This is a genomic window from Paracoccus solventivorans (assembly GCF_900142875.1).
GTDB lineage: Bacteria > Pseudomonadota > Alphaproteobacteria > Rhodobacterales > Rhodobacteraceae > Paracoccus > Paracoccus solventivorans.
The window spans coordinates 54,951-165,462 of the sequence record NZ_FRCK01000007.1 but is presented as its reverse complement, the minus strand read 5'-3'; the positions used below and the strand labels follow the sequence as shown (position 1 = coordinate 165,462).

General features: G+C 70.4%; 106 protein-coding genes and 1 pseudogene (2 of these 107 only partly in view). 68 read left to right on the top strand and 39 right to left on the bottom strand.

Annotated features, from left to right (window positions below):
- The 9 genes from rplQ to BUB57_RS11720 all read left to right on the top strand — a co-directional run.
- A protein-coding gene (gene rplQ / locus BUB57_RS11760; RefSeq protein ID WP_073067194.1) for a 50S ribosomal protein L17 crosses the window boundary here: on the top strand, positions 1 to 410 show its 3' portion. It extends 4 nt beyond the left edge of the window; 410 of the gene's 414 nt are visible here — the last part of the coding sequence; the start codon falls outside the window, past its left edge; it ends in the stop codon at positions 408 to 410.
- A gap of 225 nt (positions 411 to 635) precedes the next feature.
- A complete protein-coding gene (locus BUB57_RS11755; RefSeq protein WP_073067192.1) occupies positions 636 to 1,247 on the top strand; it encodes a helix-turn-helix transcriptional regulator in 612 nt (203 codons plus the stop codon).
- A gap of 74 nt (positions 1,248 to 1,321) precedes the next feature.
- Positions 1,322 to 1,915 (top strand): acyl-homoserine-lactone synthase, encoded by a 594-nt coding sequence (locus BUB57_RS11750; RefSeq protein WP_073067190.1) that lies wholly within the window; start codon positions 1,322 to 1,324, stop codon positions 1,913 to 1,915.
- 61 nt (positions 1,916 to 1,976) lie between these two features.
- Entirely contained in the window at positions 1,977 to 3,332 is a 1,356-nt protein-coding gene (locus BUB57_RS11745) for a replication-associated recombination protein A (protein WP_073067189.1), read from the top strand.
- Between the two features lie 46 nt (positions 3,333 to 3,378).
- Positions 3,379 to 3,753 (top strand): fluoride efflux transporter CrcB, encoded by a 375-nt coding sequence (gene crcB, locus BUB57_RS11740; RefSeq protein ID WP_073067187.1) that lies wholly within the window; start codon positions 3,379 to 3,381, stop codon positions 3,751 to 3,753.
- The gene (locus BUB57_RS11735) at positions 3,750 to 4,805 is read left to right on the top strand and encodes an RluA family pseudouridine synthase (protein ID WP_073067185.1); all 1,056 of its coding nucleotides are present in this window, start codon (positions 3,750 to 3,752) and stop codon (positions 4,803 to 4,805) included. Before crcB ends, BUB57_RS11735 begins: the two co-directional genes overlap by 4 nt.
- Positions 4,802 to 5,452, top strand: coding sequence for an HAD-IA family hydrolase (locus tag BUB57_RS11730; protein ID WP_073067183.1), 651 nt, complete (start codon positions 4,802 to 4,804; stop codon positions 5,450 to 5,452). The genes BUB57_RS11735 and BUB57_RS11730 overlap by 4 nt, the downstream gene beginning before the upstream one ends.
- On the top strand, positions 5,449 to 6,186 hold the full coding sequence (locus BUB57_RS11725; protein ID WP_073067298.1) for an ATP12 family chaperone protein: 738 nt from the start codon (positions 5,449 to 5,451) through the stop codon (positions 6,184 to 6,186). Before BUB57_RS11730 ends, BUB57_RS11725 begins: the two co-directional genes overlap by 4 nt.
- 163 nt (positions 6,187 to 6,349) lie before the next feature.
- Positions 6,350 to 7,351 carry an amino acid ABC transporter substrate-binding protein gene (locus tag BUB57_RS11720; protein ID WP_234952064.1) on the top strand — a complete coding sequence of 334 codons (1,002 nt, stop codon included), beginning with the start codon at positions 6,350 to 6,352 and terminating at the stop codon, positions 7,349 to 7,351.
- 109 nt (positions 7,352 to 7,460) lie between these two features.
- On the opposite strand, the gene BUB57_RS11715 is transcribed toward BUB57_RS11720, so the two are convergent.
- Positions 7,461 to 8,333, bottom strand: a complete 873-nt coding sequence (locus tag BUB57_RS11715) for a D-amino-acid transaminase (RefSeq protein ID WP_073067180.1) — start codon at positions 8,331 to 8,333, stop codon at positions 7,461 to 7,463.
- Between the two features lie 157 nt (positions 8,334 to 8,490).
- Between BUB57_RS11715 and BUB57_RS11710 the strand changes: the two genes are divergently transcribed.
- Positions 8,491 to 9,453, top strand: a complete 963-nt coding sequence (locus BUB57_RS11710; protein WP_073067179.1) for an L-malyl-CoA/beta-methylmalyl-CoA lyase — start codon at positions 8,491 to 8,493, stop codon at positions 9,451 to 9,453.
- Between the two features lie 170 nt (positions 9,454 to 9,623).
- Here the strand turns inward: BUB57_RS11710 and BUB57_RS11705 are convergent, their stop codons facing one another.
- Both BUB57_RS11705 and BUB57_RS11700 read right to left on the bottom strand, forming a co-directional pair.
- On the bottom strand, positions 9,624 to 9,923 hold the full coding sequence (locus BUB57_RS11705; RefSeq protein ID WP_073067176.1) for a TFIIB-type zinc ribbon-containing protein: 300 nt from the start codon (positions 9,921 to 9,923) through the stop codon (positions 9,624 to 9,626).
- A 135-nt stretch (positions 9,924 to 10,058) separates the two neighbouring features.
- Positions 10,059 to 11,705 carry an MFS transporter gene (locus BUB57_RS11700; RefSeq protein ID WP_073067174.1) on the bottom strand — a complete coding sequence of 549 codons (1,647 nt, stop codon included), beginning with the start codon at positions 11,703 to 11,705 and terminating at the stop codon, positions 10,059 to 10,061.
- A 115-nt stretch (positions 11,706 to 11,820) separates the two neighbouring features.
- Between BUB57_RS11700 and BUB57_RS11695 the strand changes: the two genes are divergently transcribed.
- Complete coding sequence (locus BUB57_RS11695; RefSeq protein WP_143159711.1) at positions 11,821 to 12,270, top strand: hypothetical protein; 450 nt, start codon at positions 11,821 to 11,823, stop codon at positions 12,268 to 12,270.
- Here BUB57_RS11695 and BUB57_RS11690 read toward each other — a convergent pair.
- Positions 12,257 to 12,535 carry a GlsB/YeaQ/YmgE family stress response membrane protein gene (locus tag BUB57_RS11690; protein ID WP_073067170.1) on the bottom strand — a complete coding sequence of 93 codons (279 nt, stop codon included), beginning with the start codon at positions 12,533 to 12,535 and terminating at the stop codon, positions 12,257 to 12,259. The two genes, BUB57_RS11695 and BUB57_RS11690, sit on opposite strands and share 14 nt — an antisense overlap.
- Before the next feature lie 357 nt (positions 12,536 to 12,892).
- Between BUB57_RS11690 and BUB57_RS11685 the strand changes: the two genes are divergently transcribed.
- Entirely contained in the window at positions 12,893 to 13,684 is a 792-nt protein-coding gene (locus BUB57_RS11685) for a L,D-transpeptidase (protein WP_084732113.1), read from the top strand.
- Between the two features lie 176 nt (positions 13,685 to 13,860).
- Positions 13,861 to 14,889 carry a lytic transglycosylase domain-containing protein gene (locus BUB57_RS11680; RefSeq protein WP_234952059.1) on the top strand — a complete coding sequence of 343 codons (1,029 nt, stop codon included), beginning with the start codon at positions 13,861 to 13,863 and terminating at the stop codon, positions 14,887 to 14,889.
- Between the two features lie 44 nt (positions 14,890 to 14,933).
- Here BUB57_RS11680 and BUB57_RS11675 read toward each other — a convergent pair whose 3' ends face one another.
- Positions 14,934 to 15,638: a CDP-alcohol phosphatidyltransferase family protein gene (locus BUB57_RS11675; RefSeq protein WP_073067165.1), complete on the bottom strand. Its 705-nt coding sequence runs from the start codon at positions 15,636 to 15,638 to the stop codon at positions 14,934 to 14,936.
- A 112-nt stretch (positions 15,639 to 15,750) separates the two neighbouring features.
- A complete protein-coding gene (locus BUB57_RS11670) occupies positions 15,751 to 16,239 on the bottom strand; it encodes an Lrp/AsnC family transcriptional regulator (protein ID WP_073067164.1) in 489 nt (162 codons plus the stop codon).
- 120 nt (positions 16,240 to 16,359) lie between these two features.
- Between BUB57_RS11670 and BUB57_RS11665 the strand changes: the two genes are divergently transcribed.
- From BUB57_RS11665 to BUB57_RS11550, 24 genes and pseudogenes are all read left to right on the top strand, one after another.
- Positions 16,360 to 16,710: a DUF2849 domain-containing protein gene (locus BUB57_RS11665; protein ID WP_073067162.1), complete on the top strand. Its 351-nt coding sequence runs from the start codon at positions 16,360 to 16,362 to the stop codon at positions 16,708 to 16,710.
- Positions 16,703 to 18,376 carry a nitrite/sulfite reductase gene (locus BUB57_RS11660; RefSeq protein WP_073067161.1) on the top strand — a complete coding sequence of 558 codons (1,674 nt, stop codon included), beginning with the start codon at positions 16,703 to 16,705 and terminating at the stop codon, positions 18,374 to 18,376. The genes BUB57_RS11665 and BUB57_RS11660 overlap by 8 nt, the downstream gene beginning before the upstream one ends.
- Positions 18,373 to 19,080: pseudogene (locus BUB57_RS17125) on the top strand (phosphoadenylyl-sulfate reductase); the annotation flags it as partial. The gene BUB57_RS11660 and the pseudogene BUB57_RS17125, both read left to right, overlap by 4 nt.
- A 132-nt stretch (positions 19,081 to 19,212) precedes the next feature.
- Positions 19,213 to 19,644, top strand: coding sequence for a DUF934 domain-containing protein (locus tag BUB57_RS17120; RefSeq protein WP_234952063.1), 432 nt, complete (start codon positions 19,213 to 19,215; stop codon positions 19,642 to 19,644).
- Positions 19,645 to 19,687: 43 nt separating this feature from the next.
- Positions 19,688 to 20,527 (top strand): ferredoxin--NADP reductase, encoded by an 840-nt coding sequence (locus BUB57_RS11645; protein WP_073067160.1) that lies wholly within the window; start codon positions 19,688 to 19,690, stop codon positions 20,525 to 20,527.
- A gap of 225 nt (positions 20,528 to 20,752) precedes the next feature.
- A complete protein-coding gene (gene topA / locus BUB57_RS11640) occupies positions 20,753 to 23,371 on the top strand; it encodes a type I DNA topoisomerase (RefSeq protein WP_073067158.1) in 2,619 nt (872 codons plus the stop codon).
- Positions 23,372 to 23,505: 134 nt separating this feature from the next.
- A complete protein-coding gene (locus tag BUB57_RS17260) occupies positions 23,506 to 23,961 on the top strand; it encodes an MliC family protein (protein WP_073067156.1) in 456 nt (151 codons plus the stop codon).
- Between the two features lie 81 nt (positions 23,962 to 24,042).
- The gene (locus BUB57_RS11630; protein ID WP_073067154.1) at positions 24,043 to 24,747 is read left to right on the top strand and encodes a CoA transferase subunit A; all 705 of its coding nucleotides are present in this window, start codon (positions 24,043 to 24,045) and stop codon (positions 24,745 to 24,747) included.
- Positions 24,748 to 24,749: 2 nt separating this feature from the next.
- The gene (locus BUB57_RS11625; protein WP_073067152.1) at positions 24,750 to 25,379 is read left to right on the top strand and encodes a CoA transferase subunit B; all 630 of its coding nucleotides are present in this window, start codon (positions 24,750 to 24,752) and stop codon (positions 25,377 to 25,379) included.
- Positions 25,380 to 25,514: 135 nt separating this feature from the next.
- Entirely contained in the window at positions 25,515 to 26,108 is a 594-nt protein-coding gene (locus BUB57_RS11620; protein ID WP_073067150.1) for a hypothetical protein, read from the top strand.
- An 80-nt stretch (positions 26,109 to 26,188) separates the two neighbouring features.
- Positions 26,189 to 26,581 (top strand): tol-pal system-associated acyl-CoA thioesterase, encoded by a 393-nt coding sequence (gene ybgC, locus BUB57_RS11615; protein WP_073067149.1) that lies wholly within the window; start codon positions 26,189 to 26,191, stop codon positions 26,579 to 26,581.
- Between the two features lie 131 nt (positions 26,582 to 26,712).
- Positions 26,713 to 27,405, top strand: a complete 693-nt coding sequence (gene tolQ, locus BUB57_RS11610; protein WP_073067147.1) for a protein TolQ — start codon at positions 26,713 to 26,715, stop codon at positions 27,403 to 27,405.
- Positions 27,405 to 27,851: an ExbD/TolR family protein gene (locus tag BUB57_RS11605; protein ID WP_073067145.1), complete on the top strand. Its 447-nt coding sequence runs from the start codon at positions 27,405 to 27,407 to the stop codon at positions 27,849 to 27,851. Before tolQ ends, BUB57_RS11605 begins: the two co-directional genes overlap by 1 nt.
- Positions 27,844 to 29,439, top strand: coding sequence for a hypothetical protein (locus BUB57_RS11600; protein ID WP_073067294.1), 1,596 nt, complete (start codon positions 27,844 to 27,846; stop codon positions 29,437 to 29,439). Before BUB57_RS11605 ends, BUB57_RS11600 begins: the two co-directional genes overlap by 8 nt.
- 142 nt (positions 29,440 to 29,581) lie before the next feature.
- A complete protein-coding gene (tolB, locus tag BUB57_RS11595; protein ID WP_073067293.1) occupies positions 29,582 to 30,898 on the top strand; it encodes a Tol-Pal system beta propeller repeat protein TolB in 1,317 nt (438 codons plus the stop codon).
- A gap of 11 nt (positions 30,899 to 30,909) precedes the next feature.
- Positions 30,910 to 31,419, top strand: a complete 510-nt coding sequence (locus tag BUB57_RS11590) for an OmpA family protein (protein ID WP_073067143.1) — start codon at positions 30,910 to 30,912, stop codon at positions 31,417 to 31,419.
- The gene (locus BUB57_RS11585; RefSeq protein ID WP_234952058.1) at positions 31,419 to 32,324 is read left to right on the top strand and encodes a tol-pal system YbgF family protein; all 906 of its coding nucleotides are present in this window, start codon (positions 31,419 to 31,421) and stop codon (positions 32,322 to 32,324) included. The genes BUB57_RS11590 and BUB57_RS11585 overlap by 1 nt, the downstream gene beginning before the upstream one ends.
- A 3-nt stretch (positions 32,325 to 32,327) precedes the next feature.
- Positions 32,328 to 33,719 carry a tRNA lysidine(34) synthetase TilS gene (gene tilS, locus BUB57_RS11580; protein WP_234952057.1) on the top strand — a complete coding sequence of 464 codons (1,392 nt, stop codon included), beginning with the start codon at positions 32,328 to 32,330 and terminating at the stop codon, positions 33,717 to 33,719.
- A gap of 61 nt (positions 33,720 to 33,780) precedes the next feature.
- Positions 33,781 to 35,676: an ATP-dependent zinc metalloprotease FtsH gene (ftsH, locus tag BUB57_RS11575; RefSeq protein ID WP_073067140.1), complete on the top strand. Its 1,896-nt coding sequence runs from the start codon at positions 33,781 to 33,783 to the stop codon at positions 35,674 to 35,676.
- A gap of 127 nt (positions 35,677 to 35,803) precedes the next feature.
- A complete protein-coding gene (locus tag BUB57_RS11570) occupies positions 35,804 to 36,112 on the top strand; it encodes a chorismate mutase (protein ID WP_073067138.1) in 309 nt (102 codons plus the stop codon).
- Positions 36,102 to 36,998 (top strand): bifunctional methylenetetrahydrofolate dehydrogenase/methenyltetrahydrofolate cyclohydrolase FolD, encoded by an 897-nt coding sequence (gene folD / locus BUB57_RS11565; protein ID WP_073067136.1) that lies wholly within the window; start codon positions 36,102 to 36,104, stop codon positions 36,996 to 36,998. The genes BUB57_RS11570 and folD overlap by 11 nt, the downstream gene beginning before the upstream one ends.
- 237 nt (positions 36,999 to 37,235) lie before the next feature.
- Positions 37,236 to 37,892, top strand: coding sequence for a fructose-6-phosphate aldolase (fsa, locus tag BUB57_RS11560; protein WP_073067134.1), 657 nt, complete (start codon positions 37,236 to 37,238; stop codon positions 37,890 to 37,892).
- Positions 37,889 to 38,578, top strand: a complete 690-nt coding sequence (locus BUB57_RS11555; RefSeq protein WP_073067133.1) for a DUF484 family protein — start codon at positions 37,889 to 37,891, stop codon at positions 38,576 to 38,578. Before fsa ends, BUB57_RS11555 begins: the two co-directional genes overlap by 4 nt.
- On the top strand, positions 38,575 to 39,510 hold the full coding sequence (locus BUB57_RS11550; RefSeq protein ID WP_073067131.1) for a tyrosine recombinase XerC: 936 nt from the start codon (positions 38,575 to 38,577) through the stop codon (positions 39,508 to 39,510). Before BUB57_RS11555 ends, BUB57_RS11550 begins: the two co-directional genes overlap by 4 nt.
- Before the next feature lie 60 nt (positions 39,511 to 39,570).
- Here BUB57_RS11550 and BUB57_RS11545 read toward each other — a convergent pair whose 3' ends face one another.
- Genes BUB57_RS11545 through BUB57_RS11520 form a run of 6 tightly spaced genes read right to left on the bottom strand, consistent with a single transcriptional unit; the run spans position 39,571 to position 45,462 of the window.
- Entirely contained in the window at positions 39,571 to 39,975 is a 405-nt protein-coding gene (locus BUB57_RS11545) for a Na+/H+ antiporter subunit G (protein ID WP_073067129.1), read from the bottom strand.
- Positions 39,972 to 40,241 carry a K+/H+ antiporter subunit F gene (locus BUB57_RS11540; protein ID WP_073067289.1) on the bottom strand — a complete coding sequence of 90 codons (270 nt, stop codon included), beginning with the start codon at positions 40,239 to 40,241 and terminating at the stop codon, positions 39,972 to 39,974. Before BUB57_RS11540 ends, BUB57_RS11545 begins: the two co-directional genes overlap by 4 nt.
- A gap of 2 nt (positions 40,242 to 40,243) precedes the next feature.
- Positions 40,244 to 40,735 carry a Na+/H+ antiporter subunit E gene (locus BUB57_RS11535; RefSeq protein ID WP_073067127.1) on the bottom strand — a complete coding sequence of 164 codons (492 nt, stop codon included), beginning with the start codon at positions 40,733 to 40,735 and terminating at the stop codon, positions 40,244 to 40,246.
- On the bottom strand, positions 40,732 to 42,282 hold the full coding sequence (locus tag BUB57_RS11530; RefSeq protein ID WP_073067126.1) for a monovalent cation/H+ antiporter subunit D: 1,551 nt from the start codon (positions 42,280 to 42,282) through the stop codon (positions 40,732 to 40,734). Before BUB57_RS11530 ends, BUB57_RS11535 begins: the two co-directional genes overlap by 4 nt.
- Positions 42,279 to 42,626 carry a Na+/H+ antiporter subunit C gene (locus BUB57_RS11525; RefSeq protein WP_073067124.1) on the bottom strand — a complete coding sequence of 116 codons (348 nt, stop codon included), beginning with the start codon at positions 42,624 to 42,626 and terminating at the stop codon, positions 42,279 to 42,281. Before BUB57_RS11525 ends, BUB57_RS11530 begins: the two co-directional genes overlap by 4 nt.
- A gap of 13 nt (positions 42,627 to 42,639) precedes the next feature.
- Positions 42,640 to 45,462, bottom strand: coding sequence for a monovalent cation/H+ antiporter subunit A (locus tag BUB57_RS11520; RefSeq protein ID WP_073067122.1), 2,823 nt, complete (start codon positions 45,460 to 45,462; stop codon positions 42,640 to 42,642).
- Positions 45,463 to 45,698: 236 nt separating this feature from the next.
- Between BUB57_RS11520 and ruvC the strand changes: the two genes are divergently transcribed.
- From ruvC to BUB57_RS11490, 7 genes are all read left to right on the top strand, one after another.
- The gene (gene ruvC / locus BUB57_RS11515) at positions 45,699 to 46,193 is read left to right on the top strand and encodes a crossover junction endodeoxyribonuclease RuvC (protein ID WP_073067120.1); all 495 of its coding nucleotides are present in this window, start codon (positions 45,699 to 45,701) and stop codon (positions 46,191 to 46,193) included.
- Positions 46,190 to 46,891 carry a Holliday junction branch migration protein RuvA gene (gene ruvA, locus BUB57_RS11510; RefSeq protein ID WP_073067117.1) on the top strand — a complete coding sequence of 234 codons (702 nt, stop codon included), beginning with the start codon at positions 46,190 to 46,192 and terminating at the stop codon, positions 46,889 to 46,891. The genes ruvC and ruvA overlap by 4 nt, the downstream gene beginning before the upstream one ends.
- A gap of 25 nt (positions 46,892 to 46,916) precedes the next feature.
- Positions 46,917 to 47,783, top strand: a complete 867-nt coding sequence (locus BUB57_RS11505) for a M48 family metalloprotease (protein WP_073067116.1) — start codon at positions 46,917 to 46,919, stop codon at positions 47,781 to 47,783.
- On the top strand, positions 47,780 to 48,826 hold the full coding sequence (gene ruvB / locus BUB57_RS11500) for a Holliday junction branch migration DNA helicase RuvB (protein WP_073067114.1): 1,047 nt from the start codon (positions 47,780 to 47,782) through the stop codon (positions 48,824 to 48,826). The genes BUB57_RS11505 and ruvB overlap by 4 nt, the downstream gene beginning before the upstream one ends.
- A 113-nt stretch (positions 48,827 to 48,939) precedes the next feature.
- Positions 48,940 to 49,317, top strand: coding sequence for a PaaI family thioesterase (locus BUB57_RS11495; RefSeq protein ID WP_073067287.1), 378 nt, complete (start codon positions 48,940 to 48,942; stop codon positions 49,315 to 49,317).
- Between the two features lie 156 nt (positions 49,318 to 49,473).
- Positions 49,474 to 49,629, top strand: a complete 156-nt coding sequence (locus tag BUB57_RS16790; RefSeq protein WP_159435571.1) for a hypothetical protein — start codon at positions 49,474 to 49,476, stop codon at positions 49,627 to 49,629.
- Positions 49,630 to 49,667: 38 nt separating this feature from the next.
- Entirely contained in the window at positions 49,668 to 51,863 is a 2,196-nt protein-coding gene (locus tag BUB57_RS11490; protein ID WP_073067112.1) for a primosomal protein N', read from the top strand.
- Between the two features lie 122 nt (positions 51,864 to 51,985).
- Here the strand turns inward: BUB57_RS11490 and BUB57_RS11485 are convergent, their stop codons facing one another.
- On the bottom strand, positions 51,986 to 52,750 hold the full coding sequence (locus BUB57_RS11485; RefSeq protein WP_073067110.1) for an N-formylglutamate amidohydrolase: 765 nt from the start codon (positions 52,748 to 52,750) through the stop codon (positions 51,986 to 51,988).
- A gap of 116 nt (positions 52,751 to 52,866) precedes the next feature.
- Here BUB57_RS11485 and pyk point away from each other — a divergent pair, with 116 nt between their 5' ends.
- From pyk to BUB57_RS11435, 9 genes are all read left to right on the top strand, one after another.
- Complete coding sequence (gene pyk, locus BUB57_RS11480) at positions 52,867 to 54,315, top strand: pyruvate kinase (protein WP_073067108.1); 1,449 nt, start codon at positions 52,867 to 52,869, stop codon at positions 54,313 to 54,315.
- Between the two features lie 37 nt (positions 54,316 to 54,352).
- Positions 54,353 to 54,577 carry a hypothetical protein gene (locus BUB57_RS11475; protein ID WP_073067106.1) on the top strand — a complete coding sequence of 75 codons (225 nt, stop codon included), beginning with the start codon at positions 54,353 to 54,355 and terminating at the stop codon, positions 54,575 to 54,577.
- A 117-nt stretch (positions 54,578 to 54,694) separates the two neighbouring features.
- Positions 54,695 to 54,895, top strand: coding sequence for a 50S ribosomal protein L35 (gene rpmI / locus BUB57_RS11470; RefSeq protein ID WP_073067104.1), 201 nt, complete (start codon positions 54,695 to 54,697; stop codon positions 54,893 to 54,895).
- Between the two features lie 13 nt (positions 54,896 to 54,908).
- Positions 54,909 to 55,268 (top strand): 50S ribosomal protein L20, encoded by a 360-nt coding sequence (gene rplT / locus BUB57_RS11465; RefSeq protein ID WP_073067102.1) that lies wholly within the window; start codon positions 54,909 to 54,911, stop codon positions 55,266 to 55,268.
- Positions 55,269 to 55,513: 245 nt separating this feature from the next.
- Entirely contained in the window at positions 55,514 to 56,869 is a 1,356-nt protein-coding gene (locus BUB57_RS11460; protein ID WP_073067100.1) for a cytochrome P450, read from the top strand.
- A 65-nt stretch (positions 56,870 to 56,934) separates the two neighbouring features.
- Positions 56,935 to 58,017, top strand: a complete 1,083-nt coding sequence (pheS, locus tag BUB57_RS11455; protein ID WP_073067098.1) for a phenylalanine--tRNA ligase subunit alpha — start codon at positions 56,935 to 56,937, stop codon at positions 58,015 to 58,017.
- A gap of 421 nt (positions 58,018 to 58,438) precedes the next feature.
- A complete protein-coding gene (locus BUB57_RS11445) occupies positions 58,439 to 58,687 on the top strand; it encodes a BrnA antitoxin family protein (RefSeq protein ID WP_234952056.1) in 249 nt (82 codons plus the stop codon).
- A 10-nt stretch (positions 58,688 to 58,697) separates the two neighbouring features.
- Complete coding sequence (pheT, locus tag BUB57_RS11440; protein ID WP_073067094.1) at positions 58,698 to 61,103, top strand: phenylalanine--tRNA ligase subunit beta; 2,406 nt, start codon at positions 58,698 to 58,700, stop codon at positions 61,101 to 61,103.
- Between the two features lie 225 nt (positions 61,104 to 61,328).
- A complete protein-coding gene (locus BUB57_RS11435) occupies positions 61,329 to 63,035 on the top strand; it encodes a putative bifunctional diguanylate cyclase/phosphodiesterase (protein WP_073067092.1) in 1,707 nt (568 codons plus the stop codon).
- 19 nt (positions 63,036 to 63,054) lie between these two features.
- Here the strand turns inward: BUB57_RS11435 and trxA are convergent, their stop codons facing one another.
- Genes trxA through BUB57_RS11405 form a run of 6 tightly spaced genes read right to left on the bottom strand, consistent with a single transcriptional unit; the run spans position 63,055 to position 72,794 of the window.
- Positions 63,055 to 63,375: a thioredoxin gene (gene trxA / locus BUB57_RS11430; RefSeq protein WP_073067090.1), complete on the bottom strand. Its 321-nt coding sequence runs from the start codon at positions 63,373 to 63,375 to the stop codon at positions 63,055 to 63,057.
- Positions 63,376 to 63,415: 40 nt separating this feature from the next.
- Positions 63,416 to 66,880, bottom strand: a complete 3,465-nt coding sequence (gene addA, locus BUB57_RS11425) for a double-strand break repair helicase AddA (RefSeq protein ID WP_073067088.1) — start codon at positions 66,878 to 66,880, stop codon at positions 63,416 to 63,418.
- On the bottom strand, positions 66,873 to 69,794 hold the full coding sequence (gene addB / locus BUB57_RS11420; protein WP_073067087.1) for a double-strand break repair protein AddB: 2,922 nt from the start codon (positions 69,792 to 69,794) through the stop codon (positions 66,873 to 66,875). The genes addA and addB overlap by 8 nt, the downstream gene beginning before the upstream one ends.
- Positions 69,794 to 70,474, bottom strand: a complete 681-nt coding sequence (locus tag BUB57_RS11415; protein WP_073067086.1) for a nucleotidyltransferase family protein — start codon at positions 70,472 to 70,474, stop codon at positions 69,794 to 69,796. The genes addB and BUB57_RS11415 overlap by 1 nt, the downstream gene beginning before the upstream one ends.
- Positions 70,471 to 71,922, bottom strand: coding sequence for a tRNA (adenosine(37)-N6)-threonylcarbamoyltransferase complex ATPase subunit type 1 TsaE (tsaE, locus tag BUB57_RS11410; protein WP_073067286.1), 1,452 nt, complete (start codon positions 71,920 to 71,922; stop codon positions 70,471 to 70,473). The genes BUB57_RS11415 and tsaE overlap by 4 nt, the downstream gene beginning before the upstream one ends.
- Before the next feature lie 41 nt (positions 71,923 to 71,963).
- Complete coding sequence (locus tag BUB57_RS11405) at positions 71,964 to 72,794, bottom strand: IclR family transcriptional regulator (protein WP_073067085.1); 831 nt, start codon at positions 72,792 to 72,794, stop codon at positions 71,964 to 71,966.
- 179 nt (positions 72,795 to 72,973) lie between these two features.
- Between BUB57_RS11405 and BUB57_RS11400 the strand changes: the two genes are divergently transcribed.
- Positions 72,974 to 74,452 (top strand): nucleobase:cation symporter-2 family protein, encoded by a 1,479-nt coding sequence (locus BUB57_RS11400; RefSeq protein WP_073067083.1) that lies wholly within the window; start codon positions 72,974 to 72,976, stop codon positions 74,450 to 74,452.
- Positions 74,453 to 74,550: 98 nt separating this feature from the next.
- Here the strand turns inward: BUB57_RS11400 and BUB57_RS11395 are convergent, their stop codons facing one another.
- The 3 genes from BUB57_RS11395 to BUB57_RS11385 form a co-directional block, all read right to left on the bottom strand.
- Positions 74,551 to 75,519 (bottom strand): NAD(P)H-dependent flavin oxidoreductase, encoded by a 969-nt coding sequence (locus BUB57_RS11395; protein WP_073067081.1) that lies wholly within the window; start codon positions 75,517 to 75,519, stop codon positions 74,551 to 74,553.
- 271 nt (positions 75,520 to 75,790) lie between these two features.
- Positions 75,791 to 76,849 (bottom strand): aldo/keto reductase, encoded by a 1,059-nt coding sequence (locus tag BUB57_RS11390; protein WP_073067079.1) that lies wholly within the window; start codon positions 76,847 to 76,849, stop codon positions 75,791 to 75,793.
- Between the two features lie 63 nt (positions 76,850 to 76,912).
- On the bottom strand, positions 76,913 to 77,704 hold the full coding sequence (locus BUB57_RS11385) for a quinoprotein dehydrogenase-associated SoxYZ-like carrier (RefSeq protein WP_143159710.1): 792 nt from the start codon (positions 77,702 to 77,704) through the stop codon (positions 76,913 to 76,915).
- Between the two features lie 126 nt (positions 77,705 to 77,830).
- Here BUB57_RS11385 and BUB57_RS11380 point away from each other — a divergent pair, with 126 nt between their 5' ends.
- Genes BUB57_RS11380 through BUB57_RS11365 form a run of 4 tightly spaced genes read left to right on the top strand, consistent with a single transcriptional unit; the run spans position 77,831 to position 80,800 of the window.
- Entirely contained in the window at positions 77,831 to 78,883 is a 1,053-nt protein-coding gene (locus BUB57_RS11380) for a quinoprotein relay system zinc metallohydrolase 2 (RefSeq protein WP_073067077.1), read from the top strand.
- 2 nt (positions 78,884 to 78,885) lie between these two features.
- Positions 78,886 to 79,230 carry a DUF779 domain-containing protein gene (locus BUB57_RS11375; RefSeq protein WP_234952055.1) on the top strand — a complete coding sequence of 115 codons (345 nt, stop codon included), beginning with the start codon at positions 78,886 to 78,888 and terminating at the stop codon, positions 79,228 to 79,230.
- Positions 79,231 to 79,258: 28 nt separating this feature from the next.
- Positions 79,259 to 80,179, top strand: a complete 921-nt coding sequence (gene argC, locus BUB57_RS11370) for an N-acetyl-gamma-glutamyl-phosphate reductase (protein ID WP_327082964.1) — start codon at positions 79,259 to 79,261, stop codon at positions 80,177 to 80,179.
- A gap of 36 nt (positions 80,180 to 80,215) precedes the next feature.
- Complete coding sequence (locus BUB57_RS11365; protein ID WP_073067075.1) at positions 80,216 to 80,800, top strand: DUF1003 domain-containing protein; 585 nt, start codon at positions 80,216 to 80,218, stop codon at positions 80,798 to 80,800.
- 112 nt (positions 80,801 to 80,912) lie between these two features.
- Here BUB57_RS11365 and BUB57_RS11360 read toward each other — a convergent pair whose 3' ends face one another.
- The 4 genes from BUB57_RS11360 to BUB57_RS11345 all read right to left on the bottom strand — a co-directional run bounded on the left by BUB57_RS11360 (position 80,913) and on the right by BUB57_RS11345 (position 83,577).
- Complete coding sequence (locus BUB57_RS11360; RefSeq protein WP_073067073.1) at positions 80,913 to 81,071, bottom strand: Trm112 family protein; 159 nt, start codon at positions 81,069 to 81,071, stop codon at positions 80,913 to 80,915.
- A 50-nt stretch (positions 81,072 to 81,121) separates the two neighbouring features.
- Positions 81,122 to 81,766 (bottom strand): LON peptidase substrate-binding domain-containing protein, encoded by a 645-nt coding sequence (locus tag BUB57_RS11355; RefSeq protein ID WP_073067071.1) that lies wholly within the window; start codon positions 81,764 to 81,766, stop codon positions 81,122 to 81,124.
- A gap of 13 nt (positions 81,767 to 81,779) precedes the next feature.
- Positions 81,780 to 82,691: a thioredoxin family protein gene (locus tag BUB57_RS11350; protein WP_073067069.1), complete on the bottom strand. Its 912-nt coding sequence runs from the start codon at positions 82,689 to 82,691 to the stop codon at positions 81,780 to 81,782.
- Positions 82,692 to 82,785: 94 nt separating this feature from the next.
- A complete protein-coding gene (locus BUB57_RS11345; protein WP_073067066.1) occupies positions 82,786 to 83,577 on the bottom strand; it encodes an exodeoxyribonuclease III in 792 nt (263 codons plus the stop codon).
- 40 nt (positions 83,578 to 83,617) lie between these two features.
- Between BUB57_RS11345 and BUB57_RS11340 the strand changes: the two genes are divergently transcribed.
- Complete coding sequence (locus BUB57_RS11340) at positions 83,618 to 84,592, top strand: glutathione S-transferase family protein (protein ID WP_073067065.1); 975 nt, start codon at positions 83,618 to 83,620, stop codon at positions 84,590 to 84,592.
- Between the two features lie 283 nt (positions 84,593 to 84,875).
- Here BUB57_RS11340 and BUB57_RS11335 read toward each other — a convergent pair whose 3' ends face one another.
- Positions 84,876 to 85,562 carry a response regulator transcription factor gene (locus BUB57_RS11335; protein ID WP_073067279.1) on the bottom strand — a complete coding sequence of 229 codons (687 nt, stop codon included), beginning with the start codon at positions 85,560 to 85,562 and terminating at the stop codon, positions 84,876 to 84,878.
- Between the two features lie 140 nt (positions 85,563 to 85,702).
- On the opposite strand from BUB57_RS11335, the gene ribA reads away from it, so the two are divergent.
- The 3 genes from ribA to BUB57_RS11320 all read left to right on the top strand — a co-directional run bounded on the left by ribA (position 85,703) and on the right by BUB57_RS11320 (position 88,123).
- Positions 85,703 to 86,773 carry a GTP cyclohydrolase II gene (gene ribA / locus BUB57_RS11330; protein WP_073067062.1) on the top strand — a complete coding sequence of 357 codons (1,071 nt, stop codon included), beginning with the start codon at positions 85,703 to 85,705 and terminating at the stop codon, positions 86,771 to 86,773.
- A gap of 158 nt (positions 86,774 to 86,931) precedes the next feature.
- Positions 86,932 to 87,462, top strand: coding sequence for a L,D-transpeptidase family protein (locus BUB57_RS11325; protein WP_073067060.1), 531 nt, complete (start codon positions 86,932 to 86,934; stop codon positions 87,460 to 87,462).
- 43 nt (positions 87,463 to 87,505) lie between these two features.
- Positions 87,506 to 88,123: a rhomboid family intramembrane serine protease gene (locus BUB57_RS11320; protein ID WP_073067058.1), complete on the top strand. Its 618-nt coding sequence runs from the start codon at positions 87,506 to 87,508 to the stop codon at positions 88,121 to 88,123.
- 43 nt (positions 88,124 to 88,166) lie between these two features.
- Here the strand turns inward: BUB57_RS11320 and BUB57_RS11315 are convergent, their stop codons facing one another.
- The 4 genes from BUB57_RS11315 to BUB57_RS11300 all read right to left on the bottom strand — a co-directional run bounded on the left by BUB57_RS11315 (position 88,167) and on the right by BUB57_RS11300 (position 94,267).
- Complete coding sequence (locus BUB57_RS11315; protein ID WP_073067056.1) at positions 88,167 to 88,895, bottom strand: DUF2268 domain-containing putative Zn-dependent protease; 729 nt, start codon at positions 88,893 to 88,895, stop codon at positions 88,167 to 88,169.
- A gap of 27 nt (positions 88,896 to 88,922) precedes the next feature.
- Positions 88,923 to 91,568 carry a DNA translocase FtsK gene (locus BUB57_RS11310; RefSeq protein ID WP_073067054.1) on the bottom strand — a complete coding sequence of 882 codons (2,646 nt, stop codon included), beginning with the start codon at positions 91,566 to 91,568 and terminating at the stop codon, positions 88,923 to 88,925.
- Between the two features lie 7 nt (positions 91,569 to 91,575).
- Entirely contained in the window at positions 91,576 to 92,757 is a 1,182-nt protein-coding gene (locus BUB57_RS11305; protein WP_073067052.1) for an aminotransferase class I/II-fold pyridoxal phosphate-dependent enzyme, read from the bottom strand.
- A gap of 181 nt (positions 92,758 to 92,938) precedes the next feature.
- The gene (locus tag BUB57_RS11300) at positions 92,939 to 94,267 is read right to left on the bottom strand and encodes an amidase (protein ID WP_073067050.1); all 1,329 of its coding nucleotides are present in this window, start codon (positions 94,265 to 94,267) and stop codon (positions 92,939 to 92,941) included.
- Positions 94,268 to 94,412: 145 nt separating this feature from the next.
- Between BUB57_RS11300 and BUB57_RS11295 the strand changes: the two genes are divergently transcribed.
- Together BUB57_RS11295 and BUB57_RS11290 are read left to right on the top strand one after the other, a co-directional pair.
- A complete protein-coding gene (locus BUB57_RS11295) occupies positions 94,413 to 95,636 on the top strand; it encodes a UbiH/UbiF/VisC/COQ6 family ubiquinone biosynthesis hydroxylase (RefSeq protein ID WP_073067049.1) in 1,224 nt (407 codons plus the stop codon).
- 104 nt (positions 95,637 to 95,740) lie between these two features.
- Complete coding sequence (locus BUB57_RS11290) at positions 95,741 to 96,337, top strand: LolA family protein (RefSeq protein ID WP_073067277.1); 597 nt, start codon at positions 95,741 to 95,743, stop codon at positions 96,335 to 96,337.
- Between the two features lie 181 nt (positions 96,338 to 96,518).
- On the opposite strand, the gene BUB57_RS11285 is transcribed toward BUB57_RS11290, so the two are convergent.
- Positions 96,519 to 97,103, bottom strand: a complete 585-nt coding sequence (locus BUB57_RS11285) for a transglycosylase SLT domain-containing protein (RefSeq protein ID WP_073067048.1) — start codon at positions 97,101 to 97,103, stop codon at positions 96,519 to 96,521.
- A gap of 195 nt (positions 97,104 to 97,298) precedes the next feature.
- Between BUB57_RS11285 and BUB57_RS11280 the strand changes: the two genes are divergently transcribed.
- Both BUB57_RS11280 and BUB57_RS11275 read left to right on the top strand, forming a co-directional pair.
- On the top strand, positions 97,299 to 98,480 hold the full coding sequence (locus BUB57_RS11280; protein ID WP_073067046.1) for an acetyl-CoA C-acyltransferase family protein: 1,182 nt from the start codon (positions 97,299 to 97,301) through the stop codon (positions 98,478 to 98,480).
- Between the two features lie 44 nt (positions 98,481 to 98,524).
- The gene (locus BUB57_RS11275) at positions 98,525 to 98,728 is read left to right on the top strand and encodes a hypothetical protein (protein ID WP_073067045.1); all 204 of its coding nucleotides are present in this window, start codon (positions 98,525 to 98,527) and stop codon (positions 98,726 to 98,728) included.
- A 239-nt stretch (positions 98,729 to 98,967) separates the two neighbouring features.
- On the opposite strand, the gene BUB57_RS11270 is transcribed toward BUB57_RS11275, so the two are convergent.
- The 5 genes from BUB57_RS11270 to BUB57_RS11250 all read right to left on the bottom strand — a co-directional run bounded on the left by BUB57_RS11270 (position 98,968) and on the right by BUB57_RS11250 (position 103,685).
- A complete protein-coding gene (locus BUB57_RS11270; protein ID WP_407670364.1) occupies positions 98,968 to 99,570 on the bottom strand; it encodes a queuosine precursor transporter in 603 nt (200 codons plus the stop codon).
- 276 nt (positions 99,571 to 99,846) lie between these two features.
- Positions 99,847 to 100,761: an esterase-like activity of phytase family protein gene (locus tag BUB57_RS11265; protein WP_084732108.1), complete on the bottom strand. Its 915-nt coding sequence runs from the start codon at positions 100,759 to 100,761 to the stop codon at positions 99,847 to 99,849.
- Positions 100,737 to 101,594, bottom strand: a complete 858-nt coding sequence (gene mepA / locus BUB57_RS11260; protein ID WP_073067042.1) for a penicillin-insensitive murein endopeptidase — start codon at positions 101,592 to 101,594, stop codon at positions 100,737 to 100,739. The genes BUB57_RS11265 and mepA overlap by 25 nt, the downstream gene beginning before the upstream one ends.
- A complete protein-coding gene (locus BUB57_RS11255) occupies positions 101,591 to 102,949 on the bottom strand; it encodes an MFS transporter (RefSeq protein ID WP_073067040.1) in 1,359 nt (452 codons plus the stop codon). Before BUB57_RS11255 ends, mepA begins: the two co-directional genes overlap by 4 nt.
- Before the next feature lie 142 nt (positions 102,950 to 103,091).
- A complete protein-coding gene (locus tag BUB57_RS11250; RefSeq protein ID WP_073067038.1) occupies positions 103,092 to 103,685 on the bottom strand; it encodes an acyl-CoA thioesterase in 594 nt (197 codons plus the stop codon).
- 164 nt (positions 103,686 to 103,849) lie between these two features.
- Between BUB57_RS11250 and BUB57_RS11245 the strand changes: the two genes are divergently transcribed.
- Together BUB57_RS11245 and recQ are read left to right on the top strand one after the other, a co-directional pair.
- Positions 103,850 to 104,143, top strand: a complete 294-nt coding sequence (locus BUB57_RS11245) for a YggT family protein (protein WP_073067036.1) — start codon at positions 103,850 to 103,852, stop codon at positions 104,141 to 104,143.
- A complete protein-coding gene (recQ, locus tag BUB57_RS11240; protein ID WP_073067033.1) occupies positions 104,143 to 106,164 on the top strand; it encodes a DNA helicase RecQ in 2,022 nt (673 codons plus the stop codon). The genes BUB57_RS11245 and recQ overlap by 1 nt, the downstream gene beginning before the upstream one ends.
- A 141-nt stretch (positions 106,165 to 106,305) precedes the next feature.
- Here the strand turns inward: recQ and BUB57_RS11235 are convergent, their stop codons facing one another.
- Together BUB57_RS11235 and BUB57_RS11230 are read right to left on the bottom strand one after the other, a co-directional pair.
- On the bottom strand, positions 106,306 to 109,374 hold the full coding sequence (locus tag BUB57_RS11235; protein WP_073067031.1) for an efflux RND transporter permease subunit: 3,069 nt from the start codon (positions 109,372 to 109,374) through the stop codon (positions 106,306 to 106,308).
- A protein-coding gene (locus tag BUB57_RS11230) for an efflux RND transporter periplasmic adaptor subunit (RefSeq protein ID WP_234952054.1) crosses the window boundary here: on the bottom strand, positions 109,371 to 110,512 show its 3' portion. Its footprint extends 4 nt past the window's final position; 1,142 of the gene's 1,146 nt are visible here — the last part of the coding sequence; its start codon lies off the right edge, out of view — the gene reads right to left on this strand; its stop codon occupies positions 109,371 to 109,373. The genes BUB57_RS11235 and BUB57_RS11230 overlap by 4 nt, the downstream gene beginning before the upstream one ends.

Below are 110,512 nucleotides of genomic sequence, written 5' to 3'. Positions count from 1 at the left end.
GTCACGCCCGCGGCTATCGCCGCCTCAACCGCACCCACGAGCACCGCAAGTCGCTGTTTTCCAACATGGCCTGCAGCCTGATCGAGCATGAGCAGATCAAGACCACCCTGCCCAAGGCCAAGGAACTGCGCCCGGTCATCGAAAAGCTGATCACCCTGGCCAAGCGCGGCGACCTGCACGCCCGCCGGCTGGCGGCTGCCCAGCTCAAGCAGGATGCGCCTGTTGCCAAGCTGTTCGAGCAGCTGGGCCCGCGCTACAAGGACCGTCAGGGCGGCTATGTCCGCGTGCTGAAGGCGGGTTTCCGCTATGGCGACATGGCGCCGATGGCGATCATCGAGTTCGTCGAGCGCGACGTCTCGGCCAAGGGCGCCGGCGACCGCGCCCGCCTGGAAGCCGAGCTGGAAGACTAGGCCGGACTGCGCGCCCGGTGGCTCCGACCGTCGGGCGCGGCATGATTTGTCCAGTGACGTTGCGTCACATGCGCGCCCGCACAGCCTGCTGTGCGGGCTTTTTTAACACTTATCTGCGTGAATGTTCGGTGGAAAGCACATGATTTACACCACATCTCTGGCATAGTCCTTCCCATTCTGCATAGTTAACAGAGATCTAGTTCCGAGCAATCTGTCTAAAAAGCCATGTCCTTGAGAGCCGAGATTACCGCGACCCTGTCCCGCCTGCAAAAGCTGGCCCAATCCGGCTATTCGATCGGGCTGCACATTCGGTTCACCTCGCCGATCATGATGTTCCAGACCTACCCCGAAGCCTGGGCGGAACATTATACGGCCAACGCCTTTGCCCTGCGCGATCCGACCATCGCCTGGGGGTTTTCGACCACCGGAACCGTCCGGTGGTCTGCAATGCCGATCCCCGACCCGTTCGGCATCATGGCAGACGCGGGTCGGCATGGGTTGACCTTTGGTCTGACGGTGTCCTGCGGCCCGATCAAGTCGCGCACCATCGCCAGTTTCGCCCACGGCACCCGCGAATTCACGGATGACGAGATCGAAGCGATCTCGGCGCTGGTACGACGGCTCCATGACATCACCGAGCCGCCGGAGAGCCTGACGAAGGCTCAGCAAGAGGCCCTTCGGTGCATCGCGGAGGGTGATCGCCACGCAGCGGCGGCCGCTAAGCTCGGCATTACCGAAAGTGCGTTCAAGGCGCGTCTGATCTCGGCCCGTGAAAGGTTGATGGCCAAGACGACTGCCGAGGCGCTGCAACGAGCAAAGGATTACCGTCTGCTGTAAACCGTTCGCCTCGAAAGTTCCTTTCACCGCGTTCGCTCCGGGGGGTCCAACCCTTACAACCCCAGGAGAAAACCATGCAGACCACCACGCTTTCCTTCAGCAACCTTCACAACCACGGAGACCTGTTCGCCAATCTGTTCCGCGCCCGCCGCCAAAGCTTCATCGTCCAGAAGAACTGGGACCTGCCGCAGGCGGACGGGATGGAGTTCGACCAGTATGACACCCCGGCCAGCCGCTGGGTGGCCGTGCATGATGGCGAAAACCACGTGCTCGGGGGCTTCCGGCTGACCCCCACGACCGCCCAGTGCGGGATCTATTCATATATGATCCGCGACGCGCAGCGCGGGATCCTGGGCGGGTCGATCCCGCAGGACCTGCTGTATGAGGAGGCCCCGGTCGATCCGCAGGTGTGGGAATGCACGCGGGTGTTCGTGAACCATGCGACGCCGATGGCGATTCGCCGCCGGGTGCACATGACCATGGCCGGGGCGATGACGCGGGCGGCGCGCGAGCTGGGCGCCACCCGGCTGGTCGCGCTGACCGACGCGAAATGGCCCCGCTGGTACGGCCGCTGCGGCGTCGAGGCCGAGGCCATCGGCCGGGTGATGTGGATCGACGACGGCGATTTCCAGTGCGTTGCGATCAACCTCGCCAGCAAGATGCACTGAGGTGGCCGGGGTAGGGTGTGGGGGATACCCTCCGCGTGGCGGGCAGCGTAATCTGCCCGCCATGGCCGACCTGTTCGACAACCCAGACCCCGACGACCGTGACCCTCGCGACAGGGGCGACGCCCCGCGCGGGTCCGCATCCGCCCGCCCGGCGCATCGCCCGCTGGCCGACCGCATCCGCCCGCAGCGTCTGGGCGATGTCGTCGGCCAGGGCGATGTGCTGGGGCCGGACGGCCCGCTGGGCGCCATGCTTGCCGCGGGCAGCCTGTCCTCGCTGATCCTCTGGGGCCCGCCCGGGGTCGGCAAGACCACCATCGCGCGGCTGCTGGCCGACCAGACCGACCGCGAGTTCGTGCAGATTTCCGCAATCTTTTCCGGCGTCCCCGAGCTGCGCAAGCTGTTCGACGCCGCCCGCCAGCGCCATGCCACCGGCCAGGGCACGCTGCTGTTCGTCGATGAAATCCACCGTTTCAACAAGGCGCAGCAGGACAGTTTCCTGCCCCACATGGAAGACGGCACCATCCTGCTGGTCGGTGCCACCACCGAAAACCCCAGTTTCGAGCTGAACGCCGCGCTGCTGTCGCGCGCGCAGGTCGTCGTGCTCAAGCGGCTGGAACTGTCCGATCTGGAGCTGCTGGCCCAGCGGGCCGAGCGCGAGCTGGGCCGCGCGCTGCCCCTGACCGGCGAGGCGCGCGAATCGCTGCTGACCATGGCCGACGGCGACGGCCGCGCGGTGCTGAACCTGATCGAGCAGGTGATGGCGTGGAAGACCGACCACCCGCTGGGCCCGGCCGAGCTGTCGCAGCGGCTGATGCGGCGGGCGGCGAAATATGACAAGTCGGGGGATGAACATTACAACCTGATCTCGGCGCTGCATAAATCGGTGCGCGGCTCGGACCCGGATGCGGCGCTCTACTGGCTGGCGCGGATGCTTGAGGGGGGCGAGGATCCCCGCTATCTCGCCCGCCGCATCACCCGCATGGCGATCGAGGATATCGGCCTGGCCGATCCCGCCGCGCAGCGCCACTGCCTGGACGCCTGGGCGATGTACGAACGGCTTGGCTCGCCCGAGGGAGAGCTGGCGCTGGCCAATGCGGTGATCTATCTGGCGCTCGCCCCGAAATCGAACGCCAGCTACGCCGCCTACAAGGCTGCGCGGGCCGAGGCGCGCAAGACCGGCAGCCTGATGCCGCCCGCCCATATCCTGAACGCGCCGACGCGGCTGATGAAGGAACAGGGCTACGGCGCCGGCTACGCCTATGACCACGACGCCGAGGACGGGTTTTCCGGGCAGAACTACTTCCCCGAGGGGATGCGCCGCCCGGTGCTTTACACCCCGGTCGAGCGCGGCTTTGAACGCGAGCTGAAAAAGCGGCTGGACTGGTTCGTCAGCCAGCGGCTGAAGCGGGGCGGGTGATGGTGGATCGGTTGACTTTGCCCCCGCGCGGCTACAGGTCAGCGCGATGATGCATCCGGTTTTACAGGTGGCGCTTGGCGGCGCGGTGGGGGCCGTGGCGCGCCACGGCGTCAATATCGGCGCGGGGCGGCTGTTCGGGCCGGGGTTCCCGGTGGGGACGCTGGCGGTGAATATCGCGGGCTCGTTCCTGATGGGGCTGCTGGTGATGGTGCTGGCGGGCCGCGGCAATGCGCCGGCGCCCTTGCTGATGACCGGGCTTCTGGGCGGGTTCACCACGTTTTCGGCATTCTCGCTGGACACGGTGACGCTGTGGCAGCGCGGACAGGGCGCGGTGGCGCTGGCGTATGTCGCGGCCAGCGTCGGGCTGTCGCTGGCGGCGCTGCTGGCGGGGCTGGCCGTCGGGCACAAGGTGCTGGCATGAGCGGGGTGCAGGTGATCCGCGTCGGCGCGGACGAGGGCGAGCAGCGGCTGGACCGCTGGCTCAGGCGCCGGTTCCCGCAGCTGAACCAGATCGCGATCGAGAAACTCTGCCGCACCGGACAGCTGCGGGTGGACGGCGGCCGGGTCAAGCCCGCGACACGGGTCGAGGCCGGGCAAGAGGTGCGCGTTCCGCCGCTGCCCGCCGCCGCCCCGGTTCCGGCACAGCCCCGCGCGGCGATCCGCGAAACCGACGCGCAGATGATTCAGGCGGCGGTGCTGTGGAAGGACGAACATGTCATCGCCCTGAACAAGCCCGCCGGGCTGCCCTCGCAGGGCGGCTCGGGGCAGGGGGACCGGCATGTGGACGGGCTCAGCGCGGCGCTGATGTTCGGCTACAAGGACCGCCCCAAGCTGGTGCATCGGCTGGACAAGGACACCTCGGGGGTGTTGCTGCTGGCGCGCACCGACCGGGTGGCGCGCCGCCTGTCCGAGGCGTTCCGGGCACGCACCACCCGCAAGATCTATTGGGCCGCGGTGGCCGGCGTGCCCTCGCCCAAGCTGGGCACGATCCGCTTTGGCCTGGTCAAGGCGCCCGGCCACGGCCGCGGGGGCGAAGGCGAAAAGATGATCTGCGTCCACCCTGCAAAGGTGGACCAGACCGAAGGCGCCAAGCGCGCCACCACCGATTACGCGGTGCTCGACAGCCTTGGCAGCCGGGTGTCGTGGTGTGCGCTGGTGCCGGTGACCGGCCGCACCCACCAGCTGCGCGCCCATATGGCCGAGCTGGGGCACCCGATCATCGGCGACGGGAAATACGGTGGCTCGGGGCAGGAAAACCTGGGCGACGGCTGGGGCGCGCAGCTGGGCGGGGAAATCAGCCGCAAGCTGCATCTGCACGCGCGCTCGATCGCCTTCGACCACCCGGTGACGGGGCGGCGCATCACCATCACCGCGCCGCTGCCCGAGCACATGGCGCGGACGTGGAAGACGCTGGGCTGGCACGAAAACGAGGTGCCGGCCGACCCGTTCGCCGATCTGATGGGGAATACATGAAGCTGGTCATCTGGGACATCGACGGCACGCTGGTCGACAGCCACGCGCAGATCATGGCCGCGATGCAGGCAGGCACCACCCGCGCCGGGCTGCCGCCGCTGCCGGCGGCGCAGGTCAGCAGCATCGTCGGGCTGTCGCTGCCGGTGGCGGTGGCCACCCTGCTGCCCGACGCCGACCCCGCCACCCGCGCCGAGGTGGTCGAGGGCTACCGCAGCCATTACTTTGCCGCCCGCTCGGCCGCCGAATCGCCGCTGTTCCCGGGGGCGCTGGACTGTCTCGCGCGGCTGGCCGGGCGGGGCGACCTGCTGATGGCGGTGGCGACCGGCAAATCGCGGCGCGGGCTGGACGGGCTGCTGGCGGCGCATGGGCTGGGCGGATATTTCGCCGCCACCCATTGTGCGGACGGGCATCCCTCGAAGCCTGCGCCGGGGATGATCCTGTCCTGCCTGTCGGACACCGGCGCGCGGGATGCGGTGATGATCGGGGACACCAGCTTCGACATGCTGATGGCCCGCAATGCCGGGATCGCCGGGCTGGGCGTCGGCTGGGGCCACCACCCGGCGGCCGAGCTGTTCGCCGCCGGCGCCCGCTCGGTCGCGACGGATTTCCCGCAGCTGCACGCGCTGATCGAGGAGTGGGCGGCATGAGCGGCGAATGGAGGGCCCGGCGGTTCTGGACGACCACCGCCGTCGAGCCCGTGGGCGACGGCTGGCAGCTGCGGCTGGACGACCGCGCGCTGCGCACCCCGGGAAAGCTGCCGCTGGTGCTGCCGACGCAAGCGCTGGCGCAGGCGGTGGCGGCGGAATGGGAGGCGCAGCAGGATGTAATTGCACCTGCAACGATGCCGCTGACCCGCGCCGCCAACTCGGCCGTCGAACGGGTCGCGCCGCAATTTGCGCAGGTCGCGGGGATGCTGGCGGAATACGGCGGCACCGATCTTCTGTGCTATCGCGCCGCCCATCCGGCGGAACTGGCCGCGCAGCAGGCGGCGCAGTGGGACCCGCTGCTCGACTGGGCGGCGCAGGAGTTGGGGGCCGGGCTGCGGGTCACGCAGGGGGTGATCCCGGTCGCGCAGGACCCGGGCGCGCTGGCGCGGCTGCGGGCGCGGCTGGATGCGCTGTCGCCCTGGCAGCTGACGGCGGTGCATGATCTGGTCACGATCCCCGGCTCGCTGGTCCTGGGGCTGGCGGTGCTGCACGGGCGGCTGGATGCGGCGGCGGCGCACGCGCTGTCTCGGCTGGACGACGAGCATCAGGCCGCGCTTTGGGGCCGCGACCCCGAGGCCGATGCCGCCGCCGCCGCGCGGCTGGACGCGATGCTTGTGGCCGAGCGGCTGCTGGGTCTATTGTGCGGCGATCCGCCCGCTTGCCATAACGCTTGACGGATGGCCTGAACCCGAGAAATTGTTTCAGCGCCAGCGCGGCTGGTCGCACCTGCGGTCGGGTCCGCACATAACGCGCCGGGCGCAGATCCGGCCGGCAACAGAGAGGGTGTCCATGCGAGACAAGCTATTCCCGGCCCCGGCCGCAGCGATGGCCCCGTTGATGGCGGTGGCGCTGGCGATCGGCCCCGCCGCTGCGGTCGCCGCCGACGGCGACACGCTGGCGCAGGTCAGGGAACGCGGGGTGCTGAATTGCGGGGTCAACACCGGGCTGGTCGGCTTTGCCGCCCCGGACGCCAACGGCAACTGGTCGGGCTTTGACGTGGCGATCTGCAAGGCGGTGGCGGCGGCGGTGCTGGGCGACCCCTCCAAGGTGAAATACGTCCCCACCACCGGGCAAAGCCGCTTTGTCGCGCTGGAATCGGGCGACGTGGACCTGCTGGCGCGCAACTCGACCTGGACCTTTCAGCGTGACATCGCGATGAAGTTCGACTTCACCGCGGTGAATTACTATGATGGTCAGGGGTTCATGGTCCGCAAGGAGCTGGGCGTGACCTCGGCGATGGATCTGGACGACAAGACCATCTGCGTGCAGTCCGACACCTCGACGGAAATGAATCTGGCAGACTGGTTCCGCGCCAACAACCTGACCTATCAGGCGGTGCAGGTGGATTCGAACTCGGAAGGCGAACAGCAATACATGGCGGGCGCCTGCGACGCCTATACCACCGACGCCTCGGGGCTGGCAGCGACCCGCGCGGCCTTTGCCGATCCCGACAGCCACGTGATCCTGCCCGAGATCATTTCCAAGGAACCGCTGGCCCCGGCGGTCCGCCACGGCGACGACAACTGGGGCGACATCGTGCGCTGGACGATCTTCGCGCTGATTTCGGCCGAGGAATACGGCGTCACCTCGGCCAATCTGGAAGAGCTGTCGAAATCCTCGAACAACCCCGATGTGCAGCGGATGCTGGGCAGCGCCGAGGATTACGGCGCGATGCTGGGGCTGGACCGGGAATGGGCCAAGCGCGCCATCGCCGCCTCGGGCAATTATGGCGAGATCTTTGCCGCCAATATCGGCGAACAGACCCCCATCGGGCTGCCGCGCGGGCTGAATGCGCTGTGGACCCAGGGCGGGCTGATGTACGCGATGCCGTTCCGCTAAGGGGCGGCGCCGCGTCGGCGGCGCGGTCGCAGGGGTATTTGGACCAGAAAGAAGTCCCTGCCGGTGAAGGGCAGGCGGGGCCGCGCCGGGCGGGCGCGGCCGGGGAGGGTCAGATCGCGGCCTTGCGGCTTTCCTCCAGATAGATCTCGCGCAGGCGGCGGGCGACCGGGCCGGGGCGGCCATCGCCGACCGCGGTGCCGTCGATTTCCACCACCGGCATCACGAAGGCCGAGGCCGAGGTGACGAAGGCTTCGTCCGCGGCCTTGGCCTCGTCCACGGTGAAGCTGCGTTCCTCGACCGTCATCTGCGCCTCGCGCGCGAAACGCAGTACCGCGGCGCGGGTGATCCCGTGCAGGATGTCGTTCGACAGCGCCCGGGTGACGATGCTGCCACCCTTGACGATATAGGCGTTGTTCGAGGTGCCCTCGGTCACCACCTGGCCCGAGGGCCCGTCCTCGACCAGCCAGGCGTCGTCGCAGCCGCGCGCCTTGGCCTCCATCTTGGCCATCGAGGGGTAGAGCAGCTGCACCGTCTTGATGTCGCGTCGCGCCCAGCGGATGTCGGGGACGGTGCAGATGCGCAGCCCGGTCTGCGCCTGCGGGTTTTCGGCCAGACCCGGTTTCGACTGGGTGAACATCACTACCGTAGGGGCGGTATCCTCGGGCGGATAGGCAAAGTCGCGGTCGCCGGGGTTGCCGCGGGTGACCTGCAGATAGATCAGCCCGTCGGTGATGGCGTTGTCGGCCACCAGCCGGCGCTGCGCCGCGAGCCAGTCCGCGTCGGTCATCGGCTGCGCGATCCCCAGCGCATCGAGCGAGCGCGCCAGCCGCGCCATGTGGCCGTCGAAGTCCAGCAGCTTGCCGCCCAGCACGCTGACGACCTCGTACACGCCGTCGGCCATCAGGAACCCGCGGTCGAAGATGGAAACGGTGGCCTGGTCCTCGGGCAGGTAGCTGCCGTTGACGAATACGGTGCGGGTCATGGGTCTCTCCGGGAAAGCTGCCGGGGTGTTCTGCGCCAATGCGGCTGGCGGATCAACCGCCGCTGCGCGGTGCAGGTGCAGAAAGCCTTGCTGCGCGCGCAGCAATAATCTATCACCCGCCCAGCACGAGACGAAACATCATTGCCCCGAGGTGCCCATGTCCTTCCGGCTTCAGCCCGCCCCGCCCGCCCGCCTGAACCGCTGTCAGCTTTTCGGACCCGGCTCGCGCACGCAGCTGTTTGCCAAGATGGCGGCCTCGGCGGCGGATGTGATCAACCTCGACCTGGAAGATTCGGTGGCGCCCGACGACAAGGAACAGGCGCGCAAGAACATCATCCAGGCGATCGGGGATATCGACTGGGGCAACAAGACCCTGTCGGTGCGCATCAACGGGCTGGACACGCCGTTCTGGTATCGCGACGTGGTGGACCTGCTGGAACAGGCCGGCGACCGGCTGGACCAGATCATGATCCCCAAGGCCGGCTGTGCCGCCGACATCTATGCCGTCGACGCGCTGGTCACCGCCATCGAGCGCGCCAAGGGCCGCAAGAAGCCGATCAGCTTCGAGGTGATCATCGAGACCGCGGCTGGGATTTCCCATGTCGAGGAAATCGCGGCCTCGAGCCCGCGCCTGCAGGCGATGAGCCTGGGCGCCGCCGATTTCGCCGCCAGCATGGGGATGGCGACCACCGGCATCGGCGGCACGCAGGAAAACTACTACATGGCCCGGCAGGGGCAGAAATACTGGTCCGACCCGTGGCACTGGGCGCAGGCCGCCATCGTCGCCGCCTGCCGCACCCACGGGGTGCTGCCGGTGGACGGGCCGTTCGGCGATTTTAGCGACGAAGAGGGGTTCCGCGCGCAGGCGCTGCGCTCGGCCACGCTGGGCATGGTCGGGAAATGGGCGATCCACCCCAGCCAGGTCGCGCTGGCCAACGAGGTGTTTTCCCCCAGCGAGGCCGCGGTGGCCGAGGCGCGCGAGATCATCGCCGCCATGGATCAGGCGCAGAAATCCGGTGCCGGGGCCGCGGTATACAAAGGTAGACTGGTTGACATCGCATCGATTCGTCAGGCAGAAGTGATCGTGCGTCAGGCGGAAATGATCGCCGCCGAGGCGTAAGCCGACGTTGACATTCCGGGAACGGCCGGCGGGGAGGCCGCCGTTTTCGGGGGAGGAGCGACAGGTCCCGTGCACACGCCCGGGGCCTGTCCCTATTCTGGGGGCCCGTTTCTGCCGGTGTCAGGCGGTGGCGGGGCAGGCGGTCGTTAGGCCGCGGCACCCCGAAGGCCTCAGAAATCGAACAGGTCCGACAGGAACGATTCGCGGCGCTTGGGCTTGCGATAGCGGTCGTCGTCCTTGCGATAGCGGTCGTCGTCGCGGTCGTACTGCCGGGGCGCATGCAGGTCGGGGGCGGCAGCCGGGCGCGCGGCCTGCGGGGCCGGGGCAGCGGCGGGCGAGGCGGCGCGTTCGAGGATCTTGTCCAGCTCGCCCCGGTCCAGCCACACCCCGCGGCATTTCGGGCAGTAGTCGATCTCGACCCCGCTGCGCTCGGTCATCACCAGAGTCTCGCCGTCCATCGGGCATTTCATTGCCGTTGTCCTCCGTTTGCTTCCCCTCAGTTAGGGCGCCGGCGCGTCCGCGCAACCCCCCGCAAGCCCCTTCTTCCTTGTCCAAATATCCCGGGGTGAGGCCCCGCAGGGGCCGAGGGGCAGCGCCCCTTTTCGTCAGGACCCCGGCACCTCGATCTTGCCCAGCAGCGGCATGTCGTCGGCGGGGCTGATGCTGTGGCGCTCGATCATGCGGTGGACGACCGGCTTGCCGGGGCCGCGATGCATGGCCTGCACCGCCTCGGTCACCTCGGAATCGGCGATGGTGTGGCGCAGGTTGTGGCGGACATATTCGTCCCAGGTGGCGATGTGATAGCTTTCCGTCCACTGCCGCGGGTTTTCCAGGTCGCGCATCAGCGACCAGTTGCGGGCGCCGTCGCGGCGGCGGATGGCGCGGCGCTTGGACATCAGCCGCAGGAACTCGGGCGCGTCCTCAAGGTCGATCTCGAAGTCGATCATCACCACGATCGGCCCGGAACGTCCACGCAGGTCCAGCGCCAGCGGCGGCTCGCGGAAGCGGTTGGCGGGGTCGAGGTCGAGGGTGCCGAACTCGGGCTGGCTGAACCAGCGCCCGATGATCGCACCCAGGATCAGCATCCCCGCCGCCCAGGCAAAGGCGGTGTCCAGCCCCCGCGCCCCGGCGATGCCGCCCCATAGCCAGGCGCCCGCCGCCATGCCGCCGAAGGTCGCGCTTTGATACAGCGCCATCGCGCGCGCCACCACCCAGCGCGGCGTCGACAGCTGCACGGACACGTTGAACAGCGACAGCGCCAGCACCCAGCAGGCCCCGGCGACCAGCAGCGCCAGCGCCTGCCAGGCGAAATTGCCGCCGACCGACAGCACCAGGCAGGCGATGGCAAAGCCCATGAACGCCACCCGCACCACGTTTTCGTTGTTCAGCCGTTCGCGGATGCGGGCGTTGATCACCGCGCCGAGGATCGCGCCCAGCCCGAAACAGCCCAGCAGCAGCCCCAGCAGCAGCGACCCGCCCGAGGGGTGCTGCGCCGCCAGTAGCGGCAGCAGCGCCAGCACCGCCACCCCGGCAAAGCCGAACAGCATCGCCCGCAGCAGCACCCGCAGCAGGTTCGGCGACAGCGCCACATAGCGCAGGCCCGCGGCCAGCGCCGGGCCCAGCGGCTCGGGCGGGATCTTCGGGCCGGTGGGGGGCGGCGGCCGCCAGCGCAGCAGCGCCCCGATCAGCGGCACATAGCTGACCGCGTTGACCGCAAACGCCGCGGCGGCGCCAAAGGCGGCGACGATCAGCCCACCCGCCGCCGGCCCGACCGAGCGCATCAGGTTGAACCCGACCGAGTTCAGCGTGACCGCCGCCGGCAGGTCGGCGCGCGGCACCAGATCGCCCATGCTGGCCTGCCATGGCGGGTTGTAAAGCGCCTGCCCGACCCCCAGCAGGAAGGTCAGCGCCAGCAGGCTGTAGGGGTTCAGCCCGCCCGCCCAGGCCACCACCGCCAGGAACAGCGACACCGACGCCATCATCGCCAGCGCGATCAGCAGCAGCCTGCGGCGTTCGAAGATATCGGCCAGCGCCCCGGACAGCAGCGCGAACATCATGATCGGCAGGGTGTTCGAGGCCTGCACCAGCGCCACCAGCGTGGCGCTGTCGGTCAGCTGCGTCATCAGCCAGGCCGCGCCCACCGCCTGCACCATGCCGCCGAAATTGGAAATCAGCGTCGCCGACCACAGGGTCAGGAACGCCTTGTGGCGGAACGGGGACAGGGCAGAGGGGCGGGGGGCTGGGGACGGCATTGCCTGCTCAAGCTAGCGGATGCGGCGGCAAGGACAATCCACCTGTTGCGGCCCCCGGGCGATTGACGCCGCGGCGGCCCTGGTCATGCTGGGCTGCGCCGGGATGGAGACCTTGATGCACGACGATACCCCCGTTTTCCCGCCCGCCCCTGTGCCGCGCGGGGTGCTGGCGATGCGGCAGATGGCGTTGCGCGCGATCATGGACGGGCGCGGGGTCGATTCGGTGATCCTCTCGGCCTCGGCAAGCCTTGCCCATTATGGCGGGCTGGCGCCGGGCGGGCTGCTGGTGGTGACCGCACAGGCGGCGCAGCCGGTGGCGGGGAGGGCCGGGGAAGGGGGGGCACCGCGGCCGTTCTGGCCGGGGGCAGCGGAACTGCTGCGGCAGGGCTGTCGGCTGGGATACGAGGGCGACTGGATCGACGCCGACGCGCTGGCCTTGCTCGTCGCCCGGTTGGCGCCGGCGGGGCTGCTCGACATCGGCCCCGAGGTCGCGCGCCAGATCGGCTCTGGCGCCGACGCTCTGCCGGGCGCGCTTCCCGCGGGCGGCCGGGTCAGCCCCGGTTGAACAGCCGCAGGATCAGCAGCAGGATCACCGCGCCGATGGTGGCGAAGACCACCGATCCCAGGAAGCTGGGTCCGGCGACGGTGTTGCCCACCGCGGGGCCGGCGCCGATGTTCCAGCCCATGGCCGGGAACAGGAAGGTGGCGATCAGCGCGCCGACCACGCCGACGACGATGTTCATGACCACGCCCTGGCCATGGCCCTTGACGATCTGCCCGGCCAGCCAGCCGGCGATGGCGCCGATGATGATGGCGACGATAAAGCCCATGTCTTGTCCTTTCATGGTGCGGCAACGCCTTGGGCGCCGCCCGGATGAGGAAGGAACGGCGACTTCCCCCCATTTGGTTCCGTGCCGCCTTGTTTTTGCTGCTGCCTTTCCGATGCGCGGGAAGCGCACCCCGTTCGCGGCAAGATGACGCGTGATCAAAAAACCGCGTGCGCGGCATTTTTGCCACGATCCGTTGCGCTCGCCGGGGCGTTTCTTGACGCCGTCCCGGCTCTCGCGGCGTTATGGGCTGATCGGAAGCGGTTGGCAGGGCAGCCTGCGAATCGGTTCCACAGTGTTGCCAACCCGGTGGCCGTCCGGCGGCACTTCTGCCCTGCCACCACTGAAGGATTATCCGCGATGCGTTTCGCCTCTGCTGCCCTCATGGCCTGCGCGCTGGGCCTTGCGGCCTGCGGCCCGACCCCTCCTCCGACCGAGGGTGCGGCCCCCAGCACCAGCAATTTCGTCCCCGAGATCTATCAGGCCCGCGTCGATACCGGCCCCAATGGCGAGCCGATCCAGATCCCCGCCATCAAGGCCGCCTATCTGCGCGACCGCAACACCCGCACCCGCGTGCCCTATAACGGCCCCGACGCGCCGGGGACGGTGGTGGTCGATCCCTATGCGCGGCTGCTGTATCTGGTCGAGGATGGCGGCATGGCGACCCGGGTCGGCATCGCGGTCGGCAAGGCCGGGCTGGGCTATTCCGGCACCGCGGTCATCAAGCGCAAGGCGCACTGGCCGTCCTGGACCCCCACCGCCAACATGGTCGCGACCGAGCCCGAGCTTTACGCGCAATTCGCCAAGGGCGTGCCCGGCGGCCCGTCGAACCCGTTGGGGTCGCGCGCGCTTTACCTCTACGAAGGCAACCGCGACACCATGTACCGGATCCACGGCACCATGGACCCCTCGTCCATCGGCAAGGCGACCTCGGCCGGCTGCATCCGCCTGTTCAACCAGGACGTGATGGACCTGTACGACCGGATCCCGAACGGCACCGTGGTCAAGGTGCGCACCGCCGATGAATCGCGCCGGCTGGAAGGGCCGCTGCGCCAGACCCCCGACGGGTATCTGGAGCCGGTGGCCGCCGAGGCGCAGCCGATCGCCTTTGCCGAAAGCGCCGCGCTCGAGCCCATGCCCGCCGCCTGGTAAGGCTGCCGCCCTGCGGCCGATCCTGCGCCGCCGCTGATCGCAACGCCCGGCCGCTTGGTGCCGGGCGTTTGCCGTTTGGGGCGGCGCCGAACCCGGCCCGGGCCGCGCGGGCGCAGTTCACTTTCGCCGCCGGTTTTGCTATGCGGGCCAGAGATGGGCGAAAGAGGGTGGACCCGGTGCGCTGCTGCCTCGATCTCGTTGCGACCGCAATTGCCGGTCTGGTCGCCCTTGCCGTTCCGGCGCTGGCCGATCCCCCAGTCGGGGCCGCGAACGCGCCGCGGGTGATGGCGCTGGCCGATCCGGCCGCCGGGACCCCGGCCGGGAGCGACACCGCCGCCGCGGCCCTGCCCGAGATCCCGGCGGATTTCATCGGCCCGCGCCTGCCCCGCCCCGAGACCGCCGACCGCCGCTGCACCGTGGACGAGCGCAGCTGTATTTCCGCCGCCAGCTACGTCGCCGATGTCTGTTCCACCATTGAGCGCGCGGCCGGGGAAAACGCGCTGGACCCGAATTTCCTGGCCCGGCTGCTGTGGAAGGAGAGCCTGTTCGAGCCCTCGGCGATCTCTCCGGCCGGGGCGCTGGGGATCGCGCAGTTCATGCCGGGCACCGCCCGCATCCGCCGGCTGGACGACCCGATGAACCCGGCCAAGGCGATTCATGCCTCGGCCGACTACCTGCGGTTCCTGATCGACGGTTTCGGCAATATCGGGCTGGCGGCGGTCGCCTATAACGGCGGCGAGCGGCGGGCGCGCAATTTCGTCGGTGGCGGGCAGGTGCTGCCCTACGAGACGCAGGATTACGTCGAGTCGATCACCGGCCACAACGCCTGGAAATGGCGCGACGAGCCGCCGGCGCAGATCGATCTGCGGCTGGACAAGACCGCCCCCTTTGCCGAGGCCTGCGTCAAGCTGGCGGCGAACCGCGGCCTCAAGGAGTTCACGCCGGCCGACCGGGTCTGGCCTTGGGGGGTGATCCTTGCCTCGCACCCCAGGCAGTCGGGGGCGCAGCAGCAGATCGACCGGCTGAACCGGCAACTGCGCCCGATCCTGGGCGGCAAGCGGATCAGCTATGTGCGCAAGACGCTGTCGGGCAGCGGGCGGCGGGTCTATACCGCGCAGATCGGCTATGCCTCGCGCGGCGAGGCGAACGCCTTCTGCAACCAGTTCCGCGCCATCGGCGGCCGCTGCATGGTGCTGAAGAACTAGCCGCCGGGGGGCCGGGGCACTCGCCCGGCGCCGAAGGTGGCGGCCTAGCGCACCCGCAGCGCCGGCGGCGGCAGCAGCTGCTGGGCCACGCCGACGCCGATCAGCCACAGCGAGCTGAGCGTCAGCCCCCACAGCGCCCAGCTTTGCGGGTGGAACCCGACCGCGATCGCCCAGGCCGCAAACACCACCCAGGCCATCGCCACCGGCAGCGACACCGCCCGCCAGCGCGCGGTGCGCACCGGGTGGATGAAGCGCACCGGCAGGAACATCGCCACGGTCAGCACCACCACCACCAGCAAGATCGCCCATTCCGGCGGCTTCAGCGCGAACAGCACCAGCACCACCATGTTCCAGCAGGCCGGAAACCCGGAAAAGCTGTTGTCCACCGTCTTCATCCGCGTGTCGACGAAATACACGACCGAGCCGTAGACGATGGCGATGATCGCCAGCCAGCCGGTCCAGCCGGTCAGCAGCCCCGACTTGAACAGCGCGAATGCCGGGATGAACACATAGGTCAGATAATCGATGATCAGGTCCATCAGCACGCCGTCGTAGGTCGGCCAGTTGACCTTGACCAGGTAGCGGCGCGCCAGCGGTCCGTCGACCGCATCCACCACCAGCGCCACGATCAGCCAGCTGAACATGGCCGACCAGTTTTCCTCGACCGCGGCCAGCAGGGCCAGCATCGACAGGACGGCACCGGTGGCGGTAAGCAGGTGGACCCCAAGGGCCTTGTAGCGCAGATTCATGGGCGGCTGTTTCGCATTCCCGCGGATGAGGCGCAACCGCCCTTGCGTCGCAGCACGCGCCGGGCCGCGGGATGGGGGCGGGGCAGGGTGCCCGGAATGGGCGGTGCTGCGGTCAGCCGGGGGGGATCGGCAGCGCGTGGGTCGCCTTCATCTCTTCCATCGACAGCAGCGCGGTGACGTTCTGGATGCGCACCTCGGAGATCAGCGACTGGTAGAAGCGGTCATAGGCGCGCGCATTGCGCACCACCACCTTGAGGATATAGTCGATGTCCCCGGCCAGCCGGTGCGCCTCGACCACCTCGGGGCGGGCGCGGACGGCGGCCAGAAAGCGGCCGGCCCAGTCGGCGTCGTGTTCGGTGGTGCGGACCAGCACGAAGAAACAGGCCTCGAGCCCCAGCGATTCGGCGTCCAGCAGCGCCACCTGGCCGCGGATCACCCCCTGCTCGCGCATCCGCCGAATCCGGTTCCACACCGGCGTGCGCGAGGCCCCGGCGCGGGCGGCGATTTCCTCCAGCGGCAGGCTGGCGTCCTGCTGCAGCAGGGACAGTATCTTGCGGTCCAGCGCATCCAGCCGGACCGGGTTCTGTTGCGGGTCGCTCATCTGGGCGGATTTTCCTTGCGGTGGCGGATCAGAGGATACTGCGTCCTTATTTTCGCCGGTATCTGGCGCTTTGCAACATGTATTTTCTAGAATGGCGGCAATCCCTAACAGGTCGACGCCATGTCCAGAAGCTTTGTCCCCTCGCCCTCGACCCCGGCCGTGCTGACGGCCAACCGTCTGCGTGACGGTCTGTCCGTGTGGATGACGCCCTGTGGCTGGGACACCGACCCCCGCGCCGCGGTGCTGTTCGAGGATGCGGAGGGCGCCGACGCGGCGCTGGCCGCGGCCGAGGCGCAGCCGGGCGTCGTGGTCGGTCCCTATCTGACCCAGTCGGGGCGCGATGCCGACGGCCTGCCGGTGCCGGTGCATTTCCGCGAGGCGTTCCGCCAGTCCGGCCCCTCGGTCGAGACCAGCGCCCCCCATTCCCGCGCCCAAAACTCCCGCCATCCGCAAGAGGCCGCCCATGTTTGACGCCGCCACCGACGGGCGCAGCTATCTGCGCCACCGCGCCGCGCAATTTCGCGCCCAGGTCGCCCGCCGCCTGGACGGCAGCCTGACCGAGGACGAGTTCCGCCCCCTGCGGCTGATGAACGGGGTCTATCTGCAGCTGCACGCCTATATGCTGCGGGTGGCGATCCCTTACGGCACGATCAGCCCGGCGCAGATGCGCGGGCTGGCGCGCATCGCCGAGCGCTGGGACCGCGGCTACGGGCATTTCACCACAAGGCAGAACATCCAGTTCCACTGGGCGGCGCTGGTCGACATTCCCGATATGCTGGACGCGCTGGCCGATGTGGGGCTGCACGCGATCCAGACCAGCGGCAACACCGTGCGCAACGTCACCACCGACGCCTTTGCCGGTGCCGCCGCGGACGAGATCGAGGACCCGCGCCCCTGGGCCGAGCTGCTGCGCTATTGGTCCACCGACCACGCCGAGTTCCAGTTCCTGCCCCGCAAGTTCAAGATCGCGATTTCCGGGGGCGAGCGCGACCGCGCCGTGATCCCCGCCCATGACATCGGCCTGCGCCTGCGCCGGCAGGGGCGCGAGGTCGGGTTCGAGGTCTGGATCGGCGGCGGCTTGGGCCGCACGCCCCTGATCGGCAAGGTGGTGCGCGATTTCCTGCCCGCCGCCGACCTGCTGCCCTATGTCGAGGCGATCCTGGCCGCCTACAACCTCTCGGGGCGGCGGGACAACAAGTTCAAGGCCCGGCTCAAGATCACCGTGGCCGAGCGTGGGTTGGAGGTTCTGCGCGAGGAGATCGAGGCCGAGTTCCTCCGCCGTAAGGCGGTGTTCAGCAGCGGCGCGCCCGAGGCGCTGCTGGACGAGCTGCGCGCCCGTTTCGCCGCGCCGCGGTTCCGCGCGCCCGACGATGCGGGGTACGAGATCGCCCGCGCCGCCAATCCCTCGTTCCGCGCCTGGGCCGATACCAACCTGTCGCCGCACCGGGTGCCGGGCTATGCCAGCGTGACCGTCACGCTGAAGGCCCCCGGCATGACGCCGGGCGACTGCACCGCCGCGCAGATGCGGCTGCTGGCCGATCTGGCCGAGCGCCACGCCCATTCCGACCTGCGCATCGCGCATGACCAGAACATCGTGCTGCCCCATGTCCACCGCAGCGAGCTGCCTGCGCTTTACGCGACCCTGCGTGATGCCGGGCTGGCCACGGCGAACAAGGGCCGGATCACCGACCTGATTTCCTGCCCCGGGATGGATTTCTGCACCCTGGCCACCGCCCGCTCGATCCCCATCGCGCGCGAGCTGGCCGATTACGTCCGCGCCCGCGACATCGAGGACGACATCGGACCCTTCGACCTGCGGATCTCGGGCTGCATCAACGCCTGCGGCCATCACCATCTGGGCCATGTCGGCATCCTGGGGCTGGACCGGGCGGGGGTGGAAAACTACCAGATCACCCTGGGCGGCGACGGGTACGAAATCCCCGCCATCGGCGAGCGTGCCGGCGCGGGCTTCCCCTATGACCAGGTGGTGCCCGCGATCGGGCGGCTGCTCGACGCCTATCTCGCCTTGCGCGAGACGCCCGAGGAGCGTTTCATCGACGCGCTGCGCCGGCTGGGCGTGGGGCCGTTCCGTGCCGCGCTTTACCCCGATGCTCCCGAAGGGAAGGCCGCGAAATGACCGACCCGGATCTTGCCGCCCGCGCCGCCAGGCTGAACGCCCGCTATCGCAACCACGCCGCGGTGCAGGTGCTGCGCCATGCGCTGGCCGACCCGGAACTGGGGCGGGTGGCGCTGGTGTCCTCGTTCGGGGCGGAATCGGTGGTGCTGCTGCACATGCTGTCGGTGGCCGCGCCCGACACGCCGGTGCTGTTCGTCGACACGCGGATGCTGTTCCCCGAGACGCTGGAGTATCAGCGACAGATCGCCGCAGCCCTGCCGCTGACCGACATCCGCGTGATCCGCGCCGATGCGGCCGCGGTGGCCGATGCGGACCCCGACGACCGGCTGCACCAGCGCGACACCGACGCCTGCTGCGACGTCCGCAAGGTGGTGCCGCTGGAACGGGCGCTGTCCGGGTTCGACGCCTGGATCACCGGCCGCAAGCGCTTTCAGGGCGGCGAGAGGACCGGGCTGGACTTCTTTGAACCCGAGCCGCCGCTGCGCCTGCGCGTGAACCCGCTGGCGCATTGGCGCCCGCAGGACGTCGCCGAATACATGGAGGAAAACGCGCTGCCCCGGCATCCGCTGGTGGCGCGCGGCTTCCCCTCGATCGGCTGCGCGCCCTGCACCTCGGCGGTGAAGCCGGGCGAGGACCCGCGCGCGGGCCGCTGGCGGGGCGCGGAAAAGACCGAATGCGGCATCCATTTCATCGGCGGCAAGGCCCGCCCCGCGGCGCCGGCGCCTGCCGACCCTGTTCCGGCCGCGCCCGCCGCGGCTGTTCCCGCCGCCCGCCCATCGGCCGCGCCGCCGCCCCTGCGGGGCGCCGGTCCCGGCCCGCTCAGCAAGGACGACGAGATGACCACCGCCGCACCTCCGGCCCCCGCGCCCCAGCCCGCACCTGCTGCCGAGTCCCCCGCCGATGCGCCGGTGCTGGTCCGCGACGACGGGTTCCACCCGGTCGATGCCGCCCCCGACGTGACCCTGCCGCCCGACAGCGACCCGGCCGCGCTGGCGCCCTGTCTGGGCGCAAGCTTGGTCGCGGTCGAGTTCCCCGCGATGACCGACGGGCGCGGCTTTACCCTGGCGCGACTGCTGCGCGAACAGGGATTCGCCGGGCGGATCCGGGCCACCGGCGGGCTGATCGCCGACCAGTATGCCATGGCCCGCCGCGTCGGCATCGACGAGGTGCAGATTCCCGCGGATTTGGCCCGTCGCCAGCCGCAAGAGCAATGGCTTGCCCGCGCCGACTGGCAGGACTGGGACCACAGGTCGCGGCTGGCGGGCTAGTCCCCGCCGCTGTTTTCCCCTATCTGATTGCGGAACCCTGACGATGACGCTGGATATTCCCGTGGCCGACGCCCCGAAATCGACTGCCAACCTGATGCCGGATGCGCAGACCGTCACCTCGGTCCGCCACTGGACCGACACGCTGTTTTCCTTTCGGGTGACGCGGCCCCCCAGCCTGCGCTTCCGCTCGGGCGAGTTCGTGATGATCGGGCTGCCCGACGAACGCGGCAAGCCGATCCTGCGGGCCTATTCCATCGCCTCGCCCAACTGGGACGACGAGCTGGAGTTCTATTCGATCAAGGTGCCGGACGGGCCGCTGACCTCGCGGCTGCAGCACATCAAGCCGGGCGACCAGATCATCCTGCGCCCGAAACCCGTGGGCACGCTGGTGCTGGACGCGCTGCTGCCCGGCAAGCGGCTGTGGTTCCTGGCCACCGGCACCGGCATCGCACCCTTTGCCTCGCTGCTGCGCGACCCCGAGACGTATGAGCGGTATGAGCAGGTGATCCTGATGCACACCTGCCGCAAGGTCGCGGAACTGGAATACGGCCGCGAGCTGGTCGAGGCGCTCAAGGACGACCCGCTGCTGACCGAGATCTACGGCGACAGCTTCGCCTCGCGGCTGCTCTATTACCCCACCGCCACGCGCGAGGACTATCCCCGCCGCGGCCGCATCACCGACAACCTCGCCTCGGGCAAGGTGTTCGCGGACCTCGGCCTGCCGCCGATGAACCCGGCGGACGACCGCGCGATGGTCTGCGGCAGCATGGCGCTGAACATCGACGTGACCAAGGTGCTGGAAGGCTTCGGCCTGCGCGAGGGCGCCAATTCCGACCCCAAGGAGTTCGTGGTCGAAAAGGCCTTCGTCGGCGAAGGCGTCTGACCCTGCGACCGGGGCCAGCCCTTCTGCGCTCGGGGATGCTTATGGCAGGATGAAGGCCGTCCGCGGGGGCGGTCTTTTTCTTCATCATCCAAATATCCTCGGGGGTCCGGGGGCGGAAAGCCCCCGGTCCGGCCTCGGGCCGGGGGGCACCCCGGCCGGGCCGTCATTGACAGCCCCCGCCGGCCTGCCCATGTTCGCGGCCCGAATCGTCCGAAAGGTCTGCACATGCCCGTCGTCGTCGTCGAATCCCCCGCCAAGGCCAAGACGATCAACAAATATCTTGGCGACGACTACACGGTTCTGGCGTCCTTCGGCCATGTCCGCGACCTGCCGCCCAAGGACGGCTCGGTCGATACCGACGCCGATTTCGCGATGAAATGGGAAATCGCGGCGGATTCGAGGAAACACGTCAAGGCGATCAAGGACGCGCTGGCGCAGGACCCGAACCTGATCCTCGCCACCGACCCCGACCGCGAGGGCGAGGCGATTTCCTGGCATCTGCGCGAGGCGCTCGAGCCGGTGCTGAAAAAAGGCGCGCAGGTCAGCCGCGTCACCTTCAACGCCATCACCAAGGCCGCGGTGACCGAGGCGATGGCCAACCCGCGCGAGATCGACCAGCCGCTGGTCGACGCCTATCTGGCGCGGCGGGCGCTGGATTACCTGGTCGGGTTCAACCTGTCGCCGGTGCTGTGGCGCAAGCTGCCCGGCGCGAAATCCGCTGGCCGGGTGCAGTCGGTGGCCCTGCGCGTCATCGTCGACCGCGAGATGGAGATCGAGGCGTTCCGGGCCCGCGAATACTGGTCGGTCCATGCGGTTCTGGCGACGCCCCGCGGGCAGGAATACCGCGCGCAGCTGGTCTCTTACGCCGGCAAAAAGCTGGAACGCTACGATCTGGCGAATGAAGAGGCCGCGCGGCTTGCGGTCTCGGCGGTGGAAAGCCGCGATCTGGCGGTGACCTCGGTCGCCAGCAAGCCCGCCAGCCGCAACCCGTGGCCGCCCTTCATGACCTCGACCCTGCAGCAAGAGGCCAGCCGCAAGCTGGGGCTGGGCGCGCGGGCCTGCATGTCGGCGGCGCAGCGGCTGTATGAGGCAGGCTACATCACCTATATGCGGACCGACGGCATCGACATGGCGCCCGAGGCGGTGATGGCCGCGCGCGATGCGATCAAGGCGCGGTTCGGCGCCGATTACGTCCCGAAATCGCCGCGGATGTACAAGAACAAGGCCAAGAACGCGCAGGAAGCGCACGAGTGTATCCGCCCCACCGACATGATGCTGTCGCCCGACCGGCTGAACGTCGAACCCGAACAGCGCAAGTTGTACGAGCTGATCTGGAAGCGCACGCTCGCCAGCCAGATGGAGGCCGCGCGGATGGAGCGGACCACCGTCGAGATCGGCTCGGCCGACGGGCAGGTGGGGCTGCGCGCCACCGGGCAGGTGATGCTGTTCGACGGCTTCCTGCGGGTCTATGACCAGGGCACCGACGACGAGGACGGCGAGGACAGCGCCCGCCTGCCCGCGATCGAGCAGGGCGAGCCCGCCGACAAGCGCGGCGTGACGCCCGAGCAGCACTTCACCCAGCCGCCGCCGCGCTATACCGAGGCGACGCTGGTCAAGCGCATGGAAGAGCTGGGGATCGGCCGCCCCTCCACTTACGCCAGCATTGTGACCACGATCCAGGACCGCGAATATGTCCGCAAGGACAAGAACCGTCTGATCCCCGAGGACAAGGGCCGGCTGGTCACCGCGTTTCTGGTGAAATATTTCCCGCGCTACGTCAGCTACGACTTCACCGCCGATCTCGAAGGCGAGCTGGACGACATCTCGTCGGGCTCGCGCGAGTATCGCGAGGTGCTGCGGCGGTTCTGGCGCGATTTCGCCGCCGCGCTGGCCGACACCAGCGAGCTGCGGATTTCCGAGGTGCTGACCGCCATCGACGAGGCGCTGGCCCCGCATCTTTACCCCGCGCGCGCCGATGGCGGCGATCCGCGGGAATGCCCGCTGTGCGGGGCAGGGCGGCTGAACCTCAAGACCGCGCGTTCGGGCGGGGCGTTCATCGGCTGCTCGAACTATCCCGAATGCCGCTACACCCGCCCGCTGTCCGGCCCCGAGGGCGAGGCGATGGGCGACACCGTGCTGGGGCTGGATGCGCAGGGGCTGGAAATCAGCCTCAAGAACGGCCGTTTCGGCCCCTATGTCCAGCGCGGCGAGGCCACGACTGATGCGCCGAAACCGCCCCGGGCCTCGATCCCCAAGGGCTGGGACCCGGCCGCGATGGATCTGGAAAAGGCGCTGATGCTGCTGGATCTGCCGCGCGAGATCGGCCCCCACCCCGAGGACGGCGTGCCGGTCGAGGCCGGGATCGGGCGCTATGGCCCTTATGTCAAGCACGGCTCGAAATACGCCAACCTGCCCGAGGTGGACGAGGTGTTCACCATCGGCATGAACCGCGCGGTCGAGGTGCTGGCCTCGAAACCCCAGCGCGGGCGCGCGGCCTCTGCCGCGCCGCTGGTGGAACTGGGCGAACACCCCGAGGGCGGCGCCGTGCAGGTGCTGAACGGCCGCTTCGGCCCCTATGTCAAATGGGGCAAGGTGAACGCGACGCTGCCCCGCGACCTGTCGCCCGAGGCGGTGACGATGGACCGCGCGCTGGAACTGATCGCCGCCAAGCAGGCCAAGGGCGGCAAGCCCGCCCGCAAGGCCGCGGCCAAACCGGCGGCCAAGAAGGCGCCGGCGAAAAAGACCGCCACAAAAGAGCCCGGGGACAAGGCGGCCAGGAAACCGGCCGCCAAAAAGACCGCAGCCAAGAAGCCCTCGGCCAAGGACGCGCCCGCCGAGGGTTGATCCCGGGGCGGGTGGCGGCGGGTGGCAACTCTCGCCCCGCTCGCGCAGTTGTGGCTGGCGGTGACGGGACCCCGGCTTGTCCGGGGCGCGCGCCCGCCGTAGCCCGAAAGGCCAGTATCATCAGGGGATCCGCCATGCGTCTTGTCACCGTCCTGTCCGCCACGCTGCTGCTTGCCGCCCCCGCGCTGGCCCAAAGCCCGGCGCCCGAACCCGCACCCGCCGACGCGGCCCCGGTCCAGTCCGCGGCCCCCGCCGCGAAACCCGCGGTGCCGCCGGTGACGGAACCCGCCCCCAAGCCCGAAACCATGGGCCAGGACAGCCTGGACGACGTCAGCTTTGCCTGCGACGGCGACACCTCGATGCAGGTGGTGTTCGTCAACACCGCCGCCGGCGCCAGCTATGCCGTCGTGCTGGAACAGGGCCGGATGATCCCGATGCAGATCGCGGTCTCGGCCTCGGGGGCGCGCTATCTGTCGATCGCGCCCGAGGGCCGCTATCAGCTGTGGACCAAGGGCGATACCGCCGATCTGGTGGCGCTGGACGGCGACGCGGAAACGCCGCTGCGCAGCGGCTGCACCGCGGCGGGCTGATTCCGGGGGCGGCCTGACCCTTCGTTGACAGCCGCAGTCACCCCGTGCAGAACCGGCGAGGAACGGTTGCACGGGGGAGCCATGCGCAAGGTATATGAAACGGCAGATGCCGCGCTCGACGGTCTGCTGAAGGACGGGATCTCGATCGCGGCGGGGGGATTCGGGCTGTGCGGCATCCCCGAGCTGCTGATCGCCGCGATTCACAAGTCGGGCGTCAAGGACCTGACCATCGCCTCGAACAACTGCGGGGTGGACGGGTTCGGGCTGGGCGTGCTGCTGGACAGCAAGCAGATCCGCAAGATGCAGTCTTCCTATGTCGGCGAGAATGCCGAGTTCATGCGCCAGTACCTGAGCGGAGAGCTTGAGCTGGAGTTCAACCCCCAGGGCACGCTGGCCGAGCGGATGCGCGCCGGCGGGGCGGGCATCCCCGGTTTCTACACGAAAACCGGCGTCGGCACCGTCATCGCCGAGGGGAAAGAGCACAAGGACTTCGACGGGGAAACCTATATCCTCGAACGCGGCATCGTGACGGACCTGTCCATCGTCAAGGCGTGGAAGGCTGATGAGACCGGCAACCTGGTGTTCCGCAAGACCGCGCGCAACTTCAACGTGCCCGCCGCCACCTGCGGCCGCGTCTGCGTGGTCGAGGTCGAGGAAATCGTCCCCGCCGGCAGCCTGGACCCCGACTGCATCCACCTGCCCGGCATCTACGTGCACCGCATCGTGCAGGGCGAACACGAAAAGCGCATCGAACAGCGCACCACCCGCAAGCGCGAGGAGGCCTGAGCATGGCATGGGATCGTAACCAGATGGCCGCCCGCGCCGCGCAGGAACTGCAGGACGGCTGGTATGTGAACCTTGGCATCGGCATCCCGACCCTGGTGTCGAACTACATCCCCGAGGGTGTCCACGTGACGCTGCAATCGGAAAACGGGATGCTCGGCATGGGGCCCTTCCCCTATGAGGGCGAGGAAGACCCCGACCTGATCAACGCCGGCAAGCAGACCATCACCGAACTGCCGCATTCCGCCTATTTCGACAGCGCCACCAGCTTTGCGATGATCCGCGGCGGCAAGATCGCCATGGCGATCCTGGGCGCGATGGAAGTGGCGGAAAACGGCGATCTCGCGAACTGGATGATCCCCGGCAAGCTGGTCAAGGGCATGGGCGGCGCCATGGACCTGGTCGCCGGCGTCGGCCGGGTGGTGGTGGTGATGGACCACACCAACAAGGCCGGCGAATCCAAGGTGCTGAAGGCCTGCACCCTGCCGCTGACCGGCAAGGGGGTGGTGGACCGCATCATCACCAACCTGGGGGTGCTGGACGTGGTGCCGGGCGGGCTGAAGATCGTCGAGGTCGCCGACGGCGTGACCGAGGCCGAACTGCGTGCCGCCACCGAGGCCACCATCGTCGACTGATCGGCCTTTCGGAGCTTTCACGAGGCGCCGCGTTTTCGCGGCGCCTTTTTCGTTCCGCCGCGCGCGACGCGCCCGGGGGCGGAGCGCCGCAGCCGAGGACTTTATCCCGCCGCTGCCACCCGCTAGTTGGGACCCATGACGCAAGCGCCCGCCGATGCCCCGCTGACCGCCGACGAAATCGCCGCCCTGTTCACCGCGGCGGACGGCGGGTTTCTTTGCGCCCGCTGGGGCCGCCCCGTGGCGCCGGTGGTGTTCGGGCTGGACGACGCCACGCTGACCGTGTTCCGGGCCGCGCTGATCGCGCCGTTCACCCATGCACGGCAGCCGCTGACCGACACCGACCCGGACACCGGCGCCAATCTGATGATCTTTGCGGTCCGGGAATGGGCGGAACTGGACGGCATCCCCGATCTCGACCGGCTGACCGGCATGGCCGGGCTGCTGGACCGTCTCGCGGCAGAAGACGCCGACCGCTACCGGCTGCTGCGCTTTGATGGCGCGGGCGCGATCCGGGCCTGCCTGACCTTCCTGCGGCTGGGCGGCGCGCTGGCGCAGGCGCATCCGGCGCAGCTGGCGGAATCGGTGGCGGTCAACGCGCTGCTCAGCTGGGCGCGCCCTGTCACCCCCTCGGCGCCGCTGGCGGCACTGATCCGCGCCGCCTATGACCCGCTGCTGCCCGCCTGCGCCCGCGACGCCAGCCACGCGCTGCGCCTTGCCGCCCGGCTCTGATGCTTTCTTCATCACGCAAATATCCCGGGGGAGCCGCCGCAGGCGGCGGGGGCAGCGCCCCCATTCTACAGGAGCCCGCCTTGACCCACCGCTTCCCCGTCCGCGTCTATTACGAGGACACCGACCTCGGCCAGGTCGTCTATTACGCCAACTACCTGAAGTTCATCGAACGCGGCCGCAGCGAATGGCTGCGTGCGGCCGGGGTGGACCAGTCCGTGCTGCTGGAACGCGGGCTCGCCTTTGTCGTGCGCCGGGTCGAGGCCGATTATCTGCGCCCCGCCCGCTTCGACGACGCACTCGAGGTGGTCACCACGCTCGACCACGCCGCCGGCCCGCGCATCACCGTGGCGCAGGCGGTGGAGCGCGACGGCACGGCCCTGTTCCGGGCCATGGTCACCGTGGTCTGCGTCGATCTGGCCGCCATGCGCCCGCAGCGCCTGCCGCCGGATGTGCTGGCGGCGCTGTCCCGCTGACCCGGCCCCCACACGCGCGGCGCACAGAATCTTGTTGTCGCCGCGACTGGCCTTTGCTGCTAGTTTGATGCCAAACGCGCCCGACCGCAGACAAGCACGAGGCGCGACCAGCGCAAGGACAGGCAAATCCGATGGAAAACCTCGCAATCGGCGCCCCGGCCGATTTCTCGCTGATCGCGCTGTTCCTGCGCGCCTCGCTCACCGTCAAGATCGTGATGGCTCTGCTGGTGCTGGCCTCGGTCTGGTCCTGGGCGCTGATCGTGCAAAAGCTGATGGTGCAGACCACCGCGCGCCGCGATGCCTCGGATTTCGACCGCCGCTTCTGGTCGGGCGATCCGCTGGACGACGTGTTCGACCGGATGAACGGGCGGCCCTCGGGGGCGGCGGCGCGGATCTTTGCGGCGGGGATGGCGGAATGGCGCCGCTCGCAGACCGATGACGGCGGGCTGATCCCGGGGGTGCTGTCGCGGGTGGAGCGGGCGATGAACGTGGCGATCGGGCGCGAAAGCGACCGTCTGACCCGCGGGCTGCCGTTCCTGGCTTCGGTGGGTTCGACCGCGCCCTTCATCGGGCTGTTCGGCACCGTCTGGGGCATCAAGACCGCGTTCGAGGGGATCGCGCTGTCGCAGAACACCAGCCTTGCCGTCGTCGCCCCCGGCATCGCCGAGGCGCTGGTCGCGACCGCGCTGGGCCTGCTGGCCGCGATCCCGGCGGTGATCATGTACAACAAGCTCGCCACCGACGCCGACCGCATCAGCGCCGGGCATGAGGCCTTCGCCGACGAATTCACCACCATCCTGTCGCGCCAGATCGAGGCCGAGTGATGGCGGCCGGGGCTTCTCGACGCGGGCGGGGACGCCACCGCCGCATGGCGCCGATGGCGGAAATCAACGTCACGCCCTTTGTCGACGTGATGCTGGTGCTGCTGATCATCTTCATGGTCGCGGCGCCGCTGCTGACCGTGGGGGTGCCGCTGGAACTGCCCCGCACCGCGGCCGAGGCCGTGCGCGCCGAACCCGAAGAGCCGCTGACCATCTCGCTGCCCGCCGAAGGGCCGCTGGTGCTGATGACGACCGAAGTCCCCGCGGACGAGCTGGTCACTCGCCTGCGCTCGGTCGCGGCGGAACGCCGGTCCAGCCGCATCTATCTGCGCGCCGACGGCGCCGTCGCCTATGCCCGCGTGATGGAGGTGATGGGCGCGCTGAACGCTGCCGGTTTCCATGACATCGTTCTGGTCACCGACGCCGGTGGCCCGCGGATGGATGGCTGATCCCTTTCCCCCGCTCGAGACGCGCGAGCGTCGCATCGGCCTGTGGGTCTCGGCCGCGGCCCATGGGTCGCTGATCCTGTGGGTGGCGCTGGGCGGCGCGCTGTTTCGCGCGCCCCAGGCGCCGACGCTGCGGATGGCGCCGGTGGAGACCATGTCGGCCAGCGATTTCGAGGCAATGGCCGCGGCCTCGCGCGGGGCCGGGCCGCTGGGCGAGGAAGCCGCCGCCACCCCGGCGCAGCCGCGCCCGCCCTCGGCCGAGGTGATCGCGGGCGGCCCCACCGCCATGGCGCCGCCCGCGCCCGAGGCCGATCCCTTAGCGCTGCCCGCGCCCGAGTTCGCGGGCGAGGCGGCGCCGAATCTGTCCGACCTGCAGACCCCGCAGGTGCCGGTGACGGTGGCGACGGTGGCGCCCGCGCCGCAGCAGCCTTCGGCCCCCGCGGATGCGCAGGCGCTGCCCGACGCCCCGGTGCCGCCCCAGCCGATGCCCGATCCGCAGCGCACCGCCACCGCGCCCTCGCTGCGCGTGCCGGGAGCGGTTTCTCCTGACGAGCCGCCGCCCGAGGCCCCGCCGGCGCCGCCGCTGCTGACCACCTCGGCCACGCCCTTCGACGTTGCCGCCGCCCGTCAGCGCCGCGCCGACCGGATCGCGCAGGTCGAAGCCGCTGCCGTAGCTGCTGCCGCCGCGGCCGAGGCGCAGCGGCAGGCCGAGGCCGCCGAGGCCGCCCGGCAAGCCGAACAGGCGCGCATCGCCGCCGAAGCCGCTGCCCGTGAACAGGCCGAACGCGCCGCCGCACAAGCCGCCGCCGAGGCCGCACGCCGCGCCGAGGCCGAGGCCCGCGCCGCGCGTGAGGCCGAGCGGCAGGCGGCACTGGAGGCCGAGCAGGAAGAGGCCCGCCGCCAGGCTGAAGCCGAAGCCGAAGCCGCCCGCGCCGCCGAGGAACAGCGGCTTGCCGAGCAGCGCGCCGCCGAAGAGCAGCGCCGGCTGGAAGAACAGCTTGCCGAAGAACAGCGCCAGGCCGAGGCCGCCCGCCGCCGTGCCGAGGAAGAGGCCGCCGCCGCCGAGGCCGCCCGCGCCCTCGCCCAAGCCGAGGAAGAGGCCGCCCGCGCCCGCGCCGAGGCGCAGGCCCGCGAGCAGGCCGAGGCCGCGCGGCAGGCCCCCGACGACCCCGACCCGCTGCTGCAGGCGCTGGCCGAAGCGATGGACCTGCCCGAGGGCGCCGGCTCGGACGGGGGCGGCGGGCGCGCGGCGATGGGGCCGCCGCTGAGCCAGGGCGAAAAGGACGGGCTGCGGCTGCGGATCGAGGCGTGCTGGAACATCGGCTCACTGTCGCGCGAGGCGCAGCGGACCTCGGTTTCGGTGCAGTTCTCCATGACGCCGGACGGGATGCCGGAACCTGATTCGGTGCGGCTGGTCGAATCGCAGGGCGGCTCGGAAGCCGCCGCCGCGCAGGCGTTCGAGGCCGCCCGCCGCGCCATCCTGCGCTGCGCCATGCAGGGGCAGGGCTATGACCTGCCGGCCGAAAAATACGCGCGCTGGCGCGATACCATCGTCGATTTCCGCCCGCAGGGCGGTGCAGCGATCCGTTAGGCCGCGCATGGTCTTTATGCGACAATCAGTCTAGGTTTTCCCCATGTCACCGCTCGCCCGACCCGCCACCACCCGATCCGCCCCCCTCCGGCCTGCGCTGCTGGCCCCGCTGGCGGCGGCGCTGCTGCTGGCGATCGCGCCCATGGCGTCGCTGGCGCAGGGGCTGACCGCCTCCGACATGACCAACATGGCGCAGGAGGAATCCGACGGTCCCCTGCGCATCGAGATCACCGGCGGCCAGGTCGAGGCGATGCCGATCGCGCTGGCGCCGTTCTTTGACGAGGGCGGCGCGGGCGATCTGGCCGCAAGGATCCAGGAGGTGGTGACCGCCGACCTGACCGGCACCGACCTGTTCCGGGAAATCCCGGTCTCGGCCCATGTCGCCCGCCCCGAGGGGTTTGACGCCCCCGTCGCCTATCCCGACTGGCGCGCGATCAACGCCGAGGCGCTGATCGTCGGTGCGGTGTCGCTGCAGGACGGGCGGGTCACCGCCAAGTTCCGGCTGTATGACGTGTTTTCCGGGCAGCCGCTGGGCGACGGGATGCAGTTCGACGCCGACCAGACCGGCTGGCGGCGGGTGGCGCACAAGGTCGCCGATCAGGTCTATGCGCGGATCACCGGCGAATCGCCCTATTTCGACAGCCGGGTGGTGTTCGTGTCGGAAACCGGCCCCAAGGATGCGCGGCTCAAGCGCATCGGGATCATGGATTACGACGGCGCCAACCCGCTGTGGGTGACCGACGACAGTGCGCTGGTGGTGTCGCCCCGCTTCTCGCCGGACGGCTCGCAGCTGCTCTACACCAGCTTTCAGAACGGGCTGCCGCAGGTGATGCTGATGGATGTGGCCACGCTGTCGGCCTGGCCGCTCAAGCAGGATGCCGGCACCATGAGCTTTGCGCCGCGGTTCTCCCCGGACGGGCGCTGGATCGTCTATTCCCGCGAACAGGGCGGCAATACCGACATCTGGCAGATGGACGTGGCGACCGGGGCCGAGCGGCCGCTGACCGAGACCGCGGCGATCGAGACCTCGCCCAGCTATTCCCCCGACGGCCGCCGCATCGTCTTTGAAAGCGACCAGTCCGGCAGCCAGCAGATCTACGTGATGCCCGCGGACGGATCGGCCGAGCCCACGCGGCTGAGCTTTGGCGAGGGCAGCTACGGCACCCCGGCGTGGTCCCCCAAGGGCGACCTGATTGCCTTTACCCGCCGCAACGGCGACAAGTTCCACATCGGGGTGATGCGCCCCGACGGGACCGAGGAAAAACTGCTGACGGAATCTTTCCTTGACGAGGGTCCGACCTGGGCGCCCAATGGCCGCGTCGTGATGTTCACCCGCCAGACGCCGGGCGGGGACGGCACGCCGCGCCTGCATTCCGTCGATGTCACCGGCCGCAACATGCGCCCGCTGGATATCGAGGGCGCCGCCTCCGACCCCGACTGGGGCCCGCTTTTGCCATGAGGAGTCTGCCGATGAACGGGTATCGCATCGCCGCTGCCGCGGCCATGCTTGCGGCGCTGGCCGCCTGTGCCGCGCCGCCCGCGGCCACTGCCGTCGACCCCTATGCGGGCGGGCGCTATACCGGCGCGGTGCCGCCCGGTGCGCTGCCCGGCGGCTCGGCCGAGGAGTTCCGCCGCACCGCCGGCGACACCGTGCTGTTCCCGGAAAACGACGCCACGCTGGACGGAACGGCGCGGGCGACGCTGGCGCGGCAGGCGGCCTGGCTGAAACAGCACGGCAGTTTCTCGACCGTGATCGAGGGGCACTCGGACGAGCAGGGCACACGCGAATACAACCTTGCGCTGGGGGCGCGGCGGGCGAGCGCCGTGCAGGAATACCTGATCCTGCAAGGGCTGGAACCAGGCCGCATCCGCACCAGTTCCTACGGCAAGGAGCGCCCGGTCGAGGTCTGCTCCACCCCGGACTGCCAGGTGCGCAACCGCCGCGCGGTCACGGTGGTCATGCCCGGGGCGGGGGTCTGATGCTGCGGGGGCTGATCTTCGGCGCCGCGGTCGCGCTGGCCGGTGCCGGCGCGGCGCTGGCCCAGCAGGCGGCGCCCGAGGCCCCGGCTGCGGGCGAAGGGGCCGCCCGGACGCTGGCCGACCTGCGCGCCGATCTGCGCGCGGTCGGCGCCGATCTGCGGGCGCTGCGGGCAGAGCTGAGCGCCTCGGGCGCCGAGGGGTTCCGCGCCGCCGGCGGCGAAAGCGCCATCGACCGCATGAACGCCATGGAGCGCGAGATCACCCGCCTGACCGGCGAGACCGAGCGCCTGCGCCACCGCATCGACCGCATCGTCCGCGACGGCTCGAACCGGATCGGCGACATCGAATTCCGCCTGTGCGAGATGGAGGAGGGCTGCGACCTGGGTGCGCTCACCACCACGCAGCTGGGCGATCTGGACGGAGGGGGCGCGGCGCTGATGGGCTCGGCCTTCGATGCGGCCCCCACGGCGGCGCCTGCGGGGGCCGGGGTGTCGGGCGCGCTGACCGCGCAGGAACAGGCCGAGCTGGACCGCGCCCGCGCGGCGCTGGACGCGGGCGACTTCCCCCGCGCGGCCGAGCTGTTCGGCGGTTTCGCCAGCACCCACGCCGGCAGCCCCGCCGCGACCGAGGCGCTGTATCTGCAGGGCGCGGCGCTGGACAGCGCGGGCGATGCCAAGGGCGCCACCGCCGCCTGGCTGCAGGCGTTCGCCGCCGTCCCCACCGGGCCGCGCGCCGCGGATGCGCTGCTGGGGCTGTCGCGGGTGTCGGCTGCGGGCCGTCCGGCCACCGAAGGCTGCGTCTATCTGGACGAGCTGATCGCACGGTTCCCGGGCACGCCGCAGGCCGACGAGGCCGCGCGCCGCAGCGCCTCGGCCGGCTGCGCGGCGGCGGCGGGCCAGCCCTAGGGCGTGCCCGCTTCTTCGGCCGATGCGGTGCCGCAGGCCGCGGCGGCTGCGCTGGACCGGCTGGCCGGCGATCTGCCGGCGCTGGGGGTCGCGGTCTCCGGCGGCAGCGATTCGCTGGCGCTGCTGCATCTGGCGGCCGCATGGGCGCGCGCCCGCGGTATCCGCATAGAGGCAGCCACCGTCGACCACCGCTTGCGCCCCGAATCCGCTGCCGAGGCCGAGGCCGTCGCCCGCAGCTGCGCCGCGCTGGGCATCGCGCATGAGGTCCTGGTCTGGGACCATGGCAGAGACGTGCCCGGCAACCTGATGGACGCCGCCCGCCGGGCGCGGCTGCGGCTGCTGGCCGATTGGGCCGCGGCGCGCGGCCTGGGGGCGGTGGCGCTGGGCCATACCCAGGACGATCAGGCCGAGACGCTGCTGATGCGGCTTTCACGTGGCGCGGGGCTGGACGGGCTGTCCGGCATGGCCGACTCGCGGCAGCAGGGCGGGGTGCTGTGGCTGCGGCCGCTGCTGGGGCTGCGGCGCGAAGCCCTGCGCGACTGGCTGCGCGGGCGGGGCATCGCCTGGGCGGACGATCCCTCGAACGACGATCCGGGGTATGAGCGGGTGCGGGTCCGCCGCGCCATCGCCGCGCTGGCGCTGCCGGTGCCGGCGCTGGCGCGCTCGGCCGCGCATCTGGCCGATGCCCGCGCGGCGCTGGCCGAAGCCGCCGTGGCCGCCGCCGCCGGGGCCAGCGCCGACCGCGGGATGCTGCGCTTGCCGCTGACGGCGTTGCAGGACAGCACCCCCGAGATCCGCCGCCGCCTGCTGCTGGCGGCGCTGCGCTGGGTGACCGGCGCCGATTACCCGCCGCGCGGCGAAGATGCGGCGCGGCTGCTCGCGACGCTGCTGGCGGGCGGGCAGGGGACGCTGGAGGGCGTGATCGCCCGAGTGCGGGGCGGCGTGGTCGAGTTCCTGCGCGAACCCGCCGCCGCCGCGCGTGGCGGCACGGTTGCAGCGGGGCTCTGCCCCGGAGCCACTGCCGTGGCCTTGTTCGCTGAAAACAGTCCACCGGACCATCCGGCGGGAAAACAGCCTTGGGGGCTGTTTTCTGATCCGCCCTCTATTCCGGGCGCTCACAAGCCCGGGGATATTTATGCACCAAAGACGTTGCTGTGGGACCGGCGCTGGCGACTGGAGGGGGTGCCCGAAGGGGCCGAGATCACCGCGGCGGGCGAGGCCGAGGTGGTGGCGCGGGACTGGCGCGCGGCCGGGCTGCCGCTGGTGGCGCTGGCGTCCTCGCCGCTGGTGACCGCAGGCGGGCGGGCGATCATGCCGCTGCTGGATCGCCGGGAAATCAGCGCCATCCCGCTGCGCGGCTTGCCCGAGTTCGCGGCGATCCTGCGATCGCATTGATACCGGCCCCGCCAGCCCCTATTTTGACCGAAAGACTTTCCATCCCGCGGAGGACAAGCCCTTGGGCAACGCGCGCAACATCGCCTTCTGGGTGGTCCTGTTCCTGATGATTCTTGCCCTGTTCAACGCCTTTGGCGGCAACAGCGCGCAGATGAACAGCACGCAGATCCCCTATTCGGATTTCATCCACCGGGTCCAGAACGATCAGGTCGGCGCCGTCACCATCGACGGAGAGAACGTGCTGATCACCGGCTCGGACGGGCGGCGCTATGCGACGGTGCGGCCGCTGGGCGAGGACATCGCCGACCGGCTGATCGACAAGAACATCGAGGTCAAGGTCGAGCGCCAGCAGCAGTCCGGCTTCATGTCGCTGCTGGGGGTGTGGCTGCCGTTCATCCTGCTGATCGGGGTCTGGATCTTCATGATGAACCGGATGCAGGGTGGCGGTAAGGGCGGCGCCATGGGCTTTGGCAAGTCCAAGGCGCGGCTGCTGACCGAAAAACACGGCCGCGTCACCTTTGACGACGTGGCCGGTATCGACGAGGCCAAGGAAGAGCTGGAAGAGATCGTCGAGTTCCTGCGCAACCCGCAGAAGTTCAGCCGCCTGGGCGGCAAGATCCCGAAAGGCGCGCTGCTGGTCGGCCCGCCCGGCACCGGTAAGACCCTGCTGGCCCGCGCCATCGCGGGTGAGGCCGGGGTGCCGTTCTTCACTATCTCGGGCTCGGACTTCGTGGAAATGTTCGTGGGCGTCGGCGCCAGCCGGGTGCGCGACATGTTCGAGCAGGCCAAGAAATCCGCCCCCTGCATCGTCTTTATTGATGAGATCGACGCGGTAGGCCGTGCCCGCGGCGTCGGCATCGGCGGCGGCAACGACGAACGCGAGCAGACCCTGAACCAGCTGCTGGTGGAAATGGACGGGTTCGAGGCGAACGAAGGCATCATCATCATCGCCGCCACCAACCGCAAGGACGTGCTGGACCCGGCGCTGCTGCGCCCGGGCCGCTTCGACCGCCAGATCCACGTGCCGAACCCCGACATCAAGGGTCGCGAAAAGATCCTGGGCGTCCATGCCCGCAAGGTGCCGCAAGGGCCCGACGTCGACCTGCGGCTGATCGCGCGCGGCACGCCGGGGTTCTCGGGTGCCGACCTGATGAACCTGGTGAACGAGGCCGCGCTGATGGCCGCCCGCATCGGCCGCCGCTTCGTCACCATGGAGGATTTCGAGAACGCCAAGGACAAGGTGATGCTGGGCGTGGAACGCCGCAGCATGGTGCTGACCCCCGAGCAGAAGGAAAAGACCGCCTATCACGAGGCCGGCCACGCCATCGTCGGGCTTAGCCTTCCGAAATGCGACCCGGTCTACAAGGCGACGATCATCCCGCGCGGCTCGGCCCTGGGGATGGTGGTTTCCCTGCCCGAGATGGACCGGCTGAACTACCACAAGGACGAGGCCAAGCAGAAGATCGCCATGACCATGGCCGGCAAGGCCGCCGAGATCATCAAATACGGCGAGGAAGGCGTGTCCAACGGCCCCGCCGGCGATATCCAGCAGGCCAGCGCGCTGGCCCGTGCCATGGTGATGCGCTGGGGCATGTCCGACAAGGTGGGCGCTGTCGATTACGCCGAGGCGCATGAGGGCTATTCCGGCAACACCGGCGGCTTCTCGGTCAGCACCGCCACCAAGGAGCTGATCGAGCAGGAGGTCCGCGACCTGATCGACGAGGGGTATGAGACCGCCTATCGCATCCTCACCGAGAAATCCGAGGAGTTCGAGCGCCTGGCCAAGGGCCTGCTGGAGCACGAGACCCTGACCGGCGAGGAAATCGGCCGGGTGATCCGGGGCGAGGATCTGGGCGGCAGCGACGACGGGCCTGCGGGGACGGTGATCCCCTCGGTCCCGGCGGTGCCGCGGGTGCCCCCGGCCGCCGGCGGTCCGCAGCCGATCCCCAGCGCCTGAGGCTGCATCCGATCCGCGAAAACCCCGGCCGCCGTGCCGGGGTTTTTCGTTTCCGTCGCGGCGGCCGCGCGGGGTGCGGCGGCGTCGGGGGTTGCGCCGGGCGCGCCACCCGGGCAATCAGCGCGCCATGACGGACGACTATGCGCATCTGACCGACATGGCCGCGCTGCGGGCCGAGATGGACCGGTTGGACCGCGAGCTTGCGGCGTTGCTGGGCCGCCGCTCGCGGCTGATCGACCGCGCGGCCGAGATCAAGGCCGGGGCCGGGCTGCCCGCCCGCATCGAGTCTCGCGTCGAGGAAGTCGCCGCCAACGCCCGCCGCAATGCCCTGCAGGCGGGCTACGACCCCGACCTGGCCGAGGCGCTGTGGCGGCTGATGATGGACCATTTCATCGCGCAGGAAGCACGCGCGCTGGGGGAAGACGATGACGGGTGAACTGGCACAACCTGCAACGCTGATCGACGGAAAGGCCTTTGCGGCACGGCTGCGCGGGCGGATCGCGCAGGAGGTGGCGCGGATCAAGGCCGACCACGGGGTCACGCCCGGCCTGGCGGTGGTGCTGGTGGGCGAGGATCCTGCTTCGTCCGTCTATGTGCGCTCCAAGGGCCGCGCCACGGTCGAGGTCGGGATGAACAGCTATGAGCATCGGCTGCCGGCCGAGACATCGCAGGCAGAGCTGCTGGCGCTGATCGCGCGGCTGAATGCGGATGCGGCGGTGAACGGGATCCTGGTGCAGCTGCCGCTGCCCGCGCATCTGGACGAGACTGCGGTGATCAACGCCATCGCGCCGGAAAAGGACGTGGACGGGTTCACCGTGCTGAACGCCGGGCGGCTGGCGACGGGGCAAAGGGCGATGGTGCCCTGCACGCCGCTGGGCTGCCTGATGCTGCTGCGCGACCGGCTGGGCTCGCTTTCCGGCAAGGATGCGCTGGTGATCGGGCGCAGCAACATCGTCGGCAAGCCGATGGCGCAGCTGATGCTGGCCGACAGCGCCACGGTGACGGTGGCGCATTCGCGCACCACCGATCTGCCGGCGCTGTGCCGACGCGCCGATATCGTGGTGGCGGCGGTGGGGCGGCCGCGCTTCGTGCAGGGCGACTGGATCAAGCCGGGCGCGGTGGTGATCGACGTCGGCATCAACCGCACCGAGGCGGGGCTGGTCGGCGACGTGGATTTTGAATCGGTGCGCAAGGTGGCGGGGGCGATCACCCCGGTGCCGGGTGGGGTCGGGCCGATGACCATCGCCTGCCTGCTGGCCAACACCCTGACCGCGACCGCGCGGGTCAATGGGCTGGCGGAACCGCAGGGGCTGACGCCCTGAGCGGAAGGAAACGGGGGTGGGGCCCGGTTTCCGGGCACCCCCGCCAAGCCGGCACGACATAGGCACGCGTCCGCCCGGGTGGGCGCAACGCGCCCGCCGTGGGGCGGGCGGGCGCGTGCCGGTCCGCTTTGGCAGACCGGCGAAGTTATGCCCGAACCCGCCGGACGCTGCCCTTCCCGCCCGGCCCCTTCTGCGATAAACCCCTGCCAACCCTTTCGGCCAGCACAGGTGCCTCCCATGAGATTCTTCGTCGACACCGCCGACATCGCCGCGATCCGCGAATTGCACGAACTGGGCATGGTGGACGGGGTGACGACCAACCCCTCGCTGATCCTCAAGTCCGGCCGCAACATCGCCGAGGTCACCCGCGAGATCTGCGACCTGGTTCCCGGCCCGGTCTCGGCCGAGGTCGTCGCCTCGGACGCCGCGGGGATGATCCGCGAGGGCAAGCACCTGGCCGAGATCGCCCCCAACGTCACCGTCAAGGTGCCGCTGACCTGGGACGGGCTGAAGGCCTGCAAGGCGCTGACCGATGACGGCCACATGGTCAACGTGACCCTGTGCTTCTCGCCCGCGCAGGCGATCCTGGCCGCCAAGGCCGGCGCCACCTTCATCAGCCCCTTCATCGGGCGGCTGGACGACATCGGACTGGACGGGATGGAGCTGATCGCCGACATCCGCCAGATCTATGACAACTACGGCTATGAAACCAACCTGCTGGCGGCCTCAATCCGCTCGGTCAACCATGTGATCGAATGCGCGCGCGTCGGCGCCGATGTGATCACGGCCCCGCCCTCGGTCATCAAGGCGATGGCCAGCCATGTGCTGACCGACAAGGGGCTGGACCTGTTCAACGCCGACTGGGCCAAGACCGGCCAGAAGATCGGCGCATGACCGATCCGCTGGACGACGCCACCCGCGCGCGGCTGCTGGCCGACCCGGCGCTGATCCTGTCGGACCGCGACCTGATGCGGGCGCTGGTCGCGGCGCGCGAGGCCGAGCTGGGCGAGAATGTCATCGACATTCGCGGCCGCGCGATGGAGGCGCTGGAACATCGGCTCGACCGGCTGGAATCGGCGCATGAAAGCGTGATCTCGGCCGCCTACGAAAACCAGGCGGGGACGCAGACCATCCACCGCGCGGTGCTGTCGCTGCTGGAGCCGGTGGATTTCGCCAGCTTCCTCGAGGCGCTGGAAACCGACGTGGCCCCGGTGCTGCGGGTCGAGACGCTGCGGCTGGTGATGGAATCGGCCGAATCGGCGCCGGTGGCCGGCGACGGCGGGCCGCTGGTGGTGGTGCCCGCAGGCAGCGTCGGGCGGATCATCGCCGCCGGGCGCAAGGCCCCGCGCGGCGACGACATCGTGCTGCGCCGCGCCAGCGCCGAGACCCGCGGCATCCACGGCACCGAGGTCGCCTCCGAGGCGCTGCTGCCGCTGGACCTTGGCCCCGACGCCCGGCCGGCGCTGCTGGTGATGGGCTCGCTGGACCCGTCGCGGTTTTCCCCGGCACAGGCCACCGACCTGCTGCGGTTCTTTGCGCAGGTGCTGCGGCTGGTGCTGATCGGCTGGCTGCGGGAATGAACGGGCAGGGGCCGCTCGCGCTGGCCCCTGCGATGGCCGACGCGCTGGCGCGCTGGCTGGACAGCGAACGTGCGCTGCGCGGGCGCTCCGAACACACGATCACCGCCTATCAGGCCGATCTGCTGGCGTTTCTGGGGTTTCTGGGCGGGTATCACGGCACCCCGGCGCTGCCCGGCGCGCTGGCCGCCCTGACCCAGACCGACCTGCGCGGCTTTGCCGCCGAGGAACGCCGGCGCGGCCTGTCGGCGCGCAGCCTGGCTCGGCGGCTGTCGGCGGTGCGCAGCTTCCTGCGCTGGCTGAGCGACCGCGAGGGCTTCGACGCCAGCCGGGCGCTGTCCACCCGCAGCCCGCGCTACCTTCGCAGCCTGCCCCGCCCCATCGCCCCCGAACAGGCCCGCGCCGTGCTGGATCTGGCGGGCGCGCAGCACCCCACCCCCTGGGTCGCCGCCCGCGACGTGGCGGTGCTGACGCTGCTTTACGGGCTGGGGCTGCGCATCGGCGAGGCGCTGGCGCTGGATGGCGCCGACTGGCCGCTGGGCGAATCGCTGCTGATCCGCGGCAAGGGCGGGCGGGAGCGGATCGTGCCGGTGCTGCCCGTGGCCCGCGAGGCGGTGGCGGAATATCTGCGGCTCTGCCCCTGGCCGCTGGCGGCGGATGGACCGCTGTTCCGGGGCGTGCGGGGCGGGCGGCTAAACCCGGGGGCGGTGGCGGGGACCATGGCCCAGCTGCGGCAATCGCTGGGGCTGCCGGAGACTGCCACCCCCCACGCGCTGCGCCACAGTTTCGCCACGCATCTGCTGGCCGCGGGGGGCGATCTGCGCACCATCCAGCAGCTGCTGGGCCACGCCAGCCTGTCCACGACGCAGGTCTATACCGGCGTCGATGACGCGCATCTGCTGGCCGTGCACCGCGCCGCGCATCCGCGGCGCTGAAGCGTTTTCAGGGAAAGCGGCTCCGCGCCCGAAGATGCTCAGACACAGTGCCGCAGCCCGTCACTCGCAGGGTTTCTCCGGCCCGTCCACGGTCACGATGGGGCTGTTTTCCGCGCCGCGCCCATAGGTGCACCACTCCACCCCCGAGGGCGGGCGTGGCAGCTCGCCCTGCTGCCAGGACAGGTGCATATGCGCCTTGGCGATGAACAGCCCGGTGATGGGTGAGGTGATCAGCACGAAGATGGTGATCAGCAACTCGTGCCAGCTGAGCACCCCGTGGTGCAGCCAGAAATGCAGCATCGAGGCGATCAGCACCGACCCCACCCCCAGCGTCGCCGCCTTGGTCGGCCCGTGCAGCCGCGTCATCATGTCGGGCAGCCGCACCAGCCCCCAGGCCCCGACCAGCCCGAAGACGCCGCCCGACACCAGCAGCGCCGCGATCAGGATTTCGCCGAGGATGCTCATTCGATGATATCCCCGCGCAGGATGAACTTGGCGAATGCGACGGTCGAGATGAATCCGACCATCGCAAACAGCATCGAGGCCTCGAAATACACCTGCGCGCCGCGCTGGATGCCGAACAGCGTCAGCAGCGCGATCATGTTGATCGCCATGGTGTCCAGCGCCAGCACCCGGTCGGAAAAGCCGGTGGCCCGCATCACCCGGTACAGGCACAGAAGCTGCGCCAGCGAAAAGCAGCCAAAGGCGAACAGCAGCGCCAGGTTGAGGATGCTCACAGGAAGATCTCCTTCAGGCGGGCCTCGTAGCGGGTCTTCATCTCGTCGATGGTGCTTTCCGGGTCGGGGCAGTGCAGCGCGTGGACCAGCAGCGCGCTGCCGTCCTCGGCCAGGTCGCAGCTGACGGTGCCGGGGGTCAGGGTGATGGTGCCCATCAGGACGGCGATGGCCTCGGGGGTGGTGATCTCCAGCGGCACCACCAGCCAGGCCGGCTGCAGATCGCGCGAGGGCTTGAACAGCACGATCTTCGCCACGTCGATATTGGCCTTGATGATGTCGTGCAGGACGATCACGACATAGCCCGCGATCGCCAGCGGGTTGCGGATGCGGGCGCGGTCGGGCCAGTAGCTTGCGGTGACGATGGGGATGATCACCCCCAGCGCCAGCGCGAACAGCAGCGAGCCCCAGGCAAAGCGGTTGACCAGCAGCATCCAGATCAGCGCCACGAACAGCGACAGCAGCGGATGCGGAAGGATGCGGCGGATCATTTCACCCCCTCCTGCCGTTCAAGGACGGCCTCGATATAGCGCTGCGGGTCGCTCAGCTGCGCGGCAGTGTCTTGCGCGAACCGCATCATCGGCCCGGCCAGCACCGTCAGCACCACCATCGCGGCAATCAGCGCCCCGACCGAGGTCAGCGCCAGCGCGGCCGAGGGGAAGCCCGGCGCATCCGGCTGCGGCTCTTCGGCGGGGTGGGGGGCTGGGGTGCCGTCCTCATGCGCCTTCCAGAACACGATCGAGCCGGCCCGCGTCAGCCCCACGATCCCGAACAGCGAAGTGACCAGGATCACCGTCCAGATCAGCGCCGTCAGGTCGCCCTCGCGCACGGATTGCAGCACCGCCAGCTTGCCCAGGAACCCCGACAGCGGCGGCAGCCCGGCCATGGCGATGGCGGCGGCGAAATAGAGCGCGGCGACGATGCCCGCCTGCACGATGGGCGGCGCCGGTCGCAGCCACAGGCTGCCGCCCTGCCGGCGGGTGCCGATCAGGTCCACCGCCAGGAACAGCGCCGCGGTAGCCAGCGTCGAATGCACCAGATACCAGATCCCCGCCGCCAGCCCGGCTGGCTGGAACTGCGCCACCGCCACCATCACCGTCCCCACCGACCCCAGCGCGGCGAAGGCGGTCATCCGCCCCATGTGGCGCGCGCCCAGCACCCCCAGCTGGCCCACGACCAGCGTCACCAGCGCCGCCGGCAGCAGGATGTCGGCGGCAAGCCGCATCAGCGCGTCGTCCGAGGGGAACACCAGCGTGAAAAAGCGGATGATCCCGTAGATGCCGACCTTGGTCATGATGGCGAACAGCGCCGCCACCGGCCCCGGCGCCCGCGCATAGGTGGCCGGCAGCCAGAAATGCAGCGGCACCAGCGCCGCCTTGACCGCGAACACCAGCATCAGCAGCACCGCGCCGACCCGCAGCAGGGCGGTATCCTCGGCCGGAAGCAGGGCGATCCTGGCGGCCATGTCGGCCATGTTCAGCGTGCCGGTGACGGCATAAAGCGTCCCCAGCGCCGCCAGGAACAGCGACGACCCCAGCAGGTTGTAGACGACATATTGCACGCCGGCGCGCAGCCGCAGCTCTCCGCCCGCGTGGATCATCAGCCCGTAGCTGGCGATCAGCAGGATCTCGAACAGCACGAACAGGTTGAAGGCGTCGCCGGTCAGGAAGGCGCCGTTGATCCCCATCAGCTGGAACTGCCACAGCGAATGGAAATGCCGCCCGCGCCGGTCCCAGCCGGAACCGATGGCGTAAAGCTGGATCACCAGCCCCAGCACCCCGGCCAGCACCAGCATCAGGGCCGCCAGCCGGTCCAGCATCAGCACGATCCCGAAGGGCGCGGCCCAGTTGCCAAGGCGATAGACCTGGATCTCTCCGCCCATGGATTGCAGCAGCAGCCACAGCGCCAGCAACAGCTGCGCGGCGGTGGCGGCGGTGGAAAACACCCGTTGCAGCACCAGATCGTGCCGCATCGCCAGCACGATCAGCGGCCCGGCGAAGGCCGGCAGCACCACGGGGACGACAAGCCAGTGGTTCATGCGCCCGGCCCCTCGCGGTCGCGGCGGGGCAGGTCGATGCGGTCGTCGCCCCCCTCGATGAAGCTGCCAAGCGCCATCATCACCACCACCGCGGTCATGCCAAAGGAAATCACGATGGCGGTCAGCACCAGCGCCTGCGGCAGCGGGTCGGTATAGGCGGTGACGCCCTCGCGCAGCACCGGCGGCTGGTCGATCACCAGCCGGCCGGTGACGAACAGGAACAGGTTGGTGGCATAGGTCAGCAGCGTCATACCCAGCACGACGGCAAAGCTGCGCTTGCGCAGCGACAGATAGACTCCGGCGGCGGTCAGGCTGCCGATGGCCGAGGCGATGAGGAACTCCATCCTGCCGGCCTCCTTACGCTTGGGTTGCTGGGATGGGCGCGGCGGCATCGGCGGCGGCATGGTCCCGCCCCGCCTCGCGCGCGATCCGGCTGAGCGAATTGAGCGCCAGCATCACCGCGCCCACCACGCACAGGAACACCCCGGTGTCGAAGCCCATGGCGGTGGCCAGCTCGATCGGCTCGATCCCCGGCAGATGCACATAGCCGAAGGCCGAGGTCAGGAACGGCTGCCCGGCGAACCACGCCCCCGCGCCGGTGACGCCTGCCGCCAGCACCCCCAGCGCGATCAGCGCGTGATAGGGGATCGACTGGCGCTGCATCGCCCAGGCAAACCCCGAGGCCATGTAGTGCATCACCAGCGCCACCGACACGATCAGCCCGGCGACGAAGCCCCCGCCCGGGGCGTTGTGCCCGCGCAGGAAGATGTAGAGCCCGACCACCAGCGTCAGCGGCAGCAGCGCCCGCGTCGCCACCCCCAGCATCAGCGGGTGGCGGTCGCCGGCGCGGCGCATGTCGCGCACCCATTGGTGCAGCCGGTGCGCGCCGCGCCCGCCCAGCAGCGTCTCGGTCAGGGCAAAGATGGTCAGGGCGGCGATGCCCAGCACGGTGATTTCGCCATAGGTGTCGTAGCCGCGGAAATCGACCAGGATCACGTTGACCACGTTGTCGCCGCCGCCCAGCTTGTAGCTGTTTTCCACCATGTAGCCGGAAATCGACGGGAACGCGAAATCGCGGCGCATGATCGCGAAGGCCAGCCCGCCGACCCCCAGCCCCGCCAGCGCTGCGACAAAGGCGTCGCTGCCGCGCTTGAGGTCCGAGGTATCCAGCACCGTCCGCTTGGGCAGGAAGTTCAGCGCCAGCAGCAGCAGGATGACCGTGACCACCTCGACCGAGATCTGGGTCAGCGCCAGATCAGGGGCCGAGAAATAGACGAAGGTGACCGAGACGATCAGCCCGACGATCCCCACCAGCACCAGCGCCAGGATGCGGCGGCGGTGCAGCGCCACCAGCGTGCCGATGCCGACCAGCATCATCACCCAGCCGACCAGCGCCACCGGGGTGACCGGCAGCATCGGGCGCGCGGCGGGGCCTGCCAATCCGCTGTGCCAAGCGGCCAGCCCGCAGATCAGCGCCAGCAGCAGCTGCGCCGCCAGTGCCCGCGACATCGAGCCGTTGGAAAACCCGTCGGTAAAGGCCGCGGCCAGACGCTCGGCCGCGCCGACGATGGCGTCGAACATCGCCTTGGCGTCGATGTGCGGCAGGGCCTGGCGCAGCCTGTCGGCGGGCTGCCACAGCACCAGCAGCGCCGCACCCCCGGCGACGGCCAGCGCCGACATCAGCAGCGCCGGGTTCACGCCGTGCCACAGCGCGAAATGCGGGTGCAGCGCCTGCGCGGTGACCGCCGAGGCTGCCGCCGTGACGATCCAGCCCAGCGTGGCATTCGGGAACAGCCCGCTAAGGATCACCACCGCCACCAGCAGCGCCGGCCCCAGCCACAGCCCCGCGCCGGGGTCGTGCGGCGCGGTGGGATAATCGTGGCGCACCGGCCCCAGGAACACATGCGCGACCAGCCGCAGCGAATAGGCAACCGAAAACACCGAGGCCAGCGTCGCCACCGCCCCGAACAACCCGGCCGCACTGGCGGCCTGTTCCAGCATCATCTCCTTGGACAGGAAGCCGTTGAACGGCGGGATCCCCGCCATCGACAGCGAGGCGATCAGCACCAGCCCGAAGGTCAGCGGCATCAGCGTGCGCAGCCCCCCCAGCCGCCGGATCGACCGCGTATGCGCGGCGTGGTCGATGATGCCCGCGCCCATGAACAGCGCGGCCTTGAAGCTGGCATGGGCGACGATGTGGAACATGGCGGCGGTGGCCGCGGCCTCGGTCCCGAAGCCCAGCAGCATGGTGATCAGCCCCAGGTGGCTAACGGTGGAATAGGCCAGCAGCCCCTTGAGGTCGTCCTGGAACAGCGCGATGGCGCCGCCAATCAGCATGGTGACCAGCCCGACGGTGGCGACGATGCCGAACCACTCGGGCGTGCCCGCCAGCGCCGGCCACAGCCGCGCCATCAGGAAGATCCCGGCCTTCACCATGGTGGCCGAGTGCAGATAGGCGCTGACCGGCGTCGGCGCCGCCATGGCGCGCGGCAGCCAGAAATGGAACGGGAATTGCGCCGATTTGGTGAAGGCGCCCAGCAGGATCAGCAACAGCGCCGGCAGGTAGAGCGCCGAGGACTGGATCGCCTCGCGCTGCGCGATGATGTCGGACAGGCGATAGCTGCCCGCGACCTGCCCCAGCAACAGGCAGCCCGCGATCATCGCCAGCCCCCCCATTGCGGTCACATTCAGCGCCATGCGCGCGCCCTGCCGCCCCTCGGGCAGGTGCTTCCAGAAGCCGATCAGCAGGAACGAGGACAGTGAGGTCAGTTCCCAGAACACCAGCAGCATCAGGATGTTGTCGGACAGCACGATTCCGGTCATCGCGCCCTGGAACAGCATCAGATAGGTGAAGAACGGCCCCGCCGCGTCCTGTTGGGACAGGTAGAACCGCGCATAGAGGATGATGAGCAGCCCGATCCCCAGGATCAGGATCCCGAACAGCAGCCCCAGCCCGTCCAGCATGAAATCCGCATCCAGCCCGATCTGGGACATCCACGGGATGCGGGTGGCCACCACCTCTCCGGCCAGCACGGCGGGGATGTTGACGATCAGCCCCAGCAGCGCCAGCAGGGTGAAGCTGCCGCAGGCGATGGCGGCCGCGTTGCGGCTGGTGCGGACCATCAGGCCCGGCAGCGCTGCCCCCAGAAACGGCAGTGCGACGATCAAGGCTGGCGTCATTGTTCCCCCGTTTCGGGCCTGAGTCACCGACCTGCACGGGGAATGTCAAGCAAGCGGGCGAAATTGCTGGCCGATGTTCGCGTTTCGTGCTAGCGGCTTGGGAAAACGCAACAAGAGGCGGCAGGCATGAGGGCGGACCCGAAAGGGCTTTGCGGCAACCCGGCCCCAGGGGCGCGGCAGGTGGTCGCGCCGGGGCTTCGGGCAGGGGCCGCGCCGTGCGGGAAGGGGTGCGGCGCATGAGAATCCTGGGCATCGACCCCGGGCTGGTCAACATGGGCTGGGGGGTGATCGTCGCCGACGGCTCGCGCCTGCGGCACGTGGCGAACGGGATCATCCGCTCGCGCGCCGACAGCCTTGCCGCGCGGCTGTGCGAACTGCACGCCGGGCTGGTCGCGGTGATCGCGGCGCATTCACCCGAGGCGGCGGCGGTGGAGCAGACCTTCGTCAACAAGGACGCGGTGGGCACGCTGAAGCTGGGGCAGGCGCGCGGGGTGGCGCTGCTGGCCCCGGCGCAGGCGGGGCTGAAGGTCGGGGAATACGCCCCCAACGCGGTGAAAAAGACGGTGGTCGGGGTCGGACACGCGCAAAAGGGACAGGTCGAGCATATGGTCCGCTTTCAGCTGCCGGGGGTCGAGATCGCCGGCCCCGACGCCGCCGACGCGCTGGCCATCGCCATCTGCCACGCCCGCCACCTGCAGGGCCGCAGCCTGCGCATCAAGGTGGTGGCATGATCGGCCGCATCGCCGGGGTGATCCTGCACCGCGCCCCCGACCACGTGCTGATCGACGTGCGCGGCGTCGGCTACATCGTCCATGTCAACGAACGCACCGCGGCGGCGCTGCCCCCCGTCGGTCAGGCGGCGGCGCTGTATACCGAGCTGCTGGTGCGCGAGGATCTGCTGCAGTTGTTCGGGTTTTCGTCGCTGCTGGAAAAGGAATGGCACCGGCTGCTGACCAGTGTGCAGGGAATCGGGGCCAAGGTCTCGCTGGCGATCCTGGGCACGCTGGGCCCCGAGGGGCTGGGCCGCGCCATCGCGCTGGGCGACTGGGCGGCGGTGCGCAAATCCCCCGGCGTCGGGCCGAAACTGGCGCAGCGGGTGGTGCTGGAACTGAAGGACAAGGCCCCCGGCATCATCGCCATGGGCGGCGCGCTGACCGTGGACGCGGGCGCCGGCGGGGCAGAGATTGCGGCCGGGCCGGGCGTCGAGCCCGCCCCCGCCGCCGCGGCCGCCCCGGCCGCGCAGCCCCCCGCGGCGGCGCCGGCGGTCTCGGCGGCGGCGATGGCGGATGCGCTGTCGGCGCTGACCAATCTCGGCTATGCTGCCTCCGAGGCGGCGGCGGCGGTGGCGCAGGCCGCGGCGCTTGACCCAGGCGCGGCCACGCCCACGCTGATCCGCGCGGCGCTGCGGCTGCTGGCGCCGAAGGAATAGGCAGGCGAGGATCGGGGGCGGCAAGATGACGGGCAATCTGCGGACATTCCTGCTGATGGCGGCGATGACGGCGCTGCTGATGGGGATGGGCTGGCTGATCGGCGGGCAGGGGGGCGCGATCCTGGCGCTGCTGGTCGCGGGGGCCGGCAACGTCTGGGCGTGGTGGAACAGCGACAAGGCGGTGCTGCGCCAGCACGGCGCCACCCCGGTGACCGAGGCGCAGGCGCCCGAGCTGGTCGGGCTGGTGCGCCAGCTGGCCTCTCGCGCCGGGCTGCCGATGCCGGCGGTCTATGTGCTGGCTACCGACCAGCCCAACGCCTTTGCTACCGGTCGCGACCCGCAGCACGCGGCCGTGGCGGTGACGCAGGGGCTGCTGCGCATCCTTGACCGTGACGAGCTGGCCGGCGTGATCGCGCATGAGTTGGCCCATATCCGCCACCGCGACACGCTGACCATGACGGTGACCGCGACCATGGCGGGCGCCATCGCCATGCTGGGCAACATGATGCTGTTCATGGGCAACCGCGAACGGCAGGGCGGTGCGCTGGGGGCGCTGCTGGCGATGTTCCTGGCGCCCCTGGCGGCGACGCTGGTGCAGCTGGCGATCTCGCGCTCGCGGGAATATGTCGCCGACCGCTCGGGGGCCGAGATCAGCGGCAACCCGATGGCGCTGGCCTCGGCGCTGGCCAAGATCGCCAATGCGGCCGGGCGCACGGTGAACATCCCGGCCGAACGCAACCCGGCCTCGGCCGCGCTGTTCATCATCAACCCGCTGGGGGCGATGCGCATGGACCGGCTGTTTGCCACCCACCCCTCGACACAGGAACGCATCGACCTGCTGGCGCAGATGCAGCCCGCGGGCAGCGGCATCCCGCGGGTGCCGCGCGCATGATTCCCGCCCCGACCACCCCCGACCCCGCCCTGCGCGGCGAAGCGATCGAGGGCGAGCCCGAAGACCGCGCCCTGCGCCCGCAGCGGCTGGAAGAATTCGTCGGCCAGGCCGAGGCTCGCGCCAACCTGCGCGTCTTCATCGACAGCGCCAGGATGCGCGGGCAGGCGATGGACCACACGCTGTTCCACGGGCCGCCCGGGCTGGGCAAGACCACGCTGGCGCAGATCATGGCGCGCGAGCTGGGGGTGAACTTCCGCATGACCTCGGGGCCGGTGCTGGCGCGGGCGGGCGATCTGGCCGCGATCCTGACCAATCTCGAAGCCCGCGACGTGCTGTTCATCGACGAGATCCACCGCATGAACCCTGCGGTCGAGGAGATCCTCTATCCGGCGATGGAGGATTTCGAGCTGGACCTGGTGATCGGCGAGGGACCGGCCGCGCGCACGGTGCGGATCGAGCTGCAACCCTTTACCCTGGTCGGCGCCACCACTCGGCTGGGGCTGCTGACCACGCCGCTGCGCGACCGTTTCGGCATCCCGACGCGGCTGCAGTTCTATACGGTGGACGAACTTGACCTGATCGTCGCCCGCGGCGCGCGGCTGATGGGAGTCGCGGCCGAGCCGGCCGGCACGCGCGAGATCGCGCGTCGCGCCCGCGGGACGCCGCGCATCGCCGGGCGGCTGCTGCGCCGGGTGGTCGATTTCGCGCTGGTCGAGGGCGACGGGCGGCTGACCCGCGAGCTGGCCGACATGGCGCTGACCCGGCTGGGGGTGGACGATCTGGGGCTGGACGGCGCCGACCGCCGCTATCTGACGCTGATGGCGCAGCATTACGGCGGCGGCCCGGTCGGCGTGGAAACCCTTTCCGCGGCGCTGTCCGAAAGCCGCGATGCCATCGAAGAGGTGATCGAGCCCTATCTGCTGCAACAGGGCTTGATTCAGCGGACTCCGCGTGGCCGGATGCTGGGGCAGCCGGGCTGGCGGCATCTGGGGCTGGATGCGCCGCGCCCGCAGGACAGCACGCAGGGAGGATTGTTCGAATGAATGACGCGACGCCGGGAACGGGTCAGGGGCAGGGGCTGGGGCTGGGTGAGGCACCCGACCGCGCCCCCGAGGCGATCGAGCGCCGCCTGCGCGACAGTTTCGCGCGCCAGACCATGATGCAGACGCTGGGCGCGACGCTGGAGGACGTCGGCCCCGGCCGCACCCGCATCGCCGCCCCGATCGCGCCGCATGTGCTGCAGCAGCAGGGTTTCGCCCATGCCGCGGTCAGCTTTGCCATCGGCGACAGCGCTGCGGGTTACGCGGCGCTGACCACCCTGCCCGAGGGCGCCGAGGTCGTTACCGCGGAAATGAAGATCCACCTGCTCTCGCCCGCCGTGGGTGAGCGGCTGGTCGCCGAGGGCCGCGTCCTGCGCCCCGGCCGCCGCATCGTCACCGTCGCGGCCGACGTCTTCGCCGAGGGCGCCACCCACCAGGGCGGCCGCAAGCACGTCGCCACGCTGCTGGGAACCATGGTCCCGGTCGACGCCTGACGCCTCGCCCTCGCGCCGGCCCGGCTCTTTCATCTTGCCCCAAAATGTCCCGGGGTGCGGGGCAGGGCCCCGCTTCCACCCCGCGCCGGGCGCATGGCTTGCCTTTCACCCGCCTCCCGGTGCAGGCTGGGGCAAGCCCGGCAAGAGGAGGCGACCATGACCGACTGGCCCCTGTTCCTGCGCCTGCTCGCGACGGCGGTGGCGATCGGCCTGACCGTCTGGGCGTTTTCCGAAGGCGCCATGGTTCCCGCGGTGATCGGCATCGCGGTGACGATCTTCGTGGTCAAGCGGTCGTTCCTGTCGCAGATCTGACCGTTGACGCCCGGCCGCGGCCGGGCGACAGGACCCGCATGGCCACCCATTTCCCCCAAGGCGCCCGCATCGGCGTGCTGACGACCGAGCCGGTGGGGCTGCTCGACTATCTCGCGCCTCAGGGCGGCGTGGCGCTGGGCCAGCCGGTGGTGGCGCCGCTGGGGCCGCGCCGGGTGCTGGGCGTGGTCTGGGGGAAGGGGGAAGGCGGGTTCGACGCGGCCAAGCTGCGCCCGATCGCACGGCTGGTCGAGGCCGCGCCGCTGTCCCCGGCGATGCTCGAGTTCATCCAGCGCGCCGCCGACTATACGCTGACGCCGCTGCCGGTGATGCTGCGCATGGCGCTGCGGGCGCCGGATCTGGACCAGCCGCCGGCCGCGCGCCGGGTGATCCACCGTGCCGGCCCGCCGCCCGCGCGGATGACCGATGCCCGCGCCGCGGTGCTGCGGGTGCTGGACGATCACGGGGGGGCGGGGTTCGCGCCCTCGGAACTGGCGCAGCTGGCCGGGGTGGGGGTGTCGGTGGTCAAGGGGCTGGTCACCGCCGGCACGCTGGTGGAAACCATGGCGCCCAAGGACGCGCCCTATCCGCGGCTCGACCACGCGCTTCCGGGAAAGCCGCTGGCCCCCGACCAGTCGGCGGCGGCCGAGACGCTGCGCGAAGGGCTGCGCGGCGGCGGCTATGCCACGACCCTGCTGCGCGGGGTCACCGGCTCGGGCAAGACCGAGGTTTACCTCGAGGCCGTGGCCGAATGCCTGCGGCTGGGAAGGCAGGCGCTGGTGCTGCTGCCGGAAATCGCGCTGTCGGCCGAGTTCCTGGACCGGGTGGAGGCCCGCTTCGGCGCCCGCCCCGGCGAATGGCACAGCGGTATCACCCGCAGCGAACGCCGCCGCCTGTGGCACATGGCCGGGCGCGGCGAGGTCGGCTTGGTCGTCGGCGCCCGCTCGGCGCTGTTCCTGCCCTTTCGCGACCTCGGCCTGATCGTGGTGGATGAGGAACACGACGGCTCCTACAAGCAGGACGAGACCGTTCATTACAGCGCCCGCGACATGGCGGTGCTGCGCGCCAGCATCGAGGGCGCGCAGGTGGTGCTGGCCTCGGCCACGCCCTCGGTCGAAAGCTGGGTGAACGCAGCCAGCGGCAAGTACCATCGGCTGGACCTGCGCGCCCGCTACGGCGAGGCCGAGCTGCCCGACATGCGCGCCATCGACCTGCGGCGCGAGCAGATGACCCCGGGACAGTGGATTTCCCCGACGCTCGCCGCGGCGGTGACCGAACGGCTGGGCCGCGGCGAACAGTCGCTGCTGTTTCTCAACCGCCGCGGCTATGCGCCGGTGACCACCTGCCGCGGCTGCGGCCACCAGATCGGCTGCGACGATTGCGATGCGCGGATGGTGGAACACCGTTTCCAGCGGCGGCTGGTCTGTCACCAATGCGGCGCCTCGCGCCCCATCCCCACCGCCTGCCCCGCCTGCGGGGCCGAGGGCAAGCTGGCCGCCATCGGCCCGGGGGTCGAGCGGCTGGCCGAAGAGGTCGCCGCCCGCTTTCCCGACGCGCGCGCGGTGGTGCTGTCCTCGGACCTCTACGGCTCGGCGAGGGCGCTGAAGGACACCATCGCCACCATCGCCGCGGGCGGTGCCGACATCATCATCGGCACCCAGATCGTCGCCAAGGGGCACAATTTTCCGGCGCTGACGCTGGTCGGGGTGATCGACGCCGACCTGGGGCTGCAAGGCGCGGACCTGCGCGCGGCGGAACGGTCGTTTCAACTGATGCGACAGGTGGCGGGGCGGGCCGGGCGGCAGGCGGGGGACCGCCCGGGGTTGGCGCTGCTGCAGACGCACCAGCCCGAACACGCGGTGATCCGCGCGATCCTGTCGGGCGACGACGAGGCGTTCTGGGACGCCGAGGCCGAATCGCGCCGCGCCGCCGGGATGCCGCCGTTTTCGCGGCTGGCGGGAATCATCCTGTCGCACCCCGAACAGGCGGTGGTCGAGGGCTATGCGCAGGAGCTCGCCCGCCGCGCCGCGCCCTTGGCGGAAATCGGGGCCGAACTGTTCGGCCCGGCGCCCGCCCCCATCGCCCGGGTGCGGGCGCGGTTCCGGGTGCGGATGCTGATCCGAGCGCCCCGCCAGGCGCCGCTGCAATCCGCCATCGCCCGCTGGCTTTCCGCCGCGCCGAAAGCGCCCGCCAATCTGCGGCTGGCGGTGGATATCGATCCGCAGAGCTTTCTCTGACGCACCCGATTGCAGGCCCCTCGCCGGACCGCGCTGCCGGATCGGGTATTTGGACCAGAAAGAAGCAGCCTCCGGTCTTCTTTCTGGTGGAAATACCCCGGGGTGCGGGGCAGCGCCCCGCGTCAGAGGCCGCTGTCGGAAAGCACCCGTTCCAGCACCGGGGCCAGGTGCCCGGCCCATTCCTGCTGTCCCTCGGGGGTGCGGATCAGGTCGTTCCTGACCTCGATCAGCAGGTTCGGGCGGCCGTGGGCCAGCGCGTGGGTGTCGATCGAATCGCCTTGCAGATGGCCGCTGTAGGGCTGGTTGTCGCCGGTGACCCAGCCCTGCGCCCGGCAGGCCCGCACCATCGCCGGGCCAAGCCGCTCGTCGCGGTGCGAATAGAGGATGCCGACCAGCCACGGCCGCGGTGGCCGCCCGCGCAGCTGCGGGGTGAAGCTGTGGACGGCGCAGATCGCGCGGGCCGGATGCGCCGCCGCCAGCCGCGCCAGTTCCCGGTGATAGGGGCGGTAGAGCCGGTCCAGCCGCCGCTCGCGTTCCGCTGTATCCGCATGGCGGTTCGCCGGGATCACCGTGCCGTCGTAAAGCCGCATCAGCAGCGTCGGGTCGTCCTCGCCCCGGTTCGGGTCGATCACCAGCCGCGAGAAATCCGAGGCGATCATCGGCGCCCCCAGCCGCGCCGCCAGCGCCGAGGCCAGCCCCATTGCGCCCACGTCGAAGGCGATGTGGCGCGCCATGTCCGCCGCCGCGATCCCCAGATCGCCGCCGTTCACCCACCCCGGCACCCGGTTGGTGGCATGGTCGCAGGTGACCAGCCAGCGCGAGGGGCGGTCCTCGCCCTCGGTGGTAAAGGCGGCGGGGTCGGCGGGGCAGGGGGCGTGCGGGGTCATGGTGCGGCTGCATATACCCCGCGGCCACGTCCGCCGCCAGTTGCCCGTCCCGCTGCGGGGGGGTAGTGATAGCGCAAACAGCGCGGCTTGCCCGCAACTTGCAGGAAGGAACCGGGATGAGACGTCATCGCAATGTCAAGATCGTGGCGACTCTGGGGCCGTCGTCGAGCGACCTCGACACCATCCGCGCCCTGTTCGACGCGGGCGCCGACGTGTTCCGCCTGAACATGAGCCATGGCGAGCAGTCCGAGCAGCGCGCCCGTTATGAGATGATCCGCCGGATCGAGGCCGAGACCGGCCGCCCCATCGGGGTGCTGGCCGACCTGCAGGGGCCCAAGCTGCGGGTGGGCGTCTTTGCCGCCGGCGCGCATGAGCTGAACGAGGGCGACCGCTTCCGCTTCGACCTCGACCCGGCGCCCGGCGGGCCGGAGCGGGTGCAGCTGCCGCACCGGGAAATCTTTGCGGCGCTGAAGCCCGGATCGCGGCTGCTGGTCAACGACGGCAAGATCCGCCTGCGGGTCGAGGATTGCGGCGAGGATTTCGCCGATTGCGTGGTGACCACCGGCGGCACGATTTCCAACCGCAAGGGCGTCAACGTGCCCGACGTGGTGCTGCCGCTGGCGGCGCTGTCCGACAAGGACCGCGCAGACCTGGAGTTCGCCTGCGAGCTGGGGGTGGACTGGATCGCGCTGTCCTTCGTCCAGCGTCCCGAGGATGTGGCCGAGGCCCGCGATCTGGTCCGGGGCCGCGCCGCGATCCTGTCCAAGATCGAGAAACCCGCCGCCGTCGATGCCTTTGCCGAGATCCTCGCCGTCTCGGACGGGATCATGGTCGCGCGCGGCGATCTGGGGGTGGAACTGCCGGTGCATTCGGTCCCCCCGATCCAGAAGCGGCTGGTGCGCGCCTGCCGGCAGGCAGCCAAGCCGGTGATCGTCGCCACCCAGATGCTGGAATCGATGATCGAAAGCCCGATGCCGACCCGCGCCGAGGTCAGCGACGTCGCCACCGCCATCTATGAGGGTGCCGACGCCATCATGCTGTCGGCCGAATCGGCCGCCGGCCGCTATCCGGTCGAGGCGGTGCAGACGATGGACAGCGTTGCCCGCTCGGTCGAGGTGGATCCGGTGTATCGCGACGTGATCGACGCCTCGCGCGGGACCGCCAACCGCACCAGCGTCGCGGATTCGATGGCCGTGGCGGCGCGCGAGATCGCCGAGACCACCGATATCGCGGTGATCTGCGCCTATACCCAGTCCTCGACCACGGTGCGGCTGGTGGCGCGCGAACGCCCCAAGGTGCCGATCATGGCGATGAGTTCCGAGTTGCCGGTGCTGCGGCGCATGGCGCTGGTCTGGGGGGCGCATTGCGTGCTGACCCCGGCGCTGGAGCGTTTCAAGCAGGCGGTGGACAATGCGGTCACCGCCGCCCAGCATTTCGAGTTCGCCGACGTCACCCGCAAGGTGATCGTGATCGCCGGCGTTCCGTTCAACACTGCGGGATCGACCAACATCCTGCGCGTCGCTTCCTGCGGCGAAAGGTTGCTTTCGGGCAGCGACACGGACTAAAGCCCCCGCATCCGGGACCCCAAGCAAGGGAGCGAGCATGTCCGATCTTCTTATCCTTCTGGGCACCGTGCTGATGGCGCTGTCGGTCGTGCTGGCCATCGCCTCGCTGGCGCGGACCGAACCGCCGCGCGGCGCCGCCATCGCCTTCGTGATCGGGGTGGCCGCGCTGTTCGCCGGCGCCTGGCTTGAACCGACGCCCTTCCGCGTGCAGGACCTGGGCCTGGCCTGGCAGCGGCTGCTGAGCGGTGAAATCCGGCTGTAGGCGGTTCCGCCCTTGCCAATCCGCCGGCGCGCCGCTATCAGGCGCGCTTCAAGACTCCGCGCGGCCGGCCGGTAAGGCATTGCCGAGTCGCGCGCTCACTCTGACAAGGAGACGAAAATGCCGAAGATGAAGACCAAGGCGGCCGCGAAGAAGCGGTTCTCGATGACGGCGACCGGCAAGGTCAAGGCCGGCCCGGCGGGCAAGCGCCACGGCATGATCAAGCGCTCGACGAAATTCATCCGCGACGTGACCGGGACCATGATCCTGTCCGCGGCGGACACGAAGATCGTCAAGAAATACATGCCCTACGACCGCTGAGAGGACTTGAACCATGGCACGAGTGAAATCCGGCAAGGTCACCCACGCCCGCCACAAGAAGATCCTGGATCAGGCCAAGGGCTATTACGGCAACCGCTCGCGGAACTTCCGCACCGCGACCCAGGCCGTCGACAAGGCCAACCAGTACGCGACCCGCGACCGCAAGACCCGCAAGCGCAATTTCCGCGCGCTGTGGATCCAGCGGATCAACGCCGCCGTGCGCGCGGTGGACGCCGAGATGACCTATTCGCGCTTCATCGCCGCGCTGACCAAGGCGGGGATCGAGGTGGACCGCAAGGTTCTGGCCGACCTGGCCGTGCACGAACCGGACGCCTTCAACGCCATCGTGGCGCAGGCGAAAGCCGCGGCCTGAGGGTTTCGGCAGTTCGGAATGGATGGACCCGCGCCCCTGTGGCGCGGGTTTTTCGTTTCTGGGCGCCGTGCCCCAAGGCCGGGGGCCGTCTGCCCCCATCGTCGTATACGACGATTCCCCCGAGGATATTTTTAGACAGAAGATGGAGCGGGTGCCTTGGCGAGCCGGCGAGGTGGTGCGGCATGGGCGAGTGGCCTCTGGCAGCGCACTGTGCAACCCTTGTCCGGTAACGGGGGTTGAGGCGCATGACCGACAGCGCGCATTCGTCCGATTTGCCGCCGCGGGTGCCGCTGGCCAGCCGCCCGCTGGGCATCATCGGCTCGGCCCTGACCGCGCGGCGCAATGTGCTGGAGCTGATTCCCGAGCTGGCCTTGCGCCAGCCGATGGTCTCGGGGCGCTTGGGGATTCGCTGGCATATGGTGATGGACCCGGCGGCGCTGCGGCGGGTGCTGAAGGACCGGGTCGAGGATTATCCGAAATCCGACGTGACGCGGCTGATCCTGGAACCGGCCATCGGAGACAGCCTGTTCGTGGCCGAGGGCGCGCAGTGGCGCTGGCAGCGGCTGGCCGCCGCCCCCGCATTCGCCGCCCGCAACGTCGAGGCGCTGGCCCCGGTGATGACCGCGGCGGCCGAGGCTTCCGCCGCGCGCATCGCCGCCGCGCCGCAGCCCTTCGACGCCTATGCGGAGATGGTCGCCGCCACCTTTGACGTGATCAGCGACGTGACCTTTTCCGGCGACGAGGGTTTCGACCGCGAGGCCGTGCATCTGGCGATCGACCGCTACATCGCCTCGACCGCGCGGGTGTCGCTGCTGGATGTGCTGGGGGCGCCGCCCTGGGTGCCGCGGCCCGGGCGGCTGGTGTCGGGGGGTGCGCTGCGGCGGACCAAGCTGCTGGCCGACCGCGCCATTGCCGAACGCGCCCGCCGCGGGCCGCGGGTGCCGCCGGACCTGCTGGACCTGCTGCGGGGGGGCGTGGACCCGGAAACCGGCCGCAGCATGAACCCGGCCGAGCTGCGCGACAACCTGCTGACCTTCATCGTCGCGGGGCACGAGACGACGGCGTTGACGCTGTCCTGGGCGCTGTATCTCTGCGCCTTCGACCCCGCAGTGCAGGCGCGCGCCGCGGCCGAGGCGCAGGCCGCCGGCCCTCGCATCGGCGCGGCCGAGCTGCCGCGGCTGCCCTATATCCAGCAGATCGTGCAGGAGACGCTGCGGCTGTATCCTCCGGCCGCGTTCCTGTCGCGCACCGCCCGCCGCGCCGATACTCTGGGCGGGCGCGAGATCCGCCCCGGCGACACGGTGATGCTGCCGATCTATGCGCTGCACCGCCACCGGCTGCTGTGGGACAATCCCGACGCCTTCGACCCCGAGCGCTTTGCGCCGGGGATCGAGCGCGACCGCTTTGCCTTCCTGCCCTTTGGCGGCGGCCCTCGCATCTGCATCGGCGCCAATTTCGCCCTGCAAGAGGCCGCGATCATCCTGGCCACGCTGCTGGCGCGGTTCGATTTCGCGCGGGTTCCGGGCGCGGTGCCGCGGCCGCGGATGATCCTGACCCTGCGCCCGGACGGAGGCATCTGGCTGCGCGCCACGCCGCGTTAGTCCCGCCCGCTAGAAACGCCCCGCGTCCCGTGCTAGGCCCGGCCCGCACCAAGCCGAGGCCCGAGATGAGCGATACCGATACCCTGCGTTCCACATGGCTGTCCCGCGTGGCCGAGGCCCCCGACGCCGCCGCGCTGGAAGAGGTGCGGCTGGCCGCGCTGGGGAAAAAGGGCGAGATCAGCGCCCTGATGAAGGAACTGGGCCGGATGACGCCCGAAGAGCGCCAGACCCGCGGCGCCGCCCTGAACCGCCTGCGCGACGAAATCGACGCCGCCCTGCGCGCCCGCAAGCTGGCGCTGGACGACGCGGCGCTGGATGCGCGGCTGGCGGCGGAATGGCTGGACGTGACCCTGCCGGGCCGCCCGCGACCGGCGGGCAGCATCCACCCCGTCAGCCAGGTGATGGACGAGGTCACGGCGATCTTTGCCGACATGGGGTTTTCCGTCGCCGAGGGTCCGCAGGTCGAATCGGACTGGTATAATTTCGACGCGCTGAACATCCCGCCCGAACACCCGGCGCGGCAGGAACACGACACCTTCTTCATGGCGCGGGCCGCGGGCGACGACCGCCCGCCGCATGTGCTGCGCACCCATACCAGCCCCGTCCAGATCCGCGCGATGGAGGCGATGGGCGCGCCCCTGCGCATCATCTGCCCCGGCCGCGTCTATCGCATGGACATGGACCAGACCCACACACCGATGTTCCACCAGGTCGAAGGGCTGGCCATCGGCCGCGACATCTCGATGGCGAACCTGAAATGGACGCTGGAAGAATTCTGCCGGGCGTTCTTCGAGGTCGATGAGGTCGAGCTGCGCTTTCGCGCCTCGCATTTCCCCTTCACCGAGCCGTCCGCCGAGGTCGACATCCGCTGCGACTGGTCCGGCGGCCAGCTGAAGATCGGGCAGGGCGAGTCGTGGCTGGAGATCCTCGGTTCCGGCATGGTCCACCCCAAGGTGCTGAAGGCCGGCGGCATCGACCCGGCCGAGTGGCAGGGCTTTGCCTTCGGCATGGGTATCGACCGGCTGGCGATGCTGAAATACGGCATCCCGGACCTGCGGGCGTTCTTTGAGAGCGACCTGCGCTGGCTGCGGCATTACGGGTTTGCAGCGGGGGACGTGCCGTCGGTGAGTGGCGGGTTGAGCAAGTGAGACTAGTTCTATCGACGGCGATAATTTCCATGGTTTTCTCGGGGCAGGCGCAAGCAATGGTTTTCTGCAGCGAGCCTTCGAAACCATATCTGCCTAGTGGCTACTCGGCTTCATACGAAGAAATGGGGCGTGCGCAAGACGAAGTAAATGAGTACTTTGAAGACGTGAACGAGTACGTCGAATGTCTGCAAAGTGAAATCACGGACTCTATCAATGAAGCCCAGCGTGTTCAGTCTGACTGGGAGTCAGCTGTTTCATCCTTTAAGATGGCGCAATGAGAAGGGGCGAAGATTACATTCGCTCATTGTTAAGTGAGATGGAAGCGGATGAGGCGGCCTCGGCTGTCTGGACGAACATATGGTCGTTCTGGTCTGGACGCCCCGCAGTGATGCCAGGCGCATCATCAGCATGAGGAAGGCCAATGAGCGCGAACAGAAAGCCTATGCCCCCCGGCTTCGATGAGGACGAGATTCCCGACCTCTCGGCGCCCGAATGGATCGAGCGGTTCGACGCCGTGCCGGTGCGGCGTGGCCGTCCCCCGGCAGATGCGCCGAAGATTTCCACCACCTTGCGTCTGGACCCCGACGTTCTGGACTGGTTCAAGGCGGGCGGCGCAGGCTGGCAAAGCCGGATGAATCAGGCGCTCCGCAAGGCGGCGGGGCTGGATTGAAAGAGCAACGATGAAATTCACCCTCTCCTGGCTTCGTGACCATCTCGACACCACGGCCACCCTGACCGAGATCACCGATGCGCTGACCGATCTCGGGCTCGAGGTCGAGGATATCCACGACCCGGCGGCGGCGCTTGCCCCGTTCACCATCGCCCGCATCGAACATGCCGAGCAGCATCCCGACGCCGACCGGCTGCGTGTCCTGCGGGTCGCGACGGACGAGGGCGAAAGGCAGATCGTCTGTGGCGCGCCGAATGCGCGGGCGGGGCTGATCGGCGTTCTGGCCAGGCCCGGCGATTACGTCCCCGGCATCGACCTGACGCTGAGCGTGGGCAAGATCCGCGGCGTGGAATCGCACGGCATGATGGCCTCGGAACGCGAGATGCAGATGTCGGACGAACATGACGGCATCATCGAGCTGCCCTCGGGTGAGGTCGGGCAGAAGTTCACCGACTGGCTGGCGCAGAATGCGCCCGAAAAGATCGACCCGATGATCCACATCAAGATCACCCCCAACCGCCCCGACGCGCTGGGGGTGCGGGGGATCGCGCGCGATCTGGCGGCGCGGGGACTGGGGCGGCTCGAACCGTTGGAGATCCGGCCGGTTGCGGGCAGCTTCGACAGCCCCCTGGGCGTGACCATCGCGCCGGATGTGCTGGACCGTGCGCCGCATTTCGCCGGGCGGCTGATCCGGGGGGTGAAGAACGGCCCCTCGCCCGAGTGGCTGCAACGGCGGCTGAAGGCGATCGGGCTGCGGCCGATTTCCACGCTGGTCGATATCACCAACCTGTTCACCTATGACCTGAACCGGCCGCTGCATGTGTTCGACGCGGGCAAGGTCGTGGGCGACCTGACCGTGCGCGGCGCGGCCTCGGGCGAATCGCTGCACGCGCTGGACGGCAAGACCTATGCCCTGCGTGCGGGCGATCTGGTGATCGCCGACGACAATGGCCCGCAAAGCCTGGCCGGGATCATGGGCGGCGAGGAGTCGGGCGTGACCGAGGACACCACCGAGGTGTTCCTGGAAAGCGCCTGGTGGCAGCCCATCGGCATCGCCGCGACCGGGCGGGCGCTGCGCATCAATTCGGACGCGCGCTATCGCTTTGAACGCGGCGCGGACCCGGCTTTCACCCGGCCCGGGCTGGAGCTGGCGACGCGGCTGATCCTCGATCTCTGCGGGGGCGAGGCCAGCCATGTGGTCGAGGCGGGCGCCGCCCCCGATCATTCCCGCGCCTATCGGCTGGACCCCGCGCGGACGCAAAGCCTCGTCGGGCTGGACATTCCCGAGGCCGAGCAGCGCGCCACGCTGCAGGCGCTGGGCTTCGTCATGGACGGGGACATGGCGCAGGTGCCCAGCTGGCGCCCCGACGTGCAGGGCGAGGCCGATCTGGTCGAGGAAATCGCCCGCATCGCCAGCCTGTCGCGGCTGCGGGGCCAGCCGCTGCCGCGTCCGCGCGCGGGCGTGCCGCAGCCGGTGCTGACCCCCTTGCAGCGCCGCGAAAGCGCGGTGCGGCGGGCGGCGGCGGCGCTGGGCTACAACGAATGCGTCACCTACAGCTTCATCGACCAGCCGGCGGCGGCGCTGTTCGGCGGCGGCTCTGACGCGGTGCGGATCGAGAACCCGATTTCCTCGGAAATGACCCATCTGCGCCCCGACCTGCTGCCCGGGCTGCTGGCGGCGGCAGCGCGCAACCAGGCGCGCGGCTTCATGGATCTGGCGCTGTTCGAGATCGGGCCGGTGTTCGCGGGCGGCGAGCCGGGGCAGCAGACCACCCTGATCTCTGGCCTGCTGGTCGGCGCCGCGGCCCCGCGCGACCCCTACGGCTCGCGCCGCATGGTCGATCTTTACGACGCCAAGGCCGATGCCGAGGCGATCCTGTCCGCCGTCGGCGCACCGGCGCGGGCGCAGATCGACCGCAAGCTGGACCCGTGGTGGCACCCCGGCCGGGCGGGGAACATCGCGCTGGGGCCGAACCGGCTGGCGAGCTTCGGCGAGCTGCATCCCCGCATCCTGCGCGCGCTGGACATCAAGGGGCCGGCGGTCGCCTTTACCGTCCATGTCGGCAACGTGCCGCTGCCCAAGACCCGCACCCCCACCCGCCCGGCGCTGGCGATCAGCGACCTGCAGGCGGTCGAGCGCGACTTTGCCTTTGTCGTGGATGAGCGGGTCGAGGCCGCGGCGCTGGTCAATGCCGCGCAGGGGGCCGACAAGGCGCTGATCGCCCGCGCCGCGGTGTTCGACGAGTTCCGGGGCGAGCGTGCCGCGGCGCAGATGGGGCCGGGCAAGAAATCCGTCGCCCTGACCGTGCGGCTGCAACCCCGCGAAAAGACCCTGACCGATGCCGAGATCGAGGCGGTGGCGGCAAAGATCGTCGACAAGGTGGCGCGCGCCACCGGCGGCACGCTGCGTGGCTGACCAAGGCAGCCGGGCAGCCGCTGCCCAGCACGGGGGCGTCGCATTTTGCGGCGCCCTTTTTCATTCTGCCTCCCGCGGCCCATGGATGCGGCGTTTTGTCAACCGGGCGCCGTCCTGTCCGTTTGTGCAGTTTCGCGGTTGACCGGCAGGTTTTTGCCGATAACAATCCGGTGAAGCGGAAATCCGGCAAGCCCGCGATATTGCAGTTATTCTGTTGGCGAATCGATGAAGAAGACGTGGCCTGACCCCTGGGTCGACCCCGACCCCGGGACAGGGGGACAGGCCGCGGCCTCAGCCGGGGACTTCATCGCGCGGGGCCGCGAACGCTATTCCGCGGCGCTTCAGGCCGGCTCGGTGGTGCTGTGGCACGCCGACCTCGGCGGGCGGATCCTCGCCACGCTGGGCTGGGGGGCGCTAACCGGCCGCCCGGAATCCGAGGCGCTGGGGCGGGCGGCGCTGGACCGCGTCCACCCCGAGGACCGGCCGCTGGCCGATTTCCGCGGCCGCGACATCGGCGATACGCTGCAACTGGAATGCCGGGTGCTCGACGCCAACGACCGCTGGCGCTGGATGCGGGCGCGGGGGGTGCGGATCGCCGCCTCGGGGGCGTTCCCGGCGGAATGGGTCGGCACCTTCGAGGACATCCATGACGAGCGGCTGGCGCTGGAGCGCGCCCGCTATCTGGCCGAACGCGATGCGCTGACCGGGTTGGGCAACCGCCGCACGCTTTACGAACAGCTCAACCGGCTGCGCTGGATGGACGCCTCGGCCACGGTGGTGATGATCGATGTGGACGGGTTCAAGGCGATCAACGACCTGCACGGCCACCTGATCGGCGACCGCTTCCTGCTGCGGCTGGCGCAAAGCCTGACCGCCAGCGCCCCCGCCCATGCCGTCTGCGCGCGCATGGGCGGGGACGAGTTCTGCGCCGTGGTCGCCGATCAGGCCGAGGCCGAGGCGCTGGCCGCACGGCTGGGGGCGATCTGCGGCGCCGGGCTGATGATCGGGGACAGCAACTGCCGCACCGGGATCAGCGCCGGCATCGCCGATGCGGACTGGGCGGCGCCGGACCCCGTTTCCACCGCGCTGCGCCGCGCCGATCTGGCGCTGTATCACGCCAAGCGCAACAACAGCGGGCTGGCGCGGTTCCAGCCCGCCATGCAAGAGGAAGCCGACGCCCGCCAGAAGCTGCTGCACGCGATCGGCGCCGCCAGCCGCAATGGCGAGTTCTTTCTGGAATATCAGCCCATCGTCCGCGTCGATGGCGGTGCCACCGAAGCCTATGAGGCGCTGCTGCGCTGGCAGCACCCGCAATACGGCCGCATCGAGCCGGCGCTGTTCATCCGCCTGGCCGAGGAAAACGGCCTGATCGGAGAGCTGGGGCGCTGGGTGCTGGACCGCGCCTGCGACGATCTGGCCAGCGGCGCCGCGCATCTGCGGCTGAACGTCAATGTCTCGGCCCGGCAGCTGGCCGAGCCGGGGTTCGCCGATACCGCCGCCGGAACCCTGCGCCGCCACGGGCTGGACCCCGGCCGGCTGACGCTCGAACTGACCGAAAGCCTGTCGGCCAGCACGGTGGCTCTGGGGGTCGAGGTCGAGCGGCTGCGCGCCCATGGCTTCCGGCTGGTGCTGGACGATTTCGGCACCGAATACGCGGCGCTGTCGCAGGTCAGCTCGGGGCGCTTCGACGGGATCAAGCTGTCGCGCGAGTTCATCGCCGATTGCTGCGCCAGCCGCCGCGCCTGGCTGGTGCTGCGCCACGTCGTCAACCTGTGCGAGGATCTGGGGATGAGCGTCGTGGCCGAGGGGATCGAGACCGACGCCGAGCTTGCCGTGCTGCGCCGCGCCGGGGTGCGGCTGGTGCAGGGCTATTATTTCGACCGCCCGCGCCCCTTGGCGGAACTGGCCGAGGTCGCCGCGGCGGCCTCGTGACCGCCGCGGACTGGTGGGATCAGACCGATTCGTCGATCCAGGATTTCAGCGAGGCCTTGGGCGCCGCGCCCATGCGGTTCGACACCACCTCGCCGCCCTTGAACATGAACAGCGCCGGAATGCCGCGCACGCCCAGCGAGGCCGGGGTGTCGGGGCTTTCGTCCACGTTCACCTTCACGACCTTGATCCGGCCGGCGTATTCGTCCGACAGTTCTTCCAGCGCCGGGCCGATCTGACGGCAGGGACCGCACCATTCGGCCCAGAAATCCACCAGCACTGGGATGTCGGACTGGCGCACGACACTGTCGAAATCGGCGTCGGTGGCGTTCACTGTGGCCATGGGAAAACTCCTTGAGGGGGTAAGACGGGTCACCAGACAGCTATGGCCCGGCCGCGGCGGGTTCAAGCCCGCGCAGCGCCGCGGCCCAGGCCAGGTCCAGCAGCGGCTCGGGCAGCGTCATCGCCTGCCGCGCGCGGGTCCACAGGATCACGCACTCCACCGCGCGCCCCGGCCAGATCGCCCGCGCGGCGTGGCGATAGGCGGCCATCTGGCGCAGATAGCCCTCGGGCGTGGCCTCGGGGGTGCCGGGGACGGCGGCGTTGGATTTGTAATCGACGATGGTGATGCGCTCGCTTGTGATCACAAGCCGGTCGATGGTCCCCGACAGCACCCTTCCCCCCGGCAGCGGTGCTGACAGCGGCGCCTCGCGCAGCACGGTGGCGCCGGGGGGCGGAGAGAGCAGCGAGCCGAGCGATTCGGCTGCGGCGATCTCGGCCAGCTCGTCCAGAAGCGCGGTAAGTTCCGGGGCGGTGGGCAGCCCGCCCTCGGCCCCGGCCAGCAGGTCGGCGGCGCGGGCGGGCCAGCCCTGCGGCGGCAGGCCGGGCAGGTGTTCCAGCAGGAGATGCAGCCTTGTGCCCGCCAGCAAGGCGGCCTCGCGGTCGCCCGGCTGCGCCCCCGGATCGGCCGCCGCCGTCGCCCGCCGGCCGGCTTGCGCCCCGCCCGCCGCGGCGGTCAGCACCTTGTCGCCCCCCAGCGCAGTCGCGGCGACGGGGGCAGGGGCGTGCGGCGGCCGGGGTGCCGGGACAGTCAGCCAGTCGGGCAGTTCCTCGGCTGCGGGCGTGCTGACCTCGGCCGCAGGCGCCCCCGCCGGCCAGTCGCCGAAGCTCAGCCGGCGGATCGGCTGTTCGCTCCACGCGCAGTCCAGATGCGTCTCGGCCAATCCGTGATCGCGGGTGCAGCCGGCGGCCACCATCGCGTGCCAGCTGTCCAGCCCGCCGCCGGTGTCGCCCGCCGCCGCCACGATCAGCCAGCTTTCGGCGCGGGTAATCGCCACATACAGCAGGCGGCGGCGTTCCTCATCCTGCCGCTGGCGGTCGCGTTCGACCCATTCGGCCAGAAACGGGGTCTGCTGCGCCTTGGGCGCGCGCCAATGCGCGGGCGGGCCGTCGTCGGGCAGGATGGTGGCGCCGGTGCGGCCCGGCCCCTTGCGGGCGGCGCAGTCGGGCAGGATCACCACCGGGCTTTCCAGCCCCTTGGCGCCGTGCACGGTCATCACCCGGATCAGCCCCTGGCCGTCGCCGGCGCTGCCGGGCTGGCGGCGGACCTCGGCAGTGTCGTCGGCCAGCCACACCAGGAACCCGGTCAGCGAGGGCGTCTCGGCCGTCTCATAGGTCAGGGCCTGCGACAGCAGCTCGTCGATGCCGTCCTCGGCCTCGGGGCCCAGCCGCCCGACCAGCCGCGCCCGCCCGCCGTGGCGCACCAGCAGCCGCGAGATCAGGTCGTAGGGGCGCAGGAAATCTGCCTGCCCCTGCAGGTCCTGGATGATCGCCTTGACCCGCTCGTGCCCGGATTTCCGCAGCGCCTCGATCAGATAGCCGCGGCGGCCGGCGGCCAGCCGGTAAAGCTGGTCCTCGTCCAGCCCGAACAGGGGCGAGCGCAGGGCGGCGGCCAGCGACAGGTCATCCTCGGGCAGCGCCAGCACGGACAGCAGCGCGCGGATGTCCTTGACTGCCAGTTCCCCCCCCAGCCGCAGCCGGTCGGCACCGGCGACCGGCAACTCGGCCTGTTTCAGCGCCCGGATCACCTCGTGGAAGATCTCGTTGCGGCGCTGGACGAGGATCAGGATATCGCCCGGCCGCAGCGCGCGGGTCTGGCCGCCGCGCAGGGTGATCGGGGTGCCGATCGCCTGCGCCGCCGCCTGTGCCACCTGCTGCGCCAGCACCTTTGACGCCGCGTTGGCTGCCACGCTGTCCACCGGCGCGTGCCACGGGGCGGGGTCGGGCTTGTCGGGCTCGGGCACCGGCGGCCACAAATCCACCCGCCCCGGCAGCCCGGCGTGAAAGGCGATATGCGTGGGCGCGTCGCCCAAGCCCTGCGCGGCGTCGCCGGAAAACACCGCGTCGGTCAGTCGCAGGATTGCGGGCGAGGATCGGAAGGAATGGCGCAGCGCCGCGTCCTGCATCGGCGCCCCGGCGGCGTCAAAATCCTCGGCAAACTGCCGGTGGCGATCCTCGAACACCGCGATATCGGCGCCCTGGAATGAATAGATCGACTGTTTCGGGTCGCCCACCACGAACAGCGTGCGCGGCCGGTCGGCGGCGCCGGCGCCGGCGGTGAACTCATCGGTCAGCCGCCGGATCACCTGCCATTGCAGGGGCGAGGTGTCCTGCGCCTCGTCCACCAGGATATGGTCGATGCCCCCGTCCAGCCGGAACAGCACCCATTGCGCCATGGACGAGCTGTCCAGCAGCCGCGCCGTCCGCGCGATCAGGTCGTCGAAATCCAGCCAGCCCCCGGCCAGTTTCGCCGCCGCGTAGCGGGTGCAGAAGGCGTGGCCGAAGCGTTGCAGCGCCAGCGTGCGCCGCGCCTGCGCCAAGGCCAGCCGCAGCGGGCGGGCGGCCTCGACCCGGCTCATCAGCTCGTCCAGATCGCCCATCAGTGCGGCGCAGGTGCCGCTGCGCAGCGCCTTGGTGGGGAAATTGCCCAGCTTGGCGGAAAACGGCTCTTTCGCGGTGCCCCCGTTCAGCAGCACGGATTCGAGGATCTCCAGCTCCTCCACCGCCGCCGCCGCCCAGTTGCCGCGGCGCAGCTTTTCAGCGGCGCCCTGATCGGTCTTGCCGCCCTGTTCCAGCAGCGGGATCAGCGCCGGGATCAGCGTGACCTCGCCGCCATCGAAGCAATCGCCCAGCAGCGCGGCATCGTCGAAACCGGGCGGCAGGTCGCAGCAGCGCCACAGCGCCGCCACGTCGGGGGGCGCGTCATGGCCGGTCAGCGAGGACAGGAATTCGTCCAGCCCGTGGTCCGAGCGCAGCGACAGCAGGTCCGCCATCTCGGGGACGTTCTCGCGCGCCATGCGGTCCAGCACCTCGGCGCGCAGGATGGCGGCGCTGCGGTCGTCAAGCTCGGCAAAGCCATGCGGCACGCCGGCCTCCAGCGGAAAGCGGCGCAGCACACCGGCGCAGAAACTGTGGATGGTCTGGACCTTGAGACCGCCGGGCGCCTCGATCGCCTGCGCGAACAGCCGGCGCGCGGCGGGCAGGTCGGCGCCGGCCGCGATGCCCATCCGCGCCAGCCGCGCGGTCAGCGCCGTGTCGTCCAGCATCGCCCATTCGCCCAGGCGGCCCAGCAGGCGGTTCTGCATCTCGGTCGCGGCGGCCTTGGTATAGGTCAGGCACAGGATGCGTTCCGGCCGGGTGCCGCCCAGCAGCAACCGCGCCACCCGGTCGGTCAGCACGCTGGTCTTGCCGGACCCCGCATTCGCCGTCAGCCAAGTCGAACGTTCCGGGTCGGCGGCGATGTGCTGCGCGCGGGTCGCGTCGTCCGGGCGGGGGATCGCGTCAGCCATGGCCCACCTGTTGCGGCTGCGGGGGATCGGCCTCGGACCATTCGCCGTGGCGCGACAGGTGGTCGTAGTCGGAGCCGTGGGTCATCCGCTCCATCGCGCGGCGGGCGGTAAAGCCGTATTCGCCGCGCAGATAGGCCGAGATCAGTTCGACGAACTGGTCCCAGGTCGCCTGCATCTCTGCGTCCCAGCCGTGGCTGCGGGTCTCGCCCTCGCCCCCCAGGCGGATATAGCGCAGGTCGGCCACGCGCATCTGCTCGCCAAAGGCGCCCCGTTCGGCCATGGCGGCGGTCAGCGGCAGCTGCTTGTCGAATTGCAGGATCTGCGGGCGGGTCGAGGGGGTGCCTGATTTGTAATCATAGATCACCGCCGTGCCGTCATGCAGCCGGTCGATGCGGTCGGGTTTCGCGGTCAGGCTGAAGTCGAGCCCCGCCACCGCCAGCCGCCGCTGCGTCTCTACCGCCAGCGGCGCGCCCTGTTGCAGCCGCGCGTGTTCGTCGCGGCACAGCTGCGCGGCGATGCCGCCGATGCGGGCGCGCCAGAACAGGCGGCTGGTGGGCCAGGGCACCTGCGCGGCCAGCACCTCGTCCGCCGCGGCCAGCAGCCGCTCCTGCAAGGCCTGCGGCGAGTCCTGCGGGGTGGGCGGCGGGGTCAGGAAGCGCTGGATGATCGCGTGCAGCACGTTGCCGCGCTCGGCCGCGTCGGGTTCGGGGCGCAGCGGGTCCAGCGGCGACAGCCCCAGCACCTGCCGCGCATAGATCGCGTAGGGGTCGCGGATCAGCGTCTGCACCGCCGTCACCGACAGCTCGCGCAGCGCCGGCGCGGGCGGGCGGGGCGAGGGCCGCGGCGCAGGCCGCGCCCGCTCGGCCTCGGCCGGGGCCTCGATGGCGCGGGCGCGGTCCAGCCAGAGCTGTCCGCGCGCGCGCATCAGGGCCAGCGCCTGCGGCCCGCCCTGCGCCGGCAGCCCGCCCAGCAGGTTCACCAAGCGGTTGAGCCAGCGCGACGGGATCGTCTCGGCCTCGTCACTGCGGCGCGCGCGGCTAAGCACCACCTGCGGCGCGGCGATGGCGATCTGGAAATCATGCGCGGCCAGCCCGATGCGGCGTTCGGGCAGGGTCAGCCCGGCGTCCTCTCGCATCGGACGGCTGAGCCAGGGGTCGGGGTCCAGCGCCTGCGGCCAGCCGCCCTCGTTCAGCCCGCCCAGGATCACCAGCCCGGTGGCCTCGGTCCGTGCCTCTCGCGGGCCGCGGATGCGCACCAGCGGATGCGCGGCCACGTCCATGCGCACCGCCTGAGCCTGCAGCTGGTCCGCCAGCAGCCGGGCAAAGTCGCGCGCCGACATCGCCGGGCCGCGCGGCGCGTGCAGGGCCAGGTGGTCGAGCACGGCGCGGGCTTTCTCGCCCGCGGCCTCGGCGTAAAGCCTTGACGCGTCAGCGGTGCCGGTGCCCGCGGCCCAGGCCTCGGCGATGCCGCGGTGGCGGGCGGCGCGTTCGGCCAGCGGCAGCGGGCCCGGGTCTGCGATCAGCGGCAGAGTGGCGTCCAGAACTGCCGCGATCATCGCGGCCCATGCGGCGCGTTCGGCGCTGGCCTCGCCCGATCCGCGCGCGGCCCGCGCGCCCCATGCGCGCAGCGCCGCGCCGTCGGGAAAGGCCGGGCCGTGGCGGCGCAGATGCAGCTCAAGTTCGCGGCTGTGCAGCAGATGGGTGCGGCGCGCCTCGTCCCCCGCGCCGGTGGCGGTCAGCGGGTGCTTGAGCATGACCAGCAGGCTGTCGATGCCAAAGGGCTGGCCCGGCAGTTCCGCCACATGGCGCAGGAACAGCCCGGCCGCGGTCAGCGGCAGCGGCACCCCGGCGCTGTCGTCGGGGATGATCCCCCAGCGGTCCAGCGCCGCCGCCACGCGCCGGGTCAGGCTGCGGTCGGCGGCGATCAGCGTGACGGGTCGGCTTTCATGCACGGCGCCGCGGATCAGGGCGGCCAGCGCATTGGCCTCGGCCGCGGGGCTGTCGGCCTCGATCAGCGTCATCCGCCGGGTGGCGGCGGGCAGGTCGCCCAGCGAGGGCCCCTCGGCCACCCACTGGTCGGTGACGGGGGCGGGGCGCAGCGCCAGCGCCACCAGCGCATTGCGGGCGGGGTCGGGCGTGGGGGCGTCGTCCCACCGCGCCGGTTCCCCACAGGCGGCGACCAGCGGCGCGAAACGGGCCTGCGGGTGATCCTCGTGCATGGCGGCCGCGGCGCCCTCGGGCATCGGCGTATAACCGGGCAGCACCACCGCGCCTTGCGGCAGCGCCGCCACCGCCTGCATGAACAGCCGCGTGGCCCCGTGCGAGCCGGTCGAGCCCGCGACGATCACCGGCCCCTCGGGCAGGTTCAGCCCCTGCTGCCAATCGGCGGCCAGGCGTTCTGCCGCCGCGCGCTGCTGCGCCTCGCGGTCCACGGGCGGGCCGTGCAGGTGGAAGCCGGCAGCGATGCGCAGGAAGGCCAACGCCTGCTGCCAATGCGCGGCATGGGCGCCGGCGTCGATGCGCTCCAGCGCGTCCGGCCCCAGCCCCTCGGCCTGCATCTCGGCCATCAGCGTGGACAGCGAGGCCGCGAGCGTCGGCACCGACTGCCCGGTCGCGTCGCCCGTCAGCGCGCGGGCGACCAGCTGCGCCAGGTCCAGCTGCCGTGCCAGCGGCGGGGCCGGGGGCGCAAACCCACTGCTGCTGCCCAGTTCGGCAATCAGCCGCAGCCGGGGTAGCAGCAGCGGGCCACTGTCGCGCAGCGCCGACTCGATGGCCCGCAGCGTGTGGCCCGAGTTGCACCAGACGGTGACCGCGGCCAGCGCCTCGGGCGGGCTGCCTTGCATCCGCGCCAGCAGGCCGCGCACGAAACCGGCGGCGAAATCCGCGCCGGGGGGCAGGGCGTAGAGGCCGCGCATCAGGCGCCCCCGGCCAGCATTGCCTCAGCCAGCGGGATGCAGTCGGGACGGCCGACGTCGCACCAGTCGCCCTTGTGGACCATGCCGAACACCCGCCCCCGCGCCAGCAGCCGGTCCCACAGCAGGTTGAGCGAGAACACCTGTTCCGGGATCGCCGCCAGCCCCTCGGTGCGGATGATCTGGCAGCCGGTATAGACCAGATCGCCGCCGCGGCTGATCCGCCCGCCCGCGTCCAGCGTGAAATCGCCGCCGCCGATGCGGCCGCGGGCGCGGTCCAGCGGCACCAGCATCAGCAGCGCGTCCATGCGCCCCCCGTCCCATGCGGCGCGCAGCGCGGCGACCGGGTTCGGGCCGGTCCAGACCGCATCGGGGTTCAGCGTCAAAACGGGGCCGGGGCCGAGCAGCGACAGCGCCCGCCGGAGCCCGCCGCCGGTATCCAGCAGCAGGTCGGTTTCATCTGAAACCATCACCTCGCTGCCGGAGAGATGCCGGGCGATCTGGTCGCCCAGATGGTGGATGTTGACCACGATGCGCCGTGCGCCCCCCGCCCGCGCCAGGTCGAGCGCGCGGTCCAGCAGCGGCTGCCCGGCGACCGGGATCAGCGGCTTCGGCGTGGTGTCGGTCAGGGGTGCCATGCGGGTGCCCTTGCCGGCGGCGAACAGCATCAGGGTCTCGGTCATCTCACGTCCCCCGCCCGCGCTCGCAGCGCAGCGATGATGTCGGGCGAGGGCGGCGGCACGTCCCGCAGCGCGGCGGAGAGCGGCGCCAGCGCCGGGTGCGCGATGTCGCGGGCAATGGCATCCCAGACCCGCGGCATGAAATCGAGATAGCGGGTCTTGCCGTCGCGCAGGCACAGCCGGGTGAAGATGCCGATGATCCGCAGGTTTCGCGCCGCGCCCAGCAGCGCATAGGCGGCGCGGAACCGCGCCTCATCCTGCCCGGTGGCGGCGATATAGCGCGACAGCGCGCGCTCCTCGATCTCGGGCGCCACGTCCCGGCGGGCGTCCTGCAGGACCGAGGCGAGCTCATAGGCCGGATGCACCGCCACCGCGTCCTGAAAATCCAGCAGCCCGATGGGGGCCTCGCCGCGCCAGACAAGGTTTTCCGCGTGGAAGTCGCGCAGGGAGAGCGCCGGCGAGGCATCGGCGCAAAGCTGCGCGTGCAGGGCGGCGATGGTGGCGGCGACCCCGGCGCCCGCGCCGGGACGGCCAGCGGCGGCGGGATACCACGCGGCGAACAGTTCCGACTGCTGCGCCAGCGCCGGGCCGTCCAGCGGCGGGACGAAACCGGGCGGCGGGTGGCGATGCAGTTCCGCCACCAGATCGGCGATGCGGTCATAGATCGGCGCCGCCGCCTGCGGGTCGCGGTCAAGGACGCGAGCGATCAGGTCGTCGCCCAGATCCTCGGCGAGCAGCAGGCCCTCGGGTTCCGACAGCGCAAGGATTTCAGGGGCATGAAAGCCGCGCGCCCGCAGCCAGCGGGTCATCGCCAGATAGCGGGCCATGTCGCTGCCGGGCTGGCCGCTGCTGGTCGGATCGTCCATCAGCACCGCGGTGCCGCTGTCCCCGATCAGCCGGAAATAGCGGCGCGAGGAGGCATCGCCCGCCAGCGGCTCGACCCGCGCGCCCGCCCAGCCCGCGCCATGCAGGAACTGCGCGATCTGCACCATGCGCGGCACATGCGCCCAGCGGGCAGGATCGCCCGACAGGGTGATGCGGCGGCGGTCGTCGGCGGTGGCGGCCAGCGTCACGGTCAGCGCGCCCGGCGGGGGCGGGGTCATCCGGTCGGGCCACTCGATCAGCGTGATCGCGTGGTCCATCGCGTCCTCGAGCCCCAGCTCGACCAGCTCGGACGGATCGGTGAGGCGGTAGAGATCGGCGTGCCAGATCTCGACCCCGCGCGCGTCCAGATAGCTCTGCACGAGGGTGAAGGTGGGGCTGGGCACGTCCTCGGGGGCATCGCCTTGGCGCGCGCGGATCAGGGCGCGGGCGAAATGGGTCTTGCCGGCGCCCACCGGCCCGTCCAGCAGCAGCGTGTCGCCGGGGGCGAGCACTGCCGCCAGCGCGCGGGCGAGCCCGGCGGTCAGGGCCTCATCGGCGCTGTCGATCACGGAGAGAATGTCGCTCATGCAGGCGGTCACAAGGGGGGCGCGGTCCATCGCGGCGCAACCTAGCCGCTGACGGCTTGCGGGGAAAGGGCGGGGCCGCCAAGCGCCGCGCCCAGCCCGGCGGCGGCCGCGGCCACGGCGGGGCCAAGCCGGGCCAGCGCCGCCTCGTCCAGCCGCACCTCGGGGCCGATGATCCCCAGCGCCGCCACCGGGTCGCCGCTGCCGCCGAAGACCGGGGCGGCGATGCCGTTCTGGCCGGGCACCGCCTCGCCCCGCTCGGCCAGCCAGCCGCCGTGGCGCAGGGTGGCAAGCTCGGCGGTCAGCTCGCCCTGGTCGGTGAAGCTGCGCGGAGTCAGCGCCGGCAGGGCATCGCATCCCAGCAGCGCCCGCACCCGCGCCAGCGGCAGATGCGCGATCAGCGCCTTGCCCGGCGCGGTGGCGTGATAGGCGAGCCGCGTCCCGGCGGGCAGCACCACCCGCAGCGAGGCCGCCGCCTGCGCTTCAGCCACCACCAGCGCGGCGTCGCCGTCGGCCACCGCCAGCACCGCGGTCTCGCCACTGTCGGCCGCCAGCTGCGCCATGACCGGGCGGGCGCGTTCCGCCAGCCCGCCGCGGCGCAGGAAGGCCGCGCCCAGCCGGAACGCGCCGGGCCCGACGTGCCACAGCTGCGTGACGGGATCGGCCTCGGCCAGCCGCCGCGCGGCCAGCGCCGCCAGCAGCCGATGCGTGGTCGAAGGCGCCAGCCCCAGCCGCCGCCCCAACTCGGACAGCGTGGCGCCGTTGCCCGCGGCCAGCACCTCGAGCAGCGCCAGCGCCCGGTCCACCACGGCCGAGCCCGCCGCAGGCCCCCCGCCCGAAGGCCGCCCGCGCGGGCGGGAAGAGGTCGATTCCATAGATGCCCCTGCTTGCGCCATGATCCGCGCAAGCTGCCGCAAACCCGTCCCCGCCGCAACGGGTGCGGACCCCGCCCGGACGCCGCCTATCCGCATCGTGGAATTGCGCAAGAAAGCCTTTGTCGGTTCCGCACGATGCGCAAAACTGCCCGAGACCGCCATGCATCGGGGAGGAGACCATGCACAGGAGCCACAGGGCCGGGACCCACCCGGTCGACGAGATGCTGCCCGCGCCGCGGTTGTTCGCGCTGGGGTTGCAACATGTGCTGGTGATGTACGCCGGCGCCATCGCCGTGCCGCTGATCGTCGGCCGTGCCCTGCAACTGCCGCCCGAGGACGTGGCCTTCCTGATCTCGGCCGACCTGTTCGTCTGCGGTGTGGTCTCGATCCTGCAGTCGCTGGGCGCAGGCCCGTGGCTGGGGGTCAGGATGCCGGTGATGATGGGGGTGACCTTTGCCGCGGTGGGGCCGATGGTCGCCATCGCCAATTCCATGCCCGGGATCGAGGGCGCACGGGCGCTGTTCGGCGCGGTGATCGGGGCGGGGGTGATCTCGATCCTGATGGCGCCGCTGGTCAGCCGGATGCTGCGGTTCTTTCCGCCGGTGGTGACGGGAACCGTGATCCTGGTGATCGGAGTCAGCCTGATGCCGATCGGGATCAACTGGATCTTCGGCCTGCCGCAGGGACCGACCGCGCCGCGGCTGGTCGATCCGGTGATGCAGGCCTGGCTGGAACAGCACATGGCCGAGGGCGGCGCCCCCGCCGGGCTGGCGCTGGCGCCGACCGTGCCGAACCCGCTTTACGGGGCGCCGGGAAACATGGTGATCGCGGGGATCGTGCTGGCCACGATCATGCTGATCGCGCGCTTTGCCCGCGGGTTTCTGTCCAATATCGCGGTGCTGGTGGGGATCGTGGTGGGCGGCATCCTGGCCGCCGCGCTGGGGCTGATGCATTTCGACAAGGTCGCCGCCGCGGCCTGGTTCGCGCCGATCCGGCCGCTCCATTTCGGGATGCCCAGTTTCGACCCGGTGATGATCCTGACCATGACCATGGTGATGATCGTGGTGATGATCGAATCGACCGGCATGTTCCTGGCGCTGGGCGACATGGTGGACCAGAAGATCGACCAGCCGCGGCTGGCGGCTGGGCTGCGGGTGGACGGGGTCGGCACGCTGCTGGGCGGGATCTTCAACACCTTCCCCTATACCTCGTTCAGCCAGAACGTCGGGCTGGTGGGCGTGACCGGGGTGCGCTCGCGCCATGTCTGCGTGGCGGGGGGCGCGATCATGGTGGTGCTGGGGCTGATCCCCAAGATGGGCGCGCTGGTCGAGGCGCTGCCCACGGTGGTGCTGGGCGGGGCCGGGCTGGTGATGTTCGGCATGGTCGCGGCGACCGGCATAAGGGTGCTGTCGCGCGTCGATTTCGCCGGCAACCGCAACAACCTGTTCGTGGTGGCGGTGTCGCTGGGCATGGGGATGATCCCGATGATCGCCGGCAGTTTCGACCAGTGGCTGCCGCCATCGACCCGGGTGCTGACCCATTCCGGCATCCTGCTGGCTGCGGTGGCCGCGGTGGCGCTGAACTGGTTCCTGAACGGCGCCGCCCATCTGGACAGGGCCGAGGTCTCGCGCGCTGCAGCCCAGGCCGACACGCATTGAAAGCAAAGGGGCGTCGCAGCCGGCGCCCCTTCATCGTGGTGGAAATATCCTCCGGGGGCGCGGGGGTGGAAAACCCCCGTTCCGACCGCGCCGCCCGGTCAGGCCAGCGCCAGTTCGCGCCTCGCGGCCAAGTATTCGGCCTCGAGCCGGTCCACCAGCCCGGCCACCGGCTGGATGGCGTCAACCGCGCCGATGCCCTGGCCTGCGCCCCAGATCTGGCTCCACGCCTTGACCTTGCGCTGGTCCTTGCCGAAATCCATCGCCTCGGGGGTGGCGTCGCCCAGGCCGTCGGGGTCGATCCCCGCCGCGCGGATCGAGGGTTTCAGATAGTTGCCTGGAATGCCGGTGAAGGCGGGGGAATAGATGATGTCCTCGGCCCCGCAGTCCACGATCATCTGCTTGTAGTCGGCGGGGGCGTTTGCCTCGGCCGTGGCGATGAAGGGGCTGCCGATATAGGCAAGGTCCGCCCCCGCCGCCTGCGCGGCCAGCACCGCGCGGCCGGTGGCGATGGCGCCCGACAGCAGCAGCGGCCCGTCGAAGAACGCGCGGATTTCCTGCAGAAGCGCAAAGGGCGACTGCACCCCTGCATGGCCGCCCGCACCCGCCGCCACCGCGATCAGCCCGTCGGCGCCCTTTTCCAGCGCCTTGCGGGCGAAGGTCGCGTTCACCACGTCGTGCAGGCTGATGCCGCCGCAGTCATGGGCGGCCTCGTTCACCTCGACCCGCGCGCCCAGGCTGGTGATCCAGATCGGCACCTTGTGGCGGTGGCAGATCTCGATGTCGCGTTCCAGCCGCGCGTTCGAGCGGTGGACGATCTGGTTGACCGCAAAGGGCGCCGCCGGGCGGTCGGGGTTGGCTTGGTTGTGGCGGTCGAGTTCCTCGCGGATGCGGGTCAGCCAGACGTCGAGCAGCGGCGGCTCGCCGTCCTTTTCGCGCGCGTTCAGCGCGGGGAACGAACCGACGATCCCGGCCTTGCACTGGGCGATGACCAGCTCCGGCCCCGAGACGATGAACATGGGCGAGGCGACGACGGGGATACGCAGGTTCGACAGGATCGGAGGCAGCATCGCTTGTTCCTTGCATGTGGCGTTGGCGCGATCATGGCGCGGCGGGGGCGGACTGCAACCGTGCGGGCCGGGGGACGTTGCGGAAGCAGCAGTCCCGGGGGCGTGGTCGGAGCGGGGGCCAGCCCCGGCCACTGCCGGGGCTTTCCTCGCTGAAACAGTCCACTGGACCATCCGGCGGGAAAACAGCCTTGGGGGCTGTTTTCTGATCCGCCTTCTATTCCGGGCGCTCGAAAGCCCGGAGATATTTGCGGCAAGATGAAACCCGCGCCCGCTAGTAGGGCAGCGGGTGCGCGCGGTGGAAGCTGTCGATGGCGGCCAGCGCCTCGTCATCCAGCCGCAAGTCGAGGCCGGAAAGCAGGTGGTCGAGCTGCGCGATCCGGGTCGCGCCGATGATCGGCACTGCCGGGAACGGCCGTTGCCGGACAAAGGCGATGGCGGCGTGGATCGGGTCGAGCCCCAGCCCGCGCGCCATCTCGCCCCATGCGTCGGCGGCGGCGATGCCGCGCGCCGTGCGCCGCCCGCCCAGCATCCCGTCGCCGCCGCGGCTGCGGTCGCCGCCGGCGCGGCTGTCCGCGGGCACCGCGCCGCCCGCGTATTTGCCGGTCAGCAGCCCTGCCGCCAGCGGCGAATAGGCCAGCAGGGTAATGTCCTCTTTCTGGCCCAGCTCGGCCATGTCGGTGTCGTAAAGCCGGCAGAGCGGCCCGTATTCGTTCTGCACCGACACCACCCGCGGCCCGCCGGTGCGTTCGGCCGTCGCCAGCCAGGACATCGTGCCCCAGGCCGATTCGTTCGACAGCCCGAAGGCGCGCACCTTGCCCGCGGCCACGATGTCGCGCAGCGCGGTCAGGATGCCGTCCATGTGGTCCTGCACCTCGGCCTTGCCGGTCTTGCGCGGGTCGTAGGTCCAGTTCTGGCGAAAGGCGTAGCTGCCGCGGGCGGGCCAGTGCAGCTGGTAAAGCTCGACCCGATCGGTGCGCAGCCGGCGCAGCGAATCGTCCACCGCCTGCGCGATGGTGTCCTGGGTAAAGCCGCGGCCGTCGCGGGTGTGGCCGCCGTTGGGGCCGCTGGCCTTGGTGGCGATCTGCAGTTCCTCGCGCCGGCCGCGGCTGGCCAGCCAGGCGCCGATGATCTCCTCGGTCCGGCCATTGGTCTCGGCCACGGCGGGGTTGACCGGATACATCTCGGCCGTGTCCCAGAAGGTGATCCCGGCGGCCAGCGCGCGGTCCATCTGGGCGAACGCCTCGGGTTCCGGGGTGTCGCGGCCAAAGGTCATCGTGCCAAGGCAGACGGCGCTGATGGTCAGCGCGCCGAGCTTGCGGGGGTCGAGCATGGTTCATCCTGTCTGTTGCGGCTGCAACCTGTCAGCCGCGACGCAAGGACGCAACCATGTGGCCTAGCCGCCGGCGCCGGGGAATGTCGCCTGAAAGACCCGGCCCTCGGTATCCTCGGCCCGTGCGGTCAATTCGGCTCCGTTGGGGCGGTAGCCCAGCCGGAACACCGGGTTTTCGGAAATGGAGATCCCGCCCTCCATCGTCATCAGGGTCTCGCCGCCCTGTTCCAGCACCACGGTCTGCACGAACTCGGCCGGGATGTTCAGCAGCGTCACCTGATCGCGCTGCAACCCCGAGAAATTGGGGTGCCGGATCATCAGCGTGCCCATGGCGCGCCCGTCGGCGGGTTCGCTGCGGAACCGCATCTCTCCGATCCCGGCATAGGGGTCAGGCCCCCCGCCCGCCGGGGCCGCGCATCCGCCCGAGGCCTTGACGAAGCGTCCGGCCATGATCTGGCGCCCGTCCTCAAGCGTGGCGATGGCGCGGATGTCGGAATAGGCGTCGACGCGGACGCGCAGCTCGAAATCCAGCGGCGCGGTGGCGGGGCCAAAGCTGAACTCGCCGGCCACGGGGGCGGGGTTCTGGTCCACCACCAGCGCCAGTTTCACGATGCGCGGCGCGTCCGGCGGCTGGGTGATGCGCACCGGGACCAGCGCCGGGTTGTCGGCGCGGGGCGGGGCTTCCAGCGTCAGGATCGTCGGGTCGAGCGGCGGCTCCGCCTCGGTCCCGATCACGGCGGAACGCATATCCTCCCACGCGGGCGAGGGTTGCAGGGGGTTGTCGGCCAGCGCTGGGCCGGCGGCCAGCGCCAGCAGGGCAAGGGTATTGCGCAGGATGGACAGAGGGGCGGGCATGGCGAACCTTTGGCGGCTGCTCTGCCGATGGTGACCCCCGCCGCCCGCCCGCGCGACCCCGACGAAAGTCGTAAGCGGCGGATAACGGGGGCGGCAGGGGCGCGGGCTCGCATAGACTGCGCCCTCATGTATGCGCTGATCCTGACCGCCTGCCTCGCCGCCGCGCCCGAAAGCTGCGCGCCGCGGCTGCTGCCCGCCGGGGGGGCGCCGGATGCCGCCGCGTGTGAGGCCGGGGCCGAGGCGCTTTCCGCCCGCTGGCTGGCGGCGCATCCCGCGCTGACCGGGCAGGGCTGGCGCTGCGCCCCCCTGTCTCAGGCGCCGGCGCTGGAACTGGCCGAGGTCGCCCCCGGCGTCCATGTTCACCGCGGCGCCGATGCCGGCATCGCCCCCGAAAACCGCGGCTGGATCGCCAATCTGGGCGTGGTCGTCGGGCAGGAGCGGGTGGCGGTGATCGACCCCGGCGGCTCTCGCGAACAGGGCGAGGCGCTGTTCGCCGCCATCGCCCGCCTGACTGATTTGCCAATCGGCCCGGTGATCCTGACCCACCCGCATCCCGACCACATCGCCGGGGCCGAGGTTTTTGCCGAAGCCGGGGCCGAGATCATCGCCGACGCCCGCCTGCCCGAGGCGCTGGCCGCGCGCAGCGAAACCTGGGCCGAATCGATCCCGGCGCAGATCGGGGCGGGACCTTGGGCGGGGACGGTGCTGGTCCAGCCCGACCGCACCATTTCCGCGCCCGAGACGCTGGACCTTGGCGGGCGCAGCCTGACCCTGACCCCGGCGCCGCGCGCCCATAGCGACGCCGACCTGACCGTGCGCGACGATGCCACGGGGGCGCTGTTCACCGGCGATCTGGTGTTTCGCGGGCTGACCCCGGTGGTGGACGGCTCGTTGAAGGGCTGGCTGGGCTGGCTGGACGCCCCGCCGGATGGCGCGCCGGTGATCCCCGGCCACGGGCCGGTGGCGGCGTCGTTTGCCGAGGCCGCGGCGGCGCAGTCGCAGTATCTGGCGGGGCTGCGCGATGCGGTGCGGGCGGCGCTGGACGCGGGGTTGGGGCTGTCGGACGCGGTGCCGGCGGTGCTGGCGGCGATGCAGCCGCTGGCCGATCATTGGCAGGACTTCACCGCCACCACCGCCCGCAACGCCGCCACCGCTTACGCCGAAATGGAATGGGACTGAGCATGGAAAAGCCTCGCATGAACCGCATCACCGCCACCCAAGCCGCGCAAGACCTGCTGGCCGAGATCGAGGCCGCGCACGGGCCGGTCCTGTTCCACCTCTCGGGCGGCTGCTGCGACGGCAGCGCGCCGATGGTCTATCCGGCTGGCGAATTCCGCATCGGCAGCCACGACGTGCAGCTGGGCCAGATCGGCGATGCGCCCTTCTGGACCGGTGGCGCGCAGGCCGCCGCATGGGCCGACACCGACCTGATCGTGGATGCGGTGCCGGGGCGGGGGGCGGCTTTCAGCCTCGACAATGTGCTGGACCGGCATTTCGTGCTGCGCCCGCCCACTTGCACCTGCTGACCCGACAGGCCACATCGCAGGCCAGTGGATGAAAGGGGACGACATGGCGCACAAGGTGTTCATCGACGGCGAGGCCGGCACCACGGGGCTGCAGATCCGCGACCGCCTGGCGCCGCGCCGCGATATCGAGCTGGTGCAGCTCGACCCCGCCCGGCGCAAGGACCCGCTGGCGCGCCACGATGCGCTGGCCGAGGCCGACATCGCCATCCTCTGCCTGCCCGACGCCGCCGCGCGCGAGGCGGTCGAGCTGGCCGCGGGCCTGCCGGTGCGCTTCATCGACGCCTCGACCGCGCATCGGGTGGCGCCGGGCTGGGTGTTCGGCTTCCCCGAACTGGCCCCCGGTGCGCGCGAGGCCATCGCAAGCGCGGCCCTTGTGTCCAACCCCGGCTGCTATTCGACCGGCGCCATCGCGCTGGCGGCGCCGCTGGTCGCGGCCGGGCTGGTTGCACCGGACGAGATCGCCTCGATCAACGCGGTGTCGGGCTATAGCGGCGGCGGGAAAGAGCTGATCGCGGAAATGGAGGCCCCCGGCGCGCCTGCGTATTTCACCTATGCGCTGGCGCAGGGCCACAAGCACCTGCCGGAAATCATGCGCCATGCCGGGCTGACAAGGCGGCCGGTGTTCGCGCCCTCGGTCGGGCAGTTCGCGCAGGGGATGACGGTGCAGATCCCGCTGCATCTGAACGGCCGCCGCATCGACGACCTGCACGATGCGCTGGCCGCCCATTATCAGGGCGCGCGCTTCGTGCGGGTGGTCGAGCCCGCCCCCCGCGTCGTCCCCACCGCGCTGAACGACACGAATGAGCTGCACCTGTCGGTCCACGGCAGCGATGAAAACGGTTGTGCGGTGCTGGTCGCGGTGCTGGACAACCTGGGCAAGGGCGCCTCGGGTGCGGCGGTGCAGAACCTCAACCTGATGATCGGCGCCGACGAGGCCGCGGGGCTTTAGCATGGCAGCGGCGCCCGCCAGCGGAAGGATCCGGCGATGACCCGTTCGGTCGAGGATCTGGCGCGGCGCTGGCTGAAGCGGCACCTCTCGGCGCTTGGGGCCACGGAACAGCGGGTGCTGGAAAGCACGGTCGAGCGCAGCCCGATCGCGCGCGACACCAGTCACGAGTATCGGGCGAACCGCACGTTTGGCGAGCGGCTGGCGGATGCGGTGGCGGCGTTCGGCGGCTCGTGGCCGTTCATCATCTGGTTCGGCGTGCTGATGGTGCTGTGGACCGTGGGCAACGCCTGGCTGCTGGGGCGGCAGGCCTTCGACCCCTATCCGTTCATCTTCCTCAACCTGGTGCTGTCGATGCTGGCGGCGATCCAGGCCCCGATCATCATGATGAGCCAGAACCGCCAGGCCCGGCGCGACCGCATCGACGCCGCCCATGACTATGAGGTCAACCTCAAGGCGGAAATCGAGATCATGGCGCTGCATGAAAAGCTGGACGAGATGCGCCATCTGGAACTGATCGGGATGCGCGACGACCTCGCCCGGCTGGCGGTGCGGATCGAGGAGCTGGCGCAGCGCCTGCCCCCGCCGGACGACGAGGGACCAGCCGGGCCGCGCGACAGCTGAGAGGCAAGGCGGCCCCGCCCCGCCCGCGGCTTCTTCCTTGCGCAAATATCCCCCGGGGGGAGGGGATCGCCGCAGGCGATGGGGGCAGGCAGCCCCCTGCCGCGGTCCCGCCTCAGTCCGCCTTGATCTGCCGGGCTTCGCCCACCAGCATGATCGGGATGCCGTCGCGGATCGGGAACGCCAGCCCGGCGGCGCGCGACACCAGTTCCTGCTTTGCCGCGTCGTAATGCAGGGTGGCGTGGGTCACCGGGCAGACCAGCGCCTCGAGCATGTGGCGGTTGAAGCCGGGGGTGGCCGGGGTGCCGGCAGTGGGGTCTTGGGTCAATGCAGCGTCTCCTCGTCGTCGTCTCCGCCGCCGTGCAGCGCGTATTCCAGCAGCCCGTCCAGCATCGCGCGCCGTGCGGCCAGGTCGGGGGCTTCCAGCAGCGCCTGTTTTTCCTCGACCCCCAGCGGCAGCAGCATCGACAGGCTGTTGACCAGCAATTCGTCGTCGGCCTCTTCGGCGGCGTTCCAGTCGGTGGACAGGCCGCGTTCCTCCATATAGCGGCCCAGCCGCGCGATGAAGGCAGGGCGGTCGAAGCCCGGATCGGCGGGGACCGAGGACAGCCGGTCGCCGCGCCAGTCCGACCAGTCGACCCGGCCGCGCAGATAGGGGGTGAAGCCCTCGATCGCCTCGACCAGCCGGAACCGCGATACCGCCCGCAGCGACACCATGAAGCGGCCGTCGTCGGTTTCGGAAAACATGGTCAGCCGCCCGGCGGTGCCCACCGCGGCCAGCCCGTCACCCACCGGCTGGATCATCCCGATCAGCCGGTGCCCGGATTTCAGCACATCCTCGACCAGCTGCAGGTAGCGCGGTTCAAAGATATGCAGCGGCAGCCGGGTGCGCGGCAGCAGCACCGCGCCGGGCAGCGGGAACAGCGGGATGGTGTCGGGCAGGGGCCCTGCGCCCAATACGGCGCTCATGTCGCGCGGCCTTTCACGCGAAGATCAGCGACGACAGCCGCCGCCGCCCCTTCTGCACCAGCGGGTCGGTGGGCTTCATCGCGTCGAAGATGGTGAACAGCTGCGCCTTGGCGGCGCCGTCGTTCCAGTCGCGGTCGCGGCGGAAACATTCCAGCAGCTGCTCGATCGCCTCTTCCACCCGCCCGGCGGCGTGCAGCGCGCCGGCGTAATCAAAGCGGGCCTGTTGGTCGGCGGGATCGGCGTTCACCCGCGCTTCAAGCTCGGCCAGGGGGCCGGCGTTGGCCGCCTGATGCGCCAGCGCCAGCTGCGCGCGCGCGGCCTCGACCGGGGCAGAGCTTGCAGCGGCGGCAGGCACCTGCGCCAGCGCGGACTCGGCGCCCTCGGTGTCGCCCATGGCCAGGCGGGCGCGGATCAGCCCGCCCCAGGCTTCGGCGTTTTCGGGTTCCTCGCCCAGGATGGCGGCAAAGGTCTCGGCCGCGTCCTCGGCCGCGCCTTCGGCCAGCATCGCCTCGGCCGCTTCCAGCGCGGCGCCCAGGCCCCCGTCGTCGCCCCCCATCGCCACCAGCTTTTCGACGAACTGCTTGATCTGGCTGGGCGGGATCGCGCCCTGGAAGGCATCGACCGGCTGGCCCTGGAAGAACGCGAACACCGTCGGGATCGACTGCACCCGCAGCTGCCCGGCGATCATCTGGTTCTGGTCCACGTTGACCTTGGCCATGCGCACGCGGCCCTTGTGGCGGGCGACCTCGGCCTCCAGCTGCGGGCCCAGCGTCTTGCAGGGGCCGCACCACGGCGCCCAGAAATCGACGATCACCGGCACCTGCATCGAGGCGTCGATCACCTCGGCCATGAAGTCCGCCTCGGACACGTCCTTGATGAAATCGGCGGTGTTCGGCGGCGTCTCGCCCGAGCCTTGCAGCAGCATCTCGTCCTGATCCCCGGAATGTTACTTTCGCTTGCGCCGCAATATGGGCGCTGTGCGGGCGGACGGGAAGGGGCAGCGGGAAAAGGCCGCGGCGCTAGGGCGCCAGATCGAAGCTTGCGAACACCGGCACGTGGTCCGAGGGCTGGTCCCAGCCCCGCACCGGGCGCAGCACCCGGCTGCCGTGGCCCGCCGCCGCGATGTCGCGGCTGGCCCAGACATGATCCAGCCGCCGCCCGCGGTCCGAGGCGTTCCAGTCGCGGTTGCGATAGCTCCACCAGGAATAGAGCTGCCCTTCCGGGATGTCCTGCCGGGTGATGTCCACCCAGTTGCCGGCCTCTTGCGTCTCGGCCAGCTGGGCGACCTCGACCGGGGTGTGGCTGACCACCTTCAGCAGCGCCTTGTGCGACCAGACGTCATCCTCGCGCGGGGCGATGTTCAGGTCGCCGACCAGGATCGAGCGTTCCGGCCGGTCGGCGTGGAAGGCATCGCGCATGTCGGTCAGGAAATCGAGCTTTTGCCCGAATTTCTCGTTCACCTCTCGATCGGGGATATCGCCGCCGGCGGGCACATAGACGTTGTGGATGGTGACGCCGTTTTCCAGCCGCGCTGCGACGTGGCGGGCGTGGCCAAGCGCCGCATAGTCGCGGTCGCCCGCGTCGGTGATCGGCAGCCGCGACAGGATCGCGACGCCGTTGTAGCCGCGCTGGCCGCGCGCGACCATCCAGCGATAGCCGAGGTCGTGGAACACCTGGGCCGGGATGCTTTCGACCGGCGACTTGCATTCCTGCAGGCACAGGATGTCGGGCGCCTCTTCCCCCAGCAGGCGGGCGACGAGACCGGCCCGCAGACGGACCGAGTTGATGTTCCAGGTGGCAATGGTGAACATGGGGGTCCATGTAACCTGCCACGTGACGAAGGGAAAGCCGATGAACCAGCTTGTGGATGGAGCCTGGGTGAAAGGCAGCGTCGGCGCCGCCAAGGGCGAGGGCGCCTATCGCCGCCAGAACGCGGGCTTCCGCAACTGGATCACCCCGGACGGCAGCCCCGGCCCGTCGGGGCAGGGCGGGTTTGCGGCGGAAAGCGGGCGCTATCACCTTTATGTCTCCTACGCCTGCCCCTGGGCGCACCGCACGCTGATCTTCCGCCAACTCAAGGGGTTGTCGGACCACATCGGGGTGTCAGTGGTGCATCCGGTGATGGGCGACGAGGGCTGGACGTTTGAAACCGACTTCGACGGCGCCACCGGCGACCCGCTGTTCGGTGCCGCCTGGCTGCGCGAGATCTATCTGCGCGCCGACCCCCATATGACCGGCAAGGTCACCGTGCCGCTGCTATGGGACAAGGCCCGCGGCATCATCGTGTCGAACGAATCGAGCGAGATCATCCGCATGTTCGACAGCGCATTCGACGCGCTGACCGGCAGTGGCGTGCATTTCTGGCCCGAGGAGCTGCGCGACCGCATCGAGGCGGTGAACGACCGCGTCTATCCGAACTTCAACAACGGGGTCTACAAGGCCGGCTTCGCCTCGACCCAGGCGGCTTACGACGAGGCCATCGGTCCGGTCTTCGACACCATGGAATGGGCGGACGGGCTACTGTCGCAAAGCCGCTACCTGACCGGCGACCGGCTGACCGAGGCCGACTGGCGCCTGTTCACCAGCGCCGTGCGCTTCGACACGGTGTATCACACCCATTTCAAGTGCAACCGGCAGTGGCTGCGCGATTACCCGAACCTGTGGGCCTGGACGCGCGAGTTGTACCAGATGCCGGGCGTCGCGCCCACGGTGCGCCAGGACCACATCACCCACCACTACTACCGCAGCCACCCCGAGCTGAACCCGCACGGGCTGATCCCGATCAACCCGGTCATCGACTGGGACGAACCGCACGGGCGGGGCTGAATCGCGCCGCCCCGGCGATTCTGCCCCATTCTTCCTTGTGGAAATATCCCGCAGGCTTGTGAGCGCCCGGAAAACAGTCCGGTGGGCTGTTTTCAGCGAACAAGGTCGCGGCAGCGGCCCGGGGGCGCGAAGCCCCCCGGCGACTCCCGCGCAAACCAAAAACCCCGGCACCGAAATGCCGGGGTTCCCGATACCGCAGAGAGAGAGGGGGTGTGGCCGTATCCCCGGACCACTGGGCTTCGGCAGGCGTAACGCCGCAGCCGCGCGGTGGTTCCCGGCGAAATCACGCCACCAGCCGATACCCGCCCGATTCCGTCACCAGCAGCCGCGCGTTCGAAGGTTCGGGCTCGATCTTCTGGCGCAGGCGATAGATGTGGGTCTCCAGCGTGTGGGTGGTCACCCCGGCGTTGTAGCCCCAGACCTCGTGCAGCAGCACGTCGCGCGGCACTACCGCATCCTGCGCCCGATACAGGAACTTGAGGATGTTGGTTTCCTTTTCGGTCAGCCGGATCTTGCGGTCCTTCTGGTCGATCAGCATCTTCATCGCGGGCTTGAACGTATAGGGACCAAGCTGGAAGATCGCGTCCTCGGACTGTTCATGGGTGCGCAGCTGCGCCCGCAGCCGGGCCAGCAGCACCGGGAACTTGAACGGCTTGGTGATGTAGTCGTTCGCCCCGGAATCGAGGCCAAGGATGGTATCCGCGTCGGTGTCGTGCCCGGTCAGCATGACGATGGGGCATTTCACTCCCTGCTTGCGCAGCCGCTTGCACAGCTCGCGCCCGTCGGTGTCGGGCAGGCCCACGTCCAGCAACACCAGGTCGAAGATCGCGCCTTTGGTCTTTTCGACGGCCTCGGCGCCGGTGCCGGCCTCGAACACGTCGAAATCCTCGGTCGCGACCAGCTGCTCGGCCAGGGCCTCGCGCAGGTCGTCCTCGTCGTCCACAAGCAGGATCTTTTTCAGTCCGGCCATCAGAGCCTCCATTCCCGGGGGTTCACATTGCGGTCAAGATGGCGCGCAGGCCGGTAAGGTCCAGCGACTTGCAATCTTTCTCACAAGCTGTTGTCGGGGGCGGGGCTTATGTTACGGATTGTTTCAGGAATAGCGCCGCCATGACCCTGCTGCCCACCCTGCCCGAAACCATCAGCCGCGCGCGGACCGATCTGCGAATCGGCCTGCCGGTGGTGATCGATGGAAACCTGGCCGCCGCGGTCGAGACGCTTTCGCCCGACCGGCTGGCGGCGTTGCGCGCTTTCGGCCGCCCGGTGCTGGTGCTGACCGCGCGCCGGGCCAGCACGCTGAAGGTGCCGGCCTATGACGGCGATCTGGCGCGGATCGAGCTGCCCGAGGGCGCGGATGTGGCCTGGCTGCGGGCGGTGGCCGACCCCTCGGACGATCTGCGGGTGCCGCTGAAGGGGCCGCTGACCGCGCGCCGCGGCGGGATGGACGTCGTGCCCCACCGGGCCGCCATCGCGCTGGCGAAATCCGCGCAGCTGCTGCCCGCAGTGCTGCTGGTCGAGGGTCCCCTGGGCGAGATCCCGCAGGGCCTGACCCGCCTGCCCGCCGCGCCGGTGATCGCGCAGCTGGCCGCGGAAACCGCGCTGTCCCCGGTCGCCGCAGCCCACCTGCCCATCGCCGCGGCCGAGCGCACGCGGCTGCATATCCTGCGCCCGGCGGCAGGCGGCGCAGAGCATTACGCCATCGAGATCGGCGACCCGCCCCGCGACCGGCCGGTGCTGGCGCGGCTGCATTCCGCCTGTTTCACCGGCGACGTGCTGGGCAGCCTGAAATGCGACTGCGGCCCGCAGCTGCATGCGGCCCTGAACGCGATGGGGGCCGAGGGCGGAGGCGTGCTGCTGTACCTCAACCAGGAAGGGCGCGGCATCGGGCTGGCCAACAAGATGCGCGCCTATGACCTGCAATCGCAGGGGTTCGACACCGTCGAGGCCAACCACCGGCTGGGGTTCGAGGATGACGAGCGCGACTTCCGCCTGGGCGCGGCGATGCTGCGCCGGCTGGGTTTCAGTGCGGTGCGGCTGATGACCAACAACCCCCGCAAGGTCGAGATGATGCAGTCCCACGGCATCGACGTGACCGAGCGCGTCCCCCTGATCGTCGGCCGCAACCGGTGGAACGACGCCTATCTGGCGGTCAAGCGCGACAAGTCGGGTCACATGCTGTGAGCCTTGGATCGGCTTCGTCGCCGAAGCGGGGGCCAGCCCCCTTGCCACTGCCGTGGCCTTCCTCGCTGAAAACAGTCCACCGGACTGTTTTCCGGGCGCTCGGAAGCCCGGGATATTTGGATGATGAAGAAGCCCGAAGGAGCGTCGGGCCCGGCGACATGGTGCTGACCCCGATGGGGCTGCGGTTTCGGGGGCGGCTGCTGCCCTGCGCGGTTGGGCGGGGCGGGGTCGTGGCCGACAAGCGCGAGGGCGACGGGGCGACGCCGGCCGGGGTGCACCGGGTGGTGGGGCTGCTCTATCGTCCCGACCGGCTGCCGCGGCCCGCGCCTTGGGCGCGGCCGATCCTGCCCGGCGATCTGTGGTGCGACGAATCTGGCCATCCGCTTTACAACCAGCCGGCCCGCGCGCCGCTGGCCGCCAGCCACGAGGCGCTGCGGCGCGCCGATCCGCTGTATGACCTGGTGCTGCTGACCGACTGGAACTGGCCCCGGGCCGAGCCGGGGCGGGGCTCGGCGATCTTCCTGCACCAGTGGCGGCGCCCGCGCCATCCCACCGCCGGCTGCATCGGCTTTTCCCGCGCCGACCTGCTGTGGCTGGCGGCCCGCGCCGTGCCGGGCACGCGGCTGCTGGTGCCGGACGAACTGGCGGGCCGTCTGGGCCGCCGCGCGGCGGTGGCGCAGCGGCAATAGGAATAGGTCTTTCCGCCGCCGCTGCCGCCCCTATGCTGGCGCCATGACCGACCCTGTCCGTTACCGCCCGCCCGTGCCGCCCGTGTTCCTGGCGGTGATCGCGCTGTGTGTCGCCATCCAGTTGCTGTCCGATGCCGCCCCGGCGCTGCGGGAATGGCTGCTGCTGCACGGCGCCCTGTGGCCGCAGCTGTTCGAGGGCGTGCGGCCGATGTTTCCCGGCCAGCAGGTGACCATGTTCCTGACCTACGGCTTCCTGCATGGCGGGCTGCTGCATCTGGGGATGAACATGCTGGCGCTGTATGTGCTGGCGCGGTCGCTGGCCGTGGCGATGCCCGGGGGCGCGATGGTCGCGCTTTACGCGCTGTCGCAGCTGGTCGCAGGGGCGGTGCAGCTGTGGCTGTCGGACAGCCAGCTGCCGGTGGTGGGCGCCTCGGGGGCGATCTTCGGGCTGGCGGGGGCGGAAATCGCCATTGCCGGGCGGATCCTGCTGGCGCGGGGCGGCAGCCTGCGCCCGCTGGCCGGGCCGGTCGCGCAGTTCATCCTGCTGAACGTGGCGCTGACGCTGGCCGTGCCGAACATCGCCTGGCAGGCGCATCTGGGCGGCGCGCTGGCCGGGGTGGCGATGGGCGCGCTCTACCAGCCGCGGCGCCGGTGGCGCTGACCCGGCGCCCGCCCTTCTTCATCACGGAAATATCCCGGGGGAGTCACGAAGTGACGGGGGCAGCGCCCCCTTCTTGCTCCGGCGCCTCGGCCTGCGGCGTTTCCGGCTCGGCCTCCGCGTCACCCTCAACCTCAGGCTCCGCATCGGCGCCGCTCAACCGGCGCATGGCGGGGCGCAGCGCCTCGGCGGGGGTGGCGGCCAGCGACAGCACATCGGCCCCTTCGCTGCGGGCCAGATGCTCGGCCACCAGCCGGTGCGCCAGCCCGTAGCCCGCCCATTTGCGGATATTGCCGCGGCCCTCGAACCACAGCGCGCGGTCGTAATCGAGCCAGGCCCATTCCGTCATCGCCCGCTTGGCCACGCCCGCAGTCAGCGGCGTCGCGTCCCAGGGGTCGGGGCGTCCGCCCAGCACCGCCTGCACGAAATGCCCGGCCAGCCCCTCGCTGACCAGCGCCTCGCCCAGCGAGCGGCCATAGCCCGGACGGTCGCCGCGGATGACCAGAAACAGCGCCCGCACCATGCGCCGCACCACCAGCGCCGAATCGAAACGCGAGGGCGACAGCGCCAGCTCGATCACCCCCGGGGCGGGCGAATGCGCCAGCACGCCCCAGTCGGGGATGCCGTCTTCCGCCCGCACCACCACGTCGAAATCGGGCAGCTCGGCGTGGCTGGCGACCAGCGCCACCGCCTCGGCCACGGCGGCGCGGATTTCCGGCATGACGCCGGTCAGCGCGTGGCGCGCGTTCAGGAAATGGACCTGCCAATAGGGCATCGCGACCTCGATCTTGCAGCCCCGGGGTTACACCTCGGGGATCAGCACCTCGCGCTTGCCGACATGGTTGGCGGGGCTGACCACGCCCTGATCCTCCATCTGCTCGACCAGCCGCGCGGCCTTGTTATAGCCGACCGCCAGCTTGCGCTGAATATAGGATGTCGAGCATTTGCGGTCCTTGGCCACGATCGCCACCGCCATGTCGTAAAGCTGGTCGTCGGAATTGTCGCTGCCGCCCAGCCCCAGCACCGCGTCGATGTCGGATGCCACGTCGTCGTCCGGCCCCTCGACCACGTTCGACATGTATTGCGGCGGGCCGAAGCTCTTCAGGTGGTTGACGACCTCCTCGACCTCTTCGTCGCTGACGAAGGGCCCGTGGACGCGGGTGATGCGGGCGCCGCCGGCCATGTACAGCATGTCGCCCATGCCCAGCAGCTGTTCCGCCCCCTGCTCGCCCAGGATGGTGCGGCTGTCGATTTTCGAGGTGACCTGGAAGCTGATCCGGGTCGGGAAGTTGGCCTTGATCGTGCCGGTGATCACGTCGACCGAGGGGCGCTGCGTCGCCATCACGATATGGATGCCGCTGGCCCGCGCCATCTGCGCCAGCCGCTGGATGCAGGCCTCGATCTCTTTCCCGGCGACCATCATCAGGTCGGCCATCTCGTCCACGATCACGACGATATAGGGGAAGGATTCGGGCTGGAACTCTTCGGTTTCAAAGATCGGCTCGCCGGTGTCCTCGTCAAAGCCGGTCTGCATGGTGCGGCGGAACAGCTCGCCCTTGTCCAGCGCCTCGCGCACGCGGCCGTTGTAGCCCTCGATGTTGCGCACGCCCATCTTGGACATCTTGCGATAGCGGTCCTCCATTTCCGAGACCACCCATTTCAGGGCCACCACGGCCTTTTTCGGGTCGGTGACGACGGGGGACAGCAGATGCGGGATGCCGTCATAGACCGACAGTTCCAGCATCTTGGGGTCGATCATGATCAGCCGGCATTCCTCGGGGGTCAGCTTGTAGAGCAGCGACAGGATCATGGTGTTGATCGCCACCGATTTCCCGGACCCGGTGGTCCCGGCGATCAGCAGATGCGGCATCTTGGCGAGGTTCGCCACCACCGGCTCGCCCCCGATGTCCTTGCCAAGCGCCAGCGGCAGCGGCATCGAGCTGTCGCCGAAGGCGCGCGAGGACAGGATTTCCCGCAGCACCACCTTTTCGCGGCGCTGGTTGGGCAGCTCGATCCCGATCACGGTGCGGCCGGGCACGGTGGACACCCGGGCCGACAGCGCCGACATGCTGCGCGCAATATCGTCGGACAGGCCGATGACGCGGCTGGCCTTGAGCCCCGGCGCGGGCTCCAGCTCATACAGGGTGACCACCGGGCCGGGGTGGACGGCAGTGATCTGGCCCTTGACCCCGTAATCGTCCAGCACCGATTCCAGCAGCCTTGCGTTTTCGGCCAGCGCCTCGGGCGACAGCGCGTGGCGTTCCACCGTTCCGGGCGAGGCCAGCAGCGCCAGCGGCGGCCGTTCATAGCCGCTGGCGGCGGCGTCAAAGGCCAGGCTCGGCTGCGCCTCGGCCACCGCCTGGCGCGAGGGCGCGGGCTTGCGCGCGGGCGGGATCACCACGCGGCTGGTGTCGGTGGGCGGCGCGGGCGGCACGCTTTGCGCGCGCCCGGTCAGCCGTGCGGTGACCGCCGACAGGACCGAGCGGGTCTCGGTGTCGTCCTCGGCGTCCGCCTCGGGTTCGGTGCGGTGGCGGATGGCGTCGGTGATGCGGGCGCTGACCGCATCCGCGTCGGGGGCGCGAGCGTCGTCGTCGTAATGGCGGTCGGGCTCGACCAGTTCCGAGGGGAAGGGCTCGGCCGCATCCGGCGCCGCGGCGGCGGTGCGGCGCAGGCGCGAGAACAGCCCGCCGGGCAGCTCTGCCTCTTCTGCCGCGGGGGCGGCGGCGGTGCGGTCGCGGCGGGCGTCGGCATGGCGGCGCAGCTCGCCCGCGGCGGCCGAGGATGCGGTGGCCAGCGCCCAGCCCGTGCGGCGCAGCACCGCCATCAGCAGCTGCCGCGCAGTGGCCAGCCCGGCCGAGAGGAACCGCCCGATCACGGTCACCTCGCGCCGGTCGAAGCCCAGCACGAAGCCCCCCAGCGCCACCGCCGCCGCTGCCGTGAGCAGCGCGAGGATCTTCAGCCCCACCGCCGGGCTGAACGGCATCAGCCCCAGCATGGCGCCCATCAGCATGTCGCCCAGATGCCCGCCCAGCCCGTAGCTTTGCGTCCAGTCCTGCGGCGGCACCATCGAGGTGGCGTGCGCGGATACCAGCACCATCGCGATGGGGGTGAACACCCCGCGCATCAGCCGTTCCTCGCCCCGGTGCAGCATCAGCCGCAGCCCCCAGACCACGGCGGCGACCGCCAGCCCCCAGCTACCCAGCCCCAGGATCATGTTCAGCGCCGAGGCGATATAGGCGCCGACCCGGCCCAGATAGTTCTGCGCCGGCTGGTCGGTGGCGGTGCCGATGCCGGGGTCGTCGGGGGTGTAGGACAGCAGCATCATCGCGACCAGCACGCCGGCCACGATCAGCCCGGCGCCGATCAGTTCCTTGACGCGGCGTTCCAGCGCTGCCTGGGTGGTCTGGTCGAACAGCGGATCGCGTTGCTTGGCCTGCCAGCTCGCCATGGGTCGGCTACCCCTCTTGATACAGCGTGTCGCGGATGCGGGTCAGCGCATCCTCGGTTTCCGCGGCCGGGCCGACCAGCGCCACCCGCACATAGCCCCGGCCCGGATTGCCCGCGCCGGTGTCGCGCGACAGATAGGCGCCGGGCAGCACCTGCACGCCGGCGCGGGTCCACAGATGGCGGGCCGCAGCCTCGCCATCCTCGACCGGCAGCCACAGGAAGAACCCGCCCTGCGGCGGCACATAGCCCGGGACATTGCCCAGCACCCGGTCGGCGATAGCGTATTTTTCCTGGTAGAGCGCGCGGTTGGCGGCGACGTGATCCTCGTCCGCCCAGGCGGCCTCGGTCACGCGCTGGTGGGGCAGGGGGACCGGCGCGCCGGCATAGCTGCGCAGGGTGCGCATCCGGGCGATATGCGCGCGCGCGCCCGCCGCAAAGCCCGAGCGCAGCCCGGGCAGGTTCGAGCGCTTGGACAGCGAATTGAACATCACCACCCGGTGCCCGAGTCCCAGCGCGCGCGCCACGACCAGCGTGCCCGGCGGGGGTTCGTCGCGCCAGATTTCCGAATAGCATTCGTCGGCGAAGATCAGGAAATCATGCCGCTCGGCCAGCAGCACCAGCTGTTCCAGGTAATCATGCCCGGCGATGGCGCCCTGCGGGTTCGCGGGCGAGCACAGATAGCAGATCGCGGCGGAATCCAGCGTCTCGGCCGGCAATCCCGCGAAATCCGGCAGATGCCCGGTCTCGGCGGTGGCGTTGACGAACACAGGTTCAGCCCCCACCGCGGCGGCGGCGACGGCGTAGACCTGATAGAACGGGTTCGGCACCAGGATCCGCGGCGCCGCGCCGTTCTTGCGTTCGGGGCAGAGCGCGAGGGCGGCGTTGAACAGCCCCTCGCGGGTGCCGTTCAGCAGGGTGATTTCCTCGGGGGCGGCGATCAGCCCGTGGCGGCGTTCCAGCCAGCCCGAGATCGCCGCCAGCGCCTGCGGCGTGCCCTCGTTCGGCGGGTATTTGCCCAGCTCGCCCATGGCCTCGGTGATGATCGGGGCGACGAAACCGGGGACGCCATGGCGCGGCTCTCCGATCGTCATCACGACGGGATCGGGGCCGGGAGTCAGATCGGACAACAGCTTCCGCAGCCGCGGAAACGCGTAATCCGGCAGGTTCGAGAACCGCTCGGGGGGTGTCATGGCGCCTCACATTCGGGGTCGTGCCGCCCCGTTTGCGCCCACAGTATCGGCAAAGCGCGGATGCGTCCAGATAAAGGCGAATCGGGGGCGGGGGCGCCCCGATCGGCATCGCCGCGCCTGGTGGCGCGGTTGCGGTGGGTATTTGGGCCAGAAAGAAGCCCCTTTGCCGGTTCCCCGGCGGTCAGTCGCGCAGGGCGGTTTCCGCGGCGGCGGCGACGCGCAGCAGCGCCAGGTCGCCCCCGGCCGCGCCCAGCAGCATGATCCCGCAGGCGGGCTGCGCGGTCGGCAGGCTGATCGCGGGCAGGCCCAGCAGGTTGCCGATGCGGGTATTGCGCAGCGACAGCAGGTTTTCCGAGGCGAAGAACGCCGGGTCGGTTTCCAGCCGCTCGATTTCCGGCGGCAGGATCGGGGCGGTGGGCAAGAGCACCGCATCGAACCCCGCCACCGCCGCCGCCCATTCGCGGCGCAGCTGCTCGAGCCGGTCCCAGCCGGCGACGTAATCCGCGGCCAGCACGTCACGGCCGCCGCGGAAACGTTCGAGGATCGGCGGATACATCAGCTCGGGCGCCGCCTCGATCTGGTCGCGCCACAACCCGTAGGCCTCGGGGGCGAAGAGCACGGGGGAAAGAGCGGCCGCCTGTTCCACGCAGGGCGGAGCTGCGCGGGTGACGCTGGCGCCGGCGGCTGCAAGCTGTTCCACGGCGGCTTCAAAGGCCGCGACCGGTTCCTTGCGCGCCTGCGCGAACGGCAGCCCGTCCAGCACCATCAGCCGCAGGCGCGAGGGCTCGGCGCCGCGCAGGTCGGGGGCGGTGGTGCCGCGGATCAGGGCGAAGATCTCGGCGCAATCCTCGGTGCTGCGGGCGATGGGGCCGGCCACGTCGAAGCGGCGGCACAGCGGCACGATCCCGGTCATGTCGACGGCGCCCGGGGTGGGCTTGAACCCCACCAGCCCGTTCCACGCCGCGGGCAGCCGGATCGAGCCGCCGGTGTCGGTGCCGATCGCCGCCGCCGCCAGCCCCAGCGCCACCGCCACTGCCGAGCCGCCCGACGAGCCGCCCCCCACCAGCGCCGCGTCATAGGCGTTGGGAACGGTGGCAACCGGCGGGTTCAGCCCCAGCCCGGAAAACGCCAGTTCCGTCATGTGGGTCTTGCCCAGGCACACCGCGCCCTGCGCGGTCGCCGTATCAAGAATGCCCGCATCACGCTGGGGGACGCGCCCCTTGAGCAGGGCGGAACCGGCCTCGGTCCCGACATGAGCGCTGTCGACATTGTCCTTCCACGCCAGCGCCACCCCGTCCAGCAGCCCCCGGCGCAGCCCGGCGCGGGCGCGGTCATGGGCGGCGACGGATTCGGCGCGGGCGCGGTCGGGGGTCAGCCTTGCGTAGATGCGCGGCGTCAGCGGCGCGCGGGCGGTGGCGTCCAGATAGCCCTCGGTCAGGTCCACCGGGCTGACCAGCCCGGCCATGATCGCGCGCCCCTGTTCCGTTGCCGGTGCCTTGAGCCAGTCCATCCGCTGCCTTTCGGGTTGTCCGGGGATCAGGCTAGCGCCGCGGCCCCGGCGCAGCAATGGGAGAGGGCGGGATCTGCGTTTCGCAAGCGGGAAACCTCTGCCGCGGATGGACCGGCGCCGGCGGCCGCGCTAGGGTGCGGGCAACATGGCAGTGGATCACGATATCATCGTCGCGGGCGGCGGGCTGAACGGCCCGGCGCTGGCACTGGCGCTGGCGCAGGCGGGGCTGTCGGTGGCGGTGATCGACGCCCGCCCCCTGCGCGACCGTGCGCAGGAAGGCTTTGACGGGCGCGCCTATGCGCTAGCGCTGGTGTCGCGGCGGCTGCTGTCAGCGCTGGCCCTGTGGCGCGGGCTGGAACCCCATGCGCAGCCGATCAACCGGGTCGAGACCGCGCAGGGCCAGCCGGGCGAGGGCGCAGGCCCGTTCCACCTGATCTTCGATTCGGCCGAGATCGAGGAAGGCCCCGTGGGCCATATGCTCGAGGACCGCTTTCTTTACGCGGCGCTGGTCGACGCGATGGCGGGGCGAGTGACGCATCTGCCGGGGCGGCAGGTGGTGGGGCAGGCGGTGGCGCCCGGCGGGGTCGAGGTCGCGCTGGACGACGGACGCACGCTGTCGGCGCGGCTGCTGGTCGGGGCGGACGGGCGCGGCTCGGGCGTGGCGGCGCGGGCCGGGATCGCGCGGCGCGGCTGGGGCTATGGCCAGACCGCGCTGGTCTGCGCGCTGGACCACGAACTGCCGCACCAGGGCATCGCCTGGCAGTATTTCATGCCCACTGGGCCGCTGGCGATCCTGCCGCTGCCGGGCAACCGCTCGTCCATCGTCTGGTCGGAAACCGACGCCAATGCCCGCACCATCGCCGCCCTGCCGGATGCCGACTTCCTGGAAGTGCTGCGCCCGCGATTCGGCGATTTCCTGGGCGGCATCACCCTGGCCGGGCCGCGGTTTTCCTATCCGTTGAGCCTCAGCCTGGCCGATTCCTATGTCGCCCCGCGCATCGCGCTGGTGGGGGACGCCGCGCATGGCGTGCACCCTATCGCCGGGCAGGGGCTGAACCTGGGGCTGCGCGATGTCGCCGCCCTGGCCGAGGTGGTGGTCGATGCCGCCCGCCGCGGCGAGGATATCGGCGCCCCCGACGTGCTGGAACGCTATCAGCGCTGGCGCCGGTTCGACGCCACCGCGATGGGGCTAGGGATGGACCGGGTGAACGCGCTGTTTTCCAACGACATCCCGGTCCTGCGCGCGGCGCGGGGCCTGGGCATGGGGCTGGTCACCGCCATCCCGGCGCTGCGGCGCGGCTTCATGCGGCAGGCGGCGGGGCTGGGGCTGGACCCGATGCCGCGGCTGCTGACCGGCCGGCCGCTGTAGCGGCGTTTCGCACACGGAACCCTCAACCCGGCGCGAGCGTTCGGGGCGCAGCCGTCCCGGTATCGTGACGTGCAACCGTCTGGAACGGCAGTATGATCCTGAACATGAACCTTCGCTCTCTCGCTCTTGCGCCCGTCATCGTCCTTGGCCTCGCGCTGCCCGCGCTGGCCGAGAAAATCCCGCTCAACGAGATCTCGCGCTATCTCAACAGCCTGAAAACCGTGGCTGGTGATTTCACCCAGGTGAACCCGGACGGTTCGGTGGTGCCGGGCAAGGTCTATATCCACCGCCCCGGCCGCGTGCGCTTCGAATACCGCGGCGACAACACGCTGGTGCTGGCGTCGAGCGGCACGGTCGCCATCTTCGACCGCAAGTCGAACGGCGGCGCGCAGCAATACCCGCTGGCCAAGACGCCGCTGTCGATCATCCTGGCCGACAACGTGAACCTGGGCCGCAGCGGCATGGTGACGCAACACGCGGAAAGCAAGAACACCACGGTGGTGACGGCGCAGGACCCGCAGCACCCCGAATACGGCAATATCCAGATGGTGTTCACCGCCAACCCGACCGAGCTGCGGCAATGGGTGGTCACCGACGACACCGGCAAGCGCACCACGGTGATCCTGGGCGACATGCAGAAGGGGGTCAGCATCCCCTCGTCGGCATTCTCGATCACGCAAGAGGTGAACCGACGCCGCTAGCCGCGGCCCCGCTGCTTCTTTCTGGCGGAAATACCCCGGGCTTCCGAGCGCCTGGAATAGGAGGCGGATCAGAAAACAGCCCCCAAGGCTGTTTTCCCGCCGGATGGTCCGGTGGATCGTTTTCAGCGAGGAAGGCCGCGGCAGCGGCGGGGGCTGGCCCCCGCTTCCGCCCCTGCCGCGCCTACAGCCGCCCGCAGGAGCGCAGCTGCGCGTGATACATTTCCGACCGCCGCTGGACGTCGCCCGAGACCCGCAGCAGCCAGGACTTGTTCAGGTGGCTGCCGCGCGAAAACCCGCCGCGGCCCTCGTGATAGGCCAGGTACTGGTTGGCCGCGTCGCGTTTCGAGATCCCCAGCCGGCGGGTGGTGCCGTCCATGTACCAGCCCATGAAATCGGTGGCGTCGCGAATGTTGTCACGGCGGGCGCGGCGATTGCCGGTGGCGCGGCGGTATTCGTCCCAGGTGTTGTCCAGCGCCTGCGAATAGCCAAAGGCCGAGCTTTGCCGCCCCATCGGGATGATTCCCAGCGCGAACTGATGCGGCGTCCGCGCATTGCCCACGAACCGCGATTCCTGGTGGATCGTCGCCATCTGCACCGCGATCGGAATGCCCCAGCGCCGCTCGGTCTCGCGCATGGCGCGCAGATAGGCCGGGCGTTCGGCCGTGATCGCGCAGGCATTTTCCAGGTTGCGCGGCGCCTTGTAGCTGCCCCCGCCGCCGCAGGATGCCACCAGCATCACGATGGCGAGCTTGAGATAGTTGTTCATGCCTCTGCCCCGGTTCTTGTCGTTTTTTCCCCACTGTAGAGATTCCGGGCCCAAGGTGAAATCGCCTTTGCGTCATGTCGGCCCGATGGGGCGCGATGACGCGGGGACCGTCGCATCGCAGCAACGGCTCTTGTCACGCGGGCAACGCGCTCGTTAATGTCCCCGGGACATTTCTGTGTTTGGGGAATTGGACGAATGGCAACGAACGACGTGGTGATCCTGGCGGGCGCACGCACCGCCATCGGCGGCTTTGGCGGCAGCCTGGCGGGCGTGCCGCCGATCGACCTGGCGGCGACGGTGACTAAGGCGGCGATGGAGCGCGCGGGCGTATCCCCGGACAAGATCGGCACCGTCGTGTTCGGCCATGTCATCAACACCGAGCCGCGGGACATGTATCTGGGCCGGGTGGCGATGCTGAACGCCGGCATCCCAGACACCGCCACCGCGATGAACGTGAACCGGCTGTGCGGCTCTGGCGCGCAGGCGATCGTCTCGGCGGTGCAGATGCTGATGCTGGGCGACGCGGAATTCGCCATCGGCGGCGGCGCCGAATCGATGAGCCGCGCGCCCTATGCGATTCCCGCGCTGCGCCACGGCGCGCGCATGGGCGATACCCAGGCGCTGGACATGATGGTCGGGGCGCTGACCTGCCCGATGGGCACCGGCCACATGGGGATCACCGCGGAAAACGTCGCCTCGGAAAGCGGCATCTCGCGCGAGGATCAGGACGCGTTTGCGGTGGAAAGCCAGGAACGCGCCGCCCGCGCCATCGCCGAGGGCCGCTTCAAGGACCAGATCGTCCCGGTCGAGATCAAGACCCGCAAGGGCGTGGTGACCTTTGACACCGACGAACACCCCAAGGCCACCACGGTGGAAAAACTGGCCGGGCTGCGCCCCGCCTTCCAGAAGGACGGCAGCGTAACCGCCGGCAACGCCTCGGGGATCAACGACGGCGCGGCGGCGGTGGTGCTGGCCACCGCCTCGGCGGCCGAGGCCGCGGGGCTGACGCCGCGCTTCCGCGTGCTGGGCTATGCGCTGGGCGGGGTGGCGCCGCGGGTGATGGGCTATGGCCCGATCCCGGCGGTCCGGGCGCTGTGCGAAAACACCGGCCTGTCGGTCGGCGATTTCGACGTCATCGAATCGAACGAGGCCTTTGCCGCGCAGGCGCTGGCGGTCAGCAAGGAACTGGGGCTCGACCCCGCCAAGGTGAACCCGAACGGCGGCGCCATCGCACTGGGCCACCCGGTCGGCGCCACCGGCGCCATCCTGACCGTCAAGGCGATGTACGAGCTGGACCGCACTGGCGGGAAAAAGGCGCTGATCACCATGTGCATCGGCGGCGGCCAGGGCATCGCGCTGGCGATCGAAAAGATCTGAGAAAGCCTTTGACGGGCTTTTCCGCCAATGACAGGGCGTCGCTGATGGCGGCGCCCTTTGTCGGTCCTAGGGTCGTCCAGCGGCTGGAAGAGGCGGGATTTTCGGATCTTGCCACCCTGGCGCGGGCGGATGCGGGCGTGATCTGTGCTCAGATCGCGGCCAGCCTGGGCACCACCTGCTGGGCCAACAGCCCGCAGGCGCGCCGCGCCATCGAGAATGCCATCGCCGTCGCGCGCGCTGCATCCTGACGCAGCCCCGGAAACTCGAACGGGCCGCCCCCTGGGGACGGCCCGCGAGATCAGGAAGATGGTCCGGTTAGGGATGGAAAGGTCCGTCCCAGACAGGGTTTGGCACCCTTGGGGCTGCCCTCAGGCGCTGACCCCCCTGACTGTCCCGGCTCCGTTCTCCAACATCACTCTCGACACTGGACCACCTCCTTTCGATGTTGCTCGTAGGGGAAGCCTGCCACAGGCCTGCCACAAGTCAATCAGTTTCGAAGCGGCGATAACAAGATTTTGCGGACGATCAGGCGGAAGGGCACAAGAGCCAGCGCCGCCAGCGCCAGCTTGACCCCCCAATCCGCCACCGCGAGCGAGGCCCACAACGGCGCCAGCGGCCCCGCACCCAGTAGCGGCACGGTCTCGTTCGCCCAGCCGGTATTGGCGTCGGCGGGCAGGAACGCGGCAAAGGCGATGGTGAAGAACAGCACCGTGTCCAGCACCGAGCCCAGCAGCGAGGACAGGAACGGCGCCTGCCACCAGTCACGCTGCCGCAGCCAGTCGAAGATCCTGATGTCCAGCAGCTGCGCCAGCAGGAAGGCGGTCCCCGAGGCCACGGCGATCCGCAGCGTGGTGGCGTCCAGCGCGGCCGCGGTCAGCGAACACAGCACGCCGACGACGAACCCCGCGATCACCACCTTGCGCGCGGCGCCGGCGCCCTGCACCCGGTTGGTGACGTCGGTCACCAGAAACGCAAAGGGATAGGTCAGCGCCCCCCAAGTCAGCCAGTCGCCCAGCAGGAACTGCACGAGGATGTTCGAGGCCAGCACGGTGGCGGCCATCGCCAGAATGGCGGGGACAAGCGGGCGCATGATGTCTTTTTTCCGTTTTACAAGGTGGCGGAACAACTCGGCCCCGCTCGATGCGGGACGCAGGGTCGCTAGCGCCCGCCTCGGCCAGAGTCAAGGAAACGCCGCCCGTCCTTCGCCGCCGCAACCGGGGGTTTTCCACCCCCGGACCCCCGGAGGATATTTGTGACCGCCCGAATCATGCAGGGGTTTCGGGCGGTCACAAATATCCTCGGGGGGAGCCGCCGCAGGCGGTGGGGGGCAGACGGCCCCCCTTGCTGCGAGGAAGCCGGGCCGGGGTCAGTCGCGGATGCGGTATTCCACCAGTTCCGTGCGTTGCAGGAACAGGAAATTGTCGTCCGAGATCATGGTGATGCGGATGCCCTGGCCGTCCTCCCACACCGCGATGCCCTCGAGGTTGTCGAATTGCAGCAGGCTGGTCTCGATCAGGGTCTCGGGCGGGCCGATGTGATCCTCGCCGAACTCGTAGCGCCGCACCCGGCTTTGGAATCCGCGCAGGCCGCGGAACTGCCGTTCGAGCACGTAGAGCCGCCCGTCCGGGCCCACGTCGGCGCCCACCGGCGCCCAGGCCTCGTCGCGGGGCAGGTGGAAGGGGTTGGTCCAGCCCCCGCCGCGAAAGCGCCAGACCGGAAAGCCCTTGCCCTCGTCGGGCCAGGATTCGGGGATGGTCAGCAGGTCGCCCGCATCGGTGACCGCCAGCGCCTCGAGCGCCTGGTTGCGCCTCAGCCGGGAAAACCAGCCCGCCTTGAGGATGCGGGTGGCGGGGCCGTCGGGGTCGTCGTAGCGCGCGATCCGGTCCAGCCCCTCGAAGCTGACGAAGATCCGCCCCTGCGCGTCGATCGCCAGCCCCTCGGCATCGCCCAGATAGCCCGGCTTCAGCGGCGTGCCGCTGCTGTCCTGCAACCGTGCGTGGCCGGCGGTGGTCAGCTCGGCGATGCGCCCCTGCCGGTCGCGGTGGATGCTGCCCCAGCGCAGAGTGCCGCGGTCCGACAGCGCGGTGAAGCCGCTGCCGTCCGCCGTCAGCTCCAGCCCCGAGAAGCCGCCGAAATCCTCGTCGGCCTCGGCCCAGACATAGGTGCCGAGATAGTCCACCACCGGCGCGGCCGCGGCCGGCGGCGCGCAGGCGGCCAGCAGCAGCGCCGCTGCGGCTGCCGCCCTCGCAGCCCTGCTCAGCGCCCGGCCAGCGCCTGGCATGTGCGGGGCATCTCGCTCAGCCGGTAGCTGCGCGGGTGGCGATAGTTGGGGTCGGCGGGGGCGGGAGGCGGCGGGTCGATGCGGTTGCGGATCCACTGCGCGGCCTCTTCGCAGCCGTCGCCGGGGGGCGGGGGCGCCTGATCCTCGCAGCCGCGGTTGGTGCAGGCCAGCCGCACGTGGAAGTGATAGTCGTGCCCGCCCAGCGGCCGGATCTTGCGCAGATAGGCGCGGTTGCCGCGTTCGTTCTGGCACATCACCAGTTTGGCCACCGGATCGACGAACACCCGCTCCACCCGCGGGTCCGAGGCCGCCGCCCGCAACAGCGCATGGTGGCTGGCCGACCACAGCGGGCTGGGCGCCAACCCCCCTTTGGCCACCACCGACTGCGACGAGATGTTTTCCCGCTGCGCCCGCGTCAGGCTCAGCGAGCGTGGGGGCAGCATCCAGATATCGGCGTCCAGCCCGGTCTGGTGGCTGGCGTGGCCGGTCAGCATCGGCCCGCCCATCGGCTGGCTCATGTCGCCGATATACAGCCCCGGCCAGCCCAGCTGGGTGGCGGTCCGCGACAGCCCGACCAGGAAATCGACCAGTTGCGGGTTGCCCCAGTTGCGGTTCCTGGACAGGCGCATCGCCTGCCAGGTGGGGCCGGTCTCGGGCAGCTGCACATTGCCGGTGGCGCAGCCGCGCGAATAGCCGCCGAAGGCGCCGGCGGGGCCGCCGTTCGACTGGCGGAAGGCGCCGAACACATCCTTGGCCAGCGGCTCGGCCTGGGCAGGAACGGCCAGCAGCGCCAGCGCCAGCGCGGCCAGGACGGGTTTGAATCTGCGGATCACTGCTCGGGTTCTCCCTCTGGTTTTACCCACCCTAGCAGCCACAGCGACAGAAGGAACATCACGATCAGCGGCGAGATGCCCAGCCTGGGGCTGCCGCTGGCCGTAGTGACAAGCGCAATCAGCATCGGCGCCAGGAACGCCGTGGCCTTGCCCGACAGCGCGTAAAGGCCGAAGGCCTCGGTCGCGCGGGCCGCAGAGGTGTGGCGCACCATCATGGTGCGGCTGGCCGATTGCAGCACGCCGCCGGCGCCGCCGATCGCCGCCCCGCAGGCAAAGAACAGCGCATCGGGCAGGCGCGATCCGGGGGCAAGCGGCAGGCCGAAGATCTGCTCGCGGTTCATCCCCACCACCAGCACGCAGACCGCGACCAGCACCAGCGTGCAGGCGGCGATGACCGGGCGCGGCCCCCAGCGCCGGTCGGCGCGCCCGCCCAGCCAGCTGATGATCGCGGCCGATACCGCGGTGACGATGCCGAAGATCCCCGACAGGATCACCGGCCAGCCCAGCACCGTGCCGGCATAGACGCCCCCGAACCCGTAAAGCGCATTCAGCGCATCGCGCGAGAACATCGAAGAGACCAGCCACGCCAGCAGCGACCGCCGCCCCGGCAGGCTGCGCAGCAGCGCCCCCAGGTCGCGCAGCGCCGCCCCCAGCTGCACGCCGCCGCGCCGCGCGCCCGCGGGTTCGCGCACCCACAGGAAGAACGGCACCATGAACAGCGCATACCAGATCGCGGTGAACGGGCCGACAAAGCGGGTGCCCTCGCGCGCGGCGCCGTCCAGCCCCAGCGCCGGCGGTCGCCCCAGCAGGGTCAACCCGCCCGCGCCATCGGCAAACAGCGCCAGCATGATCGCCAGCGCTACCACACCCCCCAGATAGCCAAAGGCGAAGCCAGAGCCCGAGATGCGCCCGATCTCGTCCCGGCTGCCCAGCGAGGGCATCAGCGCATTGGTGAAGATGGTCGCGAACTCCATCCCGATCAGCCCGATGCCGAACAGCACCAGCGCCGGGACCAGCCCCGCGCCGGAGGGATGCAGCACCCACAGCCCGGCCGAGCCGGCGACGTAGAATCCCGAAAACAGCCAGATCCACGGCAGCCGGCGCCCCGAGCGGTCGGCCACCGCCCCCAGCACCGGCGCAAGCCCCGCGATGATCACCCCCGCGCCCGCCAGCGCCCAGCCCCACAGCGCCTGCGCCTGCGCGCCGGCCTGCATCGGATCGGCGCCCTGCGCGATGAAATGCCCGCGCGCGACCTCGGAGAAATAGATCGAGAAGATGAAGGTCAGCAGCAGCGTCGCATAGGGCTGGCTCGCCCAGTCGAAGAACCACCAGCCCCAGATGCGTTTGCGGTTCATGCCTCCCCCGGGCCTGCGTCACCGGCCCACATAAGATTGCAAGAACACCCGCACCGCAAGCCGGCGGCGTGGCTTCTTTCTGGGCCAAATACCCCGGGGTGCGGGGCAGCGCCCCGCGTGGTGACGCCGGACCGACCTGCGTTCAGCCGGGCTGCGTAGCGGGCGGCAGGTCGGGGGACTGTACCTCGATTCCAGCGGGCAGTTCCGGTGGCCAGGGGCGCAGGGCGTCGGCCTCGATCCAGGCGGCGACCCAGGCGGGCAGCTCGGGGCTGGGGCCGTGGTGGCCCAGGGCTTCCATGAAGACCTCGGGCGGGATCATCCCCTTGCGCGCGGCGCCGCCGACGATGGCGACGCGCAGCAGCATGTGGTTGGCGCAGTCGCCCCCGCTCCACATCGACTGTTCCATATAGACGAAGCGGCTGTCCCAGCCCAGCACCCGCGACACCTGGGTGATGCGCTGGAACACCCGGATGCGGCGGCGATAGCGCACGGTGTTGCCGGCGACGGTGAACCCCCAGCCGTTGCGCTTCAGCGTGTCGATGATGCCCAGCCGCACCGCCATCGGGATCCGCCCCAGGTCATACAGCGTCAGGGTGCGGCCGTTGTTCAGCTCGCGCCACGGGTCGATGTCCAGCGGCGAGATCCGGTGGGTCGAGACATGTGCGTCCAGCGGCCCCAGCGGCGTCGCGCGGCGGGCAGAGCGGATCTCGTGGATGAAGCGCAGGATGGGATACATGACGGCTCCTTTGACCTTCGGGCGGTAGTCAACCGGGCCGGGGGCGTCAACCGCAACGCTGCGGAAACGGGCAGGGGCGGCGGGGCGTGCGTCCGCGACCGCTTGCGCACGCGCGCCGGCTGCCCTACCTCGGACGCGCGGGTTGCAAGGGAAGGCTGGCAGGAATGACGACGCTGTTCCAGGCGCTGATGCTGATACTCGACGTGGTCTGGTTCATCATGATCGCGCATATCATCATGTCGTGGCTGATCAATTTCGACGTGCTCAACCTGCGCCAGCCGCTGGTCGCACAGGTCTGGGACGGTCTGTCGCGGCTGCTCGAGCCGATCTACCGCCCGATCCGCAACGTGCTGCCGAACATGGGCGGGCTGGATCTGGCGCCGCTGGTGGTGTTCATCGGCATCATCATCCTGCAACGGGCGCTGGCGAACAACGCCGGGTTCTTCCTGGGCTACTGATGCCCGCCGATCTGTTGCGGCAGGTCTGGGGATTCGACGGATTCCGCCCCGGCCAGCAGGAAATCGTCGAATCCGTGGCCGCGGGCCGCGACGTGCTGGCGATCATGCCCACCGGCGGCGGCAAGTCGCTGTGCTACCAGCTGCCGGCGCTGATGCGCGAGGGGGTCACGGTGGTGATCTCGCCGCTGATCGCCCTGATGCGCGACCAGGTGCGCAGCTTGCGCGAGGCCGGTGTGGCGGCGGGCGCGCTGACCAGTGGCAATACCGAAGAGGAAAGCGACGAGGTCTTCGCCGCCCTGCGCGACGGCAGCCTGCGGCTGCTTTACATGGCGCCGGAACGGCTGGCCTCGGGGGCGACGGTGCCGATGCTCAGGCGCGCGGGCATCACGGCGATTGCCGTGGACGAGGCGCATTGCGTCAGCCAGTGGGGCCATGATTTCCGCCCCGATTATCTGCGCGTGGGCGAGCTGCGCCGGGCGCTGGGGGTGCCGCTGGCCGCATTCACCGCCACCGCCGACGCCGAGACGCGGGACGAAATCGTGGCGCGGCTGTTCGACGGGCGGGCGCCGCAGGTGTTCCTGCGCGGTTTCGATAGACCGAACATCCATCTGGCGTTCCAGCCCAAGGACGGCCCGCGCCGGCAGATCATGGATTTCGCCCGCGCCCGTCGCGGGCAGTCCGGCATCGTCTATTGCGCCACCCGCGCCCGCACCGAGACCCTTTCGGCCGCGCTGAACGCCGAAAACATCGCCGCCGTCGCCTATCACGGCGGGATGGAGGCCGATCAGCGCCGCGAGGTCGAGGCACGTTTCCAGCGCGAGGATGGGCTGATCGTCACCGCCACCGTCGCCTTTGGCATGGGCATCGACAAGCCCGACATCCGCTGGGTGGCGCATTCCGACCTGCCCAAGTCGATCGAGGCCTATTACCAGGAAATCGGCCGCGCCGGCCGCGACGGGGCGCCTGCGGAAACGCTGACGCTGTATGGCCCCGACGACATCCGCCTGCGCCGCACCCAGATCGACGAGGGGCTGGCCCCGGCCGAGCGGAAAGAGGCCGACCACGCGCGGCTGAACGCGCTGCTGGGGCTGGCCGAGGCGATCTCGTGCCGCCGCCAGCACCTGCTGGGCTATTTCGGGGAAACCGCCGCGCCCTGCGGCAATTGCGACCTGTGCGACACCCCGCCCGAGATCTTCGACGCCACCCAGCCGGTGCGGATGGCGCTGTCGGCGATCCTGCGTACCGGCGAATGGTTCGGGCAGGGCCATGTCATCGACGTGCTGCTGGGGAACGCGACCGAAAAGGTGACGGCGCGCGGGCATGACCAGCTGCCGACCTTTGGCGTCGGCAAGGCGGTGCCCAAGGGTGAATGGCAGGCGATCCTGCGCCAGATGCTGGGCCGCGACCTGATCCGCCCCGATCCCGAACGCCACGGCGGGCTGCGCATCACCGCCGCCGCGCATCCGGTGCTGCGGGGCGAGGAAGCCGTGATGCTGCGCCGCGACCTGATCCGGCGTGCGAAACCGGCGGCGGTGATCCGCACCCAGGTCTCGGACGAGGATGCGCCGCTGCTCTCGGCGCTCAAGGCCAAGCGCCGGGCGCTGGCCGAGGCGCAGCGGGTGCCCGCCTATGTGATCTTTCCCGACCGCACCCTGATCGAGATGGCCGAGACCCGGCCGCAGACGCTGGACGACATGGCCCGCGTCAGCGGCGTCGGCGCGAAAAAGCTGGACAGCTATGGCGAGGCCTTCCTGTCGGTGATCGCGGGCGAGGTGGCGCCGATGCACCCGGCCCGCCGCGCGCTGGCGGGGCAGGAGGCCGGTGCCCTCTACGACCGGCTGGCCGAGGCCGCACAGCGCCTTGCCCGAGGCGAAGACGGCACGCAGAAACCGCTGTCGCTGCCCGCGAGCAACCTGCGCCGCATCGCCACCGACCGTCCGCGCGAGCTTGCCCGCTATCTCGACGCCCCGGCGCTGGAACGCTTCGGCGCGGCTTTTGCGGAACTCATTGCCGAGGGGTGATCGTCACTGCCGGATCGGGGGCAAGCCCCCGAACCCCCGGGATATTTGAAACCGCCCGAAGACCACGCGCAGGATTTCGGGCGGTCCGAAATATCCTCCGGGGGGGCGGGGGTGGAAAACCCCCGCTTGCGGCGCTGACGTTCAGGCCGGCGGTGCCTGATCGGGTGGGGGCGGGCGCACGCCGAACACCACGCAGTAAAGCGCCGGCACGAACAGCAGCGTGATCAGCGTGCCGGCGATGATGCCGCCCATCATCGCATAGGCCATCGGCCCCCAGAACACCTGCCGCGAGATCGGGATCAGCGCCAGGCTGGCCGCCGCTGCCGTCAGCAGGATCGGGCGGGCGCGGCTGTCCGAGGCCTCGAACACCGCGTCCCAGCGCGAATGGCCGCGGGCGATCAGCACCTGGATCTCATGCACCAGGATCACCGAGTTGCGGATCAGGATCCCCACCAGCGCCAGGATCCCCAGGATCGCCACGAACCCCAGCGGCACGCCAAAGGGCAGCAGCGTCGCCACCACCCCGATCAGCCCCAGCGGTGCCGCGGCAAACACGATCAGCGACAGCCGGAACCCCTGCATCTGGATCATCACCAGCGTGGCGATGGCCAGCAGCATCATCGGCACCACCGCCGCGATGGGGGCCTGGCTTTCGCCCGAGGTCTCGACCGTGCCGCCCACGACGATGCGGACCGAGGGCGGCAGCCCGGCGGCGTATTCCGCCACCTGCGGGGCCAGCGCCGTCACGATGGTCGCCGGCTGGTCGGCGGTCGCCACCGCCGCCTTGACCGTCACCGTGGGCACGCCGTCGCGCTGCATGACCAGCGGCGGCTCGGTCTCGTAGCTTAGCCGCGCCAGCGCCCCCAGCGGGATGGGCGAGGCGGTGGGGCGCGCCAGTTCCAGGTTGCGGATCGATTCGAGCGACTGGCGGTCGGCCTCGGCCCCGCGGGCGATCACGTTGATCAGGAAGATGCCGTCGCGCAGCTGCGTCACGATCTTGCCGGAAAACAGCGCCGCCAGCGCGTTCGACACATCCTGGCTGGACAGGCCCAGCTGGCGGGCGCGGTCCTGGTCGACCTCGACCCGCACCACGCGGGCCGGCTCGTTCCAGTCCAGCGCGATGTCGCGCAGCCGCGGCTCGGTCGCCAGCACCGCCGCCAGCCCGCGGGCGGCGTCGCGGGCCGCATCCGGGTCGGTCGAACTGACCCGGTATTGCACCGGCTTGCCGACCGGGGGGCCGATTTCCAGGTTCTTGACGTAGATGTCGGTGCCGACCAGCGAGGTCTCGGCGAACTCGGCCAGCTTCAGCTTCAGCGCATCGCGGGCGGCGATGTCGGCGGTCTGCACCACCATCTGCCCCATGAACGGCCCCGGCGTCGGCACGTCCATCGCCAGCACGAAGCGCGGCGCGCCGCGCCCGACATAGCTGGTCCAGAACAGCGGTTCGGACTGCTGCGACAGGAACTCGTCCAGCGCCGCGATCGAGGCGTCGGTGCGTGCGATCGAGGCGTTGTGGCGTTCGGTGATGTCGATCAGCACCTCGGTGCGGTCCGAGGTCGGGAAGAACTGCCGCTCGACCCCGCCCATGCCGACCACCGACAGCACGAACAGCGCCAGCGTCGCCAGCACCGTGGTCCAGCGGAACCGCATCGCCAGCTTGAGCAGCGCGTGAAAGCCCCGCCGCAGCGGGCCGGCGCGGCCGCTGTGATGCTTCAACTTTGCGGGCAGCAGGGTGACGCCCAGCAGGGGCGCGAACAGCACCGCCACGATCCAGCTGACCAGCAGCGACACCGCGATCACCACGAACAGCGAGAAGGTGAACTCGCCCGCCATCGAGCTGTTCAGCCCGATGGGGATGAACCCCGCCACCGTCACCAGCGTCCCGGTCAGCATCGGGAAGGCGATCGAGGTCCAGGCATAGCTGGCCGCGTCCTCGAGGCTGGCCCCCTGTTCCAGCCGCGAGATCATCGTTTCAATGGCAATCATCGCGTCGTCGACCAGCAGTCCCAGCGCGATGATCAGCGCCCCCAGCGACACCCGCTGCAGGGTGATGTCCCAGATCGCCATGATGACGAAGGTGATCGCCAGCACCAAGGGGATGGTCAGGGTGACGATGAACCCGGCCCGCAGCCCCAGGCTGACGAAGCTGACCAGCAGCACGATGGCCACCGCCTCGGCCAGCGCCTTGACGAAGGTGCCGACGGCCTTTTCCACCACCTGCGGCTGGTCGGCGAACTTGTGCATCTCGATGCCCACCGGCAGGTCGGCGGCGATGCCTGCCATCAGCGCGTCGAGTTCCGCGCCGAAGCTCTGGATGTTCTCGCCCTGGCGCATGGCGATTTCCAGCCCGATCGCCTCGGCGCCGTTATGGCGGAACAGGGTCGAGGGCGGGTCGGCATAGCCGCGCCGCACCCGCGCCACCTCGCCCAGGTTGAAGAAGCGGTCGCCCACGCGCAGGTTGACGGCGGCGATGGCCTCGGCGGTGTCGAACTGGCCGCCGACCCGCACCAGCACCTGTTCCGGCCCCGCCTGCACGATGCCCGACTGCGCGATGGCGTTCTGCGCGGCCAGCGTCTGCAGCACCTGCTGTTCGTTCAGCCCCATCGCCGCCAGCCGCGCCGACGAGAACTCGAGATAGATTTCCTCGTCCCGCACCCCCAGCAGCGCGGTCTTGCCGGCGGCGGGCAGGGCCTGCACCTGCTTGCGGATCGCCTCGACCCGGTCGCGCAGCTCGCGCTGGGTGAAGCCGTCGGCGGTAAAGGCGTAGATGTTCCCGAACACGTCGCCGAAGCGGTCGTTGAACTGGAAGCCCGCGAACTCCTGCGGGAACTCGGGGCGCAGGTCGTTCATCATGTTGCGCACCTGCTGCCAGGTGCGGGTGACGGCCTCGCCGCGCACGGTGGGCAGCAGCTCGACATAGACCACCGCCTGCCCCGGCATGGTGACCGAGCGGGTGAACTTGAGCTCGTCCAGCTCTTCGAGTTTGGTCTCGATGCGGTGGGTGACCTGTTCCAGCGTTTCCGGGGTGGTGGCGCCGGGCATGGCGGCCGAGATCACCATGATCTTGACGGTAAAGCTGGGGTCTTCCTCGCGGCCCAGGCCGCGATAGGCCAGCGTCCCCGCGATCATCGACACGATCAGCAGGAACCACACCAGCGAGCGGTGGTGCAGCGCCCAGTCGGACAGGTTGAAGGAACGGCGTTCTGTCACGGCTCGACCTTTCTGCCGACCTGCTGGCCCTCGGCCAAGGAATGGACGCCGCGGATCACCACCTCGTCGCCGGGGGCGAGCCCGTCGGTCACCTCGATCCGCGCGCCGATGCGGGCGCCGATGGTGACTGGCCTTCGCGTCACGGTGGCGGCGTCCGGGCCGGTGCGGCGCACGATCCAGACCGCGACCCCGCCCGGGGGTTCGGCGACCAGCGCCTCGGCCGGGACGGTCAGCGCGGCGGTGGAATCATCGGCACGGCGCACCCGCACCAGGCTGCCCAGCCGGAAGCTGCTGCCGGGGGGCAGGGTGATATAGACCCGCCGTGTCCGGGTCTGGCGGTCCGCGACCGGAGAGATGCGGCTGACGTGGCCGCGCACCGGCTCGTCCGCCTGGTCGTCGCGGAAGATCAGGCATTCGGTGCCGCGCTCGATCCCCTGCAACTGCGCTTCGGTCAGGTCGATGGTGGCCTCGAGCTTATCCTCGGACGACAGGGTAAGGATCGGGTCGCCCGCCGCCACCACCGCGCCCGGGGTGGCGCGCACCGCGCTGACCACCCCCGAAATCGGCGCGGTCATCACGGCATAGCCCTCGGCGTCGCGGGCGCTTTCCAGCCGCGCCTGCGCCTGGTCGACGGCCGAGCGCGCCGCCGACAGCGCCTGTTCCGCCTGTTCCAGCTGCGCGGCCGAGGCGACGTTGCGTTCCGACAGCGAACGCGCGCGTTCGGCGGTGTTGCGGGCGGTGGTCAGGTTGACCTGCGCCGCCGTCAGCGAGGCTTCGGCGGCGCGGGTGTTGCCGGCCAGATCCTCGGGGTCGAGCCGCGCCAGCACCTGCCCGGCGTCCACCCGGTCGCCGACATCGACCGGCCGCGCGATCATCCGGCCAAGGGTCTGGAACGCCATCTGCACCTCGGTCGCGGCGGTGATGACCCCGGGGACGCTGCGCCCCGCGGCGCTGTCGTTCGGGGCCACGATCTCGGTCACCACCGGGCGGGGGGCGGGGGCGGCGGCCGGGGCGGTGTCGCGGCCGAAGGGCAGCTCCAGCGCCACGGCCGGGGCGGCCAGCCCAAGGGCGAGCGCCAGCGCCAGCGCCGGACGAAACAGGGCCGGGCAGGGCCGGGAAGGGGCAGGGCGGGTGTTGC

What these genes read in the sequence shown, in the direction of transcription:
- BUB57_RS11415 (WP_073067086.1), bottom strand. Translation starts at nt 70,474, where the DNA reads ATGACCGAGACCCTGATGCTGTTCGCCGCCGGCAAGGGCACCCGCATG.
- BUB57_RS11720 (WP_234952064.1), top strand. Translation starts at nt 6,350, where the DNA reads ATGGCGGTGGCGCTGGCGATCGGCCCCGCCGCTGCGGTCGCCGCCGAC.
- BUB57_RS11245 (WP_073067036.1), top strand. Translation starts at nt 103,850, where the DNA reads ATGACGACGCTGTTCCAGGCGCTGATGCTGATACTCGACGTGGTCTGG.
- BUB57_RS11710 (WP_073067179.1), top strand. Translation starts at nt 8,491, where the DNA reads ATGTCCTTCCGGCTTCAGCCCGCCCCGCCCGCCCGCCTGAACCGCTGT.
- BUB57_RS11375 (WP_234952055.1), top strand. Translation starts at nt 78,886, where the DNA reads ATGGAAAAGCCTCGCATGAACCGCATCACCGCCACCCAAGCCGCGCAA.
- BUB57_RS11550 (WP_073067131.1), top strand. Translation starts at nt 38,575, where the DNA reads ATGAACGGGCAGGGGCCGCTCGCGCTGGCCCCTGCGATGGCCGACGCG.
- BUB57_RS11360 (WP_073067073.1), bottom strand. Translation starts at nt 81,071, where the DNA reads ATGCTCGAGGCGCTGGTCTGCCCGGTGACCCACGCCACCCTGCATTAC.
- BUB57_RS11310 (WP_073067054.1), bottom strand. Translation starts at nt 91,568, where the DNA reads ATGGCGAGCTGGCAGGCCAAGCAACGCGATCCGCTGTTCGACCAGACC.
- BUB57_RS11725 (WP_073067298.1), top strand. Translation starts at nt 5,449, where the DNA reads ATGAGCGGCGAATGGAGGGCCCGGCGGTTCTGGACGACCACCGCCGTC.
- BUB57_RS11460 (WP_073067100.1), top strand. Translation starts at nt 55,514, where the DNA reads ATGACCGACAGCGCGCATTCGTCCGATTTGCCGCCGCGGGTGCCGCTG.
- BUB57_RS11485 (WP_073067110.1), bottom strand. Translation starts at nt 52,750, where the DNA reads ATGACCCCGCACGCCCCCTGCCCCGCCGACCCCGCCGCCTTTACCACC.
- BUB57_RS11755 (WP_073067192.1), top strand. Translation starts at nt 636, where the DNA reads ATGTCCTTGAGAGCCGAGATTACCGCGACCCTGTCCCGCCTGCAAAAG.
- BUB57_RS11295 (WP_073067049.1), top strand. Translation starts at nt 94,413, where the DNA reads ATGGCAGTGGATCACGATATCATCGTCGCGGGCGGCGGGCTGAACGGC.
- BUB57_RS11685 (WP_084732113.1), top strand. Translation starts at nt 12,893, where the DNA reads ATGCGTTTCGCCTCTGCTGCCCTCATGGCCTGCGCGCTGGGCCTTGCG.
- BUB57_RS11380 (WP_073067077.1), top strand. Translation starts at nt 77,831, where the DNA reads ATGTATGCGCTGATCCTGACCGCCTGCCTCGCCGCCGCGCCCGAAAGC.
- BUB57_RS11530 (WP_073067126.1), bottom strand. Translation starts at nt 42,282, where the DNA reads ATGAACCACTGGCTTGTCGTCCCCGTGGTGCTGCCGGCCTTCGCCGGG.
- BUB57_RS11660 (WP_073067161.1), top strand. Translation starts at nt 16,703, where the DNA reads ATGTTTGACGCCGCCACCGACGGGCGCAGCTATCTGCGCCACCGCGCC.
- BUB57_RS11590 (WP_073067143.1), top strand. Translation starts at nt 30,910, where the DNA reads ATGAACGGGTATCGCATCGCCGCTGCCGCGGCCATGCTTGCGGCGCTG.
- pheT (WP_073067094.1), top strand. Translation starts at nt 58,698, where the DNA reads ATGAAATTCACCCTCTCCTGGCTTCGTGACCATCTCGACACCACGGCC.
- BUB57_RS11600 (WP_073067294.1), top strand. Translation starts at nt 27,844, where the DNA reads ATGGCTGATCCCTTTCCCCCGCTCGAGACGCGCGAGCGTCGCATCGGC.
- BUB57_RS11275 (WP_073067045.1), top strand. Translation starts at nt 98,525, where the DNA reads ATGGCGGCGCCCTTTGTCGGTCCTAGGGTCGTCCAGCGGCTGGAAGAG.
- ruvC (WP_073067120.1), top strand. Translation starts at nt 45,699, where the DNA reads ATGAGAATCCTGGGCATCGACCCCGGGCTGGTCAACATGGGCTGGGGG.
- addA (WP_073067088.1), bottom strand. Translation starts at nt 66,880, where the DNA reads ATGGCTGACGCGATCCCCCGCCCGGACGACGCGACCCGCGCGCAGCAC.
- BUB57_RS11250 (WP_073067038.1), bottom strand. Translation starts at nt 103,685, where the DNA reads ATGTATCCCATCCTGCGCTTCATCCACGAGATCCGCTCTGCCCGCCGC.
- BUB57_RS11390 (WP_073067079.1), bottom strand. Translation starts at nt 76,849, where the DNA reads ATGCTCGACCCCCGCAAGCTCGGCGCGCTGACCATCAGCGCCGTCTGC.
- fsa (WP_073067134.1), top strand. Translation starts at nt 37,236, where the DNA reads ATGAGATTCTTCGTCGACACCGCCGACATCGCCGCGATCCGCGAATTG.
- tolQ (WP_073067147.1), top strand. Translation starts at nt 26,713, where the DNA reads ATGGAAAACCTCGCAATCGGCGCCCCGGCCGATTTCTCGCTGATCGCG.
- BUB57_RS17120 (WP_234952063.1), top strand. Translation starts at nt 19,213, where the DNA reads ATGACCACCGCCGCACCTCCGGCCCCCGCGCCCCAGCCCGCACCTGCT.
- BUB57_RS11695 (WP_143159711.1), top strand. Translation starts at nt 11,821, where the DNA reads ATGCACGACGATACCCCCGTTTTCCCGCCCGCCCCTGTGCCGCGCGGG.
- BUB57_RS11705 (WP_073067176.1), bottom strand. Translation starts at nt 9,923, where the DNA reads ATGAAATGCCCGATGGACGGCGAGACTCTGGTGATGACCGAGCGCAGC.
- BUB57_RS11605 (WP_073067145.1), top strand. Translation starts at nt 27,405, where the DNA reads ATGGCGGCCGGGGCTTCTCGACGCGGGCGGGGACGCCACCGCCGCATG.
- BUB57_RS11665 (WP_073067162.1), top strand. Translation starts at nt 16,360, where the DNA reads ATGTCCAGAAGCTTTGTCCCCTCGCCCTCGACCCCGGCCGTGCTGACG.
- BUB57_RS11505 (WP_073067116.1), top strand. Translation starts at nt 46,917, where the DNA reads ATGACGGGCAATCTGCGGACATTCCTGCTGATGGCGGCGATGACGGCG.
- BUB57_RS11315 (WP_073067056.1), bottom strand. Translation starts at nt 88,895, where the DNA reads ATGCCCTATTGGCAGGTCCATTTCCTGAACGCGCGCCACGCGCTGACC.
- BUB57_RS11305 (WP_073067052.1), bottom strand. Translation starts at nt 92,757, where the DNA reads ATGACACCCCCCGAGCGGTTCTCGAACCTGCCGGATTACGCGTTTCCG.
- BUB57_RS11525 (WP_073067124.1), bottom strand. Translation starts at nt 42,626, where the DNA reads ATGGAGTTCCTCATCGCCTCGGCCATCGGCAGCCTGACCGCCGCCGGA.
- BUB57_RS11555 (WP_073067133.1), top strand. Translation starts at nt 37,889, where the DNA reads ATGACCGATCCGCTGGACGACGCCACCCGCGCGCGGCTGCTGGCCGAC.
- BUB57_RS11340 (WP_073067065.1), top strand. Translation starts at nt 83,618, where the DNA reads ATGAACCAGCTTGTGGATGGAGCCTGGGTGAAAGGCAGCGTCGGCGCC.
- BUB57_RS11400 (WP_073067083.1), top strand. Translation starts at nt 72,974, where the DNA reads ATGCACAGGAGCCACAGGGCCGGGACCCACCCGGTCGACGAGATGCTG.
- BUB57_RS11545 (WP_073067129.1), bottom strand. Translation starts at nt 39,975, where the DNA reads ATGAGCATCCTCGGCGAAATCCTGATCGCGGCGCTGCTGGTGTCGGGC.
- BUB57_RS11520 (WP_073067122.1), bottom strand. Translation starts at nt 45,462, where the DNA reads ATGACGCCAGCCTTGATCGTCGCACTGCCGTTTCTGGGGGCAGCGCTG.
- BUB57_RS11490 (WP_073067112.1), top strand. Translation starts at nt 49,668, where the DNA reads ATGGCCACCCATTTCCCCCAAGGCGCCCGCATCGGCGTGCTGACGACC.
- BUB57_RS11365 (WP_073067075.1), top strand. Translation starts at nt 80,216, where the DNA reads ATGACCCGTTCGGTCGAGGATCTGGCGCGGCGCTGGCTGAAGCGGCAC.
- argC (WP_327082964.1), top strand. Translation starts at nt 79,259, where the DNA reads ATGAAAGGGGACGACATGGCGCACAAGGTGTTCATCGACGGCGAGGCC.
- topA (WP_073067158.1), top strand. Translation starts at nt 20,753, where the DNA reads ATGCCCGTCGTCGTCGTCGAATCCCCCGCCAAGGCCAAGACGATCAAC.
- pyk (WP_073067108.1), top strand. Translation starts at nt 52,867, where the DNA reads ATGAGACGTCATCGCAATGTCAAGATCGTGGCGACTCTGGGGCCGTCG.
- BUB57_RS17260 (WP_073067156.1), top strand. Translation starts at nt 23,506, where the DNA reads ATGCGTCTTGTCACCGTCCTGTCCGCCACGCTGCTGCTTGCCGCCCCC.
- BUB57_RS11630 (WP_073067154.1), top strand. Translation starts at nt 24,043, where the DNA reads ATGCGCAAGGTATATGAAACGGCAGATGCCGCGCTCGACGGTCTGCTG.
- tsaE (WP_073067286.1), bottom strand. Translation starts at nt 71,922, where the DNA reads ATGAGCGACATTCTCTCCGTGATCGACAGCGCCGATGAGGCCCTGACC.
- BUB57_RS11750 (WP_073067190.1), top strand. Translation starts at nt 1,322, where the DNA reads ATGCAGACCACCACGCTTTCCTTCAGCAACCTTCACAACCACGGAGAC.
- BUB57_RS11300 (WP_073067050.1), bottom strand. Translation starts at nt 94,267, where the DNA reads ATGGACTGGCTCAAGGCACCGGCAACGGAACAGGGGCGCGCGATCATG.
- BUB57_RS11700 (WP_073067174.1), bottom strand. Translation starts at nt 11,705, where the DNA reads ATGCCGTCCCCAGCCCCCCGCCCCTCTGCCCTGTCCCCGTTCCGCCAC.
- rpmI (WP_073067104.1), top strand. Translation starts at nt 54,695, where the DNA reads ATGCCGAAGATGAAGACCAAGGCGGCCGCGAAGAAGCGGTTCTCGATG.
- BUB57_RS11290 (WP_073067277.1), top strand. Translation starts at nt 95,741, where the DNA reads ATGAACCTTCGCTCTCTCGCTCTTGCGCCCGTCATCGTCCTTGGCCTC.
- BUB57_RS11280 (WP_073067046.1), top strand. Translation starts at nt 97,299, where the DNA reads ATGGCAACGAACGACGTGGTGATCCTGGCGGGCGCACGCACCGCCATC.
- BUB57_RS11395 (WP_073067081.1), bottom strand. Translation starts at nt 75,519, where the DNA reads ATGCTGCCTCCGATCCTGTCGAACCTGCGTATCCCCGTCGTCGCCTCG.
- folD (WP_073067136.1), top strand. Translation starts at nt 36,102, where the DNA reads ATGACGGGTGAACTGGCACAACCTGCAACGCTGATCGACGGAAAGGCC.
- BUB57_RS11585 (WP_234952058.1), top strand. Translation starts at nt 31,419, where the DNA reads ATGCTGCGGGGGCTGATCTTCGGCGCCGCGGTCGCGCTGGCCGGTGCC.
- BUB57_RS11445 (WP_234952056.1), top strand. Translation starts at nt 58,439, where the DNA reads ATGAGCGCGAACAGAAAGCCTATGCCCCCCGGCTTCGATGAGGACGAG.
- BUB57_RS11345 (WP_073067066.1), bottom strand. Translation starts at nt 83,577, where the DNA reads ATGTTCACCATTGCCACCTGGAACATCAACTCGGTCCGTCTGCGGGCC.
- BUB57_RS11745 (WP_073067189.1), top strand. Translation starts at nt 1,977, where the DNA reads ATGGCCGACCTGTTCGACAACCCAGACCCCGACGACCGTGACCCTCGC.
- recQ (WP_073067033.1), top strand. Translation starts at nt 104,143, where the DNA reads ATGCCCGCCGATCTGTTGCGGCAGGTCTGGGGATTCGACGGATTCCGC.
- BUB57_RS11620 (WP_073067150.1), top strand. Translation starts at nt 25,515, where the DNA reads ATGACGCAAGCGCCCGCCGATGCCCCGCTGACCGCCGACGAAATCGCC.
- BUB57_RS11675 (WP_073067165.1), bottom strand. Translation starts at nt 15,638, where the DNA reads ATGAATCTGCGCTACAAGGCCCTTGGGGTCCACCTGCTTACCGCCACC.
- BUB57_RS11715 (WP_073067180.1), bottom strand. Translation starts at nt 8,333, where the DNA reads ATGACCCGCACCGTATTCGTCAACGGCAGCTACCTGCCCGAGGACCAG.
- BUB57_RS11475 (WP_073067106.1), top strand. Translation starts at nt 54,353, where the DNA reads ATGTCCGATCTTCTTATCCTTCTGGGCACCGTGCTGATGGCGCTGTCG.
- BUB57_RS11265 (WP_084732108.1), bottom strand. Translation starts at nt 100,761, where the DNA reads ATGCCAGGCGCTGGCCGGGCGCTGAGCAGGGCTGCGAGGGCGGCAGCC.
- BUB57_RS11355 (WP_073067071.1), bottom strand. Translation starts at nt 81,766, where the DNA reads ATGAGCGCCGTATTGGGCGCAGGGCCCCTGCCCGACACCATCCCGCTG.
- BUB57_RS11730 (WP_073067183.1), top strand. Translation starts at nt 4,802, where the DNA reads ATGAAGCTGGTCATCTGGGACATCGACGGCACGCTGGTCGACAGCCAC.
- pheS (WP_073067098.1), top strand. Translation starts at nt 56,935, where the DNA reads ATGAGCGATACCGATACCCTGCGTTCCACATGGCTGTCCCGCGTGGCC.
- ruvB (WP_073067114.1), top strand. Translation starts at nt 47,780, where the DNA reads ATGATTCCCGCCCCGACCACCCCCGACCCCGCCCTGCGCGGCGAAGCG.
- BUB57_RS11625 (WP_073067152.1), top strand. Translation starts at nt 24,750, where the DNA reads ATGGCATGGGATCGTAACCAGATGGCCGCCCGCGCCGCGCAGGAACTG.
- BUB57_RS11320 (WP_073067058.1), top strand. Translation starts at nt 87,506, where the DNA reads ATGACCGACCCTGTCCGTTACCGCCCGCCCGTGCCGCCCGTGTTCCTG.
- ruvA (WP_073067117.1), top strand. Translation starts at nt 46,190, where the DNA reads ATGATCGGCCGCATCGCCGGGGTGATCCTGCACCGCGCCCCCGACCAC.
- BUB57_RS11325 (WP_073067060.1), top strand. Translation starts at nt 86,932, where the DNA reads ATGGTGCTGACCCCGATGGGGCTGCGGTTTCGGGGGCGGCTGCTGCCC.
- BUB57_RS11405 (WP_073067085.1), bottom strand. Translation starts at nt 72,794, where the DNA reads ATGGAATCGACCTCTTCCCGCCCGCGCGGGCGGCCTTCGGGCGGGGGG.
- BUB57_RS11350 (WP_073067069.1), bottom strand. Translation starts at nt 82,691, where the DNA reads ATGCTGCTGCAAGGCTCGGGCGAGACGCCGCCGAACACCGCCGATTTC.
- crcB (WP_073067187.1), top strand. Translation starts at nt 3,379, where the DNA reads ATGATGCATCCGGTTTTACAGGTGGCGCTTGGCGGCGCGGTGGGGGCC.
- addB (WP_073067087.1), bottom strand. Translation starts at nt 69,794, where the DNA reads ATGCGCGGCCTCTACGCCCTGCCCCCCGGCGCGGATTTCGCCGCCGGT.
- BUB57_RS11645 (WP_073067160.1), top strand. Translation starts at nt 19,688, where the DNA reads ATGACGCTGGATATTCCCGTGGCCGACGCCCCGAAATCGACTGCCAAC.
- BUB57_RS11570 (WP_073067138.1), top strand. Translation starts at nt 35,804, where the DNA reads ATGACGGACGACTATGCGCATCTGACCGACATGGCCGCGCTGCGGGCC.
- tolB (WP_073067293.1), top strand. Translation starts at nt 29,582, where the DNA reads ATGGCGTCGCTGGCGCAGGGGCTGACCGCCTCCGACATGACCAACATG.
- BUB57_RS11285 (WP_073067048.1), bottom strand. Translation starts at nt 97,103, where the DNA reads ATGAACAACTATCTCAAGCTCGCCATCGTGATGCTGGTGGCATCCTGC.
- BUB57_RS11535 (WP_073067127.1), bottom strand. Translation starts at nt 40,735, where the DNA reads ATGATCCGCCGCATCCTTCCGCATCCGCTGCTGTCGCTGTTCGTGGCG.
- BUB57_RS11670 (WP_073067164.1), bottom strand. Translation starts at nt 16,239, where the DNA reads ATGAGCGACCCGCAACAGAACCCGGTCCGGCTGGATGCGCTGGACCGC.
- BUB57_RS11255 (WP_073067040.1), bottom strand. Translation starts at nt 102,949, where the DNA reads ATGAACCGCAAACGCATCTGGGGCTGGTGGTTCTTCGACTGGGCGAGC.
- BUB57_RS16790 (WP_159435571.1), top strand. Translation starts at nt 49,474, where the DNA reads ATGACCGACTGGCCCCTGTTCCTGCGCCTGCTCGCGACGGCGGTGGCG.
- BUB57_RS11335 (WP_073067279.1), bottom strand. Translation starts at nt 85,562, where the DNA reads ATGGCCGGACTGAAAAAGATCCTGCTTGTGGACGACGAGGACGACCTG.
- BUB57_RS11735 (WP_073067185.1), top strand. Translation starts at nt 3,750, where the DNA reads ATGAGCGGGGTGCAGGTGATCCGCGTCGGCGCGGACGAGGGCGAGCAG.
- trxA (WP_073067090.1), bottom strand. Translation starts at nt 63,375, where the DNA reads ATGGCCACAGTGAACGCCACCGACGCCGATTTCGACAGTGTCGTGCGC.
- BUB57_RS11495 (WP_073067287.1), top strand. Translation starts at nt 48,940, where the DNA reads ATGATGCAGACGCTGGGCGCGACGCTGGAGGACGTCGGCCCCGGCCGC.
- BUB57_RS11385 (WP_143159710.1), bottom strand. Translation starts at nt 77,704, where the DNA reads ATGCCCGCCCCTCTGTCCATCCTGCGCAATACCCTTGCCCTGCTGGCG.
- BUB57_RS11435 (WP_073067092.1), top strand. Translation starts at nt 61,329, where the DNA reads ATGAAGAAGACGTGGCCTGACCCCTGGGTCGACCCCGACCCCGGGACA.
- BUB57_RS11270 (WP_407670364.1), bottom strand. Translation starts at nt 99,570, where the DNA reads ATGCGCCCGCTTGTCCCCGCCATTCTGGCGATGGCCGCCACCGTGCTG.
- ribA (WP_073067062.1), top strand. Translation starts at nt 85,703, where the DNA reads ATGACCCTGCTGCCCACCCTGCCCGAAACCATCAGCCGCGCGCGGACC.
- BUB57_RS11690 (WP_073067170.1), bottom strand. Translation starts at nt 12,535, where the DNA reads ATGGGCTTTATCGTCGCCATCATCATCGGCGCCATCGCCGGCTGGCTG.
- rplT (WP_073067102.1), top strand. Translation starts at nt 54,909, where the DNA reads ATGGCACGAGTGAAATCCGGCAAGGTCACCCACGCCCGCCACAAGAAG.